Source organism: Paenibacillus aurantius, assembly GCF_032268605.1.
Classification (GTDB): Bacteria; Bacillota; Bacilli; order Paenibacillales; family NBRC-103111; genus Paenibacillus_AO; species Paenibacillus_AO aurantius.
In genome coordinates this window covers 4,260,308-4,375,000 of record NZ_CP130318.1, presented here as the reverse complement: position 1 = coordinate 4,375,000, position 114,693 = coordinate 4,260,308, and the positions used below count along the sequence as shown (strand labels likewise).

Sequence of the window (114,693 nt, the reverse complement as noted above, 5' to 3'; positions counted from 1 at the left end):
GCCTGCTCTCTCTTAGACGGATCCCGAGTACCGCGGGGCACGGGAAACCCTGTGGGAATCCGGCAGGACCATCTGCCAAGGCTAAATACTCCCTAGCGACCGATAGCGAAGCAGTACCGTGAGGGAAAGGTGAAAAGAACCGCGGGAGCGGAGTGAAACAGAACCTGAAACCGTGTGCTTACAAGAAGTCAGAGTCCGTTAATGGATGATGGCGTGCCTTTTGTAGAATGAACCGGCGAGTTACGTTTACGTGCAAGGTTAAAGTGAAGAGCTGGAGCCGCAGCGAAAGCGAGTCTGAATAGGGCGCTTAAGTACGTAGACGTAGACCCGAAACCGTGTGATCTACCCCTGTCCAGGGTGAAGGTGCGGTAACACGCACTGGAGGCCCGAACCCACGAATGTTGAAAAATTCGGGGATGAGGTGGGGGTAGCGGAGAAATTCCAATCGAACTCGGAAATAGCTGGTTCTCCCCGAAATAGCTTTAGGGCTAGCCTCGGGGGTTAAGTCGTGGAGGTAGAGCACTGATTGGGTGCGGGGCCCGCCAAGGGTTACCAAGTCCAGTCAAACTCCGAATGCCATGAACTTGGACCCCGGGAGTCAGACGGTGAGTGCTAAGATCCATCGTCAAGAGGGAAACAGCCCAGACCATCAGCTAAGGTCCCCAAGTGTGTGTTAAGTGGGAAAGGATGTGGAGTTGCCCAGACAACCAGGATGTTGGCTTAGAAGCAGCCACCATTGAAAGAGTGCGTAATAGCTCACTGGTCGAGTGACTCTGCGCCGAAAATGTAACGGGGCTAAACACGCCACCGAAGCTATGGCTACGACATCTAAAGATGTCTTGGGGTAGGGGAGCGTTGTGTGTACGTTGAAGGTGTACCGTAAGGAGCGCTGGAGAGCACACAAGTGAGAATGCCGGTATAAGTAACGAAAAGACAAGTGAGAATCTTGTCCGCCGAAAACCTAAGGGTTCCTGAGGAAGGCTCGTCCGCTCAGGGTAAGTCGGGACCTAAGGCGAGGCCGAAAGGCGTAGTCGAAGGACAACAGGTTGACATTCCTGTACCACCGTAAACCGCTACGAGCGATGGGGTGACGCAGAAGGGAAGAGACGCAGACGGATGGAAGAGTCTGTCCAAGCAGCAAGGCTGGTGTGTAGGCAAATCCGCACACTGTAAGGCTGAGCTGTGACGGGGAGGGAAAATTACAGTACCGAAGGTCTTGTACTCATGCTGCCAAGAAAAGCCTCTAGCCAGGTGAAGGTGCCCGTACCGCAAACCGACACAGGTAGGTAAGAAGAGAATTCTAAGGCGCGCGGAAGAACTCTCGTTAAGGAACTCGGCAAAATGACCCCGTAACTTCGGGAGAAGGGGTGCCTCGGTAGGGTGAATAGCCCGAGGGGGCCGCAGTGAAAAGGCCCAAGCGACTGTTTAGCAAAAACACAGGTCTGTGCGAAGCCGCAAGGCGAAGTATACGGGCTGACGCCTGCCCGGTGCTGGAAGGTTAAGGGGAGCGGTTAGCGCAAGCGAAGCTGTGAACCGAAGCCCCAGTAAACGGCGGCCGTAACTATAACGGTCCTAAGGTAGCGAAATTCCTTGTCAGGTAAATTCTGACCCGCACGAATGGCGTAACGACTTGGGCGCTGTCTCAACGAGAGATCCGGTGAAATTTTAATACCTGTGAAGATGCAGGTTACCCGCGACAAGACGGAAAGACCCCATGGAGCTTTACTGCAGCTTGATATTGGACTTGGGTACGATCTGTACAGGATAGGTGGGAGCCAGAGAGTCATGAGCGCCAGCTTGTGAGGAGGCGACGTTGGGATACCACCCTGATCGTATCTAGGTTCTAACCTCCTCCCGTGAATCCGGGAGAGGGACCGTGTCAGGCGGGCAGTTTGACTGGGGCGGTCGCCTCCTAAAGCGTAACGGAGGCGCCCCAAGGTTCCCTCAGAATGGTTGGAAATCATTCGCAGAGTGCAAAGGCAGAAGGGAGCTTGACTGCAAGACGTACAGGTCGAGCAGGGACGAAAGTCGGGCTTAGTGATCCGGTGGTACCGAATGGAAGGGCCATCGCTCAACGGATAAAAGCTACCCTGGGGATAACAGGCTTATCTCCCCCAAGAGTCCACATCGACGGGGAGGTTTGGCACCTCGATGTCGGCTCATCGCATCCTGGGGCTGAAGTAGGTCCCAAGGGTTGGGCTGTTCGCCCATTAAAGCGGTACGCGAGCTGGGTTCAGAACGTCGTGAGACAGTTCGGTCCCTATCTGTCGCGGGCGCAGGAAATTTGAGAGGAGCTGTCCTTAGTACGAGAGGACCGGGATGGACGTACCGCTGGTGTACCAGTTGTTCCGCCAGGAGCACCGCTGGGTAGCCAAGTACGGACGGGATAAGCGCTGAAAGCATCTAAGCGTGAAGCCCCCCTCAAGATGAGATTTCCCAATTAGTAAGACCCCTTGTAGACGACGAGGTAGATAGGTTCGGCGTGGAAGTGCCGTAAGGCATGCAGCGGACGAATACTAATCGGTCGAGGGCTTAATCTACACCCCAAAAAGTGAAGCAGAGGCTGCGAAGGTGATTCCGATTACTTTTCGGGGACCCCGAGAGCACGAAGTAGGGGAGCGTAAAGGATGAAACAACGTAAGCTTCGATTCCAGTTTTCAGGGTGCAAACCCTGACGTTTGGTGATGATGGCGGAGGGGAACCACGCGTTCCCATCTCGAACACGACCGTTAAGCCCTCCAGCGCCAATGGTACTTAGATCGCAGGATCTTGGGAGAGTAGGACGTTGCCAAGCGGAAATTTTTTCTTCTCCAACAAGATAGTACTTAGCACACGGCGAAGCCCGTCTTGGGAGAATGGATTGGACAAGCGAAACCCACACATGTGGGATTTTTTCTTGCCTAAGAGAATAAGGGCCCTTAGCTCAGCTGGTTAGAGCGCACCCCTGATAAGGGTGAGGTCGGTGGTTCGAGTCCACTAGGGCCCACCATCCCTTTATTTTCCCTGATAGCTCAGTTGGTAGAGCACTCGACTGTTAATCGAGTTGTCACAGGTTCGAGTCCTGTTCGGGGAGCCATGGAGAGGTGTCCGAGTTGGCCGAAGGAGCACGATTGGAAATCGTGTAGGCGTCACAAGCGTCTCGAGGGTTCGAATCCCTCTCTCTCCGCCATACCGTATTAGTTTCGGGACGTAGCTCAGCTTGGTAGAGCACCTGGTTTGGGACCAGGGGGTCGCATGTTCAAATCGTGTCGTCCCGACCATTTTCTTATCCAACAGACTCCTGCTTTCGGGGGTTTTTCTTTTTTTTCAGCCAGGATCACCGGAACGTTCCGGTGATCTTTTTTTATTCCAGCGGACATCCCTAGAGGGAGGGTTTGACCTAAAGTAGATGTTTCGACTATAATTGTTATAACAACTAAATAAACGGGGGGAGATTGAAGAACGAGCAGCGGAGAGGTTGAAAATGAAAAACGAGCGGAGAGGTAGAGAATGAAAAACGAACGGTGGGGTGGAGAATGAAGACCAAGAAGGAGCCTTTCGGCTATTTAACCGCCATGGCGAGCCGGGTTATGGTTCGCAGTCTTACGCTTTCTCTCAAGCCGTATGACCTTACCCCGGAACAGTGGACCGTACTGAAACGGTTAGCCGAGGAGGATGATATCACCCAGAAGGAGCTGGCTCTGCGGTCGGATAAGGACCAGCCGACCATTACCCGGATTCTGGACATCCTAGAGAGGAAGCAGTTTATCAGCCGCAAGCCGAATGGGGAGGACCGGAGATCTTATCGCATCCTCATTACCGGCAAAGGCAGAGAGCACCAAGAGCTCGTTAGGCCCTTGGTGGAAGAACAATTTGAAAGCAAGCTCCTGAACCGGATTCCTCCTGAACATTTGGAGATTTTCAAGAGCGTCTTGTTTCAAATGATCGACAACCTAGAAAACACGCCGGATTAGAAAGAAGGAATGTAAAGAGTCCGGCTGTACAGACTATACAGAAAGAAGAGAGAGCCTTGAAGCAGGACACTTTATGGACCCGAAGCTTTCTAACGATCAGCTTCAGCAGCTTTTTTATTTTTATGACCTTTTATATTCTGGCCGTTACTTTGCCGACCTTCGTTCTGGAGGAACTGCAAGGAAGTAAAGATCAGATTGGCCTTGTCATGACGGTGTTTATCGTGGCCGCGGTCATCTTCCGGGTAGTGACGGGAAAGTGGCTGGACGAGAAGAACCGGAAGGTTCTGGTCACCGCCTCCTTGGTTATGTTTATGGTATGTTCCTTCCTGTATCTGTTCATTCATCAATTCTACCTGCTTTTGGCCTTGCGGTTTGTTCACGGGATTGCCTTCGGGATCTCGGCAACAGCCACCTCGGCCATTGTACTGGATGTCATTCCGGAGAAGCGCAAAGGGGAAGGTATCGGTTACTTCAGCCTTTTTATGAGCCTTGCCATGGTCGTGGGGCCCTTCCTGGGGCTTACTCTGACCACCCATACCAGCTATACGGTCCTGTTCATCGTCGTTTCGGTCTTAGCTTTATTAGCCTTGCTCTGCGGCGCGGTGACCGCCATCTCCTCGCCTCCGAAGAAACCGAGTCCGTTCCATTCCTGGAGCATCAAGCGGTACCTGGAGCCTAAAGCGATGCCTATCTCCATGGCTGGCTTCGTGCTGGCTTTCTCCTATGGAGCGATCTCTACGTTCATCTCCGTCTATGCGAAATCGATCGGGCTGGAAACCATCGCGAGCTATTTCTTTATCGTCTTTGCGGCCATGATCCTGATCTCCCGTCCTTTCACGGGAAGGCTGTTCGACAGGAAAGGGGAGCATGTTCTCGTTTATCCGGGAATTGTCCTGTTCGTAATCGGAATGGTCTGGCTGAGTCAAGCCTATTCCGCTCCTATTTTTCTGCTGACCGGAGGGATTATAGGACTCGGTTACGGTGCGATCCTTCCGAGCTTTCAAACCATAGCAGTTCAATCGGCACCTCCTCACCGAAGAGGCTTGGCCACCGGCACCTATTTTGTCTTTTTTGATTCGGGCTACGGGCTGGGTTCTTATTTCCTTGGCCTGCTGGCCGCGCGCACCGATTACCACACGATGTATTTATGGGGGGGACTGCTCGTCTTCCTTTCCCTGATTCTTTATTACGCCCTCCATCACCGCAAGCAGAGGAGCGAAGCGAGGAAGATGGTTATGGAGTAAGGCGAGTCCGGGCCGAAGATTTTGTCAAAAAGGATCGAAAGGCATCCGGTAAGAGAGACGAAAGACGGGGGTGTCTGCCCGAAATTAAACGGTAAGTCCTACGGGGCTTGCTGTTTTTTTTATTTTTGGTAGGTAAGCAGGAATGATTAAAAGTTTGTCGAATTATGGTAAATGAGACCAAAGACCTAGTTATTTCAGGGGTGACATCATGACGTTTTTTTCTTTGATTGCTCTCATGCTTCCATTGTTTTTTCTCCTATATACAACAATCGACATTATTCGCAGGGATCCGCGGAATAAGGAAAACCAATTGGCATCGCTTACCATGCTATGTCTTTTCTTGATTTTTACAGCGGATTGCTTCCAGCAGCTTCTTCCTCCCGACTATACCCTCCCGCTGTCCGGCTATCTCAAATACCCCGCCGCCTTGTTAGCGGCCGGAACCGGACTGATGCTGCATCAAAAAATAATCGGGGCCTATTCTCCTTTTCGTGTGAAAAGGATAGCCTTGCTGGGCTTTTCCCCTTTATTGCTGTACTTGGCTGGGGTATCGTTCGGCTCCTTCGGGCTTTTTTTCGGTGAGGTGGAGATTCATTCTCCGTGGAAGCGCGAGATCTTGGGGGGCGGCATGCTTGTGCTGTTAGTCCTTCTGGCCATCCTTCACGGGTGCAATCTGGCCATGTCCCTTCTCGCCATCCGGAGATGTGAAAGAGAGATCGAAAGAAGAAAGCTTGTCCTTCTGCTGCGGACAGATCTTCTCTTTGTCTTGGCTTCGATGCTGGTTGGAGCGGTGGAGGCTTTACGGGGAGAGGGCGCTTTCGTTCCGTCTTTCTTTTTCCTGCTGCCGGTTCTGGTTTGGGGCATCTCGATCCGTTTTCTCATTCATAAAAGCGAATTTCTGCCGTCCGTCACCAGCAAATATGAAGTGTTGTATAAACTGAGCCCGGTTGGGATTCTGTTGCTTGATGCCGATATGAGAATCTGGGAAGCCAATCCCGGTGCCCGGCGGGTGTTCGGCCGCGGATTGAACGGAAGACTCCCGGTGCCATTATCCGATTTTCTGAAGCAGGAGGACCGGCCAGATCGCAGGCAGGAGTCGGGGGGGAACCGGTTCCTGGGCACCGGGCAGGAGTTCACCATCCTGACGCGGGAAGGGGAAACCAAGACACTTCTCATGGATACGGAAAGCATGGCCAGCAGCGGTGGGAAGTATACGTATGCCATCGTCCGGGACATCAGTAAACGCAAGAGCCAGGAGAACGAGCTGGCCTATCTGGCGCATAACGATCCCCTTACCGGCCTGCCCAACCGCCTTTCCTTCGTGAAGGAGCTGGAGTCCCGGTTGGAGCAATCCCGCTTAAACAGCGGGTTCGTCGCCCTTCTGGTGGTCGATCTGGACCGGTTTAAACGAATCAATGACACGGTCGGCCATCCTCGGGGAGACGAAGCTCTAATGGAGAGCGCCCGGCGTCTGGAGGCATGTCTCGACGCCAATGGAATGCTGGCCCGGCTGGGCGGGGACGAGTTTGGGATCCTGCTCTCCGGGCTGGAAGAATACGACGATGTGGTAAAGGCGGCGGAGCTCGTCATTTACCAGTTTGTCGAGCCTTTCTCCTTAAAGGGAAGGGAATTTTTTCTCTCGGCGAGCGTCGGAATCAGCCTGTTCCCGTCTGATGGAATCACCAGCACCCAGCTGCTGATGAACGCGGATATCGCCATGGACCATGCCAAGAGAAGCGGAGGCAACCAGTACCGTTTTCACACGATGGAAATGAATGCCGCCTTTCAACGGCATGTGGAGCTGGAAGCCTATCTTCGCAAGGCTCTGGAGAGAGGGGAATTTACTCTTCTCTATCAGCCCCAGGTGGAGCTGGACGGAGAAAGGTTGATCGGGGTGGAGGCGCTGATTCGCTGGAACTGTGCGGAGCTCGGCCTCATCTCGCCTGCCCAGTTCATTCCGGTGGCCGAGCAGACCGGCCTGATCCGTTCAATCGGCCATTGGGTGTTGGAGGAGGCGTGCCGGGAAGCGAAACGCTGGGAAGCGTGCGGAGGGGGCCATGTGGAGATATCGGTCAACGTATCCGCGGGACAGTTTATGCAGCCGGACTTCGTCTCCAGGGTTAGAAGCATCTTAAGCAGCACGGGCCTTGCTCCGCAAAGGCTATGCCTGGAGATTACCGAGAGCATGGTGGTCCACAATCTTCAGGCTACGCTCACGATGCTGCAAGAGCTGGCGGAGCTCGGGATCCGGATTGCCATGGATGATTTCGGAACGGGGTATTCCTCCCTTAGTGTAATCAAGCAGCTTCCCATTTCCACGATCAAAATTGACCGCTCCTTCATGGGAGATTTAACGAAGGAAGATGCGGACCGTTCGATAGTTCCCGCGATCATCTCCATGTCCACCACGCTCGGCAAGAAAGTCGTGGCGGAAGGAGTGGAGACCTCGGAGCAGCTGCAGCTGCTTAAGCGAATGGGATGCGATACCGCCCAAGGCTATTATTTCAGCAGGCCGTTGACGGCTTCGGCCTTAATCCGGTATTTTCAATACGGGGTAGAAAAGCTCGACACCCGCACTTTGAGAGAGGATGCCTCCTCTCTGCCAAGTCAGCACCGGTATGCTCAATAACGATTCTATAATGGCAGCTTTGGTCCTCGGGCCGAAGCTGCTTTTTTGGGTTGTCCTGCTCACCGATTAATAACCGTACCCAAACAGGAAAAAATCTCTCCACTTCCAGGCATTAGGAAGATGGAACTAGAACGAACGGACCGGGTGGCCGGCTTTCTTTCCTTCTGCCCCTGGATGGCCTGTAAATGAATGGTATGAAAAATGAGAGCCTGGGCCTATTAAAAAAGGACCGGAATCTTGATTCAATGAGTAAAAAGGCGGGTAAGATGACTTTAGCAAAATTTTCTTTTTTTTAGCAAAAGGGGGGAAAGCACCATTTCATGCATCTCGTTACCTGGGTCTCCCTAGCTGCTGTCCTGGCCGTAGCCGTCATCACCGACCTGAAGGAAAAGAAAATCTACGACTGGCTAACGATACCTTCATTGGTATATTTTGGAATTCTTCATTTGGTCTTTGACCGCTGGTCAGGCTTGATCGGCAGTATAGTTGGGGCGGCCCTGCTCTTTGGTCTTTCCTTGCTCCTAGCCGCTCTTAGCAAAGGCCAGCTGGGTGGCGGAGATATCAAGCTGTTCAGTGTAATAGGAGCGGCTTTGGGAGCCCCGGACGGGCTGCTCACGATGCTGCTTACGTTTCTAGCCGCCGGTATGGCGGCTTGGCCAATCCTCCTTGTCCAGAGAGTCCGCAGAAACAAGGATAAGAAGCTGACGGAATTGGCCTTGGCGCCTTTCATGGCGCTCGGTACAGGAATTGTGCTCTTATTACTCAACTAGCAGGGGTGTCCTTATAACATGTTCGAATCGAGAAGACGTGCCGTAATTTTTACCAGCCTCTCCATCCTTATGGCCTTAACCGCCACCATCCTGTTCTCCAACTACATAAAATCCACCAAACAGAGCATGGGGGAACTGGCGCAGGTCCTGGTGGCCAAAACGGATATCGTGGCAGGACGGCCCATTGATCCGGATTCCTTTACCACGGAGGAAGTGCCGCGGAAGTACCTGCTGCCCTCCGTTATCCAGACAAAAGAGGAATTGAAAAACAAAATTACCGTGGTCCCCATTCCGAAAGGGCAGGTGATCACGACTTCCGTTCTTCGCGACAACACCGTGGTTTCCGGTGACCTTCGCCAGGTCATTCTCCGCGCTCCCATGGCGGTGTTTGACGACAGCATCGACGTTTTTGACAAAGTGGACATTATCGTTTCTTACGATGACCAGAGCGGTTCCCCTGATTCCATTGCCAAGCAGCAGGGGGTAACGAACGCAGGCAGCGCACAGGGTCAGGACAGGCGGGTGACCAAGGTTTTGCTCAAGGATGTGACCGTCAATAACGTGCAAAAAAAGAATGAAACGGAACTTTCGGCCATCGGCGTCGTATTAAGCCTCGAAAATTCCAAGAGCGCCGTTTGGGCTCTGAATTACGCCAAGGAGGTCAGGGTTCTGAAAAGCGGAACCTCCAAGGCGCTGAAGGAAGGAGAGAAAAAGCCTTGAGCACACCACGAATCAGCGTCGTTTGCGATGATTCCCGCCTGACCCAACAAATAACGCAGCAGCTGCACTTTCTCAATGTCCCTATCGGCGAAATTATCGACAAGCCGCGAGAAGCGTACATGCAGATCAACCTCAAGGAGCCGCGGATTCTGCTTATAGCCGAGCCATCTGAAGCGGTGAATATTTCTCAGGTAATTCAAAGCGTACGCAAGGTGAACGAAACGGCACCGATCATTTACTTGAGCAAAAACGCGGAATTCATTTCCCTCCGGGAATTGTACCGGTCCGGGGTCATGGATGTCCTGCAGCTTCCGGAAGAGATGGAGCAGCTGGAGAAAGCGTTGGAGAGGGCGAACGTTCAGTATAAGAAGAATGTCCAAAGGCAGGAGCTGCTTCAGCCCAAAGGGCAGCAAGGCTCCAGCCAGGTAATAACCGTCTACAGCGGAAAAGGCGGCTCCGGAGCTACCTTCCTTGCCTCCAACCTCGCCCAGACGCTGGCCTTGAACAGCGGGGCCAAGGTGCTGCTGGTTGATCTGAACATGCAGTTCGGCGGGCTTCATCAGCTGCTGGATGTTCCCCACGACCGCAACCTGGGCGATCTGAAGTCCGTTCTGAAAGAGCTGACCTTCAGCCAGCTCAACAATGTGCTCTACCGCCGGGAGGATTCGCCTTTAAGCGTTCTGCTGTCCCCGGCCCATCCGCAGGATGCGGAAAACTTCGGAAGTGACGACATCGAGCTTTTGCTGACGGCGTGCCGGCAGCATTTTGACCTGATTGTTCTGGATATTCCGAAGGAGCTGAACGAGGTCTCCATCAGCGCGATCAGCCAGACCGACCTGCTGCTGTACGTTCTTCAGCTGGACCGTCCGTCCATAGTCCGCATGCAGCAGGTCTACAACATTCTGGAGCGTTATCATCTCGTCAAGGACGAGAGCGTCGCTTTGGTCGTGAACCGGTTCAGCAAGAAGAACGACGTGACGCTGGACGATCTGCAAAAGATGACGCTATTCCCGGTATGGGGAACCATTGCAGACGGCATGAACGGGCTGCAGCAGCTGGTCAATCTCGGGCAGCTGCTGCATACGAAAGCAAACGACAAAGGTCCGAAAGGACCCGCCCGCGACATGTACCAGCTGACTTCCGTCGTGCTGCAGAAGGTAGGGGGGGAACCATCGAATGGCCATATTCCAAAAGCTCAGCAGCAGGTTGGATGACGGCGTCCAGCCGGAGAAATCGACTTCTCAGGATTACCTGGACTTTCTGTTCCACCACTACAAGGAACGCCTGCTGAAAGAGACCAACCTCGATTATTTGATTCAGCTGCCTCTTTACCAGAAAAGGCGGACGATCGAGAAATTGATTACCGAAATGCTCGAGGAAGAGAAGGTCATCATCACGCAATCGGACAAAACCGAGCTGCTCAGCATGATCCTGAACGATTCCGTCGGGTATGGTCCCCTGGAGCCTCTTCTGCGGGACGACGAAATTACAGAGATAATGGTCAACGGTCCGCATGAGGTGTATGTGGAGCGAAGGGGAACGATCAGTCTCTCCGATGTTTCATTCAAGAGCAATGAGCATATCCGCCATATCATCGACCGGATCGTGGCCCCTATCGGCCGCCGGATCGATGAAAGCTCTCCTCTTGTCGACGGCCGTCTCGAGGACGGAAGCCGGATCAATGCAGCGATCCCGCCCATCGCGCTTCACGGGCCGGTGATCACGATCCGTAAGTTCAAGAAGGATCCTTATGCGATGAAGGACTTGATCGGCTTTCAGACGATGTCGGAGAAGATGGCCCGGTTCCTGCAGGCCGCCGCCGCCTCCAAGATGAATATCATTATCTCAGGGGGGACGGGCAGCGGGAAAACCACCCTGCTGAACGTCGTATCGGCGGCCATTCCGGTCGGGGAGAGAATCATCACCATTGAGGACATGGCGGAGCTCAGGCTGAACCGCAAAAATGTCGTCTCCCTGGAGGCAAGACCGGTAAACATGGAAGGCACCGGGGAAATCTCCATCCGCCAGCTGGTGAAGAACGCCTTGCGGATGCGCCCGGACCGGATCATTGTCGGGGAGGTCCGGGGCGGAGAAGCCTTGGATATGCTCCAGGCGATGAACACGGGTCACGAAGGCTCCCTGACCACCATTCACGCCAACAGTCCCCAGGATGCCATGTCCCGGCTGGAGGCGATGATCATGATGAGCAACCCGTCCATGACGGTGGATGTCATTCGGCCGTTCATATCCTCCGCGATCCAGCTTGTCGTTCAGACGCTCCGGCTGACGGACGGAACGAGAAAAATCGTCTCGATCGCCGAAGCGGGCCTGGAGAACGGGCAGCTTAAGCTGAAGGACATCTTCCGCTTCGACCGAAAGGGAGTGGAGCTGAACGGCCGGGTCATCGGCGACTTCACCGCGACCGGCTACGTGCCGGCATGTGCCGCCCGCTTCCGCTCGTTCGGTCAAGAGCTTCCGGCCGACTGGTTCGCCCCGGAAGGGGGGAGGAACGAGCGTGCCGTTTGAAACCTGGATGCTGGTTGTGGTGTTTGTCTTTGCATTCTCGGCGGTGATGGGAGGAGCGGAAATCATCTCGACCCGACGGAACCTGAACGCCCTGAACCGGCGGATGAGACCGCTCTATACGGCGGAAGCCCGCCGGAAGAAGAGTGTCCTGGACCGTTACGAAGCCAAGCTCGCCCACTCCGACTACGGTTCGGAGCTGGGAGAGAAGCTGAAGGGAGCCAACTTGACCCTTTCGCCTCTTAGGTGGATGGCGATCCAAGCGGGGATCTTCACGGCGCTATCGGTGCTTCTCGGTGTTCTGCTCAGCCTGAAGTTTCCGTTTAACCTGATTGTCTCCTTCTACCTGACCGTCTTTCTAAGCCGCAAATGGCTGAAGTCCCGGAGAAACAAATTCGCGCAGCTCGTCAACAGCCAGCTGCCCGAGGTAAGCCGGATGCTCGCTTCCTGTCTTCGGGCGGGGATGAGCATCCAGCAGTCCATCGAGACGGTGGCAAGAGAGCTGAAGGCGCCGGCCGGCCCGCTTTTTAACGCGATGTCCCAGCAGCTGCATCTCGGGACTTCGGTGGAGGCGGTTTTTGAGAAGATGAGCGAACGATTCTCCAGCAAAGATTTCCAGCTGCTTCTGAAGACAATCATTATTCAGCGTAAGGCGGGCGGTAACCTGGGACAGGCGCTGGATCATCTGGCCAAAACGCTGGAGGACCGGGCGAGAATGAACCAGGAGTTGAGCAACCAGACGGCGGAATCCCGATACATCGCCATTACGCTGGCCGTTATCCCGATTGTGTTGATTATAGGGTTTAATGTCGTATTTGACGGGTTTATTATGCCGCTGTTCACGATTCCGGGTCTCATCCTTCTCGTTGTGGTGGCCATTCTGATGACTATCGGCTTCCTGGCCATCCGTAAAGTTTCCAACATAAAGGCGTGATTACATTGAGCGAATGGATAGACGTATGGCTTTACGGGGCTTTTGCGATGTGGACGCTGGCGATGCTGGCCCTCTGCCGGTACTACTTCGGCCGCATCCGCTTAAAGAAAACCCTGGGCCTGATCAAAACAACCCGGAAGAAGAAAAAGAAGCTAAGTGACGAGTGGAAGGAGCGGATCTTCCGGTGGTCCAATACGCTCGCTCCTCTCGGGCGCCGTTTCCGAATCTTCTCCAATGAGAAGGAAATGGAGCGCAAAATCGCGCTCGCCGGGGCTCCCGGCGGCCTGAATGTCGATTCCTTCTACGGCTTCCGCTTCTTGTGCATGTTCCTTGGCCTGCTCTTCGGGACGCTGCTCTCCTATATCGGGCTGGGCGGCGGGCTGATGCAGATTCTGTTCTTCCTGGCCGGCATGTTCTTCCCGATCCTCTGGATCCGATCGGCTGCCAACAGCCGCCAGGAACAGATCGGGATCGAGCTTCCGGACTTCATGGACTCCATGAGCGTCACCCTGCAGGCAGGGGTGCCCCTGGACCCGGCGATGAAGCAGATTGTGGATGACATGGAAGGTCCGCTCGGGGAAGAGCTTACCCGGTTTCAGCAGGAGCTCGACATCGGCGTCCCCCGGGAAGAAGCGTATACGAGGCTGATGAACCGCAACCAGAGCAAAGAGCTGGAGACTCTCATCCTGTCGCTTATTCAAGGAAGCCGGCTCGGGGTTCCGATTGCCAACACCTTCAAGCTTCTGGCCGAGGACATGAGGGAATCGCGCATCGGCAAGATCAAGGAACGGGCCGCCAAGGCCGGACCGAAGGTCACGATGATTACCACGTTCCTGATCATGCCCGCCGTTATTTTGAGTATTATGGGCCTTCTGGTGCTTAACTTTATCTACAATCCCGGGGCATTCGGGATCGAATGGAAATCGATTTTCTAACCATTGAAATAGAAAAGATCAACCATTTGAGGAGGAAAATAATTATGTTGAAAAACTTGGGAATCCGTCTGTATGGTGTCGCTGCTAAAGCTCTAACCCCCGTCAAGAATGAAAGAGGCGCTCAAGCCATCGAGTATATCGGAATTGCGGCCGTCGCCGTCGTTCTTATTCTGGCTCTTATCTCGGCTGTCGGCGACAAAGGCGGCGGAATTGCCGGGGCTCTGGTCAAGAAGCTGGAAGAATTCATCGGAAAACTCAAAATCGGCTAAGAAGAGAGAAGTGGTGGACCATGAAGCTTTGGTGGAATAACGAAAAGGGCTCCCAGTCGATCGAGCTCATCGGGGCGCTTCCGCTCTTCCTCTTGATGATCATCATCGTGTGGCAGTGTGCCATGGTGGCGTCGGCCGCCCTTTCCGCCAAAGCTGCCGCCATGGAGGGAGCGCGTGCCGCCATGGTGGAGGGGGACTATGACCGGGCGGCCCGCAACATGCTGGGAAGCTATGAGGTGACGAGCGTATCCAGCTCGTCCGTCGGTTCGGATTACGTACAAGTATCCGTGACCCTTAACGCTCCCTTACTGATGAGCGATAAGCTGTTCAACACCTCCGGCTTGTCGCTGCCCATCACCTCCAAGGTAACGGTGCGCAAGGAAAGCAAGGAGGAGGACGAGTAACGCTGGTTACGGCATGCCCGAACGGGTACCGCCCGGCTAATCCAATAATCTGCCTGTGAGGCAGTCCCAGGACGGTGTCCCCTGCAGATGATGAAGGGGACACTATGCTTAAAGCGGGGAGGAGGACACGTGAAAAAATCGATTGTATCGCTGATCATGGCTTTCCTTGTCTTTGCCGGCTCCGGTTGGACGGCTCATGCCAAGGATATTGATATTTATCTCGATAAGAACCCCATTGAATCCAAACAGGGCAATTCAGGTGACAATGTAAGCGTGGAAACGGGCATTCCCGATGGGAACGTTGACGTGGGAGGCGGAACGCCGGGAGATTCCGTCCAGCAGGGGCCACCTAAACCGGCGGATCCTCCCACAGGCTCCGGGGGCAGCTCCCCAGATGTCACCCCGCCGGATGGCGGAAGCGGCACGGATCCCAAGGTGCCGGGGCCGGTAAAACCGGGGACCGCCGGTACGCCCGGCGTTCCGACCAGCGACCCGAATGCACCCGGCGGAGGCAAAGCCGGCGATCCGAACGCCCCGGGTGGGGGGAAGCCGGGGGATCCCAACGGCAGCAATAGCGGCAAACCGGGCGACCCGAACGATCCGGGTAACGGGAAGCCGGGAGATCCTAGCATCCCGGGCCTGCCGGGAAGCGGGCAACCTGGCATGCTCGGCCCTTATCTCCCGTACGGCCCCGGGGTAACCTCTCCCTGGTACCAGCCGGTTCCTCCGGGACCTGACGATAACGGGCAAACGACCGATCCTTCCCAGCAGCAGCCTTCCACCAATCCGGACCAGCAGAAGTCCGAGAAGAAAGAAGAGGATCTCCCCTGGTGGAAAAAGCTATATAATAAAGTGAAGGAGAATACCGTCGGACGGGGAGTTCTCGGGATGGTGGCGGGAGCCCTCGGGGCCGCGATTGTTGTCGGGGTCACCGTGGCCGTCGGCGCCCTGATCGGTGTCACGATCGGCGTTCCGCTCATCATTGCGGCGGTTGTCGTCGGGGCAGTGGTAGGCGGAATATATGCCGCCATGCATACCGACTTTGACTTCCTTAAGACCATGGGAGTCGGCGGACTCGCGGCCACGTTCGTGCTCTCCCTAGGGCAGGCAGGAGCCGGTGCGGGCATTCTTCGGGGGGCTGTCCAGCTGTTCAAAAGCCCCGGTACGGTAATCCGGGGCATCCCGAATGCCCTGAAAGCCCTGCCCGGCCAAATTCGTTCCTTCCCGAACGCCCTTAAGGCGTCGGGAAACTTCTTCAAGAGCACGGGGCGCTCCATTTTCTCGGGGCTTAAATCCGCCTTCAAGTCGCCCATCGCCACCCTGAAGAAGCAAATCATCAATCCCAAGTTCGTGACGACCTTCCAGATCAACTTCATGGCGAACATCTTCTCGGACATGGCGTTCAAGGGACAGCTTCCCACGGTCAAGACCGCGTTGATTTCGCTTGGGGAATCCGTCTTGAGTACCCTGGTCTTCGACAAGCTTTCGGACATTACCGGATTTCATGCCGTTACCCAGCTTGGGAAGCGGACCTCCAAATTTTTTGTCAGCTTTACAGAGTCCTTCACGTCGGCCGCCATGTTCAAAGGCATTCTGACCAATCCGGGCGAGCTGGCGCAGCGGAGCTTCATCAAGAGCTTCATTCTGGCTCCGTTCTTTAAGACGAAGATCAAGAACCAGCGGCTGAAGGAGAACCATGGTTCCGTGCCAAAGGATTTTGAAGACAAAGGAATCAAGCTCTCGGAAAGCAACATCGGCAAGAAGGGCATGACCAACTCCCAGGTCGATAATTTCTGGAAGGGAAAGGTCAGCACCGATTCGAACACCTTCAAGAGGTGGCAGCAGAACGGCTCCCAGATTACCCAGAAGCAGTGGGATCAGCTCAAAGCCAACGATGCCAGACTCCAGCAGCTTCAGAAGAATGACAAAACGATGGAGAAGCTTGCCGGTAAAGTAACCGATGAAATCGTGAAGAAAAAATACTTTCTGTGGAAGTGATAGGCATGAAGAAATGGGTTTCCTCGCTCCATCCGAAATCGTTGAATAAGTACTTATACCTGACTACCGCTCTGTTCGTCGTAATAACGTTCATCGTGGCCTATCTCGGCGGGGATCATAAGTACATTACGTTTCAACAGGGAGTCTTGATCCTGGTCCTGTCCGCCCTGCCCGGTCTGGTGGGGACGCTTCTCATCTATATGAGGGCGAGTGCGGAAGACCGGAAGGGCTACAATTTTCGCTTCGGGCTGGTCGCCCTATTCATTATTGCCAAAATATGGTACGACTACATGTAGCAAAAATCGGAGTGATCTGCCGGCCGGGGCTGCTGCCCCGGCCATCCTTGGTTGGATGAGGCAGGCGATCCGCCTGCCCGGCAGACAGGCGAAAGGACGTGCACTTTCTTGAAGGTATCCATACCGCGGCAGCCGGCTTACGGGCTGCTGCTCATCACGCTAGTCCTGGGTGGCTGCAAGGGGGGGAAAGAAACGGCGGCGTCTCCGGATCCGGTCCCGGCCGCCACTTCATCGGCTTCGCCCGCGCCATCTGCCCGCCCCTCGGTCAATCCGGAGACGTTCAAGCCCGGAGCCCGGGTCGTCCAGGTGAAGGCCGAGGCTAAGCCGGGCCAACCTACCCCCGGGAAGACGGTCCAGGCTTCCGATCTGGCCGGTGTGCCCCATGCGGACAAGCTCAAGCCTATAATCGAGTCGGGGGCGATTCCGCTTACGAACGGAGCCTTCCGGCCCGATGAGACGATCAAGAGAAGCGAATTCATCCGCTGGATGACGGCCTATGATCCAAAAGGTATCATGCCGAGAAAGCCCAAGAAGCCGAGCTTTCCCGACGTGCCTCCGGATCATCCCGACTATTCGCTTATCGAGGGCATGATGATTTCGGGAACGGTGACAGGCTATCCGGACGGCACGATGAAGCTTGACAAGGAGCTCACCCGGGAAGAGCTCGGGCTGATCTGGGGTTGGTACCAGGGGGACAAGAACGTCATTTCCCCGATTGTCACCGCCAAGGAAACGGTCCGTTATTTCCTGAAGGATTACAAGGACAATGCCCAAGTCGCGGACCCTTTTCTCTTCGCGATGAATACGTATGCCAAGAACAAGGACAGCCTGTACCAGCGCGTATTCGGAGCAGCGGATGAATTGAAGCCGCAGCAGCCCGTAACCCGTTCCCAGGCCGCCTTATGGATGGCGGAGTACTATGCGAACGAAGGCAGCTCGGCCACGCCATCCCCGACGCCGTCTCCTTCCGCCATACCTGACGGAGGAACAGGCGGGCAGCCTGCGGAAACGATTCAGGTGACCGATATCGCGGGGCATCCGGCTGAACGGCTGCTCGTCAAGTTCTTGGAGGCCGGCGGAGCGAAGCCCGATTCCGACGGCCGCTTCAAGCCCGAGGAGATGCTGACGCGCGGGGAGTTCCTGAAGTGGGCCTCGAGCTACGACCCGCGGGGAATACAGCCGGGCAAGCCTTCCGCTCCCAGTTTCCCGGATGTTCCGTCGGAGCATCCCCAGTTTGGATTAGCGGAGGGCTTGAAGGCGGCGGGAAGGATCACGCCTCTTCCCGACGGCACCCTGCAGTTGGACCGGGACCTTACCCGGGAGGAGCTGTGTCTCTTATGGGGCTGGTTCAGCAAGAACGAATCCGTGATGGAGAAGAAGCTGGATTTCTCGGACGTGTTTCTGAACAACTACACGGACGGCAAAGCCATCGGGGAGCCTTACCGCTACGCGGTGGACTATTACCTGTCACACAACAACAATATCTACAAAGGAACGTTCGGACGGACGTCCAAGCTTAATCCGCAGGCTCCCGTTACCCGGGGGGAAGCCGCCGCATGGATCGTAAGCTATTATGAATCGACGGAGTCTAACTAACGGAGTGATGACGAAATGAAGGGCTGGCTGCGTCCGCTGGAAAACGAGAAAGGGAGCATGTCGATCCTGAGCCTGTTTACGGTTATAGGGGTAGTGGCCGGCAGTGTCTGGATGCTGTACTTCTTCATGGGCTTCATCGAGAAGCGGCAGTCCCAGAACATTGCCGATGCCGCCGCCCTGGCCGCTTCGCAGGAGCTCAGAGACCGGTATGAGGATGCGATGAAGGATAAGGTGGTCCGGGTATCGGATGCTTTCAAGAAAGATATCCTGGAACTGGTGGAAGACCTGCTCAAGAAAGCGGCGGAGCCTTCTCCGTCCCCTTCGGGCGAGCCCGGGCCAAGTCCGGCGGAGCCTACCCCTGAGCCGACTCCCGCTCCTTCCCCGTCGCCCACCCTGAATCCGGGCCAGTTGAAGAAGGACCGCAAGGAGCTCTTCCTCAAGCTCGCGACGGAAGCCGGCGTCGGCAGGGCGCTTGCGGAGAAGCTGTACGACGGGCTGGATAAGGACAAGGACTGGCTGATGGTCGTAACGGACGAATACTTCATGAATTTGGATGTCGACGGGTTCACCCCCGAGCTCAACGGCAGCCTGCTGTGCGACACCTACCGGCAGAACAGCGGCATGATCAAGAACGCCGTGTCCACCATCGTACAGATGAACGGCGGGTCGCTCGAGGAAGCCTCCATCACGTTCCCGAATGAGCAGGAGCCCAGATTGTTCGTCAAGGCAGGACGGGAAATGAACATCACGAACATTTCCTTCAAGAGGAACATTACCTCCCTTGCCGCGGGCGGCCTGGGGAGTAAAAAATTTGATATTGACGTTAGTAAATGCCCGCAGGGCAAAGACACGGAAATCAGCTTTCCCTAAGGTTTCCCGCTTGGAAATTTCCGGATCTTTTTTTGCCTCCGTGCTTCCCAGACCGCATTTCCGCGGCCGGAAACGGAGGTTTTTCACACTTTTTGGTTGGAAAACGCTTGTTAAGCTGGGAATAGTGGTTTACGATGGAAGAGCGGCACTCTTTCAATCTATCTTTGCCGCACCAATCAATAGGAGGATCGGACAAGCATGAGCAAGAATGAAGAACTTACCGGCTACGGCCGCCAATATTTGCAAAATGATACTTACGGGGCAGCGGCCTTCTGCTTTCACCGGGCGATCCGGGAGAACGTGTCGAATGAAAATGCATGGAACGGCATCATTCTTTCCTTGACCCTGATGAAAAGAGAAGCCGACGCTCAAACCATGCTTGCCCGCTACGGCCTGCTTCCGCAGCTCGGTTACGACCAGGATATGCTGACGTTTGCCGTCATGCTGTGGAGAGAGAACCCTCAGGCGCTGGCCGAGTGGCTGAATGCTGTTTCTTCCCGCCAAAATGTAACCGAAACCACCCGGAACACCTTGACGGAGCTGTCGGCCGACGTGGAGAAAGCGTACCAGGAGCTGCTCGCCGAATACGGTGAAGAATCCCTGCGGGCCCAAGGGTTGTTCAAGCTGCAGGAGTACGCCTCCCGCCAGACCGAGCTCGACTGGACCGCGGACAATACGCCGGATGCCGTCTATGCCCAGATCAACGAATGGCTTCAGGACGACGATAAGGTGCTGACGGCCGTCCGGCTTCTGTGCATGCTGCCCGATCCGAGAAGCGAGAAGCTTCTGCGGCGGGTGTGCCGCAACGAGGAGATGGACCCGAAAGCAAGAACCCATGCGCTGTTGGCGCTTCGCTGGCTGGGACTCCGCGAAAACGTGCGTATTAACAAATTTAAAGAATCGTTCGTCATCAATCTGGAGAACCCGGAGCCGGAGCTCACGGTATCGGTTCCCGAATCGTTTAAGCCCGCTCTTGACCGGATGAAGCTCTGGTACGCAAAAGAGCAGGGAGTGGTAAGCGCCGAGGAGTATGAAGCGTTCGCGTCCACCGACGAGGCCGAAATGCCGGCTGAGCTTAAAGAGAAGATGGAAAAGGCGGACGTGCCGTCCATTCTTCAGGAAGTCGTCCATGCGCTCATTCGCTCCGCTTACGACCATTACTATCCGCTCGTTCCTACCGTCACCGGCTCCCGCGATTGGAGTGCCGCCTTCGTCAGCCTGATGAAGGATTACTCGGAAGGCATTGGAGAGCAGTGGACCATGGGCGAGCCGGAGCGTAACGAAACGTCCGGCCAGCACAAGAACTGGCTGCTGAGCGGAAGCCCGGACTTCTACGAAAGCATTGCCGAAGCGAAGAAGCTTCGCGAATTCCACCAAGCCGCCAAAGCGGCGCAGCGGTAACAAGCGGCCGGCTGAGTCGGCCCGGTCCCGCCGGCTCCTGCCGGCTTTGTCCCTTCGAGGGATGAAGCCGGCAGGAGCCGTTTTTGTGTGGATCCGAAAAGAGGAAGGGGCAAGGGAGTGTTCCGGCAAAAAAAACGTTGCAGGGACCCGATAAGCGGAGTATACTACAGATAAATTTACACGAGTAAATTATAGGAGGAATGAAACATGACATCCGTTAAATGGGACCTGCCGGCGCTGAAGGAAGAGTTTAACGAGCAGGGCTACCTGCTGCTAAGGGGAGTTCTAAGACCCGAGAAGGTAACCCGCTTGAACCAAGCCATCGATGAGCTGCTGGCCCAAGAGAAGGAATCGCTTTCCTATAACCTTTATAACAGCGTGGAGCGAAGTCCCGAGATCGCGGATTTGATCGATCATCCGGACATTTTGCCGCTCATCGTCAATCTGCTCGGCTACAACATTCAGCTTCACATCTCCCATCTCACGGTCCGCAAGCCGAATCCCGACGATCTTCAGACCGAAACCCAAAGCTTCATCAACTGGCACCAGGACGGCCCGCATCCTTCTTTCCCGGCCATCCACGGCTTGACCTCGACCTACTATATCAAAACCTGCTATATCCTTAGCGACATGTCCGAACCGGACCGCGGCAACACGAAGATCATTCCCGGCTCCCACAACAAGCCTTTCCGGCCCGGCCATCATAATGTCCGGGAGGAGCTGCCCGGGGAGAAGCAGGTGTGCGGGGAGCCCGGGGACGTCTTCCTCTTCGCCCAGAACCTGTGGCACGCCGGTGCGCCGAACCGTTCGTCCCTAACCCGGCGCCAGCTTTTTCTCGGGTACAGCCCGATCTGGATGAGGCCGATCGATTACCGGACCCCGTCGCCCGAGCTTCTTAAGGACGCCAGTCCTTACCGCCGCCAGCTGCTTGGCATCATTGATGATAATCCGTTCAAGCATTACGTTCCGGACGAATCTATGGTACCCTTAAAGAAATTGTATCGGGGAGATGCCGCTGCCGGGTCGGATCCCTATAAGAAATCCCCGGTGTCCTGAGCTTGCCGAACAAGGGGATGGTTCAGCAAGCCCAACCGGATCGAAGGCCTTCCTAGGGAAGGCTTTCTTTCTGTCCGGCGGGCCGAATAGGCAGGGGGCGACCGATTTTGATTATAGGCCGCTTGCGGCCGCCAGGAGGGGATCCGATGGTCAGCCGCAAGGAAGTGGCCGAACGGGCGGGCGTTTCGACCGCCGTCGTTTCGTACGTACTGAATAACCGAAGCATTGTGAAGGAAGAAACCCGTCAAAGGGTAATGGAAGCGATCCGCGAGCTGGGCTATGTCCCCAATCAGACGGCGCGGAGTCTCAAAACAAAAAAGACGGGACAGCTTGCGGTATTGGTCGGCTTTTTGGGAAATCCTTTTGAGGCGGGGATCCTGCTTCATCTGGAAGAGGAGGCGTCGCGGGCAGGGAACGTCGTAACCTATCATACCTATAGCCCAGGCAGGGAAGACGAGCTTAGAAGGCTTCTTACGGGGCGCGTGGACGGAGTCGTGCTGCTCGGGCAATCGCTCCGTCCGGAGACATGGGCCTACTTTCAAACGATCGGCCTTCCGGCAGTGTCTATCATGGAGCCTTCCGCTGCCGCGCCGGGCTTGCCTTTCGTGGACCTCGACTGGACGGCGGAATACCGCAGGCTGATCGCCCATCTAAAGAGGGAAGGGCACGAGCGCATTGCCTTCCTGGCAGGAGGAACGCATACGCCTTATGGAACCCGTTGGAAGCATTTCCGGAATGCCCTGCAGGTCGAGGGCTTGTCTTACGGCGAAGAAGATCTTCTGCACGGGGATGGAAGATTTGAAGGAGCCAAACGGACGATGCTGGAAACCTTCGGCGGATCGAGCAAGTTTACAGCGGTCGTCTGTGCGAACGACCTTATGGCGGCCGGCTGCCTCTCGGCCTGCCGGGAGGCTGGGCTTGCCGTTCCGCGGCAGCTTGCCGTAGCCGGATGCGAGAACATCCTGATGTCCTCGGAGACGAATCCCGGCCTTACCGTCATCCATTATCCGAGAAGAGCGGCGGCGGAAGCCGGGTTCCGCCTTCTTCAAGCCAAGATGACCTCGCCGTCCAGCGTTTCGCCCGAGCTTCTTAAAGGAGAGCTGATCCTAAGGGCATCGACCGTATCGACCATTTCGGGTTGACAGTACACTATAATAAAGTTAGTATATATCCATACATTAGTTAATATCCATTCGAGGAGGATTATGATGTCAACATCCGTTCCGCAAGATCTTCAGACGGCTTTAAGAGAACGCCGTTCGGTGAAGCAATATGACCCCGGTTATCAAATGTCCAAGGAGGAGCTAAAAGAGCTTCTCGAGCTGACCGGCCGGGCTCCTTCCTCTTGGAATCTTCAGCATTGGAAATTCCTCGTGGTTCATTCCGACGAGCAGAAGCAGAAGCTGCTTCCGATTGCTTACGGCCAGCAGCAGATCGTTCAAAGCTCAGCGGTCATTGCCGTGCTCGGAGATCTGGAAGCGAACCTTAACGCCGAGCCGATCTACAGCGAAGGGGTGAAAGCGGGAGCTCTTCCGCAAGAGGTGAAGGATGCGCTGATCGGCCAAATCAACGCCGCTTATCAAAGTCCGCAAGTGGCCCGTGACGAGGCCATCCGGAATGCCTCTCTTGCTTCCATGCAGCTTATGCTGGCAGCCAAAACGATGGGGCTCGATACGTGCCCGATGGGCGGTTTCGATCAGAAGAAGTTTGTGGAGGCGTTTGAAGTACCCGAACGGTATATCCCGGTCATGCTGATTTCCGTAGGAAAAGCGGCCAAACCGGGCCGTCCGAGCGGCCGCTTCCCCGTAGAGGAAATCGTGGTATGGGACCGTTTTGAGTAATAGTAAATTCTAAGCTAGGGGGGAATACCCCAGGACATCAAGCTGCTCGGCCATGACCTTGTACCCTTCCGGATTCGGATGGACATGGTCAAAGGCCAGCAGCTTTTGTTCATTTCCGAGGAAGGCCTCATACACCTCCGCCATCCGGATTCGTTTGGAGGTAAAGCCTTTCAAGGTTCGGTTGAATTCGTTTACCCAATGCCTTCCTTCGGCAAGAAGAGGGAAGGGATTATAGAGGCCGATCAAGCGGATCATATAAGGAGGCTTGCCCGCCTTGGCCTGCCGGATGACCGCCAGAATCTCTCCGACATGGCGCCGGCAGGCAGCAAGGGATTCGGTGAAGTGCCGGTCGTCCCCATCCCAAAGAGCGCGCTTCGCCGCTTGGATGAGATCGTTGCCGCCGGCACTGATCGTTATGATCCGGGCGGGACCGATCAGCGGATGAACGTCTTCCTGGCGGATCCATTCGTAGAGGTCGAGGCTGGTTGCCCCGCTGCGTCCTTTTCGGTGCACCTGAATTTCCTTCTTCAGAACGGTATGCAGCCGTTCCTTGTAAAGGCCCACAAATCCCTCCCCGGAAGGGTCGCCTACCCCTGCCGTAAGGGAATCACCTAGAGCCAGATAGGTAAGCTTCCCCATTAATATCACTCTCCCGTTATCGCTACTGCATTATATGCAGAAGAGAGAGGGCCTGCCGCGGAGAGAGACCTCTAAATCTTAACAGTTTTTCATTGACACAATGTATACATAAGTATACAATATTAGTATAAAGTAGACATTTGATGACAAGGGGGCTGAAATGTGGCAGAGACGTACCGCAAAACCAAGATCGAGCACTATGCCGCCCGGCTGGAGCACCGTAAGGCGATCCTCAAGGAGCAGCTGGCGAGCGAAGAGTTCGAGGACATGAAGCAGTTCCTGAAAGGGCAGCTTTCGGCGGTGGATATGATTCATAAGGAAATCATCGCCGAGTTTGAAATTGAATGCGAGAAAGGGGAGACCAGCCATGGAAAGCATTGAGCCGAAGGTCGTTCCTCAGCATAAGAAAATGTCGAGCGTTCAGCTTCTGAAGAAGGCGTTCTTCCTTCTTCTTGGAGCCTCCCTGGTCTCGGTCGGGATCGAAATTTTCCTCGTCCCGAATTCGATCATTGACGGCGGAATCGTCGGCGTGTCCATCATCGTATCGAAAGTGACGGGGATTTCCCTGGGCCTTCTTCTCTTCTTACTCAATCTTCCTTTCCTGATTCTGGGTTATAAAAAAATCGGAAAGACGTTCGCTATCTCCACCCTGTTTGCGGTTACCGTTATGTCCATAGGGACGGCTTTGCTGCATCCCGTGCCTGCGGTTACTCCGGATCCTTTGCTGGCCGCCGTTTTCGGCGGGATCATTCTCGGGATTGGAGTCGGGATGGTTATCCGAACGGGGGGCTCGCTTGACGGGACGGAGATCGTGGCCATTCTGATCAACGAGAAATCCCCCTTCTCTGTTGGGGAAATCATCATGTTCCTGAATATCTTTATCTTGAGCTCCTCCGGCTTCGTCTTCGGCTGGGATAAAGCCATGTATTCCCTCATCGCCTATTACATCGCATTCAAGATGATCGATATCACGATCGAAGGCTTCGAGGAATCGAAATCCGTCTGGATCATCAGCGAGAGATACCGCGAAATCGGGGATGCTTTGCTGCACCGGCTGGGACGCGGAGTCACGTATCTGAACGGGGAAGGGGCTTTCACCGGCGATGACAAGAAGGTGATCTTCGTCGTCATTACTCGGCTGGAGGAAGCGAAGCTGAAATCCATCGTCGACGATTGGGATCCTCATGCCTTCCTAGCCGTCGGTAACATTCACGATGTGAAAGGCGGCCGCTTCAAAAAGAAAAACATTCACTAGAGCTTCCCGGCTGCCAAATAGCTCTACGTCAAGAAGACCGCTATCCCCAGGATGGCGGTCTTCTTGACGTAGTACAGGAGAAAAGGCGCCGGCCTCCTGCCGGAGGCGGGAGAAACGCTAAGCCTGGCTGTCCGCCATTAGCGGCGAAGTCAAGGACGAGCTCAGCGGGATAGGGGGAAGGCCGGCGGAAGGCGGTGAACTCCTTGCGGCTGGTAGCCCAGGCAGCGGCTGACTCCGCAAACCTCGGCAAGCAGATAGAGGATGCTCAGCCACATTTCCGTCCCCTGCAGCCCGGCGGCTTCTCCCCCTTCCAGGGTGAAGCTGAAGCCCGCGCCGTCCTGCCAGCGGGTCAGGGCGCGCCTGAGCTGGGCTTCCGCCCATGCCTCGGCTTCCGCGCGGCGGTAATCCGTCTGCTTCAGGCAGAGCCAGAGCGGGTGGATGACGTCGAGCACATTGCAGGCGTTGCCGGCGTCCCGGCGGAAGAAGGCGGGATTGCGGCTGTGGGCGAGCACCGTGTCGATCGAGACCTCCGGGTAGGGAAGGGGGATCCCAAACTGCGCATAGGTGGCGCGCGTAAGCCGGTAGAAGCCGTTCACCGGCTGGAGCCAGCTTTCCTGCGGAGTCGGGCTTCCCCACATTCCGGTAAGCGGATCGGCATGCGTCGTCAGCCAGCCGAACACCGCATCGGGCCGGCGGGTCGAACCGAAATGACGGAGGTTAAGATAAAGCCCCGTGGCATAGGCATCGATCCAATCCCCGCAGCCCCACGCTCCCGTCTTCCAGTTCAAGGAGTCGAGCTGGCGGTAAAGGGTTTCCCCGTTCATCTTCTCGACGACATGGACGGGGATGCTCAGCCTGGCGCCAAGGAGCTCCAAAGCATAACCGACGGCCAGGAGATGATACCGGGAGAGGTGATCGGTGAGAAGAGCGGGATTATCGGCGGAAGGCTCAGGAGGATTCCACGGATCGGGCAGAAGGCCCGTGGCTGGATCCTGGAAGCCTTGAAGGCGTACCACCAGCTCCTCCCGGCTGAAATGGGGAGCGGCTTCGCCGAACATGGCGGCGATCTCCACGGCATCACACCATGCCCGGACCGTCCTTTTGCCGTTGGGGAGGTTGAAGTAGGCGAGCCCCTCCGAATCTTCCGCTACATAGCGGGTCAGCACTTCCTCAAGCTGGCCCCTAACCCGGCAGCCGAATTCCTCCAGGCTCCTCTCCAGGTCCTTATGACGGGAAATTGGCAGGGGCGATGGTGCGGCAGCGGGAGAGGGAGGGGGGGAGGCGGAAGACGCCGCGGTCTCCTTTTCCGCCAAGGTAGCAAGGGGAAGGAAGCCTTCGCTTTCCTTCAACCGGCTGCGGATGACCCGGGCCGGATTGCCGCCCGCGATGCTGTAGGGAGGAATATCCTTCGTGACGACCGCACCCGCGCCTATAATGCTGTGGGAGCCGATGGTGACTCCATCTACGATAACCGCATTGGCGCCAATCCATACGTCGTCGCCGATTATGATGCCTTTTACGGTCAGGGGCTGCTGGTATATGGGCAAGGCGGTGTCGGCGAAGCCATGATTGAAGCCCATAATCGTCGCATGGGAAGCAACACGGACGCCATCTCCCATCGTGATGCGGCCGGCCAGGACGGCGAAGGAGTTTACGGTGCAGCTTGCTCCCATCACGAGCTCCGTATTCCGGATCATCGCCCCTGCGGCGATATAGCTTCCATCACCCATCACCAGGGAGTCCGGAGCAAAATAAGCTTGGGGTGAAACAAAGCAGTCGCGGCCGAAGGTCACCTGGTAAGCGGAGGACAGGACGTCCTGCCAAGCGAGCTGGCGGGCCAGCTGTTCGGCTGACTTGGCTTTCCAAGGCATGTACTGGAGTTCTTCGTCGAGTAACGTTTCTTTGTTCATAACGCTTCCTCCTGCAAGTGGAATGCCTTCATCTTAGCACCGGAGGCTTGGAGGGGGAATGGAAAAAATCTTGCGCCTCTTTGTCCAAAACGCTTCTCCTCTTCTGGTATACTGAAACCAAACGAAAGGAGGGGCGGCAATGGAGCAAACGATTGGGCTGAATGAGTTGACGGTTCATCTTCATCTGGCCATGGAGAAGCCCACTTTCCCTGGCTGGTCGGATATCCGGCGCACGGTCGGCTGCCACAGCTTTTATTGGATCCACAGGGGCAAAGGGGTTTTTCATTCCGAAGGAACCCGCCACCAGGTAACTGCCGGCAGCCTGATCTATTTGAAGCCGGGGAAAGAGCTCTTCATGGAGACCGATCCGCGGGAGCCTCTGCAGATGACCATGCTTCTTACCGAGTGGGCAACCGTTCGTTTCGGAAGCGGCGGATGGGCGGAGGCGGAGCCCGTCATGGAGTTCGCCCTTCCGTTCATTCGGCGCTATTCGCCGGAGCGGGCTTCCGGGATCGCCCGTCTGTTCCGGGAAACGCTGGAAGGCTGGGTTCCCGGTCAGACCGGAGGAGAGCTTCCGGCCCGGGCCAGAATGCTCCAGCTCTTGTACGAGCTGTACCGGAAGGAGCACGAGGAGGAAGAGAAAGAGCCGGCGCGGGCCGCCTTCCGTCAGTTCAAGGAGTACCTGGACACACATTATTCCAGCTCCATTAGACTGAAGGAAGCAGCGGGCCGATTCGGCATTTCCCCCTCCTACGTACGCAAGCTTTTCCTGAATGAGCTGGGGATATCGCCCAAGGCTTACCTAACCCGACTCCGGTATGAGCATGCCAAGCGTTATCTCTTGTTCTCCGACTTGTCCATGAAGGAAATCGCCCGGGAATGCGGCTACTCCGATGAATTTCATTTCAGCAAGCACTTCAAGGCGGCGAGCGGGTGCTCCCCGTCCTTATTTCGGGATCGGGGAGTGGAATAGGAATAAAAAAATGGCGCCTATGCAACTTTTGGAGGGGCTCTATCGTTGTATGGTTAAGGACAAAGCTGTCCATCTACGAAAGAGGGGAGTCTCTCGGTTGCAAATGAGTATACGGAGTCCATGGTTGTCCGTTCGGGTTGTGCTGCTGGCGGCGCTCTCCGCCCTGTTCCTGTTCGTCTGGAACGCAGGCCCGGCGAAGGCGGCGAACGCCTCGGTGGAGGTCGAAATCAAGGCGGGGTTTGACGGATCGGCAAAGCAGGGAAGCTGGTTTCCCGTTCAATTCACGCTATCCAACCCTTCCGAGAATTTAACAGGGGAGCTGGTCGTGCGGGTCGCGAACCCTCAGGGCGGTCAGGATCTGGTTTACGTCAAGCCGGTCGAGGTGCCCAAGTCGAGCACCAAGATCATCTCCATGGCGCTTCCCGGCATGGTAATGAACCAGAACAACAATAAGGTCGAGTTCTACAAAGGCTCCATGCGCAAGGGAGAGGCCGTGTCCTTTGCCAAAGGAGAGACTTACATAAAGACAAGTGCCGCCAAATCCCTTCAAGTCGGCGTCATCGCCCGGGACCCGGACACGCTGAATTCCTTGTCTCTCTTGAACCAGAATAAATACGACATTGGCGTCGTTCATCTGGAAGCGTCCGAGCTTCCGGGGGAATCGCTTATGCTCGACGGGCTGGATATGCTGGTCCTGAACGATGTGGCCACCGACCAATGGAAGCCGGAGCAGATCGAAGCCATCGGCTCCTGGGTCAAGCGCGGAGGCCAGCTCGTATTAGCGGGGGGAGCGGGATATCCGAAAACCGCCAAAGCCTTCGATGCGCTGTCGCCGGTTTCCTACTCCGGCACGGCTTCGTTAACCAAGCTCAGCGCCTTGGAGACGGAAGCTGGCAAAGCGCTGCCCCTGACGGGAGGGTTTACGGTTTCCCAGGCTTCCCTGAAGAAGGGAGAGGTGTTCCTCGAGCAGGAGGGCACCGTACTCTTTGCCCGGGCCGATTCGGGAAAAGGGGCCGTCTGGTATGCCGCTTATGATCTTTCCCTGGAGCCGGTGGCTTCCTGGAACGGGACCCCCTTCCTTTGGGAGAAAATCATGCGCCGTTCTCTGCCCTTGAACCCCAAGCAAGGGAGTATGGGCACCTTCCCTGTACAACCAGGGTTCTGGGAATACCAGAACATCTTGAACTATTTTCCTTCTCTGACTCCGCCTTCGCTAAAGCTTCTGCTGCTGCTTTTCGGAATCTATGTCGTGGTGGTGGCCCCCGTTCTCTATCTGGTCCTGAAGCGGATGGATAAGCGGGAATGGGCTTGGGCCGTTATCCCCGCCGTTTCTCTGATCAGCAGCGTCGCGATCTATCTGGCGGGAGCCTCGGACAAGAGTTCCACCTTGACTCATGCGGTGAATACGGTTGAGCTTGACGGACAGGGGGAAGGGCTGCGCACGACGGGACTCGCCGTTTTCGTCCCCAGCGGAGGAACCTATGACGTGAAGCTTCCTCCTTCGAGCCAGCTCCTGACGTCGATTCACGCGATAGGACCGGGCGCATCTTCCACGAACGGGCTGTCCGGGAACACGGATCAGGTCTTCTATATGGAGCCCGGTTCGAAGAAGATCGAATGGACGAACGTTCCTTATTGGTCCATCCGCAAAGCCATCCTTCAAAGCGAAGAAAGCGAGAAGCTGGGACAGTTCGAAGTAACGGGAACGTCCGACTTAAGCGGCTGGAAGGGAGAGCTGGTCAATTCCACGACAAGGGATTTGACGAACGTCCATATTCTTTTTGGCATGCAAACGGTCAAGATCGGGGATATGAAGGCGGGAGAGAAGAAACCTTTTGCTTTGTCCGCCTCTTCCCCTCAGCCCGGGTACGTAGACATAGGAGGGATGCTGTTCCCCCGCACGGGAGGACAGGATGCCTATAACCGGGAGCGCGAGCTCGTCCAAGGCTACTACAACCGCCTGATAAACGTAGGCCAGCCCAAAGGGCCCGTCGCCATCGGGTGGAGCACGAACGAACCGTCCCCCTATATAGTAAACGGAAAAGCGGCCCATGCCGACGTCCTGACGATGTGGACCCAGGAGCTCGCCATGCCGACCGTTCAGGGAGGAAAGGTCACGATCCCGTCGGGGATGGTCGCCGCTCAGATCACCTCCACCACCATGCAGCAGTGGGGGACCGAACCAAACGGAACGATTCATGCTAATAACGGTGAGCTGACGATGGAATACCGGCTCCCCCGCAACCAGGGAGCCCAGTATGACAAGCTGCAGGTCAAGATGGACGGCAACACGGGTCCCGTCTCCTTGCAGATCTGGAACGAAGGAAAGCAGGCTTGGGAGCCTCTCGATCTATCGGGAGGACCTTGGCAAACGTCGGAGCCGGCCCCCTATCTTCTCCATGGCCAGACCCTGCGTCTTAAAGCGGCGGTTACGGGCAGCGTCACGTTCCGGAGTCCGGACATAGCCCTGGAAGGAACGGTGAGCCCATGATTGAGATCAAAGACCTGACGAAAACGTATGGAAGCTTTTCCGCCTTGAAGGGAATGAACATGTCGGTCGCCAAAGGGACGGTTTTCGGCTTTGTCGGTCCGAACGGGGCAGGGAAATCCACGACGATGTCCATCCTCGCCACCCTGCTTGCTCCGACGTCGGGATCGGCCAAGGTTAACGGCATAGAGGTGACGGAGAACCCGAAGGAAATCCGCCGGTTGATCGGCTATATGCCCGATTTCTTCGGGGTGTACGACCAGTTCAAAACGACGGAGTACCTCCATTTCTATGGAGCCAGCTACGGCATCCCGCGAAGCGAACGCGAAAAGCTGATTCCCCAGCTGCTGGATCTGGTCAATCTGTCGGACAAAGCGGACTTCTATGTCGATTCCTTGTCCCGGGGCATGAAGCAGAGGCTCTGCCTGGCCCGCTGCCTCGTGCATGACCCCGAGCTGCTTATTCTGGATGAGCCGGCATCCGGTCTGGACCCCCGGGCCCGCATCGAAATGCGGGAAATTCTGAAAGAATTGAAGACGATGGGCAAAACGATCATCATTTCCTCCCACATTCTTCCGGAGCTCGCCGAAATGGTGGATGAGATCGGAGTAATCGAGCACGGACGCATGATCGCCCAAGGAAAAGTACAGGACATCCAGAACCGGATGCGGGTCAAACGCGTTCTGCACATTCGCTTGACAGAACCTTCTGCTCAGGCCGTGGCCTTTCTGAGAGATCGGACTCTGACGTCGATGGTGCTGGAAGACGAGCAGGGAATTCACGTTCATTTCAGCGGACAGGACGAAGAGCAGGCGGAGCTCTTGGCGGATATGATTGCCGCCGGCTTTCGGATCGTGACGTTCAGCGAAGCCCAGACCAACCTGGAGGACGTCTTCCTGGAGATTACTAGAGGGGGGGATCCCGCATGAAGTGGCAGCAGCGATTGATCAATCCTGTTCTCGACAAGGAATTTCGCCTGAGGATGCGGACCATCCGCTCCCCGATCGCCTTGCTTGTCTACCTGCTTGCCATCGGACTGATGGCATTCGGCTATATCTATGTCACCATGGGCGGCTTCGGAAACGGATCGCCGGGCTTCAATCCGGAGAACAGCCGGGTGATGTTCTATTTTCTCAGCTGTGCGCAGCTTGGCCTCATCGCTTTCATGACGCCGGGACTGACCGCAGGGATCGTCAGCGGGGAGAGGGAGAAGCAGACGCTTAATATGCTTCTTACGACGCAGCAGAGCTCGACGACGATTATCGTCAGCAAGCTGGTTTCCTCTTTAAGCTTCATGCTGCTCGTCATTGTCGCCACGATGCCGGTCTACAGCATCGTCTTCCTGTTCGGAGGCATCTCGCCCAGTCAGCTGATCAAGGTTTTTCTGTTCTACCTGTTCATCATGTTCGTGCTGGGTGCTTTCGGCATCATGTTCTCCACCCTGTTCAAGAAAACGGTAATCTCCATTATCGTGACCTACGGCTTCACATTGTTCATCTTTGCCGGGACCGGGATGCTTTATCTCTTCTTTATGGAGGTAATGCAGAGGGCATACCGCGGCACCACTCCGCCGTCCTATTCCTGGGCGGGGTATATTCTCGGCTTCAATCCGGCGGCGGCTCTGCTGAGCTTGTTTGAGCCGGGCATCTCACGGTCTGTGTTCCGGGTAACCGGGTCGAACAATGCCCAGCCTCCTGTGGAGCTGTGGGAGGTATGCGTTCCCGTCTATGCGGTTCTGGCGGTAGCGGCGGTATGGATCAGCATCCGTTATATCCGGCCGCGTCTTAAAAAGCGTTCTTGAACGAACCTTGGGTCGCCCGCCAGTTTGTCGCCCATCCCTTGAGCTAGGAAAAGGAGAACCCCATGGAGAGAGATCGTTTATCCCGGCTGCTTGTTCCTGTCAAAAACCGCCTGCGTCTCGTCCGCTCCCTGCGTTGTACTTGGGCGGGCACCGCCGCCGGGCTCGGGGCCTCCCTCCTTGCTCTGGGGACAGCCCGGCTGATTCCGATGCTTCACGAGCCCTTTCTGGCCGTCGGACTGGTTCTACTGGGAGTCGTTGCGGGCTTCCTCTACGGGTTCCTCCGGTCTGTACCGGATGAAGCCGCCGCGGCCGTCGTGGACAAAGGGGAAGCCCAGGACGCGGTATCGACCGCGCTCCAATACCGGGCTTCCGATTCTCCGATCGCCCGGATCCAGCGGGAGGAAGCCGAGACGTACCTCAACCGGTTCGCGGCAACGCTAAAAGAGAACATTCGTCTTCCGTCTCTTCTCCGTCCGATGCTGGTGCTGGCCGGGGGAGCGGCAGCCGCTGCCGTCCTTCTGCTCCTGCCGAATCCGATGCATGATCAGGCGCTCAAAGAAGCGGAAGAGAAGCAGTGGGTGCAGGAGCAGGACCGGCAGGTGCAGGAGATGAAGGAGAAGCTTAAGAGCGCCAGCCTCCCGGAGCCCGCGAAGCGGAATATGGAGAAGGAATTAAATCGCCTGGACGAAGCGCTGGACCGCCCCAAGGACGCCCGCGCCGCTCTGGAGGAAATGGAAAAAACGATGAAAGAGCTGGATAAACAGGCGGAGAACTCGGAAAAAGCGATCCAGCGGACCCAGCAGCTGGCCGAGGAGATGAAGAAGCAGGCTTCCCTTAAGCAGGCTGCGGAGGCCCTTCAGCAGGGCCGTTCCGAGGAGCTGCAAAAGGCACTAGACTCCTTCGCCTCCCAAGTCATGAAGCTTTCTCCCGAGCAAAAGGAGGCGCTTGCTAAGGAGCTGGAGAAGCTGGCGCAGCAAGCTCCGGGCGGGGAAGAGCTCCAGCCGCTGAAAGAGGCGATGAAGGAGACGGCCCAAGGACTCAAGAAGGCGGGTTCCCCGGACGCCGACCCGAAGGAGCTGCAGGAACAGCTGGAAAAGCTCGGCGAGCAGATGAAGCTTGCCGCCCAGGAGCTCCAGCAGAATGCGCAGCAGCTGGCCTTGGCCCAGCAGCAGAGCGCCCAGCTCGCGCAGATGGGCCTGCCGATGGCCGCGCAGCTTGCGGCAGCCGGCACGCCGGCTTCGGCGGCGTGGAGCCCGGGCGGACTCGCCGGAGCGCTGGCCGCTAACGCGGGCGCCGGATCGGCAAGCCCGCCCGGCGGCCAGCAGCCGTCGGCATCAGCGCCGCCTGGCTCGTCACCGGCGCCAGGTGCCGGTGCAGGCGCTGGAGCCGGATCGGGAGCAGGCGCTGGAGCCGGGGCTGGGGCAAGCGGAGCCGGTGCAGGCGCAGGCAACGGAGCTGGAGCCGGTGCGGGAAGCGGGCGCGGGGCTGGCGGCAGTGGAGCGGCCGGTGGTACGGGCGCCGGAACGGGGGCGGGCAACCGAAGCCTCGTGACGACGCCGCGTTCGCTTGAAGGCTCCGGCAACGTACAGTCCGACCAAGGACCGGTTAGCGGTCCGGGACAGGTGGAGAAGGGCGGTCCCGCTCCGGTAGTGGACGGCGTATCGCGGCCCTACGAAGAGGTCTACTCGGAGTATGCCGCGGAGGCTAAAAGCTCCCTGGACCGCCATCCCCTGCCGCAGAACATGCAAAACCGAGTGAGGGACTATTTTACCGAAATCCAGCCGGATGGATGATTCTTGCCTTACCGGATAAGGCACTAGAGCGAGGTGGTAAGCTTGATCGAATCGAAAGAACAAGTGGAGGGCTGGACGGCTTCCATTAATGCCATACGAGAACAGATCGGTCGCGTCATCGTCGGCCAGCAGGAGGTGGTCGAGCAGATTCTTTGGTGTATTTTGGCCGGAGGACACGCCCTGCTCGAAGGGATACCGGGCCTCGGCAAGACGATGCTCGTGCGGACGATCGCCGATACGCTTGACCTGAGCTTCTCCCGGATTCAGTTTACCCCGGACCTGATGCCGGCCGACATTACCGGAACGAATGTGATCCGCTTCGGCCAGAAGGGCGAAACGTCCTACGAGTTTCAGCCGGGTCCCGTGTTCGGGAACCTGCTCCTGGCCGATGAGATCAACCGGGCGACTCCGAAGACCCAGAGCGCCCTGCTCGAAGCCATGCAGGAGAAAACGGTGACCATCGGCTCCACCACCCACCGGCTTCCCCGGCCATTTTTTGTTCTGGCTACCCAGAATCCGCTGGAGAACGAAGGCACGTATCCGCTGCCGGAGGCGCAGCTGGACCGCTTCTTGCTTAAAATCCACGTCACCTATCCGACGCCGGAAGAACTCAAGGAGATTGTAAGAAGAACTACCTCCGCGGTAACGGTGGAAGCCGGGAAGGTGGCCGACGCTCCGCTTCTGGAGGAAATCCAGCGAGGGGCCAAGGAAATCCTTCTCGCCGACGATGTTCTCGACTATGCGGTTCAGCTTCTTATGAGAACTCATCCCGGGGAGAAAGGCGCACCGGATTCCGTTGGTCACTATGTCCGGTTCGGCTCCGGACCCCGAGGCATTCAATCCATCGTGTCGGTGGCCAAGGTCAGGGCCATGACCCAGGGGCGGATGCACGTGTCGGTGAAGGATATCCGGCAGGTGGCCGTACCGGCCTTGCGGCACCGCATTTTTCTTAATTTCGAAGGACAAGCGACGGGAGTCTCCACCGATACGGTCGTGGAGGACATTCTCGCCTCGCTTGAGAACGGCCGATGAGCGGGAGGCTCTTTCCCGATCCGGGTCTTCTGCTTCGAATCGAGCAGATGAGCGTTGCCGCGAAGAAAAGAATCCGCGGGACGATGCAGGGCAAGCGCCGCTCCCGCATGCTCGGTTCCTCTATGGAATTTGCCGACTACCGCATGTATACCCCGGGCGACGACACCCGGCAGCTGGACTGGAATGTATACGGACGAACCGGCAAGGCGTTTATCAAGCAGTTTATGGATGAACAGGAGCTACAGGTTCACCTCTATGTGGACGTCTCGCGGTCCATGGATTTTGGAGGCACGGATAGCCATCCTGATCATTCCAAGTTCCTTTATGCCCGCCGCCTGGCCGCTTGCGTAGGGTACATCACCCTGGCGGGATATGACCGGGTGGGGGTGAAGCTGTTCGGGGAGGACATGATCGGGCAGCTTCCGGTTATGCGGGGCAAAGGCTCCGCTTCCCGGCTTTTTGCCTTTCTGGAGCAGGCGGAGGTGGAGCTTTCCGGAAACATGAAGGGGGCCCTGATGAAGCCCTCCGCCCTTCCTAGGCTCCCGGGCAGCACGTGGATCTTCTCCGACTTCCTGTATGAGTCGGGGATTGAGGAGACCCTCTCTTATTTCCTGGCCGCGCGCCAGGAAGTGGTGGTCGTCCAGGTCCTGTCCCCGGAAGAAGTCCGTCCCGACCTTATGGGGGATCTTCGTCTGATCGACAGCGAAACCGGGGAAGCGAAGGAGGTTGCCGTTTCCCGCCGTGTGCTGGAGGAATACCGGAAGACGGTGGACCGTTATACGCGCGGGCTTCAACGATTTTGCCGCGAGCGGGGGATGGCTTACGTTCTGGCAGTAACCGATGTCCCGGTGGACGTAACCGTCCGCCGAGCCTTTCGCGACGCGGGTCTTCTGTTCTAATTACGAACCGGGGTGTTCTGTGCCTAAGGGGCAGAAGCCCTTTTTCCATCCCGTTCGGGGAAAGACCCTCTACTAGAGGAGGAAGGCCGACCTTCGGCCGGCAGGGACAAACGAGGTGACCTATGCATTTCCAATGGCTAAACGGCCTGTGGTTCGGTCTGACGCTTCCGGCCATTGTGCTTCTCTATCTGTTGAAGCGCCAATACATCGATACCGAAATTCCGAGCCATCTGCTGTGGAACCGGGTGCTTCGCAACCTGGAAGCGAATCGCCCCTGGCAGAAGCTGCGGAACCAGCTGCTGCTTATTCTGCAGCTGGCCGCGGCCGCCCTGCTCGTCTTTGCTCTGCTGCAGCCGTTCAGCTGGTCTCCGAAAGGCGAGAGCGGGCATACCGTTTATGTCCTCGACCGCTCCGCAAGCATGGAGGCGGGAACGGGAAGCGGAGAGGGGACGAATTCCGCCCTGGAGGAGGCCAAGCGGCGGATAGCGGAGCGGATTCAAGCCAAGAGTCCGGGAAGCCTCGTTACCCTTCTGCTGATGGGGACAGAGCCGGAGGTTCCCGTTGCCCGGGAAGCTTCGGCGGACCGGGTGCTGGAGGCGCTTAAGGCGGTAACCCCCTCCTACGGAAAAACCGCCTATAAAGAAACGATGTCGCTCGCCGCTGCTCTTACCCAGGATGACCCCGACGGAGAAATCCGGGTTTACACCGACGGCCGCTGGACAGATCCTGCCGCCGGATTGACTTATTCCGTACCTGTCCATCGGGAGGACGTGGGGAATCCGGATGCCGGAAACGTCAGCGTCATGCAGTTTGGCGTCAAAGCCCCGGACTCCTCGTCCGGTACGATGTCCGCCGTCGCCGTCCTCCGGAACTGGGGCGGGACGGCCCGGGAGGTGGAAGTAACGCTTGCGGCGGGCTCCCAAGCCGGTCCTTCACGCCAAGTGACGATCCCGGCCGGCAATCAGAGAAGCTTATATTGGGACGGGCTGCCTCTCTCCGATTATTACCGGATTCAAGCGGTCGATCCGGAGGATACGTATCCCGCGGATAACCGTGCCTATGCGTTTCCGGAAGGGGACCGTCCCCGTAAGGCGCTGCTTCTGTCGGAAGGGAATTTGTTTCTGGAGAAGGCGCTCCGTTTGGCGAATATCGAGATTACCAAGATGGCCGTCCAGCCGGGCACCGCTCCCCTTACAGCCGAGAGCAAACCCGATCTGATCGTGGTGGATTCGGTTTCCCCGTCCCTGCTGCAAACGAAGGAATGGAAGGCCCTTCTCGATTCCCTGCCGGTCTGGTACATTCACAGCGGCGTAGAAGGGGAGGACGAAGAGGGCGGAAGGGATTACCGCATCACGGAGCATCCCGTGACCCGCTATATCAGCTTTCAGGATACGCATATCGCCAAGCGGACGAAAGTCGGCTCCGTTCCTTGGGGCAAGCCGGTTATTTCCGACGGTACTTCTCCGCTTATACTGGCCGGGGAAGAGAACGGGCGTCCCCGTCTTCTGTTTACCTTTGATCTGCACCAGTCGGATCTTCCCCTTCGTTCCGAATTTCCCATTCTCGTCCAAAATGCGGTTGACTGGCTCGGCTCCGCTCAAGGCGCGAGCCTCGGAAGAGTGACGGCCGGCAGCCGGAAGGAGCTGGCGGTTTCGCCGCAGACGGTTTCCGCCGAATGGGTCGCCGTCGACTCTCCGGGCTCTTCGCCGGTGAGCCTGCCTGCCGAGAAGAAGGACAAAGCCGTCTCCGGCAGTCAGACGGTACCCGACCGTCCCGGCTTGTATCAGTTTGTAGAGAAAGCGGAGAAGGGACAAGGCGAAATCCGGCGGTACCTCGAAGCAGCCGCCGATCCCGGTGAATCGGATTTCGCCCGCCGTCCCGAGCTGGTCTTCCCTGGAGCTCAAGAGGGGACGGGGGAAGAGGGGGTTTCCTCCGAAGAGCCGGCCGACCGGCATGCGGGGGAGTCCCCCTATTCATGGCTGCCGTGGGTTCTCCTGCTGGCCGCTGTTGTCATTTTAGCGGAGTGGGGGGTGTTCCGGCGTGGGAATTCAATTTAACGAGCCTTGGTATCTCCTTCTGCTCCTGCCTCTTGCGGCCTTTGCCGTCTGGGCGTGGCGGACTTATCCGGCTCGGGGCGGATGGCGGAGGCGCATGGCCGTTCCGCTGCGCTCCTTGATCCTGCTGCTCCTTATCCTGGCCTTGGCCGGACTGCAGACGGTGGCTACTATGGAACAAAAAGCCGTTTACTTCGTCCTGGACCGTTCGGACAGTATGCCGGCCGGTCAGACGGCCGGACAATGGATTCAAGCTTCCGTCTCCGCCAAAGGAGAGAAAGACCTGGCGGGTGTGATCAGTACGGGCTTGGAGTCGCTGGTGGAGCGCCAACTGTCCGGGGAAGGGACGGGCCGGATCGCTTACGATGGGAAAGTGAATTCCCAGTTTACTCATCTGGCCGGTGGCCTTCAGCTGGCCGGGAGTCTGTTTCCGGAATCCGTTACCCCTCGGATCGTCCTCATCTCGGATGGAGAAGAGAACGCGGGGGACCTTCTTCGGCAGGCGAGGCTGCTTCAGAACAAAGGGATTCCCGTCGATGTTCTTCCGATGGCGAAGGAAGCCGGCCGTGATATTTCCATTGAAAGCGTCAAGGTGCCGGAGAAGATCTACCAGGCGGAGAAATATTCCCTGGAGATCTCCTTGAACAGCACGTTTGCCGGAACCGGAGAGCTGAGGGTTTATGAAGACAACCAGGAGCTGACGAGAGAGCAGGTCACCGTGGAGAAGGGCGAGAACCGCTTCGCCTTGCAGAGCCTGGCCCGCGAGCCGGGGTTTCACCGGTACCGCGCGGAAATCTATTTCCCTGACGACGAACAGGCGGCCAACAATTCCGGCTATGCCTTCAGCCGGGTGACGGGTCCTCCGAAGGTGCTGATCGTGGAAGGAAAGCCGGGCTCCTCCTCCAATATAACGGCCGCGCTCACGTCAGGACTGATTGGTTTTACCATTATTTCCCCGGAAATGCTTCCGTCTGAATTGGCGGATTACACAGGGTACGACAGCCTTATCCTGAACAATGTGCCGGCGACCCGGATTTCGGGTCCCAAGATGGAACGCATCGAACAGGCGGTAAGGGATTACGGAATCGGCCTCCTGATGGTCGGAGGAGAGGACAGCTACGGCCTGGGAGGCTACTTCAAAACGCCGATTGAGAAGGCCCTGCCGGTTAAGATGGAGCTGGAAGGAAAAAGGGAGGTTCCGTCGCTAGGGCTGATCCTGGTCATTGACCGGTCGGGAAGCATGGGCGGCGGCAAGCTGGAGCTGGCCAAGGAAGCCGCTTTGCGGACGGTCGAGATGCTCCGGGATAAGGATACAGTCGGCGTTGTTGCCTTCGATACCTCCCCCTGGTGGGTGGTAGAGCCAACCCGCTTGACCGACCGGGAGAAGGTAATGGAACAGATCTCCTCCATTCAGCCTGACGGCGGAACGGAGATTTATACGGCCGTGGATGCCGCGTACCAGAAGCTGTTGAAGGTGGAAGCCCAGCGCAAGCATATTATTCTGCTTACAGACGGACAATCGGCGACCAGCCAGAGCTATGAGGCTTTAACCGGGAACATGGTTCAGAATAACATGACCATGTCGGCCGTGGCCGTCGGGGACGGGGCGGACGGGCAGCTGCTGGAGTACCTGTCCAAGCTCGCAAAGGGGCGTTATTATTTCACGAACGACCAGAGCACGCTTCCCGCTATCTTCAGCCGGGAAACCGTCATGATGTCGCGGACCTATGTCGTCGACCAGCCTTTTGTCCCGGCGGCGGGACAGCTCGCGGATTGGAGCGGCTTGTTCGGGGACGGCGTTCCGAAGGTCAAGGCGTATGTGGCGGCCACGGCCAAAGAATCGGCTGAGACGATTCTGCTCAGTCCCGAGCCGGATCCGCTTCTTGTCCGCTGGCAGTACGGCTCGGGCCGCAGCGTGGCCTGGACGAGTGATTTCAGCGGCAAGTGGTCGCCGGACTGGACATCCTGGGACCGGTTTCCCGAAGTGTTCAGCCGGCTGGTGAAATGGACGTTTCCCCAGTTTCAAGCTTCTGCCTTCGAGGTCACCTCCCGGCTGGAGGGGGATCAGGTCAGGCTTGACCTTAAGAGCGCCGATCCGGCATTCCAGGGAGAGATCCAAGCGACGGTGACGGATGAAGCTCTTGGGACAACGGAGCTCGCCGCGATTCCTACGCTGCCCGGTGAATACGAGGCGCAGGTGCCCGTGCGCCAACCGGGGGTTTACCTGACACGCATCGATGTTCAGGATCCCGCCGACCGCTCCAAGACGCTGGGATCCTCCACTACGGGCTTTGTCATCCCCTACTCACCGGAATACCGGCTATCGGCCGGCGACCAAACCGCCAAGCTTAAGCAGCTGGCCGACATGACCGGAGGCCGTCTGCTTTCATCCGAGCATCCCGAGGAAGTCTTCCAGGGAGCCGTCCAGGCCAAGAAGCAGAGCCGGGACAGAACGAGGCTGCTGCTGGCCGCTGCCGCTCTCTTGTGGGTGGCCGACATTGCGGCCAGGCGGTTGAATGTGCCATGGTCGCGGCTCGCGGAAAGGGCGAGGAGGCGGTTCGGTTTCAGCGGCCGGCCGGTTACTGTCCCTTCCGCTCCGGCCAAGATGGAGAGGCTCGGCAGACGCAAGGACCAGGCGGCGGCCTTTTACCGGAGCTTGGGAGAGGAGCGGCCGCCTAATCAAGTCCCGGGTGCGGGCCTCATGAAGCGGGGAGAGGACGCGCTGGCGGAGGAGAACCGGAAGGCACAAGCCGGCAAAGGTCCTTCTCGCGCTCCCGTTCGAGACCGGCCGGGTGGCGGGGAAGGAAAGGAGCGTCCCGTACCTCCACCCGATCAGCCTGTTCAAGGGGAAACGGCAGGGCGGAGCGAGACCATGAGCCGGCTTCTCGCCGCCAAGAAACGGCGGCAATAGCAGAGGCAAGCTGCATCGGCGTGGCGTCGGCCAGGTAGAGTCGGGCTAGCCAGGAGGAAGGGCCAGACGTGAAAAGGGGACCGGCCCGCTGCTTCGGTCAGCGTGGAGACGGTCCCCTTTTGCCATACAAGAAAAGCTTACGACTCCAGTAAGAAACCGGGGGTTGTAAGCTTTTTTTGGTTTACTCCGATAAACCAGGCCGGCAGGTACCGGTGGAAGAATCGGCCGAATCCTCTTTCCCGTTTGTTGGAGAATAGGCAATGAGGTTGACCTCGCGTCCGAGCTTCTGCTGCATCTTGGCTTCGAGCTTTACAATTTCCTGAACGAGCTCGCCGTCCTGGTCCATGTTCGTAAATTCGTATCCGGAGTTCATGCTTGTCCTCCTCCCTTTCCAGGCTAATGGCAATAGTGGCTAGTTTTCCCCGCGGGAGATGGCTTCATTCCTAAAATATTACTGCCTTCCCTGTCCCTCACGACTGAATCGGTCATGAGCCGCATAGGATTAGTTCCATACGGTATTCAAGGAGGAGTGACTGTGGCGGAACCTCAGCATCCGCAAATGCCCGTTTGCGGGCACGATCAGATCGTTTACATCCGCGAGATGGTGGAATGGCATGAATGGATGGCCAACCGGTCCGAGCCGGGTGACCGCTATCATTGGGAGAGGGCCCGAAGCTTTCAGAAGCTTCTCGAGAATCCGGTCGAATCGCTGGATACCCAGTATTATTGAGAACAAGGGAGGAACAAACTTTGTGCCGTACATCCGCCGCGGGCCCTTGGGCTTAGCGGTGTTTCAGCATGCCGGGAAGGGGCAAGCCCTTCTTCGCCATCACGGAAAAATCTTTGTTTCCCCAAGGCTATTAATCGGTTTCAAAAGGGGGCAATCCGGTGAAATAGTAGGTACAGGATTACCCAATTCTTACCGGATCGGAGGAGAGCGTCATGCCGTTAGATGATGTGCTGCTTGAGAAGTACGGTGAGTTCTACTGCAGCCTATATGTCGCCAAATGCCAGCCTTGGATCAGGGAGGTCCCCTTTCATGAATGGGTGGAGCGGCAGATGGCTATCCGCAGCCAGCCGGCGAGATTCGGTTCCATAGCAGCCGAAGACGTTATGCCGGAATTGGGCGGCGATAGTCCGATGATCTTGTTTGAGACGGCATAGCGGAAGGCATACATAATCTTCCCCCTTCCTGAATTAGGAAGGGGCAGCCCCCTCCCGGACGAGGGGGTTTTTGTTTCAGCGGGAATCCCAACGGGTAAAAAAGAACAGGCTTACTTCTACAAAATAGACAAAAGGAGCTGACAATCATGGACGACAATGTAATCAAAGGCAAGTGGAACCAACTGAAAGGCGAAGCCAAAAAACAGTGGGGCAAACTGACGGACGACGACCTGGATGTCATCGCCGGGGAAAAGGACAAGCTGATCGGCAAAATCCAGGAGCGTCATGGACATAACAAAGACGAGGCGGAGAAGGAGTATCATACTTGGTCGTCCCGTTTCAACGACTATTAAACCATAACGAAAAGAGGGTGTTCCTTAAGCCATCAAAATGGCGGAGGGATACCCTCTTTTTTTTAGTTTCTTCACGCTGACGGCGTTATTTCTTTTTCGACGGTTTGCGCTGGGTCCGGGCCAAGTATTTCTTCTCCCGCGAATCCCACAAGGAATTGGCGACAAAGAAGCCGATTACCCCGAACACGACAAACCGGATGGCAATAAAGGGATAGAGGACATCTTCATTAAATACATAATCGGTAAGGGTTAACACGAGAGCCGCCCCTATTCCGAAAGATAGAATATAACGGAGGAGAAAGGGGGACCGGCCCTTCTGTCTCTTGACGGCCCAGGCCGTCTCTTGCTTTTCGTTCATGGTATGCTTCCTTCCCTGCCTATTGACGCTTTATGGTAAAATATAACGGCGTTGATCTGGAAATGGGGGTTAATCGATGAGCAAAATTTTGTTGTTTGCCGCCTTGGTATGGCTGACCGGCAGCCCGATCCGAGCCTTGATCGTGTTCTTGATCATTCTGTATTTTCTGGACCGGCGGTTCCTGGGCCTGACCCCAAGCATCGGCAAGCCGATCCGGCGAAACCGCCGGCTCGCCCGACTCCGCCAGCAGCTGAGGGCACAGCCTCATGACACCCGGGGAAAGCTGGAGGCGGCCCGGCTGCTCGTGGAGAAAAAGAAATACCGCGAAGCCGCCCGTTACCTCGAGGACATTCTCCCGGTCATGGACGATTCCGCCGAAGTCCTCACCGAGCTTGGCCTGTGCCGAATCAAGCTGGGAGAGCTGGAGGAAGGGGAACGGCTCGTTCTTAACGGCTTGGAGCTTAACCCCCGGGTCCATTACGGGGAGCCCTACCTTCGGCTGGGAGAGGTATTTGCCTCGAGCCAGCCGGATAAAGCGATCCGGTATTTGGAAAGCTTTCGGGAGCTCAATACCTCCTCGTGCGAAGCCTACTACCGGCTTGGCATGCTGTACAAGAAGCTGGGCCGGGAGCAGGAGGCGAAGGAAGCCTTCCGCGAAACCGTGGACATTTACCGATCTCTACCCAAATACAAAAGACGGACCGAGCGCCGCTGGGCCATTCTGGCCCGCTTTCGCTAGCATTCCGAGGGGAGCCGGCCAACGGGGATAGGAGGGACCCGCTCAGGCAGGCATTAGCCGCCCCGTCATCCCCGACCGCCGGCCATCGCTGCATGCGGCGTTAAGGCCCGGTCGAAACGGCTGGCCGGTTCCGCTCCGGCGAGTAAGGCTCCAGCTCCGCGGCAGCCGCCGGGTCTCCGAGCAGCAGTCCGGCCATCAGCCGGCCCGTTACCGGTGCAAGAAGCACGCCGTTGCGGAAGTGGCCGGTTGCCACGTAGACCTGGTCCAGGCCGGGCAGGGCACCCATGTAAGGGAGCCCGTCGGGCGTTCCGGGCCGTAGTCCCGTCCATGTGCGCAGGAACTCCGCTTCCGCCAAGGCCGGCTGGAGCCGGACGGCAGAGGCATGAAGGGCGGCCAGCGCTTCCACGGTAGGCCGCTTGTCGAAGCCCGCCTCAAGCTGGGTTGCCCCGATTGTCACGGTTCCATCCAGCCGGGGAACGAGGTAGCAGCCTTTGGTGAACAGGGTGCGGCTTGCCGTCCGGCCATTCGGCCGAACCGAGTAGCACTGCCCTTTTACCGGTAACAGGGGGACAAGCTCTTGGAGCTCCTCCGGCAGCAGCCCCCAAGCCCCGCCGGCCAGAATAACCGAATCGGCATATAGAAGACCTTCTCCAGTCCGCACCCCGGTCGCCCGTCCGCCCGATGTGACGAGGCCCAGCACGGGGGTATTCTCCAGCACCCGGCAGCCGAGCCGCTCCAGCCCGGCCCGCATCGCCTCGGCCAGCTTGACCGGATGGACCCGGTGGTCGCCGGAGAAGAACAGCCCGCCTCTTGGCTCTCCTCCGATTCCTGGCTCCAGGCGGCGAAGGTCGTCCGCCTCCAGCCAGGAGTAGTCTCCGATCCAGGGAAGACGGCTGCGAAGCTCCGCCTCATCCTCTTCCGTGTACGCGATCCGGACGATTCCTTCGGCTTCATACTGCGGGTTCAGCCCGCTCCTCCCGGCGATCCGTTCCGTCCAATCCCGGTACAGCTGCAAACTTCTCCTGCACAAATCAAAAAAAGGCCCGTCCGCATGGGTCTCCACATGGGCACCCAGCATGCCGGCAGCGGCCGTCGAGGCTTCTCCTCCAAAGGAACCTTTGTCGAGGAGGGTGACGGAAACCCCTCGCTCCGCAAGCTCCCAGGCAATGGAGCCTCCTATGAGGCCTCCGCCGACCACAAGGGCCGTTGATTCTTTCTTCACTGCGATAACCTCCTTGGTGTAGAGGCCCGGCGGCCGAGTTCCTCCTGGTAACGGAGAAGCTGCCCGACCGGGTCTTTCTGGCCAAAAAAACCGGACAGCACGGCGACGCCCGCGCAGCCGGCCGCGAGAACTTCCCGGACGTTGTCCGGCGTGATTCCCCCGATGGCGATAACAGGTAGAGGCGAGGCGTTCGTCACCTCCGCCAGCGCTTCCGTCCCGCGGGGGGCGAGGCCTTCTTTGGAGCCGGTTAAGTACACATGGCCGAACAGGACATAGTCGGCCCCTTCCTCCGCGGCCTTCACCGCTTCAAGGGCCGAGTGGACGGAGACGCCGATCCGGGTCCTTTCCCCCATCAGCTTGCGGGCGGCGGCAGGGCCAAGGCTGGTATAGCCCAGCTGCACGCCGGGGGAACCGACGGCAGCCGCGGCATCCAGCCGGTCGTTAATGTAGATGGGGGCCCAGGGCAGCAGGGAATGAAGCCGTTCGTACCAATGAACGATTTCCTTCGCACCTCTGTGCTTTTCCCGGATATGAAGAGCATCCAGGCTTCCCTCCGGCACCTTCGCGAGCAGGGCCTCCACTTCTTCCAGTTCCTGGCGGCCGGTGGTGATGAGATGAAGGACATGCCTTCGGTTGCGCATGGCTGCTCCTCCTTTGCCGGAATTCGTCCGAAGACCGCTTTCCTGCTAATCTTATCAAAGGCCGTACGGACCGTCAAAAGCCTTTTTGGCGCTGCTTGACGCTCCCGCCGGGCAGGGCTACACTGAACAATGGAGAGTCAGGAAGGCACGGAGCTTCCTAGTGCCTTATCCGGTAACTTTGTTGGCAAGAAAACCTCTGTATGCGCACGAGAATAAGGAAAAAAGCAGAACAACACTCACGGATAAGGCACTTACGGGGAGCAACAGGCGAAGAAGGCGGTTTTTTCGCCGGATTCCTTGCGGTTCCGAACAATGGAGGAGAGTACAGTGAAGACCATACCCAGAGCATTAACCATAGCAGGCTCCGACAGCGGGGGAGGAGCCGGCATCCAGGCGGATTTGAAAACCTTTCAGATGCTGGACGTGTTCGGCATGTCCGCCCTCACGGCCGTGACGGCGCAGAATACCCTTGGGGTTCACGGAATATACGAGATTCCGCTGGAAGGAATCGCCGCCCAGATCGACGCTGTTGTCGAGGATTTGGGAGTGGATGCCGTCAAGACCGGCATGCTGTCCCGTCCGGACATCATCGAGCTGGTCGCCGACCGCATCCGGCATCATAAGCTGACGGCTCTGGTGATTGACCCGGTCATGATCGCCAAAGGCGGAGCCGCCTTATTGAAGGACGAAGCCAAGTCGGTGCTGCGCGACGTGCTCGTGCCGCTTGCCGCCGTGGTGACGCCGAACGTTCCGGAAGCGGAAGTGCTGACGGGCATGACGATTGCGACGGTGGCCGACATGGAAGAGGCAGCCCGCCGGATCGTCGACGGGTTCGGGGCCCGGGCGGCCGTCGTCAAAGGGGGCCATCTGGAAGGAGAACCGACCGATGTCCTCTACGACGGGACAAGCCTGCGCCGCTTCACCTCGGAGAGGTATGCCACCCGGCATACCCACGGGACGGGGTGCACGTTCTCGGCCGCCATTACCGCCGAGCTGGCGAAGGGAAGAGACCTGCCGGATGCCGTCCAAACGGCAAAGGCTTTTATCACCAGTGCCATTAAGGAAGAACTGGGACTCGGGGCCGGCCACGGTCCGACGAATCACTGGGCGTACGGCAGAACGCATACCAGAGGAAAGTAGGGGGAAGAAATGGACAAAAGCAGCAGCGGCTTATCCCTGGAATATCCTATGCAGGCTATTACGCTTCTCGTCGTAGTGGCGGTCACATTTGCCTTGATGCTGGCTTGGACGAAGTACAAAAAACGCAAAAGAAAGTAGGAGTCGCCATGTATTACATTAACCGCGAACAACTCGGGGAACGCCTCCGGTTCATTCCGTTTCTTCAGGAAGCGTGCGGCCAGCTGGCGGAGCGCTGGAACGGAACCGATCCCCTGGCGATACTCGCCCAGGAGAGGGTTCTTCATCTCGCCATTGAGACGGTTACGGACGTGGGCAGCCTTCTCATCGACGCTTTTATGATGCGGGATGCGAGCAGCTACGAGGACATCATCGAGATCCTGACCGGCGAGAAGGTATTCGGGGAGGAGGAAGGACGGTTCTTTCAGCAGCTGGTCAAGCTGCGCCGTCCTCTCGTGCAGGACTACGCCCGTCTGGAAAGAGGCGGCTTGGATCCGCTGATCGCGGAATTGCCGGCCCGGCTAGGAAGCTTCGGTCGAGATGTCGAGGCTTTTATCGAAAAGGAAATGAAAATGTAGAAGAGCGGTTCGATCGGGCTACGCTTTTCCGCCTTTCTAAACAGAATCGTTTAGTAATTTACGAATCCACCCAAATGAGCTACAATGGTCGGTACAGGTGGTGGTAAAGGCATGAAACCCAATCAAGACCTCTCGACCCGGCGGGTGCTTCTCTCCCTGTTGAAGACCCGCGGTTCGATGACCATACAAGAAATGGCCCAAGAGCTGGGCATTACCGAAATGGCCGTCCGCCGGCACATCCAGGCCATGGAGCGGGATGGCTGGATCGCCGGTACGCTCGTCCGCCAGGCGGTGGGGCGGCCCGCCCACCGGTATGCGTTAACAGCCGGTGCGGATGACCTGTTTCCTAAGAATTATCACCAGCTCTCCCTGGATCTGCTTGGGGAGCTGGAAGCCGAAGAGGGCGAAGAGCTCGTTCGCCGGTTGTTCGAGGGACGCAAGCGGAAGCTGCTCGCGAAATACAGCGAACAGATGGCGGGCGTTAGCCTCGCCGAACGGGTAAGCCGTCTCGCGGCCATTCAGGATGCCAACGGCTATATGGTAGCCTGGAGGGAGGACGGAGGCCGCTACACGCTGGAGGAGTACAACTGCCCGATTTCGCAGGTCGCCCAGCGGTACAACCAGGCGTGCACGTGCGAGCTGGCCCTGTTTGAGAAGCTGCTGGGTGCCCGGGTGGAGAGGACCGAGTGCCTCACGAAGGGCGGGCGCAAATGCACCTATATCATTGAACGCGAAGAGGCTTAGCGGCAAAAGCTCGCAGCAGTCTGCCCGATCGTCTCTGCGCCGATTCTCCTACAGGTAAACCGGGAGGACAGCCGGGCGTTTCTTCTAAACCCAACAACCCGCCTTCGAGCTGCCGAAGGCGGGTTGTTGGGTTATTCCCCTTATCGGATTGGATAAGGACGGCCTGCGAATGGGCCGGTAATCTATTCCCCGTCGAACAGGGAAGTCGAGAGATATCGTTCTCCCGTATCGGGAAGGAGCACGACGATCAGCTTGCCCTTGTTCTCCGGCCGCTTGGCGGCTTGGGCGGCGGCATGAACCGCCGCACCCGAAGAAATGCCGACCAGCAGGCCTTCCCGTTTGGCGAGCTCCCGCGCCGCGGCAAAAGCATCTTCATCCCGGACGGGAACCACTTCATCAATCACGGAGGCATCGTAGATGTCCGGGATGAAACCGGCCCCGATCCCCTGGATTTGGTGAGGACCGGGACGGCCACCCGAGAGAACGCTCGAGGCGGAAGGCTCCACGGCCAGCACCCGGATGCCGGGTTTTCGTTCCTTTAGGGCGCTTCCCGCACCGGTGACCGTTCCTCCGGTTCCGACTCCGGCAACGAACAGATCGACCTCCCCATCGGTGTCGGTCCAAATTTCTTCGGCCGTCGTCGTCCGGTGAACCTCCACGTTGGCCGGGTTGCTGAACTGCATAGGCATATAGGCATGGGGCAGCTCGGCGGCCAGCTCCTCGGCTCGCCGGATAGCCCCCCGCATGCCTTCCGCGCCGGGAGTAAGCACCAGCTCGGCGCCGAGAGCCTTCATGAGCTTGCGGCGTTCCAAGCTGAATGATTCGGGCAGGGTGATAATCAGCTTGTAGCCGAGCGCCGCCGCGGCAAAGGCGAGGCCGATGCCGGTGTTCCCGCTTGTCGGCTCGATGATCACCGAGTCCGGGCGAAGCAGTCCTTTTTCCTCGGCATCCTTGATCATGGCAAAGGAGATCCGGTCCTTGACGCTGCCGGCGGGGTTATAGGACTCGAGCTTGGCGACCAGCCGGGCTTCCAGCCGATGATCGGCGGCATAGCGGGACAGCTCCAGCAGCGGGGTGCGGCCGATTAGCTCGGTTAAATTAGAGGCAATGGCAGACATAAACGTTCCTCCTAGAAACAAAGAGTGAATCCTTCTTTTCTTATCCGGTTAATCGGACATAAGACCATGCCAATACTTTACCACTAAACCATTCCGGAACACAACCGTATCCAGATTACACCACTGGAGGCTTATCCGGTAACTTTGTTAGCGGGAAGGCCCATAGGCCCGGGATATCCAACAAATGCAGGAGAACCGACCAACACTCCGGCCGCCAAACCCGCTTCAGGAGCGGGCATGGTGACGGGTGACACTGTCGGTCAGGCTGCGGGCTTTGGCGGTGACGGCTTCATAGCGGCCTTGGGCAATCTCGGCGAGAGGAAACAGCGAGCTTCCGATCCCGACGGCATAGCAGCCGGCCTTCAAGTAATCGGACAGATTCCCTTCGTTCACTCCGCCGACGGCCACCATGGGAATATGGCCGAGCGGCCCGCGCAGCTCCTTGATGAAGGACAGGCCGAAGGAAGCGCTGGGGAACAGCTTGACCGCGGTAGCCCCGGCTTTCCACGCTTTAACGATCTCGGTGGGTGTCATAGCGCCCGGGAAGACGGGCAGTTGGCGGTCCGCCGCGTAACGGATGGCCTCCTCCTCCACGTTGGGCGTCACGAGAAACGAAGCGCCGGCTTCCACGGCACGCTGGGCGTCGTCCCGGTCCAGCACGGTCCCGGCCCCGATAAACATCCGGCCGTCCATCGCCTCACGCAGCTCTCGGATAGAATCCAGCGCCCCCACCGTATTAAGCGTGACCTCCATGACCGTAATGCCTCCTTGAAGAAGGGCTTCGGCGACCGGCTGGATGTGCTTGGGCTCCACCCCTCTCACGATGGCGACAATCCGGGTATCCTCAATTTGACGCAGGCCCTGCTCTCGATTCATGATACAGCCTCCTTGGCAAGCTTTTTTCCGTATGGACACTGGGTTTATTATACCCTTGGGAGGTCTTGGGCGTCCATGCCCGTCTCCACCGGATTCGGCCGTCCGGCATGGTTTTAGGAGGGGCCGCAAGCCAGTTTTCTTTGTTTTCCCGTCGAACTATGCTACATTTTAGGTGAAACGACCGGAAGGTCATACCCTAGAAGCAAGGTGGAGTTTAGCAGATGGTAAAATGGACAAAAGCAGGCTCAGCCCTCATGCTGATCCTGATCATGATTCTCGCCGGCTGCGGCGGCAAGAAAGCGGCGGACAACGGAGGACAAGCTTCCCCCTCTCCCCAGGCGACGGCAGGAAAAGCGGAGAAGGGCGAGTTTCTGATCGGCGTCATTCCCGCCCAAGGGGATACCCGCATGAAAACGGGAGCGGAGAAGCTGGCCGCGGCGCTCAGTGAGAAGATGGGACGCAAAGTAAAAGCGGAAGTATACCCGGACTATAACGGTGTCGTGGAGGCGCTCGGTGCCGGCAAGCTGCACATGGCTTATCTCGGCCCACTGACTTATGTAGAGGCCCACGAACGGTACGACGTGAAGGCGGTGGTGACCCAGCTGATCAACGGCCAGCCCTATTATTACTCGTACCTGATCACGCCGAAGGATTCGCCTTACAATACCTTCGACGATGTGAAGGCGAATTCGGACAAGATCCGGTTTGCTTTCGGGGATATCCAGTCGACCTCGGGAAGCCTGATCCCGGGAATCGCATTGAAGAAAGCGGGACTGTTCGAGAGCCAGCAGAAAAACAAATTCAAGAGCGTCACATACACGGGCAATCATGACGCGACCGCCCTAGCTGTTCAGAACAAGGGAGTGGACGTCGGCGCCATCGACAGCGCCTACTTTGACAAGCTGGTTCTCGACAAGAAGATCGACGGCAGCAAAATCAAAACGATCTGGAAATCCGAGCCGCTGTTCCAATATCCATGGGCGGTCGAGAAATCGACCTCGGATGCCGATATCAAGATCATCCAGGATACCATGCTGGCCATCAAGGACCCGGAGATTCTCGGGGCCTTCGGGGGAGCGAGCGGCTTTACCTTGGCGAAGAACGAAGATTATGCCGCGATTCGCCAGGCAGCCATTGAAGACGGCCGGGTGAAGCCTAAGAAATAAGAAGAAAGTGGATTGGGAAAGGGGGCGATGACTTGAAAAAATGGGCGGGGGCGGCGATAGTCATCGCCCTTCTCCTCTGGTCGGGCGCGGGGGTCCGCTTTGACTTCTCCCTGTTTAAGGATATCGGGAATTCCTTCCGGTTCATCCGGGACAATTGGTTTCCTTTGGATACGGAGGATGCGGGCTATGCGGTGGGCCAGATGGTCCTTACCTTGCAAATCGCTCTGTTCAGCACGCTGATCGCCGTGGGGATCGCCCTGCCGGCGAGCTTCTTTGCCGCCCGGAATACGACTCCCTTCGGGGGGATCTACCACGGCATCCGGGCGGTGTTTAATTTTCTCCGGTCCGTCCCGGAGATCGTGATGGCGCTTGTGTTTATTCCGACGCTTGGCCTCGGTCCGATGCCGGCGGTGCTAGCACTCATCATTCACAACATCGGGGTCTTCGGCAAAATGATCTCCGAGCTGATCGAATCGGTTGACCGCGGGCCCCAGGAGGCCGTTCAGTCCGCAGGAGGAACCCGGATCCTCGTGGCCCTCTACGGAATCATGCCCCAGATCATCCCGCTCGTCATCTCGCAGTATTTCTACCGGCTGGAAGTCGCCATCCGGACCTGCCTCATCCTTGGGGTGGTCGGAGCGGGCGGACTGGGGCAGCTCCTGTATAACGATTTCAAAATGTTCGCCTACCAACGGGTCGCCTTCGAGGTGGTTCTGATCATGCTCCTTGTCACCTCGGTGGATTACCTGGGGGCTTACGTCCGGAAGCGGGTGAACTAGATGCTTGAGATACAAGGCTTAACGAAGCAGTACCCGGGAGAGAGTGAGCCGGCGCTTGCCGGGATCGATCTGACGGTTCGGCCGGGGGAACTCGTGGCGGTGCTTGGACGCAGCGGAGCAGGCAAATCGACGCTGATCCGCTGCATCAACCGGCTGGTGGAACCGGACGCGGGAAAGGTCCGTTGGAACGGAAGGGAACTGACGGGCGTACCGCCCGGTCTTCTCCGGGAGAGAAGGCGGGAGATCGGCATGATCTTTCAGCATTTTCACCTCCTGCCCCGGCTTACGGTGAAGATGAATGTGTTGTCGGGGCGGTTCGCCGCCATGCCGTTATGGCGTCCGCTGTTCGGAGCTTTCGCCCCGGAGCACCGCAAGGCCGCCGGGGAAGCCCTTCAGCGCGTGGGTCTCGCCCATCTGGCCTCCCGCCGGGTGGAGGAGCTGAGCGGGGGGCAGCGGCAGCGTGTGGCGATAGCCCGCGTGCTTATGCAGCAGCCGGAACTACTCCTCGGGGACGAGCCGGTGTCGAGCCTAGACCCGGTTACGGCCGACCGCATTCTGGGCTTTATCGCGGAGCTTCACCGGGAGCAGGGGCTTACGGTCGTGCTTAACCTGCACGACGTTGCGCTTGCGAGGCGCTATGCTCCCCGCATCATCGGGCTTTCCGGGGGACGGATCGTTTATGACGGCCCGCCCGGGGAGCTGAACGACGAGGCGCTCGCCCGCATTTATCCGCCGGATCAAGATTAATTCAGGAAAGGAAGATTTCCATGTCCGAGCTATCGTCCATCAAGCTGACATCCTATTCGACCAAAGGAGGCTGCGGCTGCAAAATCGGCCCGGCCGACCTCTCTCAAGTGCTGAAAAACCTGCCTACTCCGGTGCCGGATCCGAACCTGCTCGTCGGGCTCGACACGAGCGACGATGCCGGCGTCTACAAGCTGTCGGACGAGCTTGCGCTCGTTCAGACGGTCGATTTCTTCACGCCGATCGTGGACGATCCGTACTCGTTCGGCCAGGTAGCGGCCGCTAACGCCATCAGCGACATTTACGCCATGGGCGGCAAGCCGCTGACGGCGCTCAATATCGTGGCTTTTCCCATCAACAAGCTGGATAAGGCCGTGCTGGCGGAGATTCTGCGCGGAGCGGGGGATAAAATGCGCGAAGCGGGCGTCACGCTCGTCGGAGGGCACTCGATCGACGACAACGAGCCGAAGTTCGGGCTCGCCGTGACCGGGCTCGTTCATCCGGACAAGGTGCGCACGAACGCCGGCGCGAAGCCGGGCGACAAGCTTATCCTGACGAAGCCGATCGGGGTGGGCGTTCTGACCACCTCGATCAAGAAGGATAAGCTCGACGAGGCGGAAGTGCAGCGCGTGACGCAGGTCATGGCCACGCTGAACAAGGCCGCCGCCGAGGCGATGGCGCCCTACGACGTCCATGCCTGTACGGACGTCACCGGGTTCGGCCTTCTCGGCCATGCCTCCGAGCTGGCCAAGGGCAGCGGCGTCGGCGTGCGCCTCGAACGTTCGCAGGTGCCGGTGCTGCCGCGCGTTCGCGAGCTGGCGGACGAAGGCTTCGTGCCGGGCGGCACCAAGAACAACCATGCGCACCTGCAGGGCGCGGTCACCTATGCGGAATCCATGGATCCGGTGGACCAATGGATTCTGTGCGATGCGGTGACCTCGGGCGGCCTGCTCATCTCCGTTGCCGCAGACCGGGCGGAGGCGCTCTTGGCCGACCTGCACCAAGCCGGCGTGGAAGCCGCCTCCATCATCGGAGAGACGGTCGCCGATCATCCCGGACACATTGTGGTCGTCTAGAGCCAATATACAATAAGGGAAGCGAATGCCTTGTTTCAGGATATTACGATAGAAGAACTGCTCGAGAAGCAGCGCAAGGGCGAGCTGACGGTTGTCGACGTCCGCTCCCCTTCGGAGTACGAAGAAGGCACGATTCCGGGCAGCCTTAACCGTCCGTTGTTTGACGATGAGGAACGACGCGAAATCGGAACGTTGTACAAGCAGGTCAGCGTGGACGCCGCCAAGGAGCGGGGGCTGGAGATCGTCGCCCGCAAGCTGCCCGAGTTCGTCAAAGAGCTGGACGCCATGGATAACCGCAAAGCGGTCTTCTGCTGGCGGGGAGGCATGCGCAGCCGGACGGCGGCGACACTCCTCTCCCTGTACGGAGCCCGCGTTTACCGGCTGCAGGGAGGGATCCGCGCCTACCGGCAGTGGGTTGTCAAGACACTGGAGGAATTTAAGCTTGACCAGACCTGCATCGTGCTGAACGGTCATACGGGGACGGGCAAAACGGTCATTCTCTCCAAGCTTGCGGAGCAGGGCTACCCGGTCCTTGATCTGGAGGAGCTGGCGGGCCACCGAGGGTCGATCTTCGGCCAGATCGGACGCAAGCCTAGCAACCAGAAATCATTCGAGGCGAAGCTGGTGCACGAGCTTCTTAAGCTGCAGGGCTCCTCCTTCGTGCTGATGGAAGCGGAAAGCCGCCGCGTCGGCAAGGTGACCCTGCCTGATTTTCTGATGGAAGCGAAGGAAAACGGCAAGCAGCTTCTCATCGAGCTGCCGGTCGAAGAACGAATCCGGCACATTCTGGAAGACTACCGTCCGGAAGAGCACAAGCAAGAGTGCCTGGCCGCTTTCCGGCTCATTGAGAAGCGCATCCATACCCCCATTGCGAAAGTGATCGAACAGCATCTGCAGGAAAGCCGCTTTGCGGAAGCGGTCCAATTGCTGCTCGTTCATTATTACGATCCCCGGTACGAGCATGCCATTCACCGGTACAATGCCGAAACGGAAACCGTTCAGGCGGATACGATTGAGGAAGCGGTGGAAGCGGTCCGGAAGGCCCTGCCACGCTGGGTATAAGCTCATTCGTCATCATCGCGTCACCGCGGGCGAAGCGGCCTTAAAGGGAAAGAGCCCTGCTTAAAGCTACATGGCTTTGAGCAGGGCTCTTTTTTTTTGCCAAATGTTGTGTCAAAAGTCCAGCGCCTAACTATAATGAAACTAAGAAATGGGCATTTGCCCGGGGCAGCCAACCAGGCCAACAAGGAGAGGTGAGGAAAGTGGTCCTGCAGATCAGCGCGGCCGTCGCCGCGGCGGCTTTTGTGGTTTTGGTCCTTTTTGCGGTACGCGTCTTACAGGCGGTGAAGGCAACGCTGGAGAGGACAGGAGAAACAGTGGAGACCGTAAGCAAGGAGACGCTGGTCCTGGCGCGGGAAGCGTCGGCGACCCTTCAGGAGATCAGACGGACGACCGAGCGGTTGGAAGGACGGTTGAAGCAGGTGGACCCGCTTCTGGCGTCCATTCGGCAGACGGGCGAGACGGTTCAAACGGCGGCCCATGCCGCTCATCAGGTAACGGGGGCGATCGCGGAGGTGGCGGTTCATGCGGCGGATCAAGTGACCCGGCATCAGAACCGCATAGCCGAAACCGCAAGCTGGCTGACGGCGGGGATCAAGCTGTGGAAAGCCTGGAAACCCGACGGCAAACCGGAAACCCCCTCTAAAGAGAACAAGGAGTGATACCCATGGCAAAATTGGAAAACAGCAAAACCTTCGCAGTCGGCGCCCTGGTGGGCGGCGTGCTGGGAGCGGTCACCGCGCTTCTCTTCGCCCCCAAATCCGGCAAGGAATTAAGAGCGGATCTGGCGGATCAATACCAGAATGTGAGCGATAAAACCCAGGAGCTGGCCCGTTCGGTCGGCACCTCCACCTCCGAGTGGGTGGACCGGGCGAAGGAGAAGGGCTCAGCCGTCATCGGCGAGGTCAAAAGCTGGTCCTTCCGCCGGAACGAGTCCGAAGACAGCCGGCAAGAGCTGGCCCAGGTGTCGGAGATTTCGCTTGAAGAGGAAGCGGAGATCGTCCGTCAGGGATAAGAGCGGATGCTTAGCGGCCTTGCTCCAGAGGAAATACGGATAGGTCATGGCCCAAGCTTAAAAGGGAGCCCTCGTTGGAGGAGCTCCCTTTTGATCCGTCAAGCGGAGAACGATTTATTTTCTTTCAGCAGCTGTTCCGCATCCCGGATGCTGAGGGGACGGCTGAACAGATAGCCTTGGATGTCATCACAGCCGAGCTCCTTCAGCACCTTGAGCTGGCCCTCCGTTTCGACGCCCTCGGCAAGCGAACGGATGTTCAGCTCCCGGCAGAGCCGGATCAGGGCGGCGGCGATCGCGGAATGACCGGAACCTTTGTCGAGGTCGTCGATGAACGACTTGTCAATTTTCAGTGTGTTGACCTTAAACCGTTTCAGCCAGGACAAGGACGTATAGCCGGTGCCGAAATCGTCAATCGAGATGCTGACGCCCAGGCCCTTAAGTCTCTCGATCGTATCGAGGGCAAGGGAGATCTTGTCGCTCGCCACGGTTTCTCTTATTTCCAGGCACAGGTAGTGGGGGGCGAGGCCTGTTTCGGCAAGCACTTCCTTTATGTATCCGACGAAGCCGGGGTGTTCGAGCTGGTAGACCGATATGTTGACCGAGATCAGAATCGGCGGAAGTCCGGCGTTCTGCCAGGCCCGGTTTTGCCGGCAAGCCTGTTTAACGACCCAATTGCCGATCGGGATGATCAAGCCGGAGGCTTCCGCAGCCGGAATGAACAGGCTTGGGGGAATGGCGCCCTTCGTGGGATGGTTCCAGCGGAGCAGGGCCTCCATTCCGAATACCGTTCCATCCTTAAGCCGGATAAGCGGCTGGTATTGCAGCTGCAGGGTTTCGTCCTTAAACGCCTTCTGCAGCTCTATTTCGAGGTGCATCTTTTCCAGCGTGCGGTCAGAGAGGGAAGGATGAAACACATTCACGATTCCTCCGCCTTTGGCCTTCGCCCCGTCGAGAGCAATGAAGGCGTGCCGGAGCAGCGTCTCGGCATCCGTTCCGTCGTTCGGTGAGAAGCTGATGCCGATGCTCACCGAGATGGGAATTTCTCTTTGCTGAATCACGAAGGGGGAAGAGGCGAGCAGCTGCTGGAGCTTTTTGCCGAGACCCGTAGCTTCTTCCATGCGGCTCACCTCGGGAAGAAGAACGGCGAAGTCTCCTCCACACAGACGAGCGGCCTCCCCTTTGCCGTTCAAGCACCCTTTAAGGCTTTCGGCCAAATACACGAGGAGGTCGTCGCCCGCCTTCAAGCCGAGGGCATGATTGATTTCCGCGAACCGGTCCACGGTCAGAACGAGAATGGCCAGCATCCGGTTTTCGTGCTGGGCTTCGATCAGCCGGTCGATGCGGTCGAGAAAGGACGAGCGGTTGGGCAATCCCGTAACCGGATCGAACGATGCCAGGTAAACGGCCTGGGTCTTAATGTCCTTGAACCGGTCCCTCAGCATGGACACGCGGTTAACCCGGCCTCCCTCTGCGCCGGTGGCGGTTTCGTTGGATTGCTGAAGGGCCCCGAGAAGCCGGCCGAGACGTTTCTTGTGGAGCACGGCCACGGCGGCTGTCTTTGCTTCCGGATCGTCCTGGGGACCGAAGAAAACGGTTCCTTTGTAATCGTCATAAGAGATGACCCGGTTGATGTTAACGATATTGTTCTCATCCAGCTGGACGAAGCCCTCGTCGAGCAGCCATTCCTCAATGCAGTCCCACGGGAGGTCAAGCCCGTAAACCGCTTCCGGCGTATGAACTTCGTGGCGGGGACCGCCGGTATTAACGATTTTGAGAACGTCGGAAGCGGAAATGAGAACATTCTCCCAGCCGTTGATTCCATTTTGAAGGACGGGTATTTTTAACATGGTATCCTTTCCGCCGCGACAGGACATCCGGGAAATAGTTCCCACCGGATGCGCGGGATTAGTCAGTTTTTGTCGAATGGAGTCTCTTTACTTCTATAGACAGCATGACTTGATATTTTGTTACACCAAACCTATAAAAAAATTTACTTAATGTTACTTGATCTACGTTATAAGCAGTCAAACCGGAGCTTTCCCTGGTTTTCCTGCCGATAATCACTTGGGGACGCGCCATACCATTTCTTGAACTGCTTAGAGAAATAGAGGGCGTCGGAGAAGCCCACGGAGGAGGCGACCTGTTCGATCGTCAGCGGCTTCTCAAGCAGGAGCCGGGCCCGTTCCATCCGGATCTTGAGCAGAAAATTCATCGGAGAGAGGCCGGTCTGCTGTTTAAAAATTTTGGACAAGTAGGTCCGATGGTACCCGAGCGTCTGGGCCATATGATCGATAGAGACCGGCTGGGAGTACTGCAGCGTCAGCCAGCGGATCGCCTGGTCCACCTGCCGGCGGCCTTCGCTTTCGGGCTCATCCGGCTCGTCCGGACGGATTCCGGCATCCTTCGCCCATTCGGCGAGCAGAAGCCGCAAATAGCCTTCCGCCTGGAGATCGTTCTCCGGCTTGCCTTCCTGGAGGGTCCGCTGAATCCGGCGGAAGAGAAGGGGGATCCGGCGTCCGGAGCCTTTGACCACCGGCCGGTGGGCGGTGATGCTCCGCAGGCTGAGCAGCCGGTCGGCATCCGTTCCTTCCATGGCGATCCAGCGGTACGTCCACGGATCTTCCCCGTCCGATTCATAGGCCGCAAGTTCCCCCGGAAAGATGAAGAAGGAATCGCCGGCTCCAAGCTCATACTCCTTGCCCATGCAGCGAAAGCGCCCCTTGCCTGAAAGGACATAGTGGACGAGATGATAGTCGAGCACCTGGGGTCCCACGGAATGCCGAGGCTCCGTTTCGGCGCTTCCGGCAAACAGAACGGTAAGCTCTCCTTTGCTTGGGTGGGCGTTAATGGATACTTGATGACGGATGTCGGCCATGACGGCTCCTCCTTGCTGAGGTAAGCTACCTATAATGATGAAGGATAAACGGAAGCGGTGCAACGGATTTCTTGCAAATCCGGGACGTCTGCCTCAAAATAATAGAAAACAACGGTCGCCGGAACCGATTTTTGTAATATCGTCGGCAGGCTTGGAAGGATGAATAGAGAAGATGAACAAAAAATTTGTGCTGGAGAACGGGTTATACCTCTCCTTCGCGGCTGCGCTCGTGGCAGCCGCGGGAAGCTTGTACCTCTCGGAGATTATGCAGTTCGAGCCGTGCAAGCTGTGCTGGTTCCAGCGGATCTTCATGTATCCGCTGACCATTCTGCTTGGAATCGCTGCAGTGCGCAAGGATTACGGTATCTGGCGCTATGGGCTGCCGTTGTCCATCATCGGCGGGTGCATCTCCATCTACCACTATGCCATTCAGAAGGTTCCTTATTTTCACGACAATGCGACCGCCTGCGGCCGGGTGCCGTGCGAATATGATTATCTCGACTGGTGGGGAGTGGTAACGATTCCGCTGCTCGCCCTGATCGCCTTTATCATCATTACGGTTCTGCTCTTTATGGTCCGCCGGGCCTCCCGGTAAGTCGGGGATACCCGCCCGAAACAAACTACATTCCTCCATATGGAAATGGCTTTCTTCCATTCGATTTTACCCGATTCGGGTGTAAAGTGGGATAAGCAAGTCAAACTTTCCCCTGGAGGTCATGGATCGATGTCCAAAATTACTTTCCTCGGAGCAGGCAGTACCGTCTTCGCCAAGAACGTGCTCGGCGACAGCATGCAGGTGCCGGCTCTGCAGGGCTTTGAAATCGCCCTGTTTGACATTAACCCGGAACGGCTGAAGGATTCGGAGCAGATGCTGAACAACCTGAAGGCCACGAGCGGAAGCTCCTGCATCATCAAGGCTTATTCCGACCGCAAGGAAGCCCTTCGTGGAGCCAAATATGTGGTCAATGCCATTCAGGTGGGCGGCTATGACCCTTGCACCATCACGGATTTTGAGATTCCGAAGAAATACGGACTGCGCCAGACCATCGCCGATACGATCGGGATCGGAGGCATTTTCCGCAACCTGCGCACCATCCCGGTCATGCTAGACTTTGCGAAGGACATTCGGGAGGTATGCCCCGATGCGCTATTCATGAATTATACGAATCCGATGGCCGTACTCACCAATGTGATGAACACTTACGGAGGAGTCAAGACGGTGGGCTTGTGCCACAGCGTGCAGGCGTGCGTCCCTCATTTGTTCCGGGCTCTCGAAATGGACGATACAGGTGTCCAATGGAAGATTGCCGGCATCAACCATATGGCCTGGCTATTGGAAGTCACCAAGGACGGCAAGGACCTGTATCCTGAAATCAAGAAGAGGGCGGCCGAGAAGCAGAATGAAAAGCACCATGACATGGTCCGCTACGAAATGATGCTCAGGTTCGGGTACTACATCACGGAATCCTCCGAGCACAATGCGGAATACCATCCTTATTTCATCAAGCGGAACTACCCCGAGCTGATCGACCGCTTTAATATTCCGCTGGACGAGTACCCGCGCCGCTGCATCCGGCAGATCGAGAAATGGGCCAAAATGCGGGAGGAGCTCGTCAACGACAAATCGCTCGAGCACTGCCGCAGCCATGAATACGCTTCCCATATCATGGAAGCCATCGAGACCGACAAGCCTTACAAGATCGGCGGCAACGTCATGAACACCGGCCTGATCACGAACCTGCCGAAGGAAGCCTGTGTCGAGGTTCCCTGCCTCGTTGACGCCAGCGGCGTGACGCCGACGTATGTCGGAGACCTGCCTCCTCAATGTGCGGCTCTTAACCGGACCAACATCAATACCCAGCTGCTCACCATCGAAGCGGCGCTCACCGGCAAGAAGGACCACATTTACCATGCGGCCCTGCTCGATCCCCACACGTCTGCGGAGCTGTCCATGGACGACATCGTAGCCATGTGCGACGAACTGATCGAAGCGCACGGCGACTGGCTGCCGAAATTCAGCTGACCAGATCAAAAAGGAGCCCACAAGGGCTCCTTTTTGCATCTTCCTCTAGCTTTTACGAAGCTCGCTCTTCGCTTCTACAAATCCTATTTTTCGGCTTTTTTGTCTTCAGGCGAGTTCAGGTATACCCGTTTGTTCTCCTTGCCGGACTGGTACACCGCCGCGATCAATTCCTGCGTTTTCATCGCCTCCCGGCCGTCGATGTACGGAGCTTTGCCGGCCTGAAGCGAATAGTAGTAATCGCGGATCTGCTTGGAATGGCTGACGCCCCAGTAGATTTTGACCCCTTCGCCGTAATCGATCACTTCATTCGGGTTCTTGTCCCGGGTGATTTCCGTCCCGTCGTTGTAGGTGATGGTGGCGCGGTCAGCTACCATCTTGGCGATGCCCTTCACGCCGTGAATTTCGATTTCGACCGGGGCGTCATAGCTGTAATAATTGATGGCGAAGAACCCGGCGAACACCCCGTTCGTGAATTTGATGACCCCCTCCGCGCTGTCCTCCACTTCAATCTTCTCGTGGGCCCGGTTCGCGATCTGGGCATCCACGTATTCGATGTCCTCGCCGACGAACCAGCGCATAAGGTCCATGGTATGAATCGCCTGGTCGATGAGAACGCCGCCGCCTTCCTTGCTCCACGTTCCCTTCCAATCGCTCTTCTTGTAATAATCGTCGGTCCGCTTCCAGGTAACGGAGCATTTGGCCCCAAGAATCTGCCCCAGGCTGCCGTCCTGAATCGCGTTCTTGATCAGCTGGGACCCGGGATTGTAGCGGTTCTGGAAAATCACGCCCAATGTGACTCCGTTACGTTCGCACGCCTCGACCATCTCCTTCGCCTGCTCAATCGAGATGCTCATGGGCTTCTCCGTAAGGACATGCTTGCCCTTGTTGGCGGCGGCAATGGCAATGTCCGCATGATTATAGTGAGGGGTACAGATATGTACGACGTCGATATCCGCCTTCTCGAGCATTTCCTCATAATCGGTATAGTAATGGCAATTATACTTAGCTGCGCTGTTCTTCGCCCGGTCTTCCTTGACGTCGCATACGGCCTCGACTTCGGCGATATCCGACAGCTGAATGGATGCGGCATGCATGGGAAAAATGTTGCCGCAGCCGATAATCCCCGCTTTGTATTTCTTCATGACCTTCCGCCTCCTACGCAAATGGATTCCTATATTATTAACCCTATTTTGGTGAAGTAAAAAATAAATTTTCCACCCTATTGAGCGAGGGTGCCAAAAGTTTCCGAGCGGATAGGAAGAAGGGACAGGGATTGCGGGAATCATGTCGAATTGTAACAGGGAACAAACGTTTTACGAACCTAAGCAAGGAGTGACTTTTTTGAACAAACGATGGAACGCTGCCGTATCCGCCGCCGTGCTTTCGGCGATGCTCGCTGCCTGCACCGGTGCCCAAGAAGGAGCGGAACCTCCGGCCAGCCCCAAACAGGAGGCAGCCGCGAGTCCGGCCCCCAGCGCGCCCCCGTCTCCGAAGACGACGCCTTCTCCAAGTCCCGCAGCACCCAGCCCGACGCCGACCGCGGTGCCTTCTCCAACGGCCCCTTCACCCAGTCCGAGCGTCAAGCCTCCGGAGACGGCCAAGCCGTCCGTGAAGCCTACTACCGCGCCTACCGCTAAACCGACTTCCGCTCCCACGGCGAAGCCGTCAGGAGATTCAAGCCGCAAATCCGTTTCCTGGTATTATATGAAGAAGAAAAAAGGAGAGGTCCCCGGCTTCCCGGCGGAGGTCAAACAGTATACGGCTAACCAGAAGGTCGCCTACGTGGGAACCGGGAAGAAGGTTTACCTGACTTTTGATACCGGCGGACCGCTCGGTGACGTCGATAAGATGCTGAAGGTTCTGAAGGATAACGGGGTGAAGGCCAATTACTTTCTGGCCGGCTACAACGTGAAGGCCCATCCCGATTTTCTGAAGCGGCTGGTCAATGACGGCCATCTGGTGGCGAACCATACGATGTCCCACAAGGACATGACGACGTTATCCGATGCCCAAGTCCGAAAGGAAATCGAAGATTACGCCAAGATGTATCAGGACATTACCGGCAAGCCGATCCAGCCGTTCTTCCGCTTCCCGTACGGGACGTACAGCATGCACCTGCTGGACTTGGTTTCGGATATGGGGTATACTTCTGTTTTCTGGTCCACGGCGATGCGGGACTGGGAACCGCGGGCCAACGGTCCCGATGATTCGTATAACGACATCATGAACAACCTTCACGACGGAAACATCATCCTGATGCATCAGGGCTCCGAGGACAATATCGAGGCTCTGGACCGGATCATTAAAGGGATCAAGAAGGAAGGCTATCAATTTGGGCTCCTGACCGATTTTCAAAAATAATTTCCGTGCTTTCGGGTGTCCGCCGGCCGATCGTCCGTACGTTTCACCGCCCGTGGTCATAATCTATCATTAGTTTACCGCACTTATTTTACTGCAAAGGAAGCGTATGGTCTTGCATAATGCCATTGCCGTTCTAGACTCGGGCGTTGGCGGATTGACGGTTGTGAAGGAGGTTCTCCGGCAGCTGCCGCAGGAGAAAGTGATTTATTTCGGCGACACCGCGAGAACTCCCTACGGCCCCCGTTCCCCAGAGGAAGTCGTTCTCTTTACCCGGCAAATCGTAGACTACCTGACTCAATTCGAGCCTAAAATGATCGTGATTGCCTGCAACACCGCAACGGCCGTTGCTTTGGAGGATATCCGCTCCCGCGTGGAGATCCCCGTCGTCGGGGTTATCGCTCCCGGGGCGAGAGCCGCGATCAAGCATACCCGGCGGGGGACGGTCGGTGTGATCGGCACGGAAGGCACCGTGAAGAGCCGGGCTTATGAATACGCCCTCAAAGAGATTTCGCCTCAGCTGGAAATTGTCAGCCTGGCCTGTCCGACCTTCGTGCCCCTTGTGGAGTCCGGCCAGTTCCTGTCGGACCATGCGAAGGAAACGGTAAGGATTACACTGGAGCCGATCCGGCGGTTTCCCTTGGACTGCCTCATCCTCGGCTGCACGCATTATCCGTTCCTGACGGGCGCCATTCGCGAGGGAATGGGACCGGACGTGACGCTGATCAGCTCGGCCGAAGAGACGGCCCGCGAAATCAGTGCCATCCTCTACCACCGCGGCCAGCTAGCGAAGGCGGACCGGACGCCGGTGCATCAGTTTTTTTGCAGTGGAGATCCGGTTATGTTCAAGCAGATTGCCTGTGCCTGGCTCGAGAAATACATGGACGCCTCGCCGGTGGTCTGGCAGGTTCCGACCATCGTGTAAGAAAAGCCGTCCTTCAGGCGGGTTTGCAAAAAGAAGATTATAAAAAACCGGCAAGCGCCATCCAAAGCGCCTGCCGGTTTTCTTTTTGTTCCGATCGGACCGGGAAGGTCCCTATGGGGCTGTTTTCCTTCTCCGACGGAGGGTGATAAACAGGCTTCGCCAGAGCATCAGGAAGAGATAGACGAAGAACAGGGCCAGCACCCCGTAAATCGTGAAGATCGGCTTTCCGTACATAAACCGGCGGAGCACAAGGCCGAACGGGAGGGCCACCACCCAGGAAAGGGCGGCAGCCGCGGCTCCGGCGCCGAAGCCGGAATAAGCTTTTGGGCGAAACGCGCCCATCACGAAGCCCGCGGCTATCCAGGCTAGCAGGAAGGGCAGCGCCGTGAAGAACGTCTGGTACAGGGTAAAGCCGTAATGGTGCTCCCGGCTGCCTGCCGCCGTGAAGAGCAGGATCATGACCAGATCCCCGGCCAGCAGCCAAACGGCCGGTTTCCAAGCTATTGAGGCGGGTTGGGACGTCATTCGATCTCCTCCGTATGCTGATCGTTCCACTATACCATATCGGCTGAATAAGCCTCAAAATATTGGGTAAAAGAACATAAGAGACCGGATAAAGCCATCCGGAAGAAGGGGTGGAAGCTATGGCAGCGAAGGTGCTTTCCGACTTGGATTCTTTAACCATGTCTTTGAATGTTGAACCGCTTCTGACCGACCGGGATCCCATTACCGAGCTGCTCGAAACACGCAAAGCACTCGAGGTAGCGGCGGCGGCTTATGCGGCGGAAAACCGGACGGAGGAGGACTTGGCCGATCTAGAGGTCGTGGTGGCGGATATTCAGCCTCATCTCGGCAACGAGGAGGCGGGGGAAGAAGCGGACCTCCGTTTCCATCGGACGCTTGCCCGCTCCGCCCATAACTCCGTGCTGGCCCGGCTTCTGGAAGAGGTGTCAGGCGCTCTTGAAACCGCTGTCCGGGAAGCGAGACGAAAGCAGTTCTACTCGAACCGCTCCGTATCGGAACAGCTGTGGAGAGAGCATGCGGAGATCGTCGAGGCGATCCGGGCCCGCGACATGGGACTCGCCCAGGACAAAATGAAACAGCACCTCTTTCACGTGGAAAGGGTGCTGCTTCCGGTCCTGCGTTAAGCTACCACAGAGGAGGTTGCTGGTCGTACTCACCGGCCGGCAGCCGGATCCAGCGTCTCAAGTAGCCCTGCTCATGCAGGGCTTTGATCGTGATGATGAGGATGGGCGAAATGATCAGGCCCGCCACCCCGAAAAGGGACAAGGAAATGATCATAAACGAAAGCATCGTAAAAGCGGATACGCCGAGCGTATCGCCGGTAATCTTCGGCTCGAGAATCTGCCGGACGAGAATGACCGCCGCTAGCAGTACGCTGAGCCAGATGGCCAGGCTCGTATGGCCGACGATGAACAGGTAGATGATCCACGGAATGAAGACGGTGGATACGCCGAGCAGCGGCAGGAGGTCGAAGACGGCGGCCAGAAGAGACACCGAGAACGCGTTTTTGACCTGAAGCACAAGCAGCGCAACGAAAATGACGAGGAAGGTGACACTCACCATTTTGAGCTGGGCCTTCAAATACCCCCCGATGCCGGCCAGGACGTTTTCTTTCAGAAAAAAGAAGGCCTTCTTGAAGGTACTCGGGGTATTTTCGTCGGCCATTTTCTTCCACAGGTTGATTTCGATGCTCAGGAAATAGGCCAGAATGATGCCGATCACGAAGTTGACCAGGAAGGAGGAGAAGGAGGTCAAGCCCGCTACGAGCGACTTCAGAAAGGTGGTGGCCACCCGGGAGCCATACTCAATAACGGTCGATGTATACTGCTTGCTTTTCTCCACCAGATCGGGAGGAAGGGCCTCGAGCCGGTTCTGCACATAATCCGTGTTCAAGGCAATCTGCTCCTGAAGGATAAGCTTATAAGCCGGAATCTTCTCGGCGAGGTTATAAATCTGGCTGGCGAAAATCGCCCCTACTCCGACCAGAATCCCGAGAATGACGAGGACGAAAAGCAGGGTGGAGATCGCCGAAGCGATCGACTTCTTCAGCCCCCGGCGGTTCAGGAATTTGGCCAGAGGCTCAATCGCCAGAAAGATGAGGAAGGCGAGGAAGATGGGCGTCGCAATCCGGTACAGGTAGCTGAACAGGAGCATGAACAGGTAGATCGTCACGACGATCAGCGCGATATCGAACACCGTTTTGTAATACTTCTTGTAGAAGGAAAGCATGACAGGGGGTCACCTCGACAATGTAAAATGGGGTGGGGATGCCTTAGGCACTACGTCCATTTGGCTGCCCAAAGCTTCATTTCTTTCAAAATCTGGTGCAGGTCTTGTCCCTTCGGTGTGAGGGTATACTCGACGGTTACCGGTACGGTGGCATAGGCTTTGCGCTCCAATACCCCCTGTTCCTCCAGGTGGCGGAGCGTATCGGTAAGTGCTTTGGGGCTTACCCCGTTGATCTGCCTTTGCAGCTCGCCGAAGCGCTTCGTCCCGCAGAAGAGTTCGCGCAGGACGAGGAAGGACCATTTTCCCCCAATGACGCTTAGGGTCTGTTCGATCGAGCAGGCGACGGTGACGGGCTGTTTGGGTATGTAACTGCTCGGTTTCCCTGGATGGGAGGCGGTTTGTTCCTGGTTTGGCATGGAAATCTCCTTTCGCTATAGCTGCTATACTCCAATAAAGTATGTATGCTTTCTGTAATAATAGCAACAATTTTTCACTACTTTTCACCCGCTGGAGGAGCGTTTACAATGTAAGCGTGGTTTCAAAGGACTATATCCAGGCAACATCACGGGAGGCTCTGCTCATGAACAAGGGAAAGATAGCGGTTACAGGCGGAAGCGGCAAGGCGGGCAAATGGATCGTCCGCGAGCTGATCGATCACGGGTACGAGGTGGTTAACCTGGATTCAAAGCTGCCGGAGGAAAGCCTGTGCCGGACGATCCTGACCGACTTGACTGATGCCGGACAGGTTCATAACGCCTTGAGTTCTTTTGGGGGGAGAGACCGGAGACCGGTTGAGGCGGTCATTCATTTCGCCGCCATTCCGCAGGCGTTCACCCACCCGAATGATGTGGTATTCCGCACGAATGTCATGAGTACCTACAACATTCTGGAGGCATGCGCCAATCTGACTATCCGCAAGGCGGTGCTGGCGTCGAGCGAATCCTCTTACGGCATCTGTTTTGCAAGCGAATTCTTCGAGCCCCGCTACCTGCCGGTGGACGAAGAGCATCCCCAGCTACCGGAGGACAGCTACGGCCTGTCCAAGGTGGTGAACGAGCAGACAGGAGAAACGTTCCACCGCCGCACCGGGATGCAGGTGGTCTCGTTCCGGCTCGGCAACATCCTGGAACCGTCCGATTATGAGAGGGTCATCGGAGGCTTTGACAAGCCGGAGCAGCGCCGTGGCATCCTCTGGTCCTACATTGATGTAAGGGATGTGGCCTCGGCCTGCCGGCTCGCCATAGAGAAGGAAGGGCTGGGAGCCCAGGCCCTCATTCTGGCGGCGGACGATACGTCCTCGAATCTTCCGACCGAGGAGCTGGCCGCCCGGTATTTGCCCGGGGTTAAAGAGTTCCGCCAGCGGCTGGACGGAAGGTCGAGCTTCTTGAGCAACGAGAAAGCGAAGCAGCTGCTCGGGTGGCGGCAGCAGCATTATTTGCAGGATGGAGCCGAGTTCTGATGCTGGAGAGGGAATAGAGCGAGGATTACCTTTTACTTAAAGACATAGAGGAGGCCATCATTATGGAGTACCGGCGTTTGGGGAAAAGTGGAGTGAAGGTAAGCGAGATCAGCCTGGGAAGCTGGCTGACCTATGGAGGCTCCGTGGAGGCGGAGCAGGCTGAGGCTGTGGTGGACCGCGCTTATGAGCTGGGCATCAATTTTTTTGATACGGCGAATGTGTATCACCGGGGAGCGGCCGAAGAGATTGTCGGGAAAGCCTTGAAGAAATATTCCCGGGATTCCTATGTTCTGGCCACCAAGGTGTTCTTCCCGATGGGCGACGGACCGAACGACCGGGGCCTGTCCCGCAAGCATATTATGGAGCAGTGCGAAGCAAGCCTCCGGCGCATGAAGGTGGACTATATCGATCTGTACCAATGCCACCGGTACGATCCCAACACGCCGCTCGAGGAAACGCTCCGGGCGCTGGATGACCTGGTCACCCAGGGTAAGGTGCTGTATACGGGGGTAAGCGAATGGAGCGCGGTTCAGCTGGCCGACGCCGCCGCCACGGCCAGGGAGCTGAATCTGGACCGGATCGTATCCAACCAGCCCCAGTACAATATGTTCAACCGGAACATCGAGAAGGAAATCGTGCCGGTCAGCGAGCGGGAAGGGATCGGCCAGGTGGTGTTCTCCCCGCTCGCCCAAGGGGTGCTAACCGGGAAGTACAAGCCGGGCGCGCCGGCACCGGAAGGCTCCCGGGCAACCGATCCGAAGTCGAACATGTTCATGGAGTGGCTGCTTAAGGAGGAACAGCTTAAGAAAGTGGAGAAGCTGAAGCCGATTGCGGAGAGCCACGATCTCTCGCTCGCGCAGCTGGCCCTCGTTTGGATTCTCAGGCTTCCGAACATTTCAAGCTGCATCATCGGAGCTTCACGCCCCGAGCAGGTGGAGGAGAATGTCAAGGCGTCCGGCATCCGGCTGGCGGAGGCGGATTTGAAGGAAATCGATGCCATTCTGGCGGGCGAGTCGGCCTAAAGCATCTTCCATAAGAATAACCCCCTTGGGAAACCCGGAAGGAAGCTTACTTCCCGCCGTGCCGTTGGCCTCTGGGGGTTGTTTGGCTTCATCCGCCGCCATCCCCGTTTAGAACCGGCGTCCGCCGTCCATCCTGTTAGGAAAGAACCCCGGCTTGGGACGGGGGGAGGAAGGAGCGGACCGGTTTGGCGGGAGGCTATCACATCCGGGCTTATTGCCCGAACCGCCTGTGTGTCCATGTGCACTACAGGCCCTACGCGGTAACGTGGAGATACGATGCGGCTTATACGGCAGCCGAGGCTTGCGGCCGTCTGCCGGGTCCCGGCAAGCAGTGCCCGGCCTGCGGAACGGAGATGGGATTTTACCCGCTCTATACGGGAGATTCGGTGCTGGACGGGTGATCGGTATAAGCCTCTTGGATTTGACGCCGCAGGGCGTTTCCACTACTATTAGATCAAACGATTGACTGAGGAGAGATTGGTATGAACTGCAAGATTACGCGCAATGCGGCCAAAATCCTGAAGCTCGAGCTGGAGAAGGAAGAGAACAAGGATTTGAAGCTTCGCGTGCTCGTCACCCATAGCCATGGAGACCACGCCCATTACGGGCTTGACCTGGATAGCCCTACTGAGAAGGATGAGATCGTCGCCACCGACAAGGGCATTGATGTGCTCCTCTCCAAGGACGAGCCTCTGCTCGACGGCGTCCGGATTGATTACCTGTACCTGCCGCAGGAAGGCTTTGTGATCACGAATCCGTCCAAGGGCAACCACGGGGATCATTAATGGCCAAGAACGACATCCGCATCTGTGACAAATGCAAGCATATGAAAATGAAGACCATGGTGCCCAAGCTCGAGAAGCTGGCTCCCGGCACCGAGATCAAGATCGGCTGCAAATCGTATTGCGGCCCGTGCTCGCGTTTTGCCTTTATCTTCATCAACGGACGCTACGTAACCGGAGCGACCGAAGACGAGGCGCTGGAGAAGGCCGCCAAATATATTAAGAAATAAGCAGACGAGCAAAAGGGAAGAAATCCGTCAACCGGATTTCTTCCCTTTTTGGCATTTTGGCGCAGGAGGCCGCGCTTTCGAGTCCCGGCTCCGGCTGACTAGTCCTCCCGAGGATCGGCCGCCTGCGCCAGCCTCGGTAGCGTGACCCGGAACCGGCTTCCTTGGCCGGGTGTGCTGTCCACCTCGATCGATCCGCCATGCAGCTCAACCAGCGATTGGGAGATGGAGAGGCCGAGCCCCGCTCCTCCGTTCTTGCGGGTCCGGGACGTGTCCATCCGGTAGAATCGCTCGAACAGGTGGGGCAAATGCTCCTCCGGGATTCCAGTCCCGTTATCGGCTATCTCGATAACCACCTCATCCGGGCGGGGACGAACGCTGACGGTAATCTGCCCTTCCGCCGGATCCGTATGCTGAACCGCATTGTGATACAGATTCAGGATGACCTGTTTGATCTTATCTTTGTCCAGCCGGATAACGGTACCGGGAGCGGAGGACAGAACGACCTGCCGGTCTCCGGCCAGAAGCCTCAGCTGGGGCTCCATCTCGGCCAGAATGGCGTCCAGGTCCTCTTCCTCAGGGCGGATCTCCGGGGACCGGTCGAGTCTCGCCAGCATCAACAGATCCGCCACCAGCTTGTTGATGCGCTCCGACTCGACGTGCATGCTCTTCAAGGCCCGGTTCAGCTGGTCGGGGTTCTGGGCGGCTCCGCGGAGAAGAACCTCCAGAAACCCGTGAATGGACGTCAGCGGCGTCCGGAGCTCATGGGAGGCGTCGGCCAGAAAGCGGCGCATCTGCTCCTTCGCTTCCCGCTCCGATTCGAACGACTGCTCGAGCCTTTCCAGCATGCCGTTGAAGGAAGCAGCCAGCCGGTCGATTTCCTGCTGGCCCTGCTGAACGGGCAGCCGGACGTCGAGCTTGCCGGAATCAATCTGCTCGACCGTCTGAACCATTCGGAAGAGAGGGGTCAGCGTACGGCGAATGACCGGCAGGAACGTAAGGAAGGCCAGAATGAGCGCAAGCGCCGATAGGATAAGGAACGTCATCATCTGCGTCATGAGGACCTTCTTCAGCGGTCCTGTCGGCGTTCCGAGCTGGACGAGCCCCTGGGGATGCCCCCGGCCCCCGACCAGCTGCAGAACGACGAGCTGCTCTACGCCCTGCTCATTCTTGGCAATCGTATAATTCGCCTCCCGCCGTTCCCCCCGGTACGCTTCGGTATAGGCTTCCGGGGCAAGCTCGGGAGCGGCTCCGGAAGAGCTCAGCTCGGACGTCATGTCGGCAAACGTTCCGTCCGGCGAGATAACGGCAAAGGTAAAGTCCTGATTGCCGAAGCCGGGGCCTTCCGGCGCCCGGGGGCCGCCGCGTCCGCGCTGCCAGAAATCGTTGGGTGTGGAGCGGATCTGGTTCAGGCTGCTTTCGGCTTCGCTCCCATACAGAAAGCGCTGCATGAAATAATATTGAAACAAGCCGATCAGCAAGAGGATGGCAGCCAGGATAAAAAGGGAGCGGGACAGCAGCTGCACCCGCAGGGAGCGGGGAAGAGGAAGCCGTCCATAAGGGCGGAGACCGCGTCTCATGTGAAGTCCACCCGGTATCCGGCTCCGCGAATCGTCCGGATCAGACGGTGCTCCCGGTCGTTCAGCTTGTCCCGGAGCGACCGGATGTACACCTCCACGATGTTCTCATCGCCTCCGAAATCATACCCCCATACTTTATCCAGAATCAGCGCCTTGCTCAGCACAAGTCCATGGTTAATAAGAAGGAATTTCAGGAGCTCATACTCCGTAGGAGAAAGCTCCAGCACCCGGCGGTCCAGGGAGATTTCCTTGCGGCGGTCGTCGATGCTAAACGGACCCGCCGTCACCTCTTCCATCAGATGGGGAAAATGGTTCCGGATGCGGGCGTGGATGCGGGCCAGCAGCTCCTCGAAGCTGAAGGGCTTGACCATATAATCGTCCGCACCCAGCGTCAATCCCTTTACCCGGTCATCCACTTCGTCCTTGGCGGTCAGCATGATGACCGCGATGTTGCCGATTTTCTTGAGCATCCGGCACACCTCAAAGCCGTCCATGCCGGGCATCATGACGTCGAGCACCGCGACATGAGGCTGAATTTGCTTGGCGAGCGTGACGGCCGTCATGCCGTCGGGAGCGGTCGTTACTTCAAAGCCTTCGTTGAGAAGGCCGAGCTCCAGAAATTGCAGGATAGTAGGTTCATCATCGACCAGCAGAAGCTTGATTCCTTTAAGCTGCTTCATGGGTTCCTCCGTTCTTAGTTGCCGTTCCTTTTTACCTGTTCATCATAATGGATTCTATAGTAACCCGTAAACCTGAAAAGCCTCTGAGCCCGGGCTGAAGACCGGCTGAAGACGATTCCGCAGGACATTCAGGAAACCTTCAGCCTGTGTTCATGTCTATTTCAGCCGAGGGATGGATAATGGGTTCATCAACCACACCAACCGAACCCATCCACGGAGGCGATAGCAATGAAAAAATCCAAATGGTTCAAATGGCAGGCGGGAGCGGTCGGAGCCGCCGGCTTGGCCCTACTCTTTAACGGCATCAAGGCGAGTCCGGCCTTTACGGAGGCGGTCGCCAAGGCAAAGACGGACAACACCGAAACAACGGCTTCCGCCATCCAGCAGGATGCGGTCATGAACGAATTCCATGAGCGCACCGGCCAGGCGACCGATCCCGGCACGGGCACGATGGCGCCGGGATACGATAGAGGAGAGCTTCGGGGCCAGCGCGGGAGAGGCGGAGAAGGCGGACGTCCGGACCGCAGGGCGATGGCCGGCTCACCGGGCACGGGCGGAAGCTCCATGACGGGGAGCGGCAGCACACAGCCGTACGGAGGAAGCAGCAGCAACGGCTCCAGCAGCGGCTCCATCGGAAGCAGAGGAAGCATGAGCGGCTCTGGATCTTCTTCGTCTTCTTCGACCATGCCCCAGACCCGTACCAAACGTTCCTGAAGCGGGCCGGATAAGATTCGCTAATTACGCATCAAGGAGGAATTAACATGGCTGTTTTTCTGGATCTTTTTCCCGCCTGGGGGCTCATGCGTCTTCTGGGACTCGTTTCTTACGTGCTCTTGTTCGCGGGTGTCTCCTTAGGCATTCTATACAGCTTTCCCACGATCACCGGCAAAAGCAAGCTGACCGTTCACAAGGCCCATCTGTTCGCCACGAACGGGGGAACCCTTCTAGGTCTTCTTCACGGGGTGATTACCGTAATCGATACGTATACCCCTTTTACCTGGAGCGACGTGCTGATTCCGTTCAGCGCTTCTCATTCTCCGGTTCTGACCGGGATCGGAACGCTGACGGCTTACGGCTTGCTGGTGCTTATTTTCACCTCGGATATCCGTCATAAGCTCGGACGGAAGCTCTGGTTGGCCATCCATTTCTTGGCGTACCCGATTTTTGCAGGGGCTCTGATTCACGGTTTCTTTGAGGGGACGGATACCAAACTGGCGGGAATCCGGCTCTTGTACGCTGCCTCCGTATTCGTTATTCTTACGCTTACCATCCTGCGCGGCATGCTCCGCCGTCCCGAAACCCGGCACCAGCCGGCGGGAAGAACGTTATGAATCGATTTTGTCCGGTTGTGCTGGACTTCTCCCCCCCGAATCCCCTATCATTAAACCATGAGGAGGGGATTCGTCATGTCACGAGCTATCCGCAAAGCGAAGCCTTATCTCGCTTATGCCCTGTTTCTTGCCTTCCTGCTGTTCGTTAAAGCCAATGTGGGACAAGCCGCTTACATCCCTTCCGGTTCGATGATCCCGACCTTGAACATTCATGATGTCCTGATAATCGACAAAATGGTAAAGCCGGAGGACTTGAAATTCGGGGATATCGTGGTTTTCCAGCCTCCCGAAGAGCTGAACCTCGACAAAATCCTCATCAAGCGCCTGATCGGCCTGCCCGGAGACACGATAGAAGTCCGGGACGGCAAGCTCTACCGCAACGGCAAGGCGGTGGAGGAGCCCTATTTGAACGAAACGATGACTTACCGTATGGCCAAGGTCGTGGTACCCGAAGGTAGCTATTTCTTCCTGGGCGACAACCGCAACCGGAGCAACGACTCCCATCTATGGCCGACTCCGTTCGTCCCGGCTTCATCCATTATCGGAAAGGCCGTTTACCGGGTATTCCCTTTCAATCATATGGAAGGAGTCTAAGCTCGCCTAGTGCCTTATCCGCAAATGAAGTTTTGCTTTCCTGTCGAATTTCGTGCGCATCCGGAGGTTTTCTCGCAAACCTTGTTACCGGACAAGGCACTAGTTAGCCGGAGGTTGCTCAACATGCCTTATTCCATTGTGGATGTCATAGCCGTCATGCTTAGGGAGGCGTGGGAAGCTCTCCTGATCGTTATCCTGCTGATCGGCTTCGTTACCAAAACCCGCCGGCGGGAGCTGAGCCGCTGGATCTGGCTGGGTGCCGGCGCGGGGATCGCGGCGAGCCTGCTCCTCGGAGCGGCCGTCCGGGAGCTGTTCACAAGCGGGAGGTTTCTGCTGAATCCCTATCTGACCTCGGGGGTTACCGGGCTGTTTGCCGCCGCTATGCTGCTTCATTTAAGCCTGTGGATGCGCAGCCGGTACAGCCTGGCCTGCCGGCGTCAGGACATCAGCCACCGAAGCTCCAATGCGTTGACGTCGGGAAGCTTTGCCTCGCTTGCTTTGCTGGCGTTCGGGGCGGTGTTCCGGGAAGGGATGGAGAGTGTCCTATGCTTTGCCGGACTCGCCTCCTCGATTGACAGGACCAGCCTGGCCGCCGGGACGGGCCTTGTTCTCGCGTTGTGGGCAGCTGTGGCTTACCTAGCGGTAAAAAAAGGAATCCCCCTGCCGGTCCGCCCGGTGAATGCCTTATCCGGCATTCTGGTAGTCTACCTCGGGGTCAAGTTTCTCGGAACCGGCATCCATGGGCTGCAAGAGGCCGGCTACCTGCGCGAAACCAAAGTATCCTGGCTGCCGGACTTGCCGACGCTTGCCTTATACCCGACATCGGAAATCGCCTTAGCCCAAGCGGTCCTGCTCGTTTTCCTCGCCTCGCTCACGATCTGGAGCCGGACCCGGGACAGCCGGATGAAACAGCAGCTTAACCTTTAACCCCTATCCGAGGATGGGGGTTTTTGTATTAACCGTTGTTCGATTTTCTCGGCTTCCGTCACGTGTTATAATCTAAGCAAAAAACGGAGGAGAAGCCGTGACGTTTTTCATTGTTCTTGTTGTCGCCCTAATCGTTTTCGGCGTTGTGTTACCAAGAACCCGCAAACGGAATGGGTCCATCTACAAAGGGGGAAGCAAGCGGCGTCCCGCCCGGAAGCAGGTGCAATACCGGGCCGCCGTTCTTCCGGAGGGACTCGGGCTCCGACCGGGCGTTCCCCTCAAAGCGATGGAGCAGAGGCTTAACCAGGCGCTGGATGCCGAATTTCAGAACAAGCTGAAGCAGCGGGTAATGGCAAAGCACCCTGCCATCCGGGCCAATGAATACGACTGCCTGTTCTTCGAGCTGAAGCGTTATTTTATGCTGACGGCCATCCTGAAGCAGGTCCCTATGTTCAGCAGCCGGGTGGATGATGTCTGGCACGAGATGCTGCTCTTTACGAGGGAGTACCAGAGCTTCGGGGAAGCCTTTACCGGTTCGCCGGTTCATCATTCCCCCCATTCCGATTACGAGCCGATGCCGGGGGAAAGGGCGTGGTTCGATTGGGTGTACACCCAGCTCTTCGTCCTCACGCCATACAGCGGCCAGATTTGGAATGATTTCTACCGCCATCCGCTGGATAGAGCCAGGCTGAAGCGGATCAGCGAGGGAACGCCGGAGGAGCTGAAGGACCTGCTCTTCAACGGCCGTCATGTCGACCGTTTCGAGGAGATCGCCCGCACCGCCGATCTTCTGGTAGAGAAGGCCAGAATCCAGCTCAGGGAGAGGGACCGGGCATCCTTTCGCTCTGAGGCCGCTTCTAAGGACCGGTACAGCGACGGGTACGCTTATCTGCTCGCGAATGCCATGCTGCTGTATTCCTGGGAATCCCCCAGCCGCTATGATAAACAGATGGAGGAGCTTATGGCGGAGGAGCAGAGAAGCCGTCAGGCGGCGGCATCGACAACAAGCTCCGATTCCGGGGGCTATTATTCCTCCGACTCCGGCTCTTGGGGAGAGGACCGCAGCCATAAGCACGATCACCACCACGACGGGGGACAAGGCTCCCAGCATCACGGTAATCACAGCCACCAGCATCAGGACGGGCATCATGGGGGACATGACTCGGGCGGAGGCCACTCCGGCGGCCATGACAGCGGATCGAGCTGCTCCTCTTCAAGCTGCGGCTCGGGCTGCGGCGGAGGCGGAGATTAAAGCTCATCGTCCGTTTCCCCTATCCTTCGTATGTGAAGGGACAAAGCCGTATCCGGAGAGCAGTACCTGCGGCTTGGAAACGGAGTCAAAGGCGGATCTACCGGTAAGGCTACTTCCCATTCACCTTCTTGGGCGCATGCACATATTCTGCTTGAAGAAAGCAAACGTGCTGAATAAGGCTCAAGGAGGACGATATGACCGAAAAGGGCTATGTAGAATCGGCATTGACGGAACACCGCTTCTGGCTGCAGGTGCTGGGGGATCACGGAAGGTTTATCCGGGATTCTCTGCCTCCTAAGGAAGCCTTGGAAATCCGGCGTGCCCATGAATTCGTGCAAACCTTTGACGCCCTGCTGGCCCAAGCCCGTACCCTTCCCCCGGACCGGGCAAACGTGATGGCTTTATCCCGACAGGCGTCGGAGAAAGCGTCGGAGCTTCGCGGCTTCAAGCTGCACCTGCTCCAAAGGCAGCTGACGGGAGGCCTGGCTTCCCATCTGCCGCCAACCTTCTATAATCATATGGTGAACGAGGTGGAGGAGTATTTGAAGATTCTCGTTCCCCTTACGGCGGGCGAACCTGCGCCTCCCGCGAGTGCCCTGCACCTCCATCTTCTATGGCTGGACGATGCATACGGGCATTCGGCCACCATCTCCTCAAAGCTCGACCTGACGGAGAAACGGGTCAAGGAGCTCAGCGATTCGTTCACGAAGCATTTTGAAGAATTTTACTTGAAGGCCTTCGAGCTGGCCGGGTACATGCGGACCCATCTCGCCCATTTTCCCGCGCTCTCCCGCTTTAACAAGCAGGTCGAGCTCGAAATGCTCCTGTTCCGGGAGTTTCTGAAGGAGCTGGAGGAAATGGGGCTTCGGGCGGAGCTGCTCGGCACGCTGACTCCGTTAATGGCGGACCATATGGCCAGGGAAGAATGCTATTACTTGACGAAGCTCGCCCTGGTGGCGGAAACGAAAAATCCTTCCTGCGATCCGGCCAAACCCCGTATCGAAGCGTAACCAATCGGTTTCAAAGCTTTCGGCCGCCTGCTCCCTTGGGAGACGGCCGGGGGCTTTTTTTCAGGTCTTTCGTCCAAAGCCTGGCATTCTCAACTATCATTAGAACTTGAACGAAGGAGTCCTGTCCCTTGAATCGCATCCGCCGTTTTCTTCATTCGTATCACCCGGTTGTTCATATTCTGCTGATCGGAACGGTGCTGGCGCGCACCGCCTCCACCATGAGCATGCCCTTTCTCGCGCTGTACCTGGCCGCCCATACGGAGGCCTCAGCGGTTCTGATCGGCTTCGTCATCGGGGCCGGCTCTCTCGCCGGAACCGTCGGGGGCTTCATCGGGGGTACGCTATCGGACAAGCTCGGGCGCAAAGGGGTGATGCTCGCCGCGTTATTCGGCTGGGCGGTCGTCTTTATCGGCTTCGCCCTGGTTCGGGAGCCGGTCCTGTTCCTGGTTCTGAACCTATTGAACGGACTGTGCAAATCGTTTTACGAGCCCGTCTCCCAAGCTCTCATGGCGGACCTGACGGAGCCTTCGAAACGGTATAAAGTTTTTTCCCTGCGGTACATGTCCATTAACATAGGGGGAGCGGTGGGACCGCTCGCCGGAGCGTATTTCGGGACCGTGAACGGGTCGCTGCCCTTCTTCCTGACGGGCCTCGTGTACCTGCTGTACGCGTTGATTCTTTTCGTGCTTCTGGCCCGTTTTGGCATCCGGAAAATCGAAGGAAACGCCAAAGCCCCGGTAAGCTTCCAATCCGCCTGGAATGTCATCCGCCGGGACGGTCCTTTCCGTCTGTATATAGCGGGAGGCATTCTGGGGGCCATGGGGTATTCGCAGATGACCGTCACGTTATCGCAATACTTGCGGAACAGCGTAGCGCATGGAGTGGAGCTGTTCGGGTGGCTCATGACCGTTAATGCCCTCGTCGTCATCGTCCTCCAGCTTCCGCTTTCCTCGTGGGCCGCCAAGCGAACGCCTCTCGCCGCTATTGTGACGGGGAATGTCCTGTTCGCGCTGGGAATTGTCGGCTTCTCGCTGTCCAGCGGAGCCGTCGGTTTCATCGCGGCTATGGTCGTCTTCACCTTAGGCGAAATCTTGACCTACCCTGCGGGCAATCTGCTGGTGGACAAGCTCGCGCCGGAAGGCATGCGCGGGACGTATTTCGGAGCGCAGACGTTCACGAACATCGGCCACTTCGTCGGACCGCTTGCGGGCGGCTATCTTCTCTCCCACTATGGGGGATCCCCTTTGTTTCTGACCATGGCGGCCGTTACGCTCGGCGGCTCGTATTTCTACGCGGCGGGCAGCCGTCTTGCTGCTCCGGTACGTCAGGCCCCTCCGGCGGTTCAGGAGAAGTCCGCTTAGCCCGGTCCGAAAAACTGCATACCAGGATTTCCTTTCCTCCGGCTTGTAAAAGGCCGGCTGCGGCAGTAGTCAGGTAGTCCGAGCATTCCGCATACGCTTAAGAAGGAAGGCTTCCCCAGGAAGCCGAGCAGGGAGGAGAGGAAAGCATGGCGGATAAAGACGGGCTGACTCCCTTCGCCAACGAGCCCTTAACGGATTTTGGGCAGGAAAGGGAGTGGCGGGCGATGGAAGAGGCCATCCGCGCCGTACGAAGCCGGCTCGGAAGGGAGTACCCCCTCCGGCTCGGAAGCCGGACGATGTACACGGAGGAAAAGATTGTGTCGAGCAACCCGGCCCGGCCAGACGAGGTCATCGGACGGGTCAGCCGGGCCGACCGTAAGCTCGCGGAAGAGGCGATGGGAGAAGCGGCGGCGGCCTTCGAGTGGTGGAAGCGGGTCCCGGCGGCGGAAAGGGCCGCCTATTTGCTGGAGGCGGCTTCTTTGTTGAGGGAGAGGAAGCATATCTTCTCCGCTTGGATGATAGTGGAGGCCGGCAAAAACTGGTCCGAAGCCGATGCCGACACGGCGGAAGCCATCGATTTCCTGGAGTACTATGCGCGCGAGATGCTGAGGCTCGAGGAGCTGGCGGACAGCCGGCCGCTGGTCCGAATAGCGGGGGAAACCAACCGGATGACTTACATTCCGCTTGGCGTAGGCATTGTCATTCCGCCGTGGAATTTTCCGCTTGCGATCTGCGCCGGTATGACGGCGGCGGCCGTCGTCACGGGAAATACGGTCGTGCTGAAGCCGGCCTCGACGACTCCCGTGATCGCCTATCACTTTTATGAGCTCATGAGGGAAGCGGGGCTGCCCCCCGGAGTACTCCACTATTTGCCCGGAAGCGGGGGAGAGATCGGGGATTACTTGACCTCCCATCCCCAAACGCGCTTTATCAGCTTTACCGGCTCCAAGGAGGTCGGGCTGCATATCAACCGGCTGGCGGCCGATACTCCCGCCGGACAGATCTGGATCAAGCGGCTGGTCGCCGAAATGGGGGGCAAGGACGGCATCGTCGTCGACGAGACGGCGGACCTTGATGCGGCGGCTCAAGCCATTGTGGCCTCGGCCTTCGGCTTTCAGGGCCAGAAGTGCTCGGCGGGCTCGCGGGCCATTGTCGTGGAGGCCGTCTATGACGAGGTCGTGGCCAAGGTGGTGGAGCGGACCCGGGCCCTGTCGGTGGGTCTCCCCGAGGAAAATCACGCGATCGGACCCGTGATCGACCGCAGCTCCTACGAGAAGATTCTGAGCTACATCGACATCGGCAAAGGAGAAGGCCGTCTGTTGACGGGAGGGGCTGCAGCAGAAGGCGGGGGATATTTCCTTCAGCCCACGGTATTCGCTGACGTCGATGGGAAAGCCCGGATCATGCAGGAGGAAATCTTTGGTCCCGTCCTGGCCATTGCCAAGGCTTCGGATTGGAGGGAGGGCATCCAGATCTACAACGAGACGGAGTTCGGGCTGACCGGAGCGTTCTTCTCCACGGATGAAAGCCGGATCCAAGAAGCGATGGAAACGATGCACTGCGGCAACCTGTACTTTAACCGCAAATGCACGGGAGCGTTCGTCGGCGTGCATCCGTTCGGGGGCTTCAACCTGTCCGGCACGGATTCGAAGGCCGGGGGTCCGGATTACCTTCCGCTGTTCATGCAAGCGAAGGTTACTTCGCGGAAGTTGTAAGGAGACGGTGGGTTGGAAGGCCGGTAAGGGCTGGGTCTCTTGACCGCCCTTCTTGCCCTGAGCTCTCCACGCGAATAGTGCCACGTTAAACCCCAAGTCTCTAATGCCATGCAGGCCTGCCTTTTCGTTAGATAATGGATACGCCGGTTCCCGCACAGCTCAAAGAAGAAGCCGAAAACCTCCTTAACGGGTAGTCTTCGGCTTCTTTTCTTAATGGGGCAGTGCCTGGCGTGAAGCTACTTTTCCTTGTTCTTGTCCATGGCCGCTTTCAGGGCTTCGGCAAGCGGGTTCGAGAGCGGCGCCTGATCGGCGTACTGGTTGACCAGGGCGCGGTTCGTCTTGGCGGCCTTGCGGCCACCGCCCTCGTTGTCGAGTACCTCGACCACGTTACATCCGCGGCACTGGGCGTACCGGCCGGCCTTGCCCGTGTGGACCTCCATTTTTTTATGGCATTGCGGGCAGCGCTTGTTCAAGAGCACCGGGTCGGCCGAGCGGCGGTAGCCGCATTCCCGGTTGGAGCAAACGAGCGTGCGGCCTCGCTTGCTTTTGACTTCCTGAAGCAGGGCTTGGCACTCCGGACAGTGGCTGTGCGTCAGGTTGTGAGGCTTATAGTCGGCCGTGCTTTTCTTGACGTCCTGGACCATACGGATCGTCTGCTCGCGGATGCCTTCGAGGAAAGTCTTCATGCTTCCCTGGCCCTTGGCGATCCGTTCGAGCTCCTGCTCCCAACGGGCGGTCAGCTCTTGAGAGCGGAGGTCCTCGGCCGCCAGCTCGATCAGCTGGAGCCCTTTGCCGGTAGGGACGAGATGGCTGCCTTGGCGCTGAATGGTATCCGTGTTCAGCAGCTTCTCGATAATATCCGCGCGGGTGGCGGGGGTGCCGAGGCTGTTTTTCTCCATCTGGCTGAGCAGGGAGGCTTCCGTGTACCGGGCCGGAGGCTTGGTGTACTGGCTGCGTTCGCTGCTGCGTTTCACGGGAAGCTTGTCGCCCTTCTGGACGGGAGGCAGCGTTTGATCGCCGGACTTTCCGCCGTCCCGTTCGCTGCTGTCGTCCCCGTCTTCATCAGAATCCGGATCGATGAAGTCGCTCGCGCCGTATACTTCCTTCCAGCCGTGGTCCTGGATCACTTTGCCGGACGCATACAGCTTCTCTCCTCCGGCTTCAAGAACGAGGCTCGTTTGCTCATAACGCAGGGGCGGGTAAAACAGAGCGATAAAACGCCGGGCGATCAGGTCGTAAAGCTTCCGTTCATCGCTGCTCAGCGCGCCCAGCTGCAAATACTGCTCCGTCGGGATAATCGCATGATGGTCGCTGACCTTGCTGTCGTCGGCAATCCGTTTCGTTACGTTCAACGGCTTCTTAAGAATAGTCCTGGCCAGGGAGGCGTAAGGCCCGAAGGCAATGCTCTCCAACCGCCCCTTCAGCGTCGGCACCATATCCGATGTCAGGTAACGGGAATCCGTACGCGGGTAGGTGACGAGCTTGTGCTGCTCGTACAGCTTCTGCAGAAGGTTCGAGGTTTGCTTGGCCGAGAAGCCGTATCGCTTGTTGGCGTCACGCTGCAGCTCCGTCAGGTCGTAGGCGAGGGGCGGGGGCACCGTTTTGTCGGTTTTCTGGATGGATACCACCTGGGCCTGCTTGCCGGTCAGCCGGCTGCGGATGTCCTCTGCTTTGGCCTTATCGAAGATCCGGGCTTCCCCGTTCGAAGGATGGCGCCATTGGGCCTGAAACGTCTCGAAATCCGCCGAAACGGTCCAATATTCCACCTGCTGGAAGCTCTTGATCTCCTGCTCGCGCCGGATCATTGTGGCAAGCGTTGGGGTCTGCACCCGGCCTGCCGCCAGCTGCGCATTGTATTTGCTCGTGAGCGCCCGGGTAATGTTCAACCCGATGAGCCAGTCGGCCTCCGACCGGCACACGGCGGATTGGTACAGGCGGTCATAATCGTGACCGGGCTTCAGCTGGGCGAACCCGTCCTGGATGGCTTTGTCCGTCTGGGAGGAGATCCACAGCCGTTTGAACGGCTTTTTCCAGTTGACGAGCTCCATGATCCAGCGGGCCACCAGCTCGCCCTCGCGTCCCGCATCGGTCGCAATGACGAGCTCCCCGAGGTCGGAACGGCGGCACAGCTGCTCGATCGCCCGGAATTGATGCGACGTTTCCTTGATGACCTTCAGCTTCATCCGTCCCGGGAGGATGGGCAGATCGTCGAGGTTCCACGTTTTGTACTTGTGGTCGTAATCTTCCGGCTCCGCCAAGGTCACGAGATGACCGAGCGCCCAGGTGACGACGTAGCGGGGGCCTTCGAAATACGCTTTATGCTTCTGAGTGCTTCCGAGAACCCGGGCCAATTCCTTGGCGACACTCGGTTTTTCGGCTAGTACCAATGTTTTCATAGGGAATAGGGCTCCTTGCCTGGTAAAGGTTAAGAAAACTCCCTGTCATTGTATCAAACCCCATCGCCGGGGAACAAGCGCTCCAAAAATGGGTCTTGAAAAATGGGAAACTCTGCTATATAGTGAAAAAATAAGAGCAGGAACGGAAGAACCGTCCATGGCTTCGCTAGTCGCGGGGCTTTGGGCGGTTTTTGTTTTGCCGTGGGAAGGAGGGGAGAGAGAGGAAAGCCTTCAGGGAGGCCTCATGATTACAGAAAAGCGGGTATCTCCTAAGAATTGTGACTGGAGGGGGGACGGGAAAAAATAGGCTGATTTAGGCTATTTCGTGCAAGAGTTTATGTAAAAAAGGGGAGTCACTCATGAAAAAGGCATGGACTGCCGCCGTTCTGGCGGTAACAATCGGGTTGGCGGGAGCTGCCACCCTGACGAAAGCGGGAGAAGTCAAATTCCTTGACGTCAACGGTCATTGGGCCAAGAGCGGGATCGAGCAGGCGGTGCAAAAAGGGTACGTGGACGGATACGAGGATGGAACCTTCCGTCCGGACCGCAACGTTTCGCGCGCTGAGTTCCTCAAGCAGGCCGTGACGGCCCTCAAGCTCGAGGTAGCGGGAGCCGGAAGCGGCAACGACTGGTATGTTCCGTATGTGAACGCGGCCGTAAACGCCGGGATTCACCGGTATGAGGATTTCACGACCGGTGACTGGAACACGGCGATCACCCGGGAGGAAATGGCGCGGATCGCCGTTCGGGCTTCGGGGGAGAAGACGGACGACGACAAGAAATGGCTGTACCTGGCGGCCCAGTCGGGGCTGATCCAAGGCTTGGCCGGCGGGGCATTGGGAGAAACGGAAGCGACGACGCGTGCCCAATCCGTTACCGTGATTGAGAGGATCCTGACGGTCAAAGGCGGCGGCAAGCTCGAGGTGGACAAGTATGCGGTTGCCAACGCGGAGCTGTTCTGGCACAAGACGAATATTTTCACCGTGATGCCGGAGTTTACGCAGAAGCAGCATCCCGCCCACCCTTGGGACCCGAATAACCTGTTCGTAGCCACGCCGGACGGCAAGTACCGGGGAGAACTGGAGGCGCTGATCGCGATTGACCTGGCCGACCCGAACGACCCTCATTTGGGGGAGCTTCCGGAGTTGCGGTGGTATAACGGTTTAGATAAGGGGTTTCCGATAGAGGATTACAAAGATTCGTATTTGGTATGGTTTAAAGGCCGGACGGTGTTTAACACAGATCATGAGATTTATCAGGATTGGAAGATACTTCCTAGCACTATAATTGGTTACATAGGTCCCGATTTCCAAGACTTTTCAGAAGGAAATTTAAATACTATAGCCAACGTGTATCATAAAAAGCTTGGAGATTTTGCGGGCTTCATCGTTCCAAAGAAGGGGTTGGAGACAATGGGGTTTATTTCATTTGATATTTATTCACCCTCTATAGTACCGAATCCAAATTACTCCAAATCCTTGCTTCAGGTAACTGTTCCAGAAGCAATGTAATGGTAGACAAAAACGGAAGGAGAATAATATTAGATAAAATTGTGGTATATAAAAAGTACAATATTTCAAAAGTAGTTATCGCAGTAATAATATTATCGCTATTTTCTTTGTATTTTCCAAAAGCCAGTGTAAAAGCAGATTCATTTGATATTAACTATACAAACGCAGAAAAGATTTGGAATGGTGAAACTTATAGCTATCTCAATCAAGATTCAGCAAATATTGCAATTGTGACTGCTGATGAATATGTTATCTCGGAAGCGTATTATTACGAAAATGAGAAGAAAGTGTTGTTAACGGATGCTACTGGAAAAAGCAACTGGACTGGATCAAAAATAGTCGTTGGTCAGGAAGTAAATCTAACATCTACTAGAAATACTTCATCTAAAGGTTATTACGCATGGTATCGATATACACCAGGTGATCCACATGGGGTAAATTGGTATGAAGAAGGAGGTAGTTGTCCCCCAAGCCCAATAGACTATCCAACAGATAATTGTGAACCAAGCACTAACATTGATTTTGAGATAGTAAATGGTACTAAAATGCCATCTTATCCCGGTGTTGTTGACCACAGCTTATCTTTAGGTGGAGAAATTACTGAGGGTTATTTTAATACTTCAGGATTGCAGATCCCTGATTCTCTTGTAGCTCCACCAAATCAAGACTCTTTCAGGATAAGGACTGACACTGGAACTGTAATTTCAGGTCCACTTGGATTATCTGGAGTAGCTACTCCTGAACCTTATAACCTAAGAATAGAAGAGATAACTGACTCCACTCATTTCAAGATTATCTATTCTCAAAATTTTAACGTCTTAAAACCATCCCAGACCATGGATCTCGGTCTGCCGGGTGCCAAGATGACGGTGTATTTTGCCGCCTTTATTGTGAACGTCAACTCCGTCACCTACAAATACCCGTCGACCGTGACGGTCGTGTTGAAGCCGAAGGCCACCCCGAAGCCTTCGGCGACCGTTTCCCCGACGCCAACGCCGACACCCAAACCGACGCCGAAGGTCATCACAGGGGATTTTGACATCCTGCCGCCCGAGATCAGCTACCGGGATAATTTTACGCTGCATCCGAAAAATTTCGTGATCCCGAGCGGATGCACTTACTCCAGGCATTTTTACAAGATAAGCCGTAACGGAAGCGAGGTGCAGACACAAAAGCTCACCAGTTCCAGCCAGGACCTGACCTATACGTACAGCACCTATCCATGGGTCATCGGCGTGGGAACCCATAACGTCTCTTTGATGATCGAGACAAGCTGCGGCAACTCCGGCTGGATCGCAGATAAGCCACTGGTGGTGAAGAGCCCTGGCAGCAACGAGCCCCCTTACTTTAAGCTGGGCTGGTTCCCGGACGGAGATTTTACCAGTGTGAAGCCGCTGACGAAAGTTGTGCAGGGGACGAAGGTGAACGTCAGACCCATTGAGGACCCGAACTCCGTTCCCGTCTCCCCGAGCGATCCGGACGGAGATCCGTTCAACTTGACCGGATGGGATTACAACCGAAGCTCCGCCTGGGTTAAAACCCTTCCGGGCACTTATGGATTCGCCTCGAATTCCGATTATCTCTATGGAATTAATACGGATACGCCCGGCTACCATACCATCTTCGCCACCATGACGGATAAATTTGGGCTAAGCTTTACGGCCTCCGCCACTCTGGAGGTAATACCGCCAAATCCAATCCCGGTGGCAGGATGCCCGGAGAAAGTGAAGGAGAACCGTTCCGTCGACGACAGCCTGTTTGACACGACCCAGAGCTACAGTCCGCTAGGTCGCGCCATCGATCATACGAGGGACGAATGGACGAACAAGAAATCCTCTTACACCAACGGGACCTCCGGGGATGTGACGGTACAAGCCTCACTGCATGTGTATGACCAAGGGTCTCCGCCGCTGAAGTCGATAGACCCGGATACCTGTACCATTATCGTGAACCCGGATCTGCCGCCGGTTGCGAAGCTCGATGTTCCGCCGCTATCCATCCGGGGAATGGCTCTGGATTTGTACAACAAATCCTACAGTCCAGATGGAGACGTCTTAACGACGGCTGAATACAAGTACAAATACGACGGCAACAACAACGGCTTTTTGGATGACGCTTGGCAGCCTTTAGGAGGGACTCTGGAAAAAACGTCGTTTACCCCTACCCAGGTGGGCAAGTACTTGTTTTATGTCCAAGTGACGGAGGATTACGGCCGAACCGGTGATACGGCCTCGACGGATCCCGCTCTGCTTACTCTTGACGTGATCAATTTGGCGCCGACCGTATCGTTCGAGGTGGAGGGGAAGAACGACCAGCCGGTTTACACTCCGCCGGTTACCTACAGTCCTTCTTCCATTTTGGCCAATTGGGGCTTGTACCGGACCAATTCCCTGTCTCCCATGCTGTACAAATCCTGGTCAGCCAATGGCAGCTCCCTTTCCGGCGGGTTGGGGAAGCTTTTTGAAAGGCAGGAAGGCTTCTCGTTCTCCGTGGAGCGATTCGGGGATTATTATTCCGATGCCTGGTTCTCCCCGTTTACGGACAGCGGTTTTGGGGCCAACAGCCTTAATCCCTACCGGGTCATCAAGACGGAGGATGCCGACCGAAGGCAGCCGGTCATGATCCCGGGGAGCGACGGCAAGCCGAAGGTTCTGACGTTTGGACCGAATTCGGCCAATGTACCTGATTTCCGATCCAATCAAAGCCATCTCTATTTTACGTACGATGGCATCTATTACGCCATGAACAAGGCGAAGATCGGCCGGTACCAGCTTCAGTTAGGTCCTTACGGCAGCTATGAGCACAAATGGCTGGATGGAAGTCCCTATGATTTCATGTTAAAAGCACCGGTGAGGACTCCTTCCGTGAAAGTAAAAGGAGGTCTCTGGCCCGATCATGAATCTCTTGCCCGGTATGACCTGAGCCGGGTCAGCTGGCCTTATGATTCGACCTTGAGCAGCCCGAGGGTGCTTTCTTACGAAATAGCGGACCGGACCATCTACCAGAAGGTTCTCTGGGTATGCCGGCAATGCGCGAAGGTCAATACGGATGATGAATCCGAATATGACATTCCCTTTCTGGACATCCGCACCTATGATGCGTATACGGGTCAATTTATTGCGAGCTCCCTCGAAAAAGGGAACATTCTTCACGCCCCCAACTCGTGGTACGAGAGGGTGAAGAATGCGTTCAACCGGCAGGACGAGATGATTTATTTGCAGGACCTTAATGACAGCTCCTACTCCAATTTGCGGCCTCAGGTGGATGTCAAGGTCTATAACCGTCAGGCGGAGCTGGTCGAGAGCCGCGTCATGGAGGAGCCGGAGCCATATACCGAGCAGATTTCCTCCGAGCCCGCCTCCTGCCGGATGGTTCCGGGCACGATCTACAAAGGAACCCGAGGGGATTTCTACCGCTACCAGACCGAGACCTGCACGTACCAAAACGGGTACACGTATTCGAAAGGGATCTATTTGGAGAAGATCAACCCGGACTTCACCATTGGGTTCCTCACCCGGCTGACGGGGAAGGACGCCTCCTACGCCAAATCCTTCCCGGCCGGCATGCAGCTTCCTTATGACAATCCGGCTCTTCTGATTATCAATCCGATGAAGAACGAGGTGATTGCCCGGAGCTGGACCGATGCCTTCATGGGCGGCTCCTACCACTACCAAGCCGTCAACATGAACACCGGCTGGCCGGCTCCCTTCGATGGCAGCACATATGAATATTTCGCCTATGGCCGGCGGTTCAATATCGATGGGGAAGGGAATTACATCGACCAGAGGGCTGCCGCCAATACCGGCACCCTGACACGGGACGGTTTGATTTCCCGTTATGATTCGAATGACAGCAGCTACTCGAATTGGGCTTTTAAGGAAGACAAAACACCTTATTCCGGCTGGAAATCCGGAGGGCTCATTCATGTTGATTTTATGTATGGCTCCGTCACCTACAACCAGAGATTCGGTGAATATTTCGGAGATGGTCTCTTTCTGGCCATGTGGAATCCCAAATATGGGGGCAATCCGCCCTCAGCCGGCTGGGTTCCCTGGATTTCAGTAGGGGAACCGAGTGAGGAGCCGGAACGCTTCAAGACTTACCAGCTCGGCCAGTTTGTCTCCCCTTTTGCGGTGGACGATACGGAAATTTCCTTCACGATGACCATGGGGCAGGCCAGGGTGAACAAGGAGAAAGCCGGCTTTTCGTTCCGCATGCAGGACCCGAGAAACCGCTATGCGGTCGAAACAGAGGGAGACGCTTTGGTGCTGGCCAAGTACGCGGATGGCAACCGGACCGTGTTGTCCAGCATTCCTTACCCGTTTCAGGACAACGTTCCCGCCTCCTTCCGCATTAAACTGGCGGGCCCTGACATTTCGGTTGCTTTGAACGGGGTGCCGTATCTGACGGCCAGCGACGGTACGTGGTCAAGCGGCAAGCTAGGCCCCTTTGCGGACAAATCCTTCGTGACCTTCAGCGGAATCACGACCAAGGCGGTGCCGGCGCAGGGACTTCAGTGGCTGACTGGATATGCGATATGGGAGCCTTCGTCCGGGAATGCCACGGTAAAATACCGGAACATTGCCTTTGACGACCCGGAAAAGGATTCGCCCGCCGGCAGCATGCAGTGGAGCTATTCCCATGATCCGAAGTTTCTTGATCATCAGGGCGTGTCGGCAATGGCGGGGCAAACCTACACGGCTGAGCAGACCACCTTCGATAAGGTAGGGGTTTATACCGTTTCGCTCCGCGCCAAGGATGATCCTCATGGGGGCTATCCCAGCCCGAGTCTCGTTTTCGATTCCTACCGGATGCTGTCTAATCGGTTCATGGCCAAGGTGACCGTCCACCGGCGGCCGGTTGCAATTTTCACGGCAGCGGCCAATCCCGATGGCACCATCCGGTACGCCGACGACAGCTACGATCCCGACCGGTGGGCCGCTCCGGACCGCTTCTCCGCTCCGGACACGACAGGAATCGATTATGGGGCGACGAGAGGGATCATGGAACGCAAGTGGTGGTATCTCTCTCCTTCCGGAGAGTACCGGACGGACAAGCTTACCCGGCCCGCGGAATTAGGCACCTACGAAGTCGGGCTTCAGGTTAGGGACGAATATGGAGCCTGGAGCCTGCCGGTGACCCGCCAGGTGGCTGTCGGAAACATTCCGCCGCCCAACGGCAAGCCGTCGGCTGTCCTTACCTATCCAACCGGCACACAGGCGGCTCCCACTATGGTTCATACGGCAAAACCTACCGTAACCTGGAACCAGTCGGACTCGGATCCGGGCACCGTCTTCAAGGGATATCATGTCCGCATTTCCGATCCGGTCGGTACGGTCATTCAGGAGACAGGAGAGGCCTCCTTCTGGACTTCCAGTGGAAGCTGGTCCTGGCAGGTGCCAAGGGATCTCCCGTCCGGGGTAAGCATGCAGGTGCAGGTACGCGTTAGCGACGGGGAACAGTGGTCGGATTGGTCCAACATCGGTTGGTTTCGGGTCAATGGCCCTCCAGCCGTTACGCTAACGAGCCCTGCTGGCTCCGAGAAGGCTCCAACGCTTTACCTGGATAACCGCCGACCTCCGGTGTCCTGGAATCAGGTGGACGCAGACCCCGGCACGATTTTTCAAGGGTATCAGGTTCAGATCGCCCGTGCTAACGGAGCCGTGGTTTACGATTCCGGGCAGGCGGGACAGTGGACGAGCGCGGCCAGCCAGACGGCCGCAACCGGAACGGACCTTCCGACCGGCGAACCGCTTCAGGTGAGGGTCAAGGTAAGCGACGGAACGTTATGGTCGGAATGGTCCAACACGGGGTGGCTGACCATCAACCTAAGCCCCCGGGCGGAAATCATCAGCCCGTCCGGAACGCGGGACGCTCCGGCCATTACCGGACCCAAGCCGCTTATCGTCTGGGAGCAGACCGATCCCGATCCCGGCACGGTCTTCCTGAAATACCAGGTTCAATTCTGGAACGAGGCTGGCTCTGACCTCATCCTGGATTCGGGAGCCGTTTCGCAGCATACAGAGGCGGCAGCCCAAAGCTACCAGACCGTTACGGAACTGCCCAAAGGAACGAAGCTTCGCGTAAGGGTGAGGGTGCAGGACGGCATCGTCTGGTCCCCTTGGTCGCAGGACCAATGGATTTATACGAACCGGCCTCCTCAAGCGGATTTTGATTGGACGCCCAAGCCGGTGTGGGAGGGAGACACCCTGACAACGGTCAATCTTTCCTCCGACCCCGATGGCGATCCGCTGACGTCGAAGTGGACCTTGACCGGGCCGCAGGGCGAGCTCGGCCAGTGGGAGACGGAGACGTTCAGCGCCGTCACGCCAGTACCCGGGTTCTACACGGTCCGGCTGACGGTATCGGACGGCATCACGGATTCGTCCGTCTCCAAGGTGGTAGAAGTTCTCCCGCTAACCATCCGGTCGGAGGTATACCATACGCCGGAATGGCTGGAGCATCATGAGGAGCGGGGACATGAAACGAGGGGCCGCCCGAAAGATTTTTATTCCGGGGAAATTTTTGTGGTCGAAACCGTAAGCTCTCCGACCGAAGTGGCGGATGCCCAAGCCTGGATGGATGCGGTAGGACTTGATGGGGAGCCCATCCACCTGGAGGTGGTTCTGGATCGGACCGGACCGGTTTCCTTCCGCGGGGAGCTGTACGATCCGGTGCTGCAGTCGCTCACCTCGGGGTTGCCCAAGGGGCCTCAGAGCATTCACTTCCGGCTGCGATACGGCAACGGGGTAGTCAAAGAGGAGACGGTTCCGGTGAACATCATCGGATCGGTGCAAGCGTTCCTCGGGGTCCACCGCGTCCAGTAGACATTGCTGCGAACGGACGGTGGGTGGATGGCCGGCCAACCATGGAGGAACAGCAAGGGGGCAGTAAAAACAAAGGACAGATCGGAACCGAATTTCTTCGGCCAATCTGTCCTTTTATTAATATTTCCATATTCGGGGATAGGCGATGGGCCGAAAGGATGGTCCGAGGTCATAGACACCTTAAGCCTGGTCACGCGTCCTTACCCTAGGCTACCGTTACGATGATCGGCTCCTGCCTCGTAATGATGATCGTATGTTCGTGCTGTGCCGTAAAGCTGCAGTCCGTTACGCTCATCGTCCAGCCGTCCGGCTGTTCCAGAACGAACTCGGCGCCAGTGGACAAGAATGGCTCGATCGTAATGACCTGACCTTCCTTCAGCCTGCGCTTATCATGCTTGTTGTACACAGGCCAAATCTCGGACGGCGCCTCGTGAATCGCTTTTCCGACCCCATGGCTGCACAGATTGCGAATGACCTTGTAGCCGCCTTTGGCCGCCTCCGTCTCTATAATACGGCCCACCTCGCTCAGGCGTACGCCGTGCTTCAAGGAAGAGATAACCTTCATCATCGTCTCATGGGTATAATCGCACAGCCGCACCAGCTCCGGTGTGAAGGGAGGCATCTGGAAGGAGTGGCCGGTGTCGGCCACATAGCCGTCCTTTTCGGCGCATACGTCGATATTCACGAGATCTCCCGGTTGAAGCATCCGGCTGCCCGGAATCCCGTGGGCGGCCTCTTCGTTGATGCTGATGCAGGTGTGGCCGGGAAACTGGTAAAATTTCTTTGGCGCGGACACCGCTCCATGGCTTTGCAGGATGCGGCCGCCGATCTCGTCAAGCTCCTTCGTGGTCATGCCCACCCTGGCGCTGCGTTTCATTTCCTTCACCGTCAGGGCAACGATTCTGCCGATTTCCTTCAAGGCCTCGATATCTTTCTCCGAACCGATTGTCATCCTTCTCATCACTCCAATCCCATTGGTATATCCTTATTATGCATCTTTTGGGGAGGTGCCGGTAGAGCATAAGGAGCGTGGCAGCCGCCAGGTAGCCCATAACGTATCCTGCGTGCTCCACCTTGGGAAGGCAAAAGGTTCAACCTGGTCCCTTATCCGCGATTGAAGCTCTGCTTGTTACCGTTTAAGGCACCAGGAACGAACGATTCCCTATCGGGTTATGGGGCTGGGGGACGGGAACCCTTACCGTCCTTCGGCCGAGCCGCCTTCCCGTTCCGTCTGTTCCCGCCGCGGAGGAAGCGGCCCGAAATATTGGTACAGGGCGCATTCGATCCGCCCGTTGAACAGCTTGCGCTTTTTCGTCGCGGGGCGGCCGAAATAGTGCTCGAGCTGCTTGTTCGGCGTCAGCACGAACGCCGACCACGTGTCGAGCCGGCCCGCGACGGAGCCCAGCTGCCGCAGCACCTGCACGGCTTCGTCCTGATCCCCCAACCGCTCGCCGTACGGCGGGTTGGTGATCAGGCAGCCGTAGTCGCCGCGCGGCCGGGCCTTCGCTACCGGCTCGACGCCGAAGCGCAGCTCCCGCGCCAAGCCGGCGCTTTTGGCGGCCGCGAGGGCCACTTCGATCGCCGCGGGATCGATGTCCGTTCCGCTAATATCAAGCGGAACGTCATCCCGCACGAGATCGAAGGCTTCCTCGCGGGCCTCGTCCCAAAGCGCCGGGCGGAGCGCCGGCCAGCCCTCGGCGGAGAAAGGCCGCCGCAGGCCCGGGGCCAGGTTCCAGCCGATCATCGCCGCCTCGATCGGGATCGTGCCCGAGCCGCAGAACGGATCGTACAGCGGCCGCTCCGGCTTCCACCGGCTCAGGAGTACCATCGCCGCGGCGAGCGTCTCCTTGAGCGGTGCTTCCGTCACGAGCTTGCGGTAGCCGCGCTTGTGCAGGCTCGCCCCGGATGTATCCAGCGTCAGGGTGGCGATGTCGTTCAATAGCGACACCTCAATGACATACCGGGCTCCCGTTTCCTTAAACCACTCGGTCCGGTAACGCTGCTTCATTTTCTCAACCACAGCTTTCTTTACGATGCCCTGGCAGGCCGGGACACTTGAAAGCTGGGACTTGTGGGATCTTCCCTCTACGGGGAATTCCCCCTCTTCGGGAATCCAGTCCGGCCAGTTCAGCGCTTTTGTCCCCTCGAACAGCTCATCGAAGGTGACGGCCTTGAACTCGCCCATCTTGATAAGAATCCGGTCGGCCGTGCGCAGCCAAAGGTTCGTCCGGCAGATGGCAAGCTCGTCCCCTTTGAACGTCACCCTGCCGTTCTCCACCATCATATCCTCGTAGCCGAGATCTTTGATTTCCCGTGCGACCAAAGCCTCCAGCCCCATAGGGCAGGTGGCGATCAGATCGATTTTGGCCATGTAACTCCCTCTTTCTGTTCCTTGGAATCCCCTCTCGGGGCGTATGGGATAGAAGAACGGCTTTCCCCCGGAGTCTGCTCCGTTCATCCTTATCCGACGAAGCCTGTTGATTTCCCTGTCAGCCTTGTCTTAGAAAGGGATATGCAGGGCAGGTAGGAAGTGCCGTTTCCTTTGCTTTCGGTCGTTTTTTTCATACAATAGGAAGTATAGGGGAAAGAGCGGATGGATACAAATCGCTTTTTCCGGAGGGGATGGTGGAGTCATTGGATAGGGTTACCGAAGAGCAGTATGTAGATTCGCTTTTTGCTAAGGACGAGCAGCTCGAAGCGGTCAAGCAAAGCATCCGCGACAACAGCATGCCGGAAATTTCCGTTCCGTCCGGGTACGGACGGCTGCTGACCTTGCTCGTTAAGCTGGGCGGGGCCAAAAGGATTTTGGAGATCGGTGCGCTTGGCGGCTACAGCGGCATTTGCCTGGCACGGGGCCTTGGGGAGGACGGCAAGCTGGTTTCGCTGGAATTGAAGGAGGAGTATGCCGAGCTCGCTCACCGCAATCTGAAAGAGGCCGGACTGGGCGACAAGGTGAAGTACCGGGTGGGAGAAGCGCTGGACAGCCTGCAGGCGTTGGAAGCGGAAGGGCAAACCTTCGATTTCTTCTTTATCGATGCAGATAAAGGGAATTACCCGAATTACTTCGAATGGGCGTTGAAGCTGGCCAATCCCGGAGCGGTTATTGTGGGAGATAATGCTTTCATGCATGGCAAAACGATGGACCCGGAGCAGACCGGCAACGCCGTTCGCGGCATGAGGCGCTTTAACGAGCTGATGACGTCTCACCCGGGACTCGACAGTACGGTCCTACCGGCTTACGACGGACTGGCGGTAGCGAGGATCAAATAACCGGCGCCAAACGTCCCGGCACTCCAACAATGCACAAGAAAAACGGCCTTCAGGAAGCCCTGAGGCCGTTCTTCTTTTATCTGCATCGGCTTTAATAGAGCTTGTCCATGCCGCGTCATTCCCCGGGGAGGCGGTTCCCCCAGCGGGAGGAAAGCAAAGTCCTGCGCACCCAGAAGAAATTCAGGAGCAGCAGCGCCGAGCTGACCCAGAAGATCCCGCGGATGCCGATAAAGCCGTTCAGAACCCCGCCCGTTAACGGCCCGATGACATTGCCGAGACTCAAGGTGCTGGAGTTGAAGCTGTAGGACCGGCTTTCCATTCCTTCCGGCGTGTATTTGCGAATGAGGGCGTAGATGGAGGGCAGCATCCCTCCCATAAAGATCCCCATGAAGAAACGGGCGGCCAGAAGCTGCCAAATGTTGCTCACCAGCGCTTGGGGAATGAAGGCGAGCGCCGATCCGATCAGGCAGATGCCCAGAATCTTCTCCGAGCCCAGCTTGTCCCCGAACCGGCCGAGGACCGGCGAGGCGATCATATTCGAGAAGCCGTTCACCGAACCGACCAATCCCGCGAAGAAGGCGAGATACGCCGCCTTGCCGTACAGATCCTGAACGAACAGGGCCATCAGCGGCTGCGGACTCATCAGGGCGAACTGGAACATAAAGGTCACCGCGAACAAAGCGGGAAGCTGCGGAATGTGGGCCAGGTCCTTGAAGCTCTGCCACAGGGAAACGCGGGGCTGGCTTCGGGCCTCCGATGCGTTAAAGCTTTCTTTAACTAGGAACATGGCGAGAAGGGAAGCCACGAAGAGAAGCCCGCCGGTCAAATAAAAAATGCTGCGGAAGCCGATGAGCTCCGCCAGTATTCCGCCGATGAGCGGCCCGAGGATGGTGCCGGCGACTCCGCCGGACTGAAGGGTGCCCATGGCGAAGCCGATTTTGTTCCTCGGCGTATTCGTGGACATAAGGGCGACGGAGGCGGGCACGAAGCCGGACACCGTCCCGTTCACGAGCCGAAGCAGGAGCAGATGCCAGGCATCGGTCGCAAAGCCCATGAACGTCATGACGAGGGCCATTCCGAAGCCCGAGCGCAGAAGCATCACTTTGCGGCCGTAGCGGTCGGCCAGTCCTCCCCAGATCGGCTGGGCGATGAAGGAAGTCACGAAATTGCCGGCAAAAATGATGCCTGACCAATAGGCTACCTGCTTGGTATCGGTTACGCCCAATTCCTGCAGGTAAAGCGGAAGAAAGGGCATGATCATGGTCATCCCGGCCATGGCGAGAAATTGCCCGATCCACAAAACGGATAAATTGACTTTCCAGTTAACCATTGCTGTCTCTCCCATCCGGCTTGGCGGTGAAGGGCAGGCCGGGCGGCCGCGCCCGGCTTTTTCCGATTTTGCCGAGGCGGCAGTCCCAGCCTCCTTAGTACCTTATCCGTGAGTGTTGTTCTGCTTCCCTTTTGATTATCCTGCGCCTACGAAGGTATTCTCACCAACAGAGTTACCGGATAAGGCACTAGTATACCCAAATCGTAACGCAATTGGGTCCCGTTGACCAGTCCTGCATAATGTTATCGACTCGGGGGATAGTAAGCTTCGTGTCGTTTGGAAGAGAATCCTATCCCAAAGGAGTGTTGGTCCATGCCTTTTGGCGCCCACGAAACCATGGAAGTCCATGAAATCCTCAATGAGAAAGTTAACCAGATCAATCATTTTGCCTGGTATGCCCGTCAGGCCCAGAATCCTCAGCTGCGTCAAATGATCGAGCGTCATCTGCAATCGGCTGTCGAGTTCTATGACCAGATTGTGTCCTATACGCATGATTACAACCATGCGCAGCCGCAGATGCAGGGAGTGGGCATGGTATCGGACACGGTGGAGCAGATCAAGTACGGCCTGCACAACCCGGCCCGGCTTTCCCCGCAGACCGGAGGGGGAATGAAGGACACGGACATTGCCTCCGCCGTGCTGCTGTGCCACAAGAATTCGGCCAAAAATGCCATGACGGCCTCGCTGGAATGCGCGGATCCGAATGTTCGCCAGCTTTTGATGAATACGGCTAACGCCTGTGCGATCCAGGCTTATGAGGTGTTCCAACTGATGAACGAGCAGGGACAATACCAGGTGCCGACGATGAGCGAGCATACGGCCAAAACGTTCCTGCATACCTTCCAGCCGGTCCAGGAAGCTCCGGAGGCGCCCTATGTCCAGCCGGCCATGTCCCAGACTTCCTCTCCGTCCTATGAGAATTCGAACCAGCGTTCCTATCCGGCTGCTGGCGGGCAGGCAGCGTCTGCCGCGTACCGCGGCATGAACAGCGGAATGGGACAGGGAGCTCCTTCCGCGTTCCAGCAGCCGATTTCGGGCGGCTATTCTCCGGCCCAAGCTTCGCAGGCTGGAAACCAGCCGATGGGCGGGGGCAGCCGGATGAACAGCGGGAACAGCTTCTCCTCGTCCAACCCGACCCAAGGCGGAATGAGACATTAAAGCTTCTGCCTGAAGCAAAGCCTATACGTGATAAAACCACCCGATTGTTCTCGGGTGGTTTTTGGGGTGGAAACAGGGGGATGGTCTTTAAAGATCGGCCGCCAAGCCTTGCGCGGAAAAGAGCTTCAGGCATTCCTCCAGCGCCTCTTTTTCCTCCGGAAACCGCAAGCTGCCGACGGCTTCCTGTACGGGCACCCAGTCCACCCGGGAAACGAGCTCACGGTCCTTTCGTTTGTCGGGGGAGCCGTCGAGGGCGGAGGCGAGAAAAAAACGGATGGTCAGGTGCAGCACGGGCAAGCGCTTGTTCTTGACTGCTTCGACCACCACCGGCTCGTACGGAAGGAGGCGCACCTGATACCCGGTTTCTTCTTCGACTTCCCTTACCGCACACTGCTCATAGCTTTCTCCGTCCTCGACTCCGCCTTTCGGCAGCCTTGGATCATCCCGGTTCTTCAATCGGATGAGGAGCACCTGCAGCCCACCCTGCAGCTGCCGGAGCACAACACAGCCGGCGGCCTCCCTCGCTGCCATTGACATGGGAATCCCTCCCTTGGGTAAGGCATAATCGCTTCTATATCTTTATATATACGGATGAGGAAGTTTTTTATTCGTCGGGGGAAAGTCCGTTCTCTTGGCGCCTATCTTTGCTATAATAGATTGGTAGGTTAAGGAAAAGGAGAATGAAATGATTCCATCCCGTAAACAAAGCAAGCCCCAGCGTCAGAAAAGGGTCCGCAACGTCGGGCTTTTGGCAGGAGGCTTGGCCGGTACCCTGCTTCTCGGCGCCGGCATCATGCTCATGCTGCCGGGACAGCCGGAGAAGGCGGGGACGTCGGCCGATGCGGCGGCACGCACCGCCTCGCCGACACCCGCTCCCTCATCCGCCGAAACGCCGGCTGCGCCAAGCCCTTCGGCTGCGGTCTCACCAGCCGCTACCGCTTCGCCTTCCCCGAGTCCGAGTCTCCGGCCTTCGGGAGCTGAGAACGCGGCGGCGACCTCCACGCCGATTCCTGCTCCGAGCGTCAAGCCGCCGGCGGCGCCCGCTGCCGGCGGCGCCGAAACAGCGGGGCCGGATCCCGCCAACGATCCCCACAGCGTCAAGCTGTCGTTTGTCGGGGATGTGATCATGGCTAGCGCAGTGGAGACGCTGCTTAAGCAGCACGGGTATGATTACCCGTACACCGAGGTGAAGGCCGATCTGGAGAGAGCGGATCTGGCGATCGCCAACCTGGAAACGCCGATAAGCCTCCGGGGGGCTCCCCAATCCAAGGAATATACGTACCGGTCGTCGCCCCTCGCTCTGCCTCCTTTCAAGGAAGCCGGCTTTGATCTGGTCAACCTGGCCAACAATCACATCCTGGATTACGGCCAGGATGCGCTGCTCGATACGTTCGACAACCTGAAAAAGAACGGGATTCCTTATGTGGGAGCGGGCCATAACAGCCAGGAAGCGTTCGAGCCGGTCATTCTGGATAAGAAGGGCATGCGAATTGCCTTTCTCGGCTTCTCGCGTGTCGTCCCGGATAACTCCTGGAAGGCCGGCCCCAACCATCCGGGAGTAGCGGATACTTATAATTACACGGTGCCGGTAGAATCCATCCGCAAGGCGAGGGAGAAGGCCGACCTGGTCGTGGTGATCGCCCATTGGGGCGTGGAACGGCAAAGCCAGGCGGAGGCGTACCAGAGAGACCTGGCCCATCGGTATATTGAGGCGGGGGCCGACTTGATCATCGGAGGCCATCCGCATGTCCTGCAGGGGTTTGAAAAGTACAAAGGCAAGTGGATTGCCTACAGCCTCGGCAATTTTATCTTTACCACCAATACGGTGAAGGAAACGCTGGATTCTATGATTCTCGAAGCGAGCTGCTCCAAGGACCGGCAGTGCAGCCTCAAGGCCCTGCCGATCTTCACGCAGTGGGCGAAGCCTGTGCCTATGCAGCCTGCCGACGCGGCCAAGCTGTTTGACCGCTTGTCGAAGGTCTCGTACGGCTCCCGGATTCTTCCGGATGGGCGCATATCGGCAGAGCCTTGATTAAATCATAAGGGTATTTCCCGAAATAGGAGAGAACAACCATGACAACCCCCATTCGCAATGTATACTGCGTCGGCCGCAATTACCGTCTTCATGCGGCCGAGCTTGGCAATGCCGTCCCGGATCAACCGATGCTGTTCATGAAACCGACGCATTCGGTCGTGCTGGCGGACGGCGGATCCGTCCCGCTACCCGGGGACCGGGGGCAAGTTCACTATGAAACGGAGCTGGTGCTCCGCATCGGACGGGATTACGAGCCGGGCCTGACGGTCGACGAGCTGGTCGACTCCATAGCCATCGGCATTGACTTTACCCTGCGCGACGTGCAGGATGGGTTGAAGAAGAAGGGCCATCCGTGGCTGGCCGCCAAGGGCTTCCGGAATTCGGCGCCGGTCGGCGCCTTCCGGCCGTTTCCCGGGATTGCCGAAGCGGCCCGCAGCGAATTCAGCCTTCGCCGGAACGGGACGGAGGTACAGCGGGGCAATCTGAACGACATGATTTTTTCTCCTCAGACCATTGTGGATTTCGTGGCGGCCCACTTCGGATTGGGAGAAGGAGATGTTATCTTTACCGGAACCCCGGAAGGAGTAGGAGCGGCGGCAGACGGAGACCGCTTCGAGCTTTACTGGGCCGAGGAAGCTGCGGGTAACTTTACTGTTCGGCTGGAACAGGCCTAGTTTCGTCAGAAGGCTTCTAAGAAATAACCCGGCAGCGGGGCTCATGCCTACCGCTGCTTTTTTGTCCGGACGGGGATGCTGCTCTACGGACCGTTCCAGGAGAAGAACAGGAGGAATGATCTTGAACGAAGCGGGAGATTGGCTGATCGGCCTTGCCGGAAGCACGTTGATCGGAGGGCTGGCCTATGCCAAACGGTCCTTGTCGGCTTCAGGCTGGGCGGCGGCGATCGTAGTCGGGACGCTGCTTTATGCCTTGGGAAGCCCCGTTTGGTTCGGGGCGCTGCTGGCTTTTTTCCTCTCGTCGACGCTGCTGTCCCGATGGAAGAAGAAGGCGAAAAGCACGGCAGAGGAAGGATACGAGAAATCCGGCCGGCGCGATGCCGGCCAGGTGGCGGCGAACGGGCTGCCGGCGGCTCTTCTATGCGTGGCGCAGGCCGTGTGGCCGGATCCGGCTTGGCTGGCCGCCTTCCTCGGGGTGATGGCTTCCGTCAATGCCGATACATGGGCGACGGAGGTCGGCGGCTTGAGCCGCCGGCCGCCCCGGTCGATCCTGACGGGCCGGGTGGTCGCGCCGGGCACCTCGGGCGGAATCACCTTGCTGGGCAGCGGGGCGGCGGCAGCCGGAAGCCTTTTTATCGGCGCAGCATCCTTCTTGCTGCTCCTCCTTTACCCGGATCCCGCCTGGGCCGGTCAGCCATCAGGTCTTTCGGCCGTTCTCTGCTTCGCCGCCGCCCTGGCGGGAGGGCTCGTCGGAGCCTTCTCCGATTCTCTGATTGGCGCGAAATGGCAGCGGATGTACCGGTGCGCCGTCTGCGGCCGAACGGTGGAGAAGACCTCCCACTGCGGCCGTCCCGCCGTGTTCGCACGGGGCTGGCGGTGGATGAATAACGATGCGGTGAATATCATCAGCTCGCTCTTGGGCGGGGTGGCGGGAGCGGTCATCTACCGGCTTCTGCTTTGAGGAAAGGAGTCCCTTTATTGGATACGAATAGCCCTGTCTACATCCGGAGATACGAGCCTTCCGATGCTCCGGCCCAGCTGGAGCTCCGCTTGCGCAACCGGACGTTTATGGCACCGTATGATCCCGTTCGCCCGGCCTCCTTTTATACGCTGGAGGGACAGCGGGAGCAGCTGGAGCGCAGCCTGGCGGGTTGGGAAAAAGACGAAGAGTACGCCTTCGCCGTTTGTCTTGTGGAAGGCGGGGAGCTGATCGGGAGGGTCGCCCTCTCGTCCGTCGTGCGGGGGGCTTGGCAGAACGCCAATCTAGGCTATTTCATCGATTCCGCGCACAACGGAAAAGGGTTTGCGACCGAGGCGGTTCGCCAAGCGGTCGCCTTTGCGTTCGGGGAAGCCGGTCTTCACCGGGTGCAGGCGGCCATCATGCCTTGGAACCGGCCTTCGATCCGGGTGGTGGAGAAAGCCGGCTTCCGGCTGGAGGGGCTGGCGGTGAAATACCTAAGGATCCACGGCCAATGGGAGGACCATCGGATCTATGCGGTCACCAACGACAGCATAGAGTGAGCCTGTCCGGCCTTCAACGGAGCTCGAATTTTTTCTTGTCCGCCTTCTTCGTTTCCCACAGATGCAGGGAGTCGTACTCGTAGGAGTCCCGTTTGATCCTTCGGTAGAGCAGCAGGCACAAGCCCCCGAGGAACAACAGAAAGAGCAGCGTCAACAGGACAAAAGCCAGCATAATCCCATCTCCTTATTCGGGATAACCGATTGAGTAATGGATATGCGCTGTAAGGGGTTTCAAGAACGCGAAGAAAACAAAAAAAGCGGAGAACCGGCAAAGGTTCTTCGCTTTTTGACTTTTCGAAACGGCTTTTCCTCTCAGCGATTCTCGCTGCTGTCATGAAGTCTTCAGTCGATCGGAATGCCCGTTTCCGGCATAGCGGCGGCGGGAAGCTTCAGGCTTCCGTTCGGCTGCAGGCTGCCCATGTCGTTCGAGCGGATTTCGGAAGGGGAGAAGGTATACAGATTGGTTCCGCTATAGAGGATCCGGTTGATATACTTGTTCCACTCGCCTCCACCTTGTCCTGCTTTGGCGATGTCCTCTTCCGTCAGGTGCGTGATCTTTCCTTTCAACGTAAAGCCTTTCTGCAGATCGATGCCGTAAACGTAGGCTCCCTGGTAGGCAAATTCTCCGTAGGCGGGGAAGCCTGCCGGCTGATTCGGCGTCTGCTTCGGGTTGATCTTGGCTACGGTAACCGGGAAAGCCATCAGGTTCTTCTCCTTGGAGAAGAGGAGGGCCTTATGGTTGTGCAGAAGCTCCGAATCGGTTCCCCGGTTTCCGATGGCTTCCTTGAAGAGCTCCACGGGGTGGGCCACATCCGATACGTCGAACATGGCAAGCTTCATCCCCTGGTAAAAGGCTTGGGTGGATTCCTGACCCGGGAAGGGATTCTCCACGGCGGTCTCGATCGTATCTTTGCCGAACCCGATCAGATGGGTTTCATCGTACGGATGCAGGTAATCGCTGTACCCGGGGATCTTGAGGCTGCCGAGCACCTTCGGTGACTGGGGATCCGACAGGTCGATGGCGAACAGCGGATCCACCTTGCGGAAGGTGACCATATAGGCTCGGTTCCCCAGGAAACGGACGGAGTAGATTCGTTCACCTGGAGCTAGACTTTCGAGCTTGCCTGTCACCGTCAAGGATTCATCGAGCACATACACGTTGTTCTTGGAGATCTGTTCGCCTTGGGCCCACATGTCTCCCTTGGTGGTGGCTATCCGGAAGTAGCCGTCCCGTTCATCCATAGAGAATTGGTTGAGCACCGAGCCGGGCACCTTGCCCGTACCTGCGAACCTCAGACTTCCCTGATCCAGACGGAACTTGTAGAGCGAAGTCGTCTGCTCCGGAACGGGAGGCTGCTCAGCGGACGGGCTGGCGGGAGTGGAACCCGCCGGACGCTTGACCATGGGCAGGATTCGGACAGGACCGCCGTATGGGGAAACCGCCACATACAGATGGTCGGTCGAAGCATAGACATTCTGTCCGGAGCCCAGATAGGACTGGACGTCGGCCTTCTGATCCGGCCGGTCGAGGTCAAAGCCGGCCACCATCAAGTAGCTGTTCTTAACCGAGTCGGGGAAATAGCGGATTCGGTCATAGCCGACGGATTCCCATTGCGAAGAAACCGCACTGTCATGGAAGAGGGGAGCGGGCTGTTCTCCTTGTTCCTGTTGAATCGAGTATAGGTCCAGGAAACGGTTCGCGATCAAGTAAACCGACGAGCCCACCTTTCGGGAAGAGAGGTAATTCCCTTCAAGCTCCACTTCCCGGCTTAGAACCGGCTTCGTTTTGTCAGCGGTGTCATAGACAAGCACTTTGGTTGTGCCGCTTCTTATCGGCATGATCATTTTTTTGGCGTTAGGAGCAGGGACGTCCATCGGTTCCGCAAAAGAGGTCCCGAGGACGAGAAGCCGGTTTCCGTCCACATAAAGCTCCCGCGGCTGGAATTCCCCGCCCAGTTCAATGGTGGAAGAGAGCTTCAATTCCCCGGAAGCCCGGGCGATGAACACCCGGTTGGCGTTGACCTGGTACAGGTAGTCTCCATCGGTCTTGACGATGTCCGCTTCATCGACCCCTTCTGCTTGAACGTTCGTGCCCGAATAATCCGGGCCCGCGGAGGAAGGGGCGCGGGCAGCCGTCGCACCGCTTGCCGCCGAATCGGCGGAAATGCTTTTCTCTGCGGCCCCTGCAGGCACAGGCCCTTCGGTCATGGACTCGTTAACCAGCTTCTTCAAGTTGTCATAGCTCCCGACGACCGGGAGAAGTCCCGCATCGCTGTCGATCGTGACCTGCTTGCGGATGCCGTCCCACTTGACGATGTAGCCGAACGCTTCGCTGAAGAATCTCAGGGGAACGAAGGTCCGGCTGCCTTCCAGCACAGGGGCGGCGCCCAGCGTCCAAGGGGAGCCGTTACGGACGGCCGACGTGCTGCCGATCGTCAGCTTGACCGACGTATCTCCTTTAACAGCGGTGACGCTCTGTTCCTTATGGTTCCATTCCACTTCGGCTCCAGCCGCTTCCGCCAGGTTGCGCAGGGGAACCATCATCGTCCCGTTCATCAGCTTAGGGGAGGCGTCCAGCGTCATAGCCGCTCCTTCCAGGAGCAGGGTATACTCGCTGCCCGGGCCGGCCGCTGCCGGTGGGGCGGGGGAGGCACTCGACGTCAGCAGCAGGGCGGCGGATAAAGCCGGTACCATCCATATTCGTCTCATGGCCGTTCACCTTCTTTCTTTAAAGGGTAGGAAAAATTGTCCATCTGCCCTCTAAACGTTGGCAGAGCGGTTATTGTTGCAGAGACCGCAAGGATTCGCCTCCCTAACGGAACAAAACCCTTCCGTCGTTAGGACCGGAAGGGCGGGAACCTCTTATGGCGCGGGATCCACCGCTTATTTCGTCAGGTCTTCCATCTGCTCGATAAGGCTCTTGAACACGCTCATCGCCTGCTTGATCGGCTCCGGCGACGACATGTCGACACCCGCACGCTGCAGGATGTTGATGGAATAGTCGCTTCCGCCGCTCTTCAGGAACCCGAGGTAGCGGTCGACGGCCGGCTGGCCTTCGTCCAGAATCTGCTTCGCGAAGCTCGTGGCCGCGGAGAAGCCCGTGGCGTATTTGTAGACATAGAAGCTGTTGTAGAAATGGGGAATGCGCGCCCATTCCATCTCGATGTCCTTGTCGACGACCATTCCTTTGCCGTGATACAGCAAGTTCAGGTCGTAGTAGATTTTGCTCAGCTCCTGAGGAGTAAGCGAATCGCCCGCTTCGGCTCTTTCGTGCGTAATCTTCTCGAACTCCGCGAACATGGTTTGGCGGAACACGGTCGTGCGGAATTGATCGGCATAGTAGGTGAGCAGGTACATTTTGGCCTTCGGATCCGTCGTCTTCTTCAGCAGATAATCCATGAGAAGGGCTTCATTCAGCGTAGAGGCCACTTCGGCAAGGAAGATCGTATACTGCGCGTACCGGTACTCCTGATTCTCGTCGGACAGGTAGGAGTGCAGAGCATGGCCCATCTCATGGGCAAGCGTGAACATGCTGTTCAGGTTGTCCTTGTGGTTCAGCAGCACATAAGGATGAGTGCCGTAGGCTCCCCAGCTGTAGGCCCCGCTGCGTTTTCCCTCGTTCTCGTAGATGTCGATCCAGCCGTTCTCGAATCCGCTCTGCAGAACCTTCAGGTAATCGTCGCCGAGCGGCTTCAAGCTGTCCTGGACCATCTCCGTCGCCTGCTGGTAGTTGATGTCCCACTTGAATTCTTCGACTAGGGGGGCGAACAGGTCATACATATGAAGCTCGTCGACCTTCAAGAGCTTCTTGCGGAGGTTCATGTAGCGCTGCAGAAGCGGCAGGGACTCGTGAATCGTATCGATAAGATTCGTGTATACTTCCTTCGGAATGTTATCTCCGTAGAGGGACATTTCGAGAACGGAAGGATACTTACGGGCTTTGGCATAAAAAATATTTTTGGAAATGTTGGCGCTGAGCGTGGCCCCGATCGTGTTCTTCTGCTTGGCGTAGGTGGCATACACCGCTTCGAACGCATTCCGGCGCACATCCCGGTCCTTGCTCTCCAGAAACTGGATGTAGCTGCCGTGGGTAAGCTCGACTTCCTTGCCTTCTTCATTCTTGATCTTCGGGAACTTCATGTCCGCATTGTTGAGCATTCCGAAGATGGTGCCCGGGGCCTGGGAGAGGTTTCCTACTTGGGCCAGAAGGGCTTCTTCAGACTTGCTGAGAACGTGCGGCTTCTGGCGGATCATTTCCTCCAGCGTCCGCTTGTAGAAGCTCAGGTCCGGATTCTCCATCAGTTCCTTCAGCTTGGCTTCGGACAAGCTCAAAATTTCCGGCGTCACGAAAGACAGCGCTTCGCTCACTTCGACACTGAGCTTTCGGGACTTCTCGGACAGCGCCTGGAACGAGGGCTCCGCGGTATCCTCATGGTGCTTCATGTTGGCGTATACGTATAAGCGTTCGGTATGTACGGAGATCTCATCCTCGAGCGCGAAGCATTCTTTGATGGCATGGGGCTCATTCAGCTTGCCCTGGTAAGGCTCCACTTTCTTCAGCAGGTCTTTGACTTCTTGGTATTCCCGGTCCCATGCTTGCTGGTCGGCAAACAGGTCCTCCAGCTTCCATTGGTGCTCCTTCGATACGTCTGAGCGTTTTGCTACTTGATTCATGGGAACCCTCCTTGATTGGTTGGTGGACTGAGGCGCCGCCCGCCCGCCGGCGGATGACACCGCAACGGTGCTGCCAAGCAGGCATACCGTCACCAGAACGGGGATAATCCGCATTATGGCATTCTCCTAAGCTTTTTCGCTTAGTATGGGCGGCCGTTCCTTTAATTATAAGGCGAAGCCGGGGAAGATTTCCAGTAAACCTTCCCGTAAGGATGCCATTAACGGCCGGCGTTGAGAATCGTGTACATGAGCAGGAAGAAAGAAACCACGATCATGACGAGCGCGATCAAGGCGAGCGGGCGGCGGGCCTGCGGCGCCAGGGTGTCTTTTTTGATAATGAGAAGGAGGGCCAGGCAGAAGGAGACGATGATAAACGTGACGATTAACCCGTAATCCAAGGAGCGTTTCACCTCTTTATGGTATGGAATATCCTTAGGCACTTGCTAAGCTAGCCTGTCCGGTCATAAGAATGGCCGCCCCTTCCTTGGAGAAAGCTAGAGCGGAGAGAATTCATCGACAGGAGAGGATCTACTTGAAGCATAACGGAAACGGCATGCCGGGGGAAGACCTGACGGTCGCCGGTTACCTTATCGCCCAGCTGGAGGCTTGGGGCGTTAAGCGCATCTACGGCGTAATCGGGGATGCCAATCTGCGGTTTCTGGATGAACTCAGCCGCAGCTCCGCCATCCGTTACATAGCCTGCCGCCACGAAGGAGCCGCGGCGTTGATGGCGTCCGCCGAAGCCAAGCTGACGGGCCGGATCGGCGTATGCCTGGCGACGAGCGGTCCGGGAGCGGCCAACCTGGTTAACGGGCTGGCGGATGCGGCGATGGATTATGCCGGCGTCTTGGCTATTACCGGTCAGGTGGAAACGTCCAAGCACGGCACCCGCACGAAGCAGTTCGTCAACCAGCAGCTCTTGATGCAGGCGCTGACGGACCAATCCCGCGAACTGGTGAGCGGGCAGGCACTGCCGGAGCTGCTACACGGTCTGCTCGTTCAAGCTCTTCTGCACGGCAAGGCAGCTCACCTTTCGGTTGCCAAAGATGTGTGGGAGCAGAAGCTTACAGGCCTTCCGATCCCTTATGGGAGCTATCTGCATCAGCCGCTGCTCACCCCCAGGGAAGCACTGGAAAAAGCGGTAGAGGAGCTTTCCCGGGCCGCGAAGCCGGTCCTTTATGTAGGAAGCGGAGCCGGGCAGGTGAAGGAGGAAGTTCTGTCTCTGGCGGAGCTGCTGGAGGCGGCCGTCATCACGACCCTTCCGGCAAGGCCCCTGTTTCCTAACGATCACCCCCGGTACGCCGGAGGGCTGGGCCAGGCCGGAAGCGAAGCGGCAACGGTGCTTCTGCGGGAAAGCGACCTGATCCTCATGCTGGGCGCTACCTGGTGGCCGGACGATTACGTGCCGACGCAGGCGCGTCTTATCCAGATCGACCGGTCCCCGGCCAACCTTGCGGTCGGGCATCCGCTTCTCCATGGAATCGTAGGAGATCTGGCCGATTGCCTGCCGGAGCTCTTAGCCATGGTGCGGAGACTGCCGCAGGCGGACCGCGCCGCATGGGTACGCCGAACGGCGGGGGTTACGGCGGAATGGAACAGCCAGCTCCTCATGGAGGCTGCGCGGGAAACGCATCCGCTCTCTCCCCAGATGATCATGCGGGAGATCGCCGACGCGGCTCCACCGAATGCCGTAATCGCTGTGGATACCGGAGATCACACCATTTGGTTCAATCGGATCTACCAGGCCAAGCGGGACCAGACCGTGCTCGTCTCGGGCCGCTGGCGGACACTGGGCTTCGCGCTTCCGGCCGCCATTGCGGCAAAGCTTGCCCAGCCGGAACGCCCGGTCCTCGCCATCGCTGGAGACGGAGGCTCTATTCAGACGATGATGGAATTTCTGACGGCCGTCGAGCACAAGCTCCCTCTAACCGTCCTGATCCTCAACAACGCAAGCTACGCCATGGAAGCGAACCGGATGAAGAAGGCCGGACTCGCTCCGCTTGGAAGCTCGATCCGGAATCCGGATTTCCCCAAGCTGGCGGAAGCGTGCGGGGGAGCGGGGGAGAGAACGGACAGCTTGACGGGCCTCCGGGAAGCTCTCCAGAAGGCATCTTCTTCTCCGGTCCCTTTCTTGATCGAGGTCATCACAGCTCCCGAAATGGCTCCCCACACGAAGCTGTAAGCACTTGCTCCATAAGGAAAGCCGGGTTCCTTGGACAGGAGCCCGGCTTTTCCTTGTTCGCCATGCTAGGGCGTCATCATCCGATTAGGCATCCGGCAGCTCTTGACGGCGGCCGACCCGGTTCCGCATATAGCCCAGTCCCAGGATGAGGAGAACGACAACAGAAATGACCGTCCATTTCCCCCAAACCGGATGGAGCAGGTTGTCGTGCACCACCGGCTCCTCCACGATCATTTTGGCGGCGGTATAGGCCAGGATCCCGGCACCGGCATAGATCACAACAGGGAAGCGGTCGATGATCTTCACGAACAACGTGCTGCCCCAGACGACGATCGGAATGCTTATGAGCAGACCAATAATGACAAGCAGGAAGCTTCCGTGAGCGGCGCCGGCGACGGCGAGAACGTTGTCCATCCCCATGGCCGCGTCGGCGATAATGATCGTCTTGATCGCATCCCAGACAGACGTCTTGGCTTCGAGCTCATGACCCTTCTTATCCGTCAGAAGCTTGTAGGAGATCCAGAGAAGCAGGATGCCGCCCACGAGCAGCAGACCGGGAATTTTGAGCAGCCAGGCGACCGCGAGGGTGGCCACGATCCGGATGACAATCGCTCCGAGTGTCCCCCAGGCGATAACCCTTTTCTGCATCTCCTTCGGAACGTTGCGGGCCGCCATTCCGATTACGATGGCGTTGTCCCCGGCGAGGACCAGGTCAATGATGATGATACTGAGCAGTGCGGTAAAAAATTCGGGTGTTAGAAACTCCATACGCCTCTCTCCTCTTCTCGATCTAAGATAGAAACTAAAAAAGCCTTTACCGATTAATCTGCGGTAAAGGCCCATTCTTATTCAAAAAAGACCCTTACCGCTTAATGTAACGGCAAAGGTCTTGCTAACAACTTTCGTTGCCAATAAAACCGGGGATTGCTCCCGAAATGACGGCTTTACTGTACCAGCTACTCCCCTTTGGAAGTATGAAATTGTACAATCATCATAGCAGGAAGCGGATGTGCTTGTCAATTCCCGCTTTTCCGGCTGCTGATTCCTTCCGCTGCGGCCGGTGTCACACCTCTTTAAAGGCTTTCAGGATTTCCTCGCGCTCCTCCTCGGTTCCCTCGAACTTTTCGGGAGCGAACCGGTCCTCCACCCAATGCATGAGGGCCGGGCGGCTGAGAAATTCATGGCATTCCTCGCCCCATTGATCGGAAATTTCGCGTAGGATCAGCGTTTTGCCGTTAACCTCTACGGTGAGCATGTTCCATTTGTCCTTCTTATAGATTAAGTGCTTTTTGATTCCGTGGCTCATTGAAAGACGGCTCCTTCATGGAATAATGTATAATGCGTTACCCTTAACTTTAGCATGATCGGTTCATTTAATCAAAAACGAAGGGAGGGGAAAGCCGGTGAAAATGGGATTGATTTACCAGCGTCCGGATGGTAAAATCCCTTCAAGCCGGTAAGCGCCGGCGCTGTAAAGAGCTGAGCTGAGTAGAGTAGAGGAGAGTGCAGATGAGATGAGCAAAGAGTTTTATGAGCAGACCGGAGTGGCCATGACCTGCCGGTCGTACCGGGAATACGCAGACATGTTCGCGCTGGAGCCAGCGGATCTTGAGGCGGGCCCCATTCTGGATGTGGCGGGAGGAGCTTCTTCCTTTGCCGCCGGAGCCGGCCGGAACGGCTTTGAGGTCATGGCGGCCGATCCCCAGTATGCCATGTCCCGGCACGAGCTGGAGAAGCACGGAAGAGAAGAGATTGAGACCTCCACGGCCAAATTGAAGGGCCTGGCCCACCAGTACGACTGGTCTTATTATGGAAGCCTGGATGCTCACCGGGCCAATCGGGAGCAGTCTTTAAGCCTGTTCCTTGCCGACTTTGAACGGGAAGGGGAAAGGCGGTATAAGCCTGCATCCCTGCCAAAGCTTCCTTTTGAAGACGAAGCCTTTTCCTTGGTGCTTTGCAGCCACTTTCTGTTCCTTTACAACCGCCAGCTGGATTATGATTTTCACTTGGCAGCCGTCAGAGAGCTTATTCGATTGCTCCGTCCGGAAGGGCAGCTAAGGATTTACCCGCTTGTGGATCTTCATTGGCAGCCTTATCCCCATCTGGAGAAGCTCCTAACGGAGCTGGAAGGGGAAGGTATTTCCTCGCGGACGGCCCGGTCCGGACTGCCTTTTATCCCGGGTTCCGACTCCCTGTTGGTTCTGACCAAAAATTCCGGAAAAGTTCTTGGAAAGTAGCTTGATCTGTGCTGCCGCCCGTGCTATAATGGATTTATTCGCCACGAATGGCGATATTTTTAGGAGGTTGTTTACTTGAAAGGTACAGTTAAATGGTTCAACGCAGAAAAAGGCTACGGTTTTATCTCGGTTGAGGGCGGCGAAGACGTATTCGTTCACTTCTCGGCTATCCAAGGCGAAGGATTCAAATCCCTTGACGAAGGTCAAGAAGTTGAATTCGAAATCACTCAAGGAAACCGCGGCGCTCAAGCAGCTAACGTCATTAAATTATAAGCTTCACTAACTTATAAATTAGCGAAACACAGCATTCGGCCCAGCCGGATGCTGTTTTTTGTTTTCCGGCCGGTCCGCTTGTTATTTCCCTGCCTTCCGGTGAAAATAAGAGGATGCACCAAGGAACTCATAATCGCAATAGTAGGAGAGAGTCTCATGATCCGAAACCTGCTCGTAGCGGACGATGACGCTAACATAAGAGAGCTGCTTAGGTATGTTTTGACCAAGGAAGGTTACCGCGTGCACGAGGCGCGGGATGGGGAAGAGGCCGTCCGGATTCTAAAAGACCATTCCCTGGATATGGCCGTTCTGGATATTATGATGCCCGGCCTGGATGGGCTTGAGCTTTGCGGCCTTATCAGGCAAACTTACGACATTCCGATTATCCTGCTTACGGCCAAAGATCAGCTTACGGACAAGCAGCAAGGTTATCTAAGGGGCACGGACGATTATGTGACCAAGCCGTTTGAGCCGCAGGAGCTTGTTTTTCGGATCAAGGCCCTGTTCCGGCGTTACCAGCGGCCTTCCAGCGATACCCTGAACTTGAACCGGATTGTAATCGACTGCAGGAATCGCGAGGTTTCGGACGGCATCTCTGATTTTCTGCTGCCGATGAAGGAATTCGATCTGCTTTCTCAGCTTGCTCACTATCCCGGCCGCTTGTTCTCGAGGGAAGAGCTGATCCGGCTTATCTGGGGAGAGGACTACGAAGGGGACGACCGCACGGTCGACGTCCATATCAAGAGGCTCCGGCAGCGATTTGCGGAGTACGGCGACGATTTCTCGATTGTGACGGTACGGGGGATCGGCTACAAGCTGGAGGTGGGCAAGCGTTGAGATCGTTATATTCCCGTGTCTTTCTCACCACAATTATCGTCGTTCTCGCCAGCAGCCTGCTCGGGTTTCTCGGAGCTAACATGTATTATCATATTAAGCTTAAGCCCTATAACGACGAGAAGCTGATCCGGGTCGCGGAGCAGCTGAAACAATACCTGGAGAGCCATCCGGATAACCCGGAGGAGTTTTTGCAAGAGTCGGCTGCGCTTGGATATCAGCTGTATTGGTCGGATGGCCGGGGAAACGACCGCTTCTATGGCCGGGCCTTCCGTGTGACCGATCTCCCGGACAACGCCATCCGCTCGGTGCTTAACGGGAACCGGTATCATGGGGTGGCGGACTTTCCCGACAAGCCGTTCGTCACCGGCTTCTTCGATAACCGGTTGAGCAATACCGTGGGGGTTCCCGTCTTCCTTGGGAGCCGGCCCTATGGCTTGTTCCTGAGGCCGGACGTGCTGCTTCAGTTCGGGGAGCTGCGACTTTTTTTCGCTTTGATAGGCTTGTTCACGGTTGTCATCAGCGTGCTGTTCTTCCTGCTTAGTACCCGGTACTTGGTGAAACCGATCACCGGCCTGTCCGAGGCAACGAAGCTTATTGCCCAAGGAAATTACAAGCTCCGCCTGCCTGTTAAGAGACATGATGAGATCGGACGGCTCGCCCGGCATTTCCTGACGATGAGCGAGGAACTGGAGCGGGTGGATCAAGCACGCCAGCAGTTTGTGTCCAATGTATCGCATGAGATCCAATCCCCTCTCACCTCCATTCAAGGCTTTGCCAAACTACTGGCCGAGAAGGGGCTGCCGGAGGAGGAGCGTAGACATTATGCTGCGGTTATCGAGGAAGAAAGCCGCCATCTCTCCCAGCTCAGCAAGCAGCTGCTTCTTCTGTCGTCCTTGGAGCAGGGAGAGGAACCGGTTTCCGTCGAGTCTTTCCGGCTCCGGGACCAGATCCGCCAGGCGGTTCAGGTGCTGCAGTGGCAGCTGGACGAGAAGGAGCTGCTGCTGAAGCTTTCGATTCCCGAGCCCTTGCTCCTGAAAGGGGACGAGGTTCTCCTGATGCAGGTGTGGATGAATCTGCTGAGCAATGCCGTCACCTACACACCTCAAGGAGGAAGCATCGAGATTGTCGCCGAGCAGGGGCCGTCTCATACGGCCGTCAACGTCCGGAATACAGGCCAAGGGATTGAACCGGAGCATTGGCCCTATCTGTTCGACCGCTTCTATCGGGCGGACCGGTCTCGTGACCGCTCTACGGGACGAACGGGGCTGGGGCTCGCCATTGTCAAGAAGATCGTCCGGCTCCACGGGGGAACCGTCGGAGTGGCCAGCTCGGAGGCCGGGACGGTTTTTACGGTGACGCTGCCGAATCCGTAATCGGTTGTTCATCTCCCGTTCATCTTCGTATCGTATCCTTTGGTAGGAAACCAAAGGAGGGAACCTCATGTATTTGGCTATTCGGGAGATGAGACATGCCAAGGCGCGATATGCGCTAATAGGGACGGTCATGCTGCTGGTCACCTTGCTTGTCCTGTTCGTGACTGGACTGGCCCAAGGATTGGCCTATGACAATGCCTCTTCCATAAAGAACCGGGCGGCGACGCATTATATCCTGGGTCCGGATTCCAACCACCGGTTGACCCGGTCGCAGGTGAACGGGGAACAAGGGAAGGAAGCCCTCCGGATTGTCGGAGAAGGGAATGCCGAACCGTTTGGTGTGCAGATGGCAACCGTCCTGGCCTCAGGGGAGGCAAAGAAGCTGGATATAACCTTCCTGGGGGTTAATCCGGAGGGGTGGATGGCGCCGGGTCTGGTTGAGGGCTCTCCGCTTTCGGAGAAGGGCCACGTTCTGGTCGACCGCAGCTTGTCCGAAGCCGGAGTCCGTATCGGCACGATCCTGAAGGATCAGGCGTCGGGCACGGAATGGACGGTGGGCGGGTTCGTGGAGAAGGAGTCGTTCAGCCATACCCCTGCTGTATTCGTCAGGATGACGGATTGGCCGGCTCTCCAGGCCGCCAATGGAAGCCGCCTATCGTCACCGGAGGGATTCACGGCAATTGCCGTGAAAGCCTCGAAGGAGCAGGCGAGGGAGCTCGAGGCCGTCCTGCCGAAGGCAGAGGTTATCGGGGCGTCGGAGGCGGTTGCCGCCATTCCCGGGTACAAGGAGGAGCAGGGCTCTCTCCTCATGATGATCGTATTTCTATATGGAATCTCGTTTCTGGTGCTGGCGGTCTTCTTCTATGTCATCACCATTCAGAAAACGAGCCAGTTCGGCATTCTGAAAGCCATCGGCACCCGTTCCGCTTATTTAACGGGCAGCGTGGCGCAGCAGGTCCTGATCCTTTCGGCGGTCAGCCTGGTCGTGAGCCTGGTTGTGGTAACGTTCGTTCAGGCTGTCCTGCCGAGCTCCCTGCCGTTTGAGCTCCATCCTTCCGCGATAGCAGGGACGGGTGTTGCGTTCGTCATCCTTTCGTTGGCCGGCTCCCTTGCTTCCGTGTGGAAGGTAAGCCGGGTTGATGCTCTGGATGCGATAGGGAGGGGGGCGGCATGAGCAGACTGAAGCTGATGAACATCAGAAGATCCTTTGAGGATGGGGGAGCGGTTAGAACCGTCCTGGATAACTTGAACCTGGAGGTGGGCAGGGGAGAGATGGTGGCGGTCATGGGGCCATCGGGCTCCGGCAAAAGCACCTTCTTGTCCATCGCGGGGGCGCTGCTGAAGCCGACGGACGGCCAAGTGCTGCTGGACGGCGAATCCCTTCTGGATAAGACCGAAAAAGAGCTGGCCGATCTCCGGCTTCGCCGAATCGGATTCGTCTTCCAGAGCGCGAACCTCATTCCGTACCTCAAGACGGAAGAACAGTTGGTACTGGTTGCCAAGCTTGCCGGAATGGACCCCGGCACCGCCTCGAAGCGGGCCGGCGAGCTGCTTGGGAAGCTTGATCTTTCCCACCGGCGGTCGGCCTACCCGGAGAAGCTCTCGGGAGGCGAGCGTCAGCGGGTCGCCATTGCCCGGGCTCTCATGAACGAACCGGCCGTCCTATTGGCGGACGAGCCGACGGCGAGCCTGGATGCCCCGCGCGGCCGCGAGGTCGTGCAGCTGATGGCGAAGCTGGTGAAGGAGCGGGGGATGAGCGCCGTCATCGTGACCCATGACGACCGGGTCGTGCCGCTGTGTGACAGGGTCCTGGATCTTCACAATGGAGCTCTGGTGGAAAGGAACCAAGCGAGCCTGGTTTAAGGTCTGGAGCTTGTTTTCCAATACCGGTGGCTACCATCCTAAGTCATGATGAAAACAGACCAGCCGGAATTTCCCGGCTGGTCTGCTAATTAAGGAAGCCGCGAAGCTTTTCGCGGCTTTTTCTATTTATGTTTTGCTTTTCTCTTTCCCTTCCTCCGGCTTGTCTACAGCGGCAGAGCTCGCATGGAGCGGTTC

General features: G+C 57.4%; 106 protein-coding genes, 4 tRNA genes and 2 rRNA genes (1 of these 112 running past the window's edge). 84 read left to right on the top strand and 28 right to left on the bottom strand.

Features of this window, described 5'->3' with window-relative positions; translation table 11 throughout:
• The 25 genes from MJA45_RS19895 to MJA45_RS19775 form a co-directional block, all read left to right on the top strand.
• Positions 1–2,540, top strand: a 23S ribosomal RNA gene (locus MJA45_RS19895) (it extends 393 nt beyond the left edge of the window).
• Positions 2,541–2,677: 137 nt separating this feature from the next.
• Positions 2,678–2,794 (top strand): 5S ribosomal RNA (gene rrf, locus MJA45_RS19890).
• 118 nt (positions 2,795–2,912) lie between these two features.
• Positions 2,913–2,989 (top strand) — tRNA-Ile (locus MJA45_RS19885).
• Positions 2,990–3,000: 11 nt separating this feature from the next.
• Positions 3,001–3,076 (top strand) — tRNA-Asn (locus tag MJA45_RS19880).
• A gap of 1 nt (position 3,077) precedes the next feature.
• Positions 3,078–3,169 (top strand) — tRNA-Ser (locus MJA45_RS19875).
• A 14-nt stretch (positions 3,170–3,183) separates the two neighbouring features.
• Positions 3,184–3,260, top strand: a tRNA-Pro gene (locus MJA45_RS19870).
• Between the two features lie 255 nt (positions 3,261–3,515).
• A complete protein-coding gene (locus MJA45_RS19865; RefSeq protein ID WP_315603641.1) occupies positions 3,516–3,953 on the top strand; it encodes a MarR family winged helix-turn-helix transcriptional regulator in 438 nt (145 codons plus the stop codon).
• 56 nt (positions 3,954–4,009) lie between these two features.
• Complete coding sequence (locus MJA45_RS19860; protein WP_315603640.1) at positions 4,010–5,197, top strand: MFS transporter; 1,188 nt, start codon at positions 4,010–4,012, stop codon at positions 5,195–5,197.
• 340 nt (positions 5,198–5,537) lie between these two features.
• Entirely contained in the window at positions 5,538–7,826 is a 2,289-nt protein-coding gene (locus tag MJA45_RS19855; protein ID WP_315603639.1) for a putative bifunctional diguanylate cyclase/phosphodiesterase, read from the top strand.
• A gap of 320 nt (positions 7,827–8,146) precedes the next feature.
• Positions 8,147–8,596, top strand: a complete 450-nt coding sequence (locus MJA45_RS19850; RefSeq protein ID WP_315603638.1) for a prepilin peptidase — start codon at positions 8,147–8,149, stop codon at positions 8,594–8,596.
• An 18-nt stretch (positions 8,597–8,614) separates the two neighbouring features.
• A complete protein-coding gene (locus tag MJA45_RS19845) occupies positions 8,615–9,316 on the top strand; it encodes an SAF domain-containing protein (protein WP_315603637.1) in 702 nt (233 codons plus the stop codon).
• Positions 9,313–10,530, top strand: a complete 1,218-nt coding sequence (locus MJA45_RS19840) for a CpaE/TadZ family protein (RefSeq protein WP_315603636.1) — start codon at positions 9,313–9,315, stop codon at positions 10,528–10,530. The genes MJA45_RS19845 and MJA45_RS19840 overlap by 4 nt, the downstream gene beginning before the upstream one ends.
• Positions 10,493–11,842: a TadA family conjugal transfer-associated ATPase gene (locus tag MJA45_RS19835; RefSeq protein ID WP_315603635.1), complete on the top strand. Its 1,350-nt coding sequence runs from the start codon at positions 10,493–10,495 to the stop codon at positions 11,840–11,842. The genes MJA45_RS19840 and MJA45_RS19835 overlap by 38 nt, the downstream gene beginning before the upstream one ends.
• Positions 11,832–12,773: a type II secretion system F family protein gene (locus MJA45_RS19830; RefSeq protein WP_315603634.1), complete on the top strand. Its 942-nt coding sequence runs from the start codon at positions 11,832–11,834 to the stop codon at positions 12,771–12,773. Before MJA45_RS19835 ends, MJA45_RS19830 begins: the two co-directional genes overlap by 11 nt.
• Positions 12,774–12,778: 5 nt before the next feature.
• Positions 12,779–13,708: a type II secretion system F family protein gene (locus MJA45_RS19825; RefSeq protein WP_315603633.1), complete on the top strand. Its 930-nt coding sequence runs from the start codon at positions 12,779–12,781 to the stop codon at positions 13,706–13,708.
• Positions 13,709–13,752: 44 nt separating this feature from the next.
• A complete protein-coding gene (locus MJA45_RS19820) occupies positions 13,753–13,977 on the top strand; it encodes a Flp family type IVb pilin (RefSeq protein ID WP_315603632.1) in 225 nt (74 codons plus the stop codon).
• 20 nt (positions 13,978–13,997) lie between these two features.
• The gene (locus MJA45_RS19815; protein ID WP_315603631.1) at positions 13,998–14,381 is read left to right on the top strand and encodes a TadE/TadG family type IV pilus assembly protein; all 384 of its coding nucleotides are present in this window, start codon (positions 13,998–14,000) and stop codon (positions 14,379–14,381) included.
• A 129-nt stretch (positions 14,382–14,510) separates the two neighbouring features.
• A complete protein-coding gene (locus MJA45_RS19810) occupies positions 14,511–16,379 on the top strand; it encodes a proline-rich domain-containing protein (RefSeq protein ID WP_315603630.1) in 1,869 nt (622 codons plus the stop codon).
• Between the two features lie 5 nt (positions 16,380–16,384).
• Positions 16,385–16,675 carry a hypothetical protein gene (locus tag MJA45_RS19805; RefSeq protein ID WP_315603629.1) on the top strand — a complete coding sequence of 97 codons (291 nt, stop codon included), beginning with the start codon at positions 16,385–16,387 and terminating at the stop codon, positions 16,673–16,675.
• Between the two features lie 108 nt (positions 16,676–16,783).
• Positions 16,784–18,271 carry an S-layer homology domain-containing protein gene (locus MJA45_RS19800; RefSeq protein ID WP_315603628.1) on the top strand — a complete coding sequence of 496 codons (1,488 nt, stop codon included), beginning with the start codon at positions 16,784–16,786 and terminating at the stop codon, positions 18,269–18,271.
• A gap of 15 nt (positions 18,272–18,286) precedes the next feature.
• Positions 18,287–19,141, top strand: coding sequence for a hypothetical protein (locus MJA45_RS19795; protein WP_315603627.1), 855 nt, complete (start codon positions 18,287–18,289; stop codon positions 19,139–19,141).
• Between the two features lie 198 nt (positions 19,142–19,339).
• The gene (locus MJA45_RS19790) at positions 19,340–20,542 is read left to right on the top strand and encodes a HEAT repeat domain-containing protein (protein ID WP_315603626.1); all 1,203 of its coding nucleotides are present in this window, start codon (positions 19,340–19,342) and stop codon (positions 20,540–20,542) included.
• Positions 20,543–20,749: 207 nt separating this feature from the next.
• On the top strand, positions 20,750–21,598 hold the full coding sequence (locus tag MJA45_RS19785; RefSeq protein WP_315603625.1) for a phytanoyl-CoA dioxygenase family protein: 849 nt from the start codon (positions 20,750–20,752) through the stop codon (positions 21,596–21,598).
• Positions 21,599–21,744: 146 nt separating this feature from the next.
• On the top strand, positions 21,745–22,740 hold the full coding sequence (locus MJA45_RS19780; RefSeq protein WP_315603624.1) for a LacI family DNA-binding transcriptional regulator: 996 nt from the start codon (positions 21,745–21,747) through the stop codon (positions 22,738–22,740).
• 66 nt (positions 22,741–22,806) lie between these two features.
• Positions 22,807–23,439 (top strand): nitroreductase family protein, encoded by a 633-nt coding sequence (locus tag MJA45_RS19775; RefSeq protein ID WP_315603623.1) that lies wholly within the window; start codon positions 22,807–22,809, stop codon positions 23,437–23,439.
• Between the two features lie 9 nt (positions 23,440–23,448).
• Here the strand turns inward: MJA45_RS19775 and MJA45_RS19770 are convergent, their stop codons facing one another.
• Complete coding sequence (locus MJA45_RS19770; protein WP_315603622.1) at positions 23,449–24,078, bottom strand: GDSL-type esterase/lipase family protein; 630 nt, start codon at positions 24,076–24,078, stop codon at positions 23,449–23,451.
• Positions 24,079–24,240: 162 nt separating this feature from the next.
• On the opposite strand from MJA45_RS19770, the gene MJA45_RS19765 reads away from it, so the two are divergent.
• Positions 24,241–24,459, top strand: coding sequence for a hypothetical protein (locus MJA45_RS19765; RefSeq protein WP_315603621.1), 219 nt, complete (start codon positions 24,241–24,243; stop codon positions 24,457–24,459).
• Positions 24,460–24,487: 28 nt separating this feature from the next.
• Positions 24,488–25,333 carry a YitT family protein gene (locus tag MJA45_RS19760; protein WP_407083167.1) on the top strand — a complete coding sequence of 282 codons (846 nt, stop codon included), beginning with the start codon at positions 24,488–24,490 and terminating at the stop codon, positions 25,331–25,333.
• 161 nt (positions 25,334–25,494) lie between these two features.
• Here MJA45_RS19760 and MJA45_RS19755 read toward each other — a convergent pair whose 3' ends face one another.
• On the bottom strand, positions 25,495–27,243 hold the full coding sequence (locus MJA45_RS19755; RefSeq protein ID WP_315603619.1) for an acyltransferase: 1,749 nt from the start codon (positions 27,241–27,243) through the stop codon (positions 25,495–25,497).
• A gap of 139 nt (positions 27,244–27,382) precedes the next feature.
• Between MJA45_RS19755 and MJA45_RS19750 the strand changes: the two genes are divergently transcribed.
• The 9 genes from MJA45_RS19750 to MJA45_RS19710 all read left to right on the top strand — a co-directional run bounded on the left by MJA45_RS19750 (position 27,383) and on the right by MJA45_RS19710 (position 41,194).
• Positions 27,383–28,216: a helix-turn-helix transcriptional regulator gene (locus MJA45_RS19750; RefSeq protein ID WP_315603618.1), complete on the top strand. Its 834-nt coding sequence runs from the start codon at positions 27,383–27,385 to the stop codon at positions 28,214–28,216.
• Positions 28,217–28,340: 124 nt separating this feature from the next.
• On the top strand, positions 28,341–30,707 hold the full coding sequence (locus tag MJA45_RS19745) for a DUF7408 domain-containing protein (protein ID WP_315603617.1): 2,367 nt from the start codon (positions 28,341–28,343) through the stop codon (positions 30,705–30,707).
• Complete coding sequence (locus MJA45_RS19740; protein ID WP_315603616.1) at positions 30,704–31,633, top strand: ABC transporter ATP-binding protein; 930 nt, start codon at positions 30,704–30,706, stop codon at positions 31,631–31,633. The genes MJA45_RS19745 and MJA45_RS19740 overlap by 4 nt, the downstream gene beginning before the upstream one ends.
• Positions 31,630–32,505, top strand: coding sequence for an ABC transporter permease (locus MJA45_RS19735; RefSeq protein ID WP_315603615.1), 876 nt, complete (start codon positions 31,630–31,632; stop codon positions 32,503–32,505). Before MJA45_RS19740 ends, MJA45_RS19735 begins: the two co-directional genes overlap by 4 nt.
• A 62-nt stretch (positions 32,506–32,567) precedes the next feature.
• Complete coding sequence (locus MJA45_RS19730) at positions 32,568–34,298, top strand: hypothetical protein (RefSeq protein WP_315603614.1); 1,731 nt, start codon at positions 32,568–32,570, stop codon at positions 34,296–34,298.
• Positions 34,299–34,340: 42 nt separating this feature from the next.
• Positions 34,341–35,330, top strand: coding sequence for an AAA family ATPase (locus tag MJA45_RS19725; RefSeq protein ID WP_315603613.1), 990 nt, complete (start codon positions 34,341–34,343; stop codon positions 35,328–35,330).
• On the top strand, positions 35,327–36,229 hold the full coding sequence (locus MJA45_RS19720; RefSeq protein ID WP_315603612.1) for a DUF58 domain-containing protein: 903 nt from the start codon (positions 35,327–35,329) through the stop codon (positions 36,227–36,229). Before MJA45_RS19725 ends, MJA45_RS19720 begins: the two co-directional genes overlap by 4 nt.
• Positions 36,230–36,351: 122 nt before the next feature.
• Positions 36,352–38,286 carry a vWA domain-containing protein gene (locus MJA45_RS19715; RefSeq protein ID WP_315603611.1) on the top strand — a complete coding sequence of 645 codons (1,935 nt, stop codon included), beginning with the start codon at positions 36,352–36,354 and terminating at the stop codon, positions 38,284–38,286.
• The gene (locus tag MJA45_RS19710) at positions 38,270–41,194 is read left to right on the top strand and encodes a VWA domain-containing protein (RefSeq protein WP_315603610.1); all 2,925 of its coding nucleotides are present in this window, start codon (positions 38,270–38,272) and stop codon (positions 41,192–41,194) included. Before MJA45_RS19715 ends, MJA45_RS19710 begins: the two co-directional genes overlap by 17 nt.
• A gap of 181 nt (positions 41,195–41,375) precedes the next feature.
• Here the strand turns inward: MJA45_RS19710 and MJA45_RS19705 are convergent, their stop codons facing one another.
• Entirely contained in the window at positions 41,376–41,567 is a 192-nt protein-coding gene (locus tag MJA45_RS19705) for a hypothetical protein (protein ID WP_315603609.1), read from the bottom strand.
• Positions 41,568–41,729: 162 nt separating this feature from the next.
• Here MJA45_RS19705 and MJA45_RS19700 point away from each other — a divergent pair, with 162 nt between their 5' ends.
• From MJA45_RS19700 to MJA45_RS19690, 3 genes are all read left to right on the top strand, one after another.
• Positions 41,730–41,924 (top strand): hypothetical protein, encoded by a 195-nt coding sequence (locus MJA45_RS19700; protein WP_315603608.1) that lies wholly within the window; start codon positions 41,730–41,732, stop codon positions 41,922–41,924.
• A gap of 212 nt (positions 41,925–42,136) precedes the next feature.
• On the top strand, positions 42,137–42,358 hold the full coding sequence (locus MJA45_RS19695; RefSeq protein ID WP_315603607.1) for a hypothetical protein: 222 nt from the start codon (positions 42,137–42,139) through the stop codon (positions 42,356–42,358).
• 146 nt (positions 42,359–42,504) lie between these two features.
• Positions 42,505–42,711 carry a CsbD family protein gene (locus tag MJA45_RS19690; RefSeq protein ID WP_315603606.1) on the top strand — a complete coding sequence of 69 codons (207 nt, stop codon included), beginning with the start codon at positions 42,505–42,507 and terminating at the stop codon, positions 42,709–42,711.
• An 85-nt stretch (positions 42,712–42,796) separates the two neighbouring features.
• Here the strand turns inward: MJA45_RS19690 and MJA45_RS19685 are convergent, their stop codons facing one another.
• Positions 42,797–43,069: a hypothetical protein gene (locus MJA45_RS19685; RefSeq protein ID WP_315603605.1), complete on the bottom strand. Its 273-nt coding sequence runs from the start codon at positions 43,067–43,069 to the stop codon at positions 42,797–42,799.
• Between the two features lie 76 nt (positions 43,070–43,145).
• Here MJA45_RS19685 and MJA45_RS19680 point away from each other — a divergent pair, with 76 nt between their 5' ends.
• The gene (locus tag MJA45_RS19680; RefSeq protein WP_315603604.1) at positions 43,146–43,808 is read left to right on the top strand and encodes a tetratricopeptide repeat protein; all 663 of its coding nucleotides are present in this window, start codon (positions 43,146–43,148) and stop codon (positions 43,806–43,808) included.
• A gap of 100 nt (positions 43,809–43,908) precedes the next feature.
• On the opposite strand, the gene thiO is transcribed toward MJA45_RS19680, so the two are convergent.
• Both thiO and MJA45_RS19670 read right to left on the bottom strand, forming a co-directional pair.
• Entirely contained in the window at positions 43,909–45,030 is a 1,122-nt protein-coding gene (thiO, locus tag MJA45_RS19675; protein WP_315603603.1) for a glycine oxidase ThiO, read from the bottom strand.
• Positions 45,027–45,671: a thiamine phosphate synthase gene (locus MJA45_RS19670; RefSeq protein WP_315603602.1), complete on the bottom strand. Its 645-nt coding sequence runs from the start codon at positions 45,669–45,671 to the stop codon at positions 45,027–45,029. Before MJA45_RS19670 ends, thiO begins: the two co-directional genes overlap by 4 nt.
• 312 nt (positions 45,672–45,983) lie before the next feature.
• On the opposite strand from MJA45_RS19670, the gene thiD reads away from it, so the two are divergent.
• The 4 genes from thiD to MJA45_RS19650 all read left to right on the top strand — a co-directional run bounded on the left by thiD (position 45,984) and on the right by MJA45_RS19650 (position 48,130).
• A complete protein-coding gene (thiD, locus tag MJA45_RS19665; protein ID WP_315603601.1) occupies positions 45,984–46,811 on the top strand; it encodes a bifunctional hydroxymethylpyrimidine kinase/phosphomethylpyrimidine kinase in 828 nt (275 codons plus the stop codon).
• A 9-nt stretch (positions 46,812–46,820) separates the two neighbouring features.
• Positions 46,821–46,949, top strand: coding sequence for a hypothetical protein (locus MJA45_RS19660; protein ID WP_315603600.1), 129 nt, complete (start codon positions 46,821–46,823; stop codon positions 46,947–46,949).
• 8 nt (positions 46,950–46,957) lie between these two features.
• Positions 46,958–47,386 (top strand): DUF86 domain-containing protein, encoded by a 429-nt coding sequence (locus MJA45_RS19655; protein ID WP_315603599.1) that lies wholly within the window; start codon positions 46,958–46,960, stop codon positions 47,384–47,386.
• 111 nt (positions 47,387–47,497) lie between these two features.
• Positions 47,498–48,130, top strand: a complete 633-nt coding sequence (locus tag MJA45_RS19650) for a helix-turn-helix transcriptional regulator (protein ID WP_315603598.1) — start codon at positions 47,498–47,500, stop codon at positions 48,128–48,130.
• A 182-nt stretch (positions 48,131–48,312) separates the two neighbouring features.
• On the opposite strand, the gene cysK is transcribed toward MJA45_RS19650, so the two are convergent.
• Positions 48,313–49,248, bottom strand: a complete 936-nt coding sequence (gene cysK, locus MJA45_RS19645) for a cysteine synthase A (protein WP_315603597.1) — start codon at positions 49,246–49,248, stop codon at positions 48,313–48,315.
• A gap of 225 nt (positions 49,249–49,473) precedes the next feature.
• Complete coding sequence (locus MJA45_RS19640) at positions 49,474–50,124, bottom strand: bifunctional 4-hydroxy-2-oxoglutarate aldolase/2-dehydro-3-deoxy-phosphogluconate aldolase (protein WP_315603596.1); 651 nt, start codon at positions 50,122–50,124, stop codon at positions 49,474–49,476.
• 221 nt (positions 50,125–50,345) lie between these two features.
• Here MJA45_RS19640 and phnD point away from each other — a divergent pair, with 221 nt between their 5' ends.
• The 7 genes from phnD to MJA45_RS19605 all read left to right on the top strand — a co-directional run bounded on the left by phnD (position 50,346) and on the right by MJA45_RS19605 (position 55,963).
• Positions 50,346–51,290 carry a phosphate/phosphite/phosphonate ABC transporter substrate-binding protein gene (phnD, locus tag MJA45_RS19635; protein WP_315603595.1) on the top strand — a complete coding sequence of 315 codons (945 nt, stop codon included), beginning with the start codon at positions 50,346–50,348 and terminating at the stop codon, positions 51,288–51,290.
• A gap of 32 nt (positions 51,291–51,322) precedes the next feature.
• Positions 51,323–52,069 carry a phosphonate ABC transporter, permease protein PhnE gene (gene phnE, locus MJA45_RS19630; RefSeq protein WP_315603594.1) on the top strand — a complete coding sequence of 249 codons (747 nt, stop codon included), beginning with the start codon at positions 51,323–51,325 and terminating at the stop codon, positions 52,067–52,069.
• Positions 52,070–52,816 carry a phosphonate ABC transporter ATP-binding protein gene (gene phnC / locus MJA45_RS19625; RefSeq protein WP_315603593.1) on the top strand — a complete coding sequence of 249 codons (747 nt, stop codon included), beginning with the start codon at positions 52,070–52,072 and terminating at the stop codon, positions 52,814–52,816. It abuts the gene before it with no gap.
• A gap of 20 nt (positions 52,817–52,836) precedes the next feature.
• Entirely contained in the window at positions 52,837–53,889 is a 1,053-nt protein-coding gene (gene selD, locus MJA45_RS19620) for a selenide, water dikinase SelD (protein WP_315603592.1), read from the top strand.
• A 30-nt stretch (positions 53,890–53,919) separates the two neighbouring features.
• On the top strand, positions 53,920–54,951 hold the full coding sequence (gene mnmH, locus MJA45_RS19615; protein ID WP_315603591.1) for a tRNA 2-selenouridine(34) synthase MnmH: 1,032 nt from the start codon (positions 53,920–53,922) through the stop codon (positions 54,949–54,951).
• Between the two features lie 191 nt (positions 54,952–55,142).
• On the top strand, positions 55,143–55,610 hold the full coding sequence (locus tag MJA45_RS19610; RefSeq protein WP_315603590.1) for a DUF948 domain-containing protein: 468 nt from the start codon (positions 55,143–55,145) through the stop codon (positions 55,608–55,610).
• Positions 55,611–55,615: 5 nt separating this feature from the next.
• Entirely contained in the window at positions 55,616–55,963 is a 348-nt protein-coding gene (locus MJA45_RS19605; protein WP_315603589.1) for a YtxH domain-containing protein, read from the top strand.
• Positions 55,964–56,061: 98 nt separating this feature from the next.
• On the opposite strand, the gene MJA45_RS19600 is transcribed toward MJA45_RS19605, so the two are convergent.
• Positions 56,062–57,810 (bottom strand): putative bifunctional diguanylate cyclase/phosphodiesterase, encoded by a 1,749-nt coding sequence (locus tag MJA45_RS19600; protein ID WP_315603588.1) that lies wholly within the window; start codon positions 57,808–57,810, stop codon positions 56,062–56,064.
• Positions 57,811–57,977: 167 nt separating this feature from the next.
• On the bottom strand, positions 57,978–58,838 hold the full coding sequence (locus MJA45_RS19595) for an AraC family transcriptional regulator (RefSeq protein ID WP_315603587.1): 861 nt from the start codon (positions 58,836–58,838) through the stop codon (positions 57,978–57,980).
• A gap of 172 nt (positions 58,839–59,010) precedes the next feature.
• Between MJA45_RS19595 and MJA45_RS19590 the strand changes: the two genes are divergently transcribed.
• Positions 59,011–59,433, top strand: a complete 423-nt coding sequence (locus tag MJA45_RS19590) for a disulfide oxidoreductase (RefSeq protein ID WP_315603586.1) — start codon at positions 59,011–59,013, stop codon at positions 59,431–59,433.
• 129 nt (positions 59,434–59,562) lie between these two features.
• Complete coding sequence (gene melA, locus MJA45_RS19585) at positions 59,563–60,861, top strand: alpha-glucosidase/alpha-galactosidase (RefSeq protein ID WP_315603585.1); 1,299 nt, start codon at positions 59,563–59,565, stop codon at positions 60,859–60,861.
• 83 nt (positions 60,862–60,944) lie between these two features.
• On the opposite strand, the gene MJA45_RS19580 is transcribed toward melA, so the two are convergent.
• Both MJA45_RS19580 and MJA45_RS19575 read right to left on the bottom strand, forming a co-directional pair.
• Positions 60,945–62,003, bottom strand: a complete 1,059-nt coding sequence (locus tag MJA45_RS19580; RefSeq protein ID WP_315603584.1) for a Gfo/Idh/MocA family protein — start codon at positions 62,001–62,003, stop codon at positions 60,945–60,947.
• A gap of 171 nt (positions 62,004–62,174) precedes the next feature.
• Positions 62,175–62,516 carry a hypothetical protein gene (locus MJA45_RS19575; protein ID WP_315603583.1) on the bottom strand — a complete coding sequence of 114 codons (342 nt, stop codon included), beginning with the start codon at positions 62,514–62,516 and terminating at the stop codon, positions 62,175–62,177.
• A gap of 49 nt (positions 62,517–62,565) precedes the next feature.
• Here MJA45_RS19575 and MJA45_RS19570 point away from each other — a divergent pair, with 49 nt between their 5' ends.
• Positions 62,566–63,222, top strand: coding sequence for a polysaccharide deacetylase family protein (locus tag MJA45_RS19570; RefSeq protein WP_315603582.1), 657 nt, complete (start codon positions 62,566–62,568; stop codon positions 63,220–63,222).
• A gap of 112 nt (positions 63,223–63,334) precedes the next feature.
• Positions 63,335–64,144, top strand: a complete 810-nt coding sequence (racE, locus tag MJA45_RS19565) for a glutamate racemase (protein WP_315603581.1) — start codon at positions 63,335–63,337, stop codon at positions 64,142–64,144.
• A gap of 111 nt (positions 64,145–64,255) precedes the next feature.
• Here racE and MJA45_RS19560 read toward each other — a convergent pair whose 3' ends face one another.
• The gene (locus MJA45_RS19560) at positions 64,256–64,669 is read right to left on the bottom strand and encodes a DUF3054 domain-containing protein (RefSeq protein WP_315603580.1); all 414 of its coding nucleotides are present in this window, start codon (positions 64,667–64,669) and stop codon (positions 64,256–64,258) included.
• Positions 64,670–64,827: 158 nt separating this feature from the next.
• On the opposite strand from MJA45_RS19560, the gene MJA45_RS19555 reads away from it, so the two are divergent.
• Complete coding sequence (locus MJA45_RS19555) at positions 64,828–65,292, top strand: FadR/GntR family transcriptional regulator (protein ID WP_315603579.1); 465 nt, start codon at positions 64,828–64,830, stop codon at positions 65,290–65,292.
• Position 65,293: 1 nt separating this feature from the next.
• Here the strand turns inward: MJA45_RS19555 and ytvI are convergent, their stop codons facing one another.
• Together ytvI and MJA45_RS19545 are read right to left on the bottom strand one after the other, a co-directional pair.
• The gene (gene ytvI / locus MJA45_RS19550) at positions 65,294–66,397 is read right to left on the bottom strand and encodes a sporulation integral membrane protein YtvI (RefSeq protein ID WP_315603578.1); all 1,104 of its coding nucleotides are present in this window, start codon (positions 66,395–66,397) and stop codon (positions 65,294–65,296) included.
• A 50-nt stretch (positions 66,398–66,447) separates the two neighbouring features.
• Positions 66,448–66,813, bottom strand: coding sequence for a winged helix-turn-helix transcriptional regulator (locus tag MJA45_RS19545; protein WP_315603577.1), 366 nt, complete (start codon positions 66,811–66,813; stop codon positions 66,448–66,450).
• A 164-nt stretch (positions 66,814–66,977) separates the two neighbouring features.
• On the opposite strand from MJA45_RS19545, the gene MJA45_RS19540 reads away from it, so the two are divergent.
• The 5 genes from MJA45_RS19540 (at position 66,978) to MJA45_RS19520 (ending at position 69,890) form a co-directional block, all read left to right on the top strand.
• Positions 66,978–67,856 (top strand): NAD-dependent epimerase/dehydratase family protein, encoded by an 879-nt coding sequence (locus MJA45_RS19540; protein ID WP_315603576.1) that lies wholly within the window; start codon positions 66,978–66,980, stop codon positions 67,854–67,856.
• Positions 67,857–67,918: 62 nt separating this feature from the next.
• Positions 67,919–68,878, top strand: coding sequence for an aldo/keto reductase family protein (locus MJA45_RS19535; protein WP_315603575.1), 960 nt, complete (start codon positions 67,919–67,921; stop codon positions 68,876–68,878).
• 185 nt (positions 68,879–69,063) lie between these two features.
• On the top strand, positions 69,064–69,279 hold the full coding sequence (locus tag MJA45_RS19530; RefSeq protein WP_315603574.1) for a hypothetical protein: 216 nt from the start codon (positions 69,064–69,066) through the stop codon (positions 69,277–69,279).
• Positions 69,280–69,360: 81 nt separating this feature from the next.
• A complete protein-coding gene (locus MJA45_RS19525; RefSeq protein WP_315603573.1) occupies positions 69,361–69,663 on the top strand; it encodes a HesB/IscA family protein in 303 nt (100 codons plus the stop codon).
• Positions 69,663–69,890 carry a YuzB family protein gene (locus MJA45_RS19520; protein ID WP_315603572.1) on the top strand — a complete coding sequence of 76 codons (228 nt, stop codon included), beginning with the start codon at positions 69,663–69,665 and terminating at the stop codon, positions 69,888–69,890. The genes MJA45_RS19525 and MJA45_RS19520 overlap by 1 nt, the downstream gene beginning before the upstream one ends.
• Positions 69,891–69,988: 98 nt before the next feature.
• Here MJA45_RS19520 and MJA45_RS19515 read toward each other — a convergent pair whose 3' ends face one another.
• Complete coding sequence (locus MJA45_RS19515; protein ID WP_315603571.1) at positions 69,989–71,467, bottom strand: sensor histidine kinase; 1,479 nt, start codon at positions 71,465–71,467, stop codon at positions 69,989–69,991.
• On the bottom strand, positions 71,464–72,147 hold the full coding sequence (locus tag MJA45_RS19510; protein WP_315603570.1) for a response regulator transcription factor: 684 nt from the start codon (positions 72,145–72,147) through the stop codon (positions 71,464–71,466). Before MJA45_RS19510 ends, MJA45_RS19515 begins: the two co-directional genes overlap by 4 nt.
• Positions 72,148–72,375: 228 nt before the next feature.
• Between MJA45_RS19510 and MJA45_RS19505 the strand changes: the two genes are divergently transcribed.
• From MJA45_RS19505 to pruA, 8 genes are all read left to right on the top strand, one after another.
• The gene (locus MJA45_RS19505) at positions 72,376–72,861 is read left to right on the top strand and encodes a hypothetical protein (protein WP_315603569.1); all 486 of its coding nucleotides are present in this window, start codon (positions 72,376–72,378) and stop codon (positions 72,859–72,861) included.
• Positions 72,862–72,908: 47 nt separating this feature from the next.
• Positions 72,909–73,478 carry a ferric reductase gene (locus MJA45_RS19500; protein WP_315603568.1) on the top strand — a complete coding sequence of 190 codons (570 nt, stop codon included), beginning with the start codon at positions 72,909–72,911 and terminating at the stop codon, positions 73,476–73,478.
• Positions 73,479–73,553: 75 nt separating this feature from the next.
• Complete coding sequence (gene lepB / locus MJA45_RS19495; RefSeq protein WP_315603567.1) at positions 73,554–74,072, top strand: signal peptidase I; 519 nt, start codon at positions 73,554–73,556, stop codon at positions 74,070–74,072.
• A 123-nt stretch (positions 74,073–74,195) separates the two neighbouring features.
• Entirely contained in the window at positions 74,196–74,999 is an 804-nt protein-coding gene (locus MJA45_RS19490) for an FTR1 family iron permease (RefSeq protein WP_315603566.1), read from the top strand.
• Between the two features lie 97 nt (positions 75,000–75,096).
• The gene (locus MJA45_RS19485; RefSeq protein ID WP_315603565.1) at positions 75,097–76,251 is read left to right on the top strand and encodes a glycine-rich domain-containing protein; all 1,155 of its coding nucleotides are present in this window, start codon (positions 75,097–75,099) and stop codon (positions 76,249–76,251) included.
• A 194-nt stretch (positions 76,252–76,445) separates the two neighbouring features.
• Positions 76,446–77,261, top strand: a complete 816-nt coding sequence (locus tag MJA45_RS19480; RefSeq protein WP_315603564.1) for a DUF2935 domain-containing protein — start codon at positions 76,446–76,448, stop codon at positions 77,259–77,261.
• 128 nt (positions 77,262–77,389) lie between these two features.
• Complete coding sequence (locus tag MJA45_RS19475; RefSeq protein WP_315603563.1) at positions 77,390–78,622, top strand: MDR family MFS transporter; 1,233 nt, start codon at positions 77,390–77,392, stop codon at positions 78,620–78,622.
• Between the two features lie 146 nt (positions 78,623–78,768).
• The gene (pruA, locus tag MJA45_RS19470; protein WP_315603562.1) at positions 78,769–80,337 is read left to right on the top strand and encodes an L-glutamate gamma-semialdehyde dehydrogenase; all 1,569 of its coding nucleotides are present in this window, start codon (positions 78,769–78,771) and stop codon (positions 80,335–80,337) included.
• A gap of 236 nt (positions 80,338–80,573) precedes the next feature.
• On the opposite strand, the gene MJA45_RS19465 is transcribed toward pruA, so the two are convergent.
• On the bottom strand, positions 80,574–82,733 hold the full coding sequence (locus MJA45_RS19465; RefSeq protein WP_315603561.1) for a DNA topoisomerase III: 2,160 nt from the start codon (positions 82,731–82,733) through the stop codon (positions 80,574–80,576).
• A gap of 359 nt (positions 82,734–83,092) precedes the next feature.
• On the opposite strand from MJA45_RS19465, the gene MJA45_RS19460 reads away from it, so the two are divergent.
• Positions 83,093–84,244, top strand: a complete 1,152-nt coding sequence (locus tag MJA45_RS19460; protein ID WP_315603560.1) for an S-layer homology domain-containing protein — start codon at positions 83,093–83,095, stop codon at positions 84,242–84,244.
• 863 nt (positions 84,245–85,107) lie between these two features.
• Positions 85,108–91,071, top strand: a complete 5,964-nt coding sequence (locus MJA45_RS19455; RefSeq protein ID WP_315603559.1) for a glycoside hydrolase family 78 protein — start codon at positions 85,108–85,110, stop codon at positions 91,069–91,071.
• A 205-nt stretch (positions 91,072–91,276) separates the two neighbouring features.
• Here the strand turns inward: MJA45_RS19455 and map are convergent, their stop codons facing one another.
• Together map and MJA45_RS19445 are read right to left on the bottom strand one after the other, a co-directional pair.
• The gene (gene map / locus MJA45_RS19450) at positions 91,277–92,023 is read right to left on the bottom strand and encodes a type I methionyl aminopeptidase (protein ID WP_315603558.1); all 747 of its coding nucleotides are present in this window, start codon (positions 92,021–92,023) and stop codon (positions 91,277–91,279) included.
• Between the two features lie 243 nt (positions 92,024–92,266).
• On the bottom strand, positions 92,267–93,442 hold the full coding sequence (locus MJA45_RS19445) for a THUMP domain-containing class I SAM-dependent RNA methyltransferase (protein ID WP_315603557.1): 1,176 nt from the start codon (positions 93,440–93,442) through the stop codon (positions 92,267–92,269).
• Positions 93,443–93,693: 251 nt separating this feature from the next.
• Here MJA45_RS19445 and MJA45_RS19440 point away from each other — a divergent pair, with 251 nt between their 5' ends.
• Complete coding sequence (locus tag MJA45_RS19440; RefSeq protein WP_315603556.1) at positions 93,694–94,341, top strand: O-methyltransferase; 648 nt, start codon at positions 93,694–93,696, stop codon at positions 94,339–94,341.
• A 115-nt stretch (positions 94,342–94,456) separates the two neighbouring features.
• Here MJA45_RS19440 and MJA45_RS19435 read toward each other — a convergent pair whose 3' ends face one another.
• Positions 94,457–95,671, bottom strand: a complete 1,215-nt coding sequence (locus MJA45_RS19435) for an MFS transporter (protein WP_315603555.1) — start codon at positions 95,669–95,671, stop codon at positions 94,457–94,459.
• Between the two features lie 312 nt (positions 95,672–95,983).
• Here MJA45_RS19435 and MJA45_RS19430 point away from each other — a divergent pair, with 312 nt between their 5' ends.
• A complete protein-coding gene (locus MJA45_RS19430) occupies positions 95,984–96,829 on the top strand; it encodes a spore coat protein (protein ID WP_315603554.1) in 846 nt (281 codons plus the stop codon).
• Positions 96,830–96,916: 87 nt separating this feature from the next.
• Here the strand turns inward: MJA45_RS19430 and MJA45_RS19425 are convergent, their stop codons facing one another.
• Positions 96,917–97,366: an NUDIX hydrolase gene (locus tag MJA45_RS19425; RefSeq protein WP_315603553.1), complete on the bottom strand. Its 450-nt coding sequence runs from the start codon at positions 97,364–97,366 to the stop codon at positions 96,917–96,919.
• A 148-nt stretch (positions 97,367–97,514) separates the two neighbouring features.
• On the opposite strand from MJA45_RS19425, the gene MJA45_RS19420 reads away from it, so the two are divergent.
• From MJA45_RS19420 to MJA45_RS19405, 4 genes are all read left to right on the top strand, one after another.
• Positions 97,515–98,861 (top strand): CapA family protein, encoded by a 1,347-nt coding sequence (locus MJA45_RS19420; protein WP_315603552.1) that lies wholly within the window; start codon positions 97,515–97,517, stop codon positions 98,859–98,861.
• Between the two features lie 41 nt (positions 98,862–98,902).
• Positions 98,903–99,538 (top strand): fumarylacetoacetate hydrolase family protein, encoded by a 636-nt coding sequence (locus MJA45_RS19415; RefSeq protein WP_315603551.1) that lies wholly within the window; start codon positions 98,903–98,905, stop codon positions 99,536–99,538.
• Between the two features lie 121 nt (positions 99,539–99,659).
• Positions 99,660–100,499 carry a DUF92 domain-containing protein gene (locus MJA45_RS19410; RefSeq protein ID WP_315603550.1) on the top strand — a complete coding sequence of 280 codons (840 nt, stop codon included), beginning with the start codon at positions 99,660–99,662 and terminating at the stop codon, positions 100,497–100,499.
• A 17-nt stretch (positions 100,500–100,516) separates the two neighbouring features.
• Positions 100,517–101,059, top strand: coding sequence for a GNAT family N-acetyltransferase (locus MJA45_RS19405; protein ID WP_315603549.1), 543 nt, complete (start codon positions 100,517–100,519; stop codon positions 101,057–101,059).
• 13 nt (positions 101,060–101,072) lie between these two features.
• On the opposite strand, the gene MJA45_RS19400 is transcribed toward MJA45_RS19405, so the two are convergent.
• The 4 genes from MJA45_RS19400 to MJA45_RS19385 form a co-directional block, all read right to left on the bottom strand.
• A complete protein-coding gene (locus MJA45_RS19400) occupies positions 101,073–101,231 on the bottom strand; it encodes a hypothetical protein (protein WP_315603548.1) in 159 nt (52 codons plus the stop codon).
• Positions 101,232–101,401: 170 nt separating this feature from the next.
• Positions 101,402–103,768 (bottom strand): beta-propeller domain-containing protein, encoded by a 2,367-nt coding sequence (locus tag MJA45_RS19395; RefSeq protein ID WP_315603547.1) that lies wholly within the window; start codon positions 103,766–103,768, stop codon positions 101,402–101,404.
• Between the two features lie 174 nt (positions 103,769–103,942).
• Positions 103,943–105,733 carry an oligoendopeptidase F gene (gene pepF, locus MJA45_RS19390; RefSeq protein WP_315603546.1) on the bottom strand — a complete coding sequence of 597 codons (1,791 nt, stop codon included), beginning with the start codon at positions 105,731–105,733 and terminating at the stop codon, positions 103,943–103,945.
• A 218-nt stretch (positions 105,734–105,951) separates the two neighbouring features.
• Positions 105,952–106,131 carry a hypothetical protein gene (locus tag MJA45_RS19385; protein ID WP_315603545.1) on the bottom strand — a complete coding sequence of 60 codons (180 nt, stop codon included), beginning with the start codon at positions 106,129–106,131 and terminating at the stop codon, positions 105,952–105,954.
• 134 nt (positions 106,132–106,265) lie between these two features.
• Here MJA45_RS19385 and MJA45_RS19380 point away from each other — a divergent pair, with 134 nt between their 5' ends.
• On the top strand, positions 106,266–107,915 hold the full coding sequence (locus tag MJA45_RS19380; RefSeq protein WP_315603544.1) for a thiamine pyrophosphate-binding protein: 1,650 nt from the start codon (positions 106,266–106,268) through the stop codon (positions 107,913–107,915).
• A gap of 84 nt (positions 107,916–107,999) precedes the next feature.
• Here MJA45_RS19380 and MJA45_RS19375 read toward each other — a convergent pair whose 3' ends face one another.
• Both MJA45_RS19375 and MJA45_RS19370 read right to left on the bottom strand, forming a co-directional pair.
• On the bottom strand, positions 108,000–108,683 hold the full coding sequence (locus tag MJA45_RS19375) for a TerC family protein (protein ID WP_315603543.1): 684 nt from the start codon (positions 108,681–108,683) through the stop codon (positions 108,000–108,002).
• Positions 108,684–108,978: 295 nt separating this feature from the next.
• On the bottom strand, positions 108,979–109,221 hold the full coding sequence (locus MJA45_RS19370) for a hypothetical protein (protein ID WP_315603542.1): 243 nt from the start codon (positions 109,219–109,221) through the stop codon (positions 108,979–108,981).
• A 208-nt stretch (positions 109,222–109,429) separates the two neighbouring features.
• Between MJA45_RS19370 and MJA45_RS19365 the strand changes: the two genes are divergently transcribed.
• The 6 genes from MJA45_RS19365 to MJA45_RS19340 all read left to right on the top strand — a co-directional run bounded on the left by MJA45_RS19365 (position 109,430) and on the right by MJA45_RS19340 (position 114,498).
• On the top strand, positions 109,430–110,152 hold the full coding sequence (locus MJA45_RS19365; protein ID WP_315603541.1) for a class I SAM-dependent methyltransferase: 723 nt from the start codon (positions 109,430–109,432) through the stop codon (positions 110,150–110,152).
• A gap of 75 nt (positions 110,153–110,227) precedes the next feature.
• Entirely contained in the window at positions 110,228–110,425 is a 198-nt protein-coding gene (locus MJA45_RS19360) for a cold-shock protein (protein WP_315603540.1), read from the top strand.
• Positions 110,426–110,581: 156 nt separating this feature from the next.
• Positions 110,582–111,262, top strand: a complete 681-nt coding sequence (locus MJA45_RS19355) for a response regulator transcription factor (protein WP_407083059.1) — start codon at positions 110,582–110,584, stop codon at positions 111,260–111,262.
• Positions 111,259–112,635 carry a sensor histidine kinase gene (locus tag MJA45_RS19350; RefSeq protein WP_315603539.1) on the top strand — a complete coding sequence of 459 codons (1,377 nt, stop codon included), beginning with the start codon at positions 111,259–111,261 and terminating at the stop codon, positions 112,633–112,635. The genes MJA45_RS19355 and MJA45_RS19350 overlap by 4 nt, the downstream gene beginning before the upstream one ends.
• A gap of 67 nt (positions 112,636–112,702) precedes the next feature.
• Positions 112,703–113,809: an ABC transporter permease gene (locus MJA45_RS19345; RefSeq protein WP_315603538.1), complete on the top strand. Its 1,107-nt coding sequence runs from the start codon at positions 112,703–112,705 to the stop codon at positions 113,807–113,809.
• A complete protein-coding gene (locus MJA45_RS19340) occupies positions 113,806–114,498 on the top strand; it encodes an ABC transporter ATP-binding protein (RefSeq protein ID WP_315603537.1) in 693 nt (230 codons plus the stop codon). Before MJA45_RS19345 ends, MJA45_RS19340 begins: the two co-directional genes overlap by 4 nt.
• The last annotated feature ends 195 nt before the right edge of the window (positions 114,499–114,693 follow it).

Bases quoted from the DNA above. Each gene is read 5' to 3' on its own strand.
- MJA45_RS19865 (WP_315603641.1), top strand. From the start codon at position 3,516: ATGAAGACCAAGAAGGAGCCTTTCGGCTATTTAACCGCCATGGCGAGC.
- MJA45_RS19850 (WP_315603638.1), top strand. From the start codon at position 8,147: ATGCATCTCGTTACCTGGGTCTCCCTAGCTGCTGTCCTGGCCGTAGCC.
- MJA45_RS19845 (WP_315603637.1), top strand. From the start codon at position 8,615: ATGTTCGAATCGAGAAGACGTGCCGTAATTTTTACCAGCCTCTCCATC.
- MJA45_RS19835 (WP_315603635.1), top strand. From the start codon at position 10,493: ATGGCCATATTCCAAAAGCTCAGCAGCAGGTTGGATGACGGCGTCCAG.
- MJA45_RS19820 (WP_315603632.1), top strand. From the start codon at position 13,753: ATGTTGAAAAACTTGGGAATCCGTCTGTATGGTGTCGCTGCTAAAGCT.
- MJA45_RS19815 (WP_315603631.1), top strand. From the start codon at position 13,998: ATGAAGCTTTGGTGGAATAACGAAAAGGGCTCCCAGTCGATCGAGCTC.
- MJA45_RS19805 (WP_315603629.1), top strand. From the start codon at position 16,385: ATGAAGAAATGGGTTTCCTCGCTCCATCCGAAATCGTTGAATAAGTAC.
- MJA45_RS19795 (WP_315603627.1), top strand. From the start codon at position 18,287: ATGAAGGGCTGGCTGCGTCCGCTGGAAAACGAGAAAGGGAGCATGTCG.
- MJA45_RS19790 (WP_315603626.1), top strand. From the start codon at position 19,340: ATGAGCAAGAATGAAGAACTTACCGGCTACGGCCGCCAATATTTGCAA.
- MJA45_RS19785 (WP_315603625.1), top strand. From the start codon at position 20,750: ATGACATCCGTTAAATGGGACCTGCCGGCGCTGAAGGAAGAGTTTAAC.
- MJA45_RS19780 (WP_315603624.1), top strand. From the start codon at position 21,745: ATGGTCAGCCGCAAGGAAGTGGCCGAACGGGCGGGCGTTTCGACCGCC.
- MJA45_RS19775 (WP_315603623.1), top strand. From the start codon at position 22,807: ATGTCAACATCCGTTCCGCAAGATCTTCAGACGGCTTTAAGAGAACGC.
- MJA45_RS19770 (WP_315603622.1), bottom strand. From the start codon at position 24,078: ATGGGGAAGCTTACCTATCTGGCTCTAGGTGATTCCCTTACGGCAGGG.
- MJA45_RS19760 (WP_407083167.1), top strand. From the start codon at position 24,488: ATGTCGAGCGTTCAGCTTCTGAAGAAGGCGTTCTTCCTTCTTCTTGGA.
- MJA45_RS19755 (WP_315603619.1), bottom strand. From the start codon at position 27,243: ATGAACAAAGAAACGTTACTCGACGAAGAACTCCAGTACATGCCTTGG.
- MJA45_RS19750 (WP_315603618.1), top strand. From the start codon at position 27,383: ATGGAGCAAACGATTGGGCTGAATGAGTTGACGGTTCATCTTCATCTG.
- MJA45_RS19740 (WP_315603616.1), top strand. From the start codon at position 30,704: ATGATTGAGATCAAAGACCTGACGAAAACGTATGGAAGCTTTTCCGCC.
- MJA45_RS19735 (WP_315603615.1), top strand. From the start codon at position 31,630: ATGAAGTGGCAGCAGCGATTGATCAATCCTGTTCTCGACAAGGAATTT.
- MJA45_RS19730 (WP_315603614.1), top strand. From the start codon at position 32,568: ATGGAGAGAGATCGTTTATCCCGGCTGCTTGTTCCTGTCAAAAACCGC.
- MJA45_RS19720 (WP_315603612.1), top strand. From the start codon at position 35,327: ATGAGCGGGAGGCTCTTTCCCGATCCGGGTCTTCTGCTTCGAATCGAG.
- MJA45_RS19715 (WP_315603611.1), top strand. From the start codon at position 36,352: ATGCATTTCCAATGGCTAAACGGCCTGTGGTTCGGTCTGACGCTTCCG.
- MJA45_RS19705 (WP_315603609.1), bottom strand. From the start codon at position 41,567: ATGAACTCCGGATACGAATTTACGAACATGGACCAGGACGGCGAGCTC.
- MJA45_RS19695 (WP_315603607.1), top strand. From the start codon at position 42,137: ATGCCGTTAGATGATGTGCTGCTTGAGAAGTACGGTGAGTTCTACTGC.
- MJA45_RS19690 (WP_315603606.1), top strand. From the start codon at position 42,505: ATGGACGACAATGTAATCAAAGGCAAGTGGAACCAACTGAAAGGCGAA.
- MJA45_RS19685 (WP_315603605.1), bottom strand. From the start codon at position 43,069: ATGAACGAAAAGCAAGAGACGGCCTGGGCCGTCAAGAGACAGAAGGGC.
- MJA45_RS19680 (WP_315603604.1), top strand. From the start codon at position 43,146: ATGAGCAAAATTTTGTTGTTTGCCGCCTTGGTATGGCTGACCGGCAGC.
- MJA45_RS19670 (WP_315603602.1), bottom strand. From the start codon at position 45,671: ATGCGCAACCGAAGGCATGTCCTTCATCTCATCACCACCGGCCGCCAG.
- thiD (WP_315603601.1), top strand. From the start codon at position 45,984: ATGGAGGAGAGTACAGTGAAGACCATACCCAGAGCATTAACCATAGCA.
- MJA45_RS19660 (WP_315603600.1), top strand. From the start codon at position 46,821: ATGGACAAAAGCAGCAGCGGCTTATCCCTGGAATATCCTATGCAGGCT.
- MJA45_RS19655 (WP_315603599.1), top strand. From the start codon at position 46,958: ATGTATTACATTAACCGCGAACAACTCGGGGAACGCCTCCGGTTCATT.
- MJA45_RS19650 (WP_315603598.1), top strand. From the start codon at position 47,498: ATGAAACCCAATCAAGACCTCTCGACCCGGCGGGTGCTTCTCTCCCTG.
- cysK (WP_315603597.1), bottom strand. From the start codon at position 49,248: ATGTCTGCCATTGCCTCTAATTTAACCGAGCTAATCGGCCGCACCCCG.
- MJA45_RS19640 (WP_315603596.1), bottom strand. From the start codon at position 50,124: ATGAATCGAGAGCAGGGCCTGCGTCAAATTGAGGATACCCGGATTGTC.
- phnD (WP_315603595.1), top strand. From the start codon at position 50,346: ATGGTAAAATGGACAAAAGCAGGCTCAGCCCTCATGCTGATCCTGATC.
- phnC (WP_315603593.1), top strand. From the start codon at position 52,070: ATGCTTGAGATACAAGGCTTAACGAAGCAGTACCCGGGAGAGAGTGAG.
- selD (WP_315603592.1), top strand. From the start codon at position 52,837: ATGTCCGAGCTATCGTCCATCAAGCTGACATCCTATTCGACCAAAGGA.
- MJA45_RS19605 (WP_315603589.1), top strand. From the start codon at position 55,616: ATGGCAAAATTGGAAAACAGCAAAACCTTCGCAGTCGGCGCCCTGGTG.
- MJA45_RS19600 (WP_315603588.1), bottom strand. From the start codon at position 57,810: ATGTTAAAAATACCCGTCCTTCAAAATGGAATCAACGGCTGGGAGAAT.
- MJA45_RS19595 (WP_315603587.1), bottom strand. From the start codon at position 58,838: ATGGCCGACATCCGTCATCAAGTATCCATTAACGCCCACCCAAGCAAA.
- MJA45_RS19590 (WP_315603586.1), top strand. From the start codon at position 59,011: ATGAACAAAAAATTTGTGCTGGAGAACGGGTTATACCTCTCCTTCGCG.
- melA (WP_315603585.1), top strand. From the start codon at position 59,563: ATGTCCAAAATTACTTTCCTCGGAGCAGGCAGTACCGTCTTCGCCAAG.
- MJA45_RS19580 (WP_315603584.1), bottom strand. From the start codon at position 62,003: ATGAAGAAATACAAAGCGGGGATTATCGGCTGCGGCAACATTTTTCCC.
- MJA45_RS19570 (WP_315603582.1), top strand. From the start codon at position 62,566: ATGAAGAAGAAAAAAGGAGAGGTCCCCGGCTTCCCGGCGGAGGTCAAA.
- MJA45_RS19560 (WP_315603580.1), bottom strand. From the start codon at position 64,669: ATGACGTCCCAACCCGCCTCAATAGCTTGGAAACCGGCCGTTTGGCTG.
- MJA45_RS19555 (WP_315603579.1), top strand. From the start codon at position 64,828: ATGTCTTTGAATGTTGAACCGCTTCTGACCGACCGGGATCCCATTACC.
- ytvI (WP_315603578.1), bottom strand. From the start codon at position 66,397: ATGCTTTCCTTCTACAAGAAGTATTACAAAACGGTGTTCGATATCGCG.
- MJA45_RS19545 (WP_315603577.1), bottom strand. From the start codon at position 66,813: ATGCCAAACCAGGAACAAACCGCCTCCCATCCAGGGAAACCGAGCAGT.
- MJA45_RS19540 (WP_315603576.1), top strand. From the start codon at position 66,978: ATGAACAAGGGAAAGATAGCGGTTACAGGCGGAAGCGGCAAGGCGGGC.
- MJA45_RS19535 (WP_315603575.1), top strand. From the start codon at position 67,919: ATGGAGTACCGGCGTTTGGGGAAAAGTGGAGTGAAGGTAAGCGAGATC.
- MJA45_RS19525 (WP_315603573.1), top strand. From the start codon at position 69,361: ATGAACTGCAAGATTACGCGCAATGCGGCCAAAATCCTGAAGCTCGAG.
- MJA45_RS19520 (WP_315603572.1), top strand. From the start codon at position 69,663: ATGGCCAAGAACGACATCCGCATCTGTGACAAATGCAAGCATATGAAA.
- MJA45_RS19515 (WP_315603571.1), bottom strand. From the start codon at position 71,467: ATGAGACGCGGTCTCCGCCCTTATGGACGGCTTCCTCTTCCCCGCTCC.
- MJA45_RS19510 (WP_315603570.1), bottom strand. From the start codon at position 72,147: ATGAAGCAGCTTAAAGGAATCAAGCTTCTGCTGGTCGATGATGAACCT.
- MJA45_RS19505 (WP_315603569.1), top strand. From the start codon at position 72,376: ATGAAAAAATCCAAATGGTTCAAATGGCAGGCGGGAGCGGTCGGAGCC.
- MJA45_RS19500 (WP_315603568.1), top strand. From the start codon at position 72,909: ATGGCTGTTTTTCTGGATCTTTTTCCCGCCTGGGGGCTCATGCGTCTT.
- lepB (WP_315603567.1), top strand. From the start codon at position 73,554: ATGTCACGAGCTATCCGCAAAGCGAAGCCTTATCTCGCTTATGCCCTG.
- MJA45_RS19490 (WP_315603566.1), top strand. From the start codon at position 74,196: ATGCCTTATTCCATTGTGGATGTCATAGCCGTCATGCTTAGGGAGGCG.
- MJA45_RS19480 (WP_315603564.1), top strand. From the start codon at position 76,446: ATGACCGAAAAGGGCTATGTAGAATCGGCATTGACGGAACACCGCTTC.
- pruA (WP_315603562.1), top strand. From the start codon at position 78,769: ATGGCGGATAAAGACGGGCTGACTCCCTTCGCCAACGAGCCCTTAACG.
- MJA45_RS19465 (WP_315603561.1), bottom strand. From the start codon at position 82,733: ATGAAAACATTGGTACTAGCCGAAAAACCGAGTGTCGCCAAGGAATTG.
- MJA45_RS19460 (WP_315603560.1), top strand. From the start codon at position 83,093: ATGAAAAAGGCATGGACTGCCGCCGTTCTGGCGGTAACAATCGGGTTG.
- MJA45_RS19455 (WP_315603559.1), top strand. From the start codon at position 85,108: ATGACGGTGTATTTTGCCGCCTTTATTGTGAACGTCAACTCCGTCACC.
- map (WP_315603558.1), bottom strand. From the start codon at position 92,023: ATGACAATCGGTTCGGAGAAAGATATCGAGGCCTTGAAGGAAATCGGC.
- MJA45_RS19445 (WP_315603557.1), bottom strand. From the start codon at position 93,442: ATGGCCAAAATCGATCTGATCGCCACCTGCCCTATGGGGCTGGAGGCT.
- MJA45_RS19440 (WP_315603556.1), top strand. From the start codon at position 93,694: ATGGTGGAGTCATTGGATAGGGTTACCGAAGAGCAGTATGTAGATTCG.
- MJA45_RS19435 (WP_315603555.1), bottom strand. From the start codon at position 95,671: ATGGTTAACTGGAAAGTCAATTTATCCGTTTTGTGGATCGGGCAATTT.
- MJA45_RS19430 (WP_315603554.1), top strand. From the start codon at position 95,984: ATGCCTTTTGGCGCCCACGAAACCATGGAAGTCCATGAAATCCTCAAT.
- MJA45_RS19425 (WP_315603553.1), bottom strand. From the start codon at position 97,366: ATGTCAATGGCAGCGAGGGAGGCCGCCGGCTGTGTTGTGCTCCGGCAG.
- MJA45_RS19420 (WP_315603552.1), top strand. From the start codon at position 97,515: ATGATTCCATCCCGTAAACAAAGCAAGCCCCAGCGTCAGAAAAGGGTC.
- MJA45_RS19415 (WP_315603551.1), top strand. From the start codon at position 98,903: ATGACAACCCCCATTCGCAATGTATACTGCGTCGGCCGCAATTACCGT.
- MJA45_RS19400 (WP_315603548.1), bottom strand. From the start codon at position 101,231: ATGCTGGCTTTTGTCCTGTTGACGCTGCTCTTTCTGTTGTTCCTCGGG.
- MJA45_RS19395 (WP_315603547.1), bottom strand. From the start codon at position 103,768: ATGAGACGAATATGGATGGTACCGGCTTTATCCGCCGCCCTGCTGCTG.
- pepF (WP_315603546.1), bottom strand. From the start codon at position 105,733: ATGAATCAAGTAGCAAAACGCTCAGACGTATCGAAGGAGCACCAATGG.
- MJA45_RS19375 (WP_315603543.1), bottom strand. From the start codon at position 108,683: ATGGAGTTTCTAACACCCGAATTTTTTACCGCACTGCTCAGTATCATC.
- MJA45_RS19370 (WP_315603542.1), bottom strand. From the start codon at position 109,221: ATGAGCCACGGAATCAAAAAGCACTTAATCTATAAGAAGGACAAATGG.
- MJA45_RS19365 (WP_315603541.1), top strand. From the start codon at position 109,430: ATGAGCAAAGAGTTTTATGAGCAGACCGGAGTGGCCATGACCTGCCGG.
- MJA45_RS19355 (WP_407083059.1), top strand. From the start codon at position 110,582: ATGATCCGAAACCTGCTCGTAGCGGACGATGACGCTAACATAAGAGAG.
- MJA45_RS19345 (WP_315603538.1), top strand. From the start codon at position 112,703: ATGTATTTGGCTATTCGGGAGATGAGACATGCCAAGGCGCGATATGCG.
- MJA45_RS19340 (WP_315603537.1), top strand. From the start codon at position 113,806: ATGAGCAGACTGAAGCTGATGAACATCAGAAGATCCTTTGAGGATGGG.